The sequence below is a fragment of the Nocardioides jiangsuensis genome, assembly GCF_019679455.1.
GTDB classification, from domain to species: domain Bacteria; phylum Actinomycetota; class Actinomycetes; order Propionibacteriales; family Nocardioidaceae; genus Nocardioides_C; species Nocardioides_C jiangsuensis.
In genome coordinates, this window is the sequence record NZ_JAIEZQ010000001.1 from 1 (window position 1) to 113,128 (window position 113,128).

113 protein-coding genes, 1 tRNA gene, 1 rRNA gene and 1 riboswitch (1 of these 116 cut by a window edge) are annotated in these 113,128 nt (G+C 72.2%); of the genes, 72 read left to right on the forward strand and 43 right to left on the reverse strand.

Translation table 11 applies throughout. The annotated features are described in order from the left end of the window. Positions 1-130: 130 nt before the first annotated feature. The 3 genes from rrf (at position 131) to K1X13_RS00015 (ending at position 1,925) form a co-directional block, all read left to right on the forward strand. A 5S ribosomal RNA gene (rrf, locus tag K1X13_RS00005) occupies positions 131-247 on the forward strand. 153 nt (positions 248-400) lie between these two features. Next, positions 401-1,462 carry a tetratricopeptide repeat protein gene (locus K1X13_RS00010; RefSeq protein WP_221023014.1) on the forward strand — a complete coding sequence of 354 codons (1,062 nt, stop codon included), beginning with the start codon at positions 401-403 and terminating at the stop codon, positions 1,460-1,462. A 106-nt stretch (positions 1,463-1,568) separates the two neighbouring features. After that, complete coding sequence (locus K1X13_RS00015; RefSeq protein WP_221023015.1) at positions 1,569-1,925, forward strand: single-stranded DNA-binding protein; 357 nt, start codon at positions 1,569-1,571, stop codon at positions 1,923-1,925. Between the two features lie 8 nt (positions 1,926-1,933). Here the strand turns inward: K1X13_RS00015 and K1X13_RS00020 are convergent, their stop codons facing one another. After that, positions 1,934-3,196 (reverse strand): DUF1015 family protein, encoded by a 1,263-nt coding sequence (locus K1X13_RS00020; protein ID WP_221023016.1) that lies wholly within the window; start codon positions 3,194-3,196, stop codon positions 1,934-1,936. A gap of 53 nt (positions 3,197-3,249) precedes the next feature. Here K1X13_RS00020 and K1X13_RS00025 point away from each other — a divergent pair, with 53 nt between their 5' ends. The 26 genes from K1X13_RS00025 (at position 3,250) to K1X13_RS00150 (ending at position 29,736) form a co-directional block, all read left to right on the forward strand. After that, positions 3,250-4,248, forward strand: coding sequence for an HAD-IIA family hydrolase (locus K1X13_RS00025; protein ID WP_308249298.1), 999 nt, complete (start codon positions 3,250-3,252; stop codon positions 4,246-4,248). Between the two features lie 82 nt (positions 4,249-4,330). After that, positions 4,331-4,588, forward strand: coding sequence for a hypothetical protein (locus K1X13_RS00030; RefSeq protein ID WP_221023017.1), 258 nt, complete (start codon positions 4,331-4,333; stop codon positions 4,586-4,588). Positions 4,589-4,603: 15 nt separating this feature from the next. Then, positions 4,604-5,440 carry a TlyA family RNA methyltransferase gene (locus K1X13_RS00035; RefSeq protein WP_221023018.1) on the forward strand — a complete coding sequence of 279 codons (837 nt, stop codon included), beginning with the start codon at positions 4,604-4,606 and terminating at the stop codon, positions 5,438-5,440. Next, on the forward strand, positions 5,437-6,465 hold the full coding sequence (locus tag K1X13_RS00040; RefSeq protein WP_221023019.1) for an NAD kinase: 1,029 nt from the start codon (positions 5,437-5,439) through the stop codon (positions 6,463-6,465). Before K1X13_RS00035 ends, K1X13_RS00040 begins: the two co-directional genes overlap by 4 nt. Beyond that, positions 6,458-8,194, forward strand: coding sequence for a DNA repair protein RecN (recN, locus tag K1X13_RS00045; RefSeq protein ID WP_221023020.1), 1,737 nt, complete (start codon positions 6,458-6,460; stop codon positions 8,192-8,194). The genes K1X13_RS00040 and recN overlap by 8 nt, the downstream gene beginning before the upstream one ends. A gap of 50 nt (positions 8,195-8,244) precedes the next feature. Then, positions 8,245-9,459, forward strand: coding sequence for a putative cytokinetic ring protein SteA (steA, locus tag K1X13_RS00050; protein WP_221023021.1), 1,215 nt, complete (start codon positions 8,245-8,247; stop codon positions 9,457-9,459). Then, positions 9,456-10,403: a copper transporter gene (locus tag K1X13_RS00055; protein ID WP_221023022.1), complete on the forward strand. Its 948-nt coding sequence runs from the start codon at positions 9,456-9,458 to the stop codon at positions 10,401-10,403. Before steA ends, K1X13_RS00055 begins: the two co-directional genes overlap by 4 nt. A gap of 120 nt (positions 10,404-10,523) precedes the next feature. After that, positions 10,524-12,248: a CTP synthase gene (gene pyrG, locus K1X13_RS00060; protein WP_372450649.1), complete on the forward strand. Its 1,725-nt coding sequence runs from the start codon at positions 10,524-10,526 to the stop codon at positions 12,246-12,248. Next, complete coding sequence (locus K1X13_RS00065) at positions 12,245-12,844, forward strand: NUDIX domain-containing protein (protein ID WP_221023024.1); 600 nt, start codon at positions 12,245-12,247, stop codon at positions 12,842-12,844. The genes pyrG and K1X13_RS00065 overlap by 4 nt, the downstream gene beginning before the upstream one ends. Positions 12,845-12,958: 114 nt before the next feature. Continuing rightward, positions 12,959-14,074, forward strand: coding sequence for an alanine dehydrogenase (gene ald, locus K1X13_RS00070; protein WP_221023025.1), 1,116 nt, complete (start codon positions 12,959-12,961; stop codon positions 14,072-14,074). Further along, positions 14,071-15,012, forward strand: coding sequence for a site-specific tyrosine recombinase XerD (xerD, locus tag K1X13_RS00075; protein ID WP_221024474.1), 942 nt, complete (start codon positions 14,071-14,073; stop codon positions 15,010-15,012). Before ald ends, xerD begins: the two co-directional genes overlap by 4 nt. A gap of 499 nt (positions 15,013-15,511) precedes the next feature. Further along, entirely contained in the window at positions 15,512-16,327 is an 816-nt protein-coding gene (locus tag K1X13_RS00080) for a ParA family protein (protein ID WP_225914557.1), read from the forward strand. Next, complete coding sequence (locus tag K1X13_RS00085; RefSeq protein ID WP_221023026.1) at positions 16,312-16,743, forward strand: hypothetical protein; 432 nt, start codon at positions 16,312-16,314, stop codon at positions 16,741-16,743. Before K1X13_RS00080 ends, K1X13_RS00085 begins: the two co-directional genes overlap by 16 nt. Next, on the forward strand, positions 16,740-17,699 hold the full coding sequence (locus K1X13_RS00090) for a segregation and condensation protein A (protein ID WP_221023027.1): 960 nt from the start codon (positions 16,740-16,742) through the stop codon (positions 17,697-17,699). The genes K1X13_RS00085 and K1X13_RS00090 overlap by 4 nt, the downstream gene beginning before the upstream one ends. Then, positions 17,696-18,457: an SMC-Scp complex subunit ScpB gene (gene scpB / locus K1X13_RS00095; protein WP_308249299.1), complete on the forward strand. Its 762-nt coding sequence runs from the start codon at positions 17,696-17,698 to the stop codon at positions 18,455-18,457. Before K1X13_RS00090 ends, scpB begins: the two co-directional genes overlap by 4 nt. Next, positions 18,454-19,197 carry a pseudouridine synthase gene (locus K1X13_RS00100; RefSeq protein ID WP_221023028.1) on the forward strand — a complete coding sequence of 248 codons (744 nt, stop codon included), beginning with the start codon at positions 18,454-18,456 and terminating at the stop codon, positions 19,195-19,197. The genes scpB and K1X13_RS00100 overlap by 4 nt, the downstream gene beginning before the upstream one ends. A gap of 105 nt (positions 19,198-19,302) precedes the next feature. Further along, a complete protein-coding gene (aroH, locus tag K1X13_RS00105; RefSeq protein WP_221023029.1) occupies positions 19,303-19,698 on the forward strand; it encodes a chorismate mutase in 396 nt (131 codons plus the stop codon). Continuing rightward, the gene (locus K1X13_RS00110) at positions 19,695-20,771 is read left to right on the forward strand and encodes a prephenate dehydrogenase (RefSeq protein WP_221023030.1); all 1,077 of its coding nucleotides are present in this window, start codon (positions 19,695-19,697) and stop codon (positions 20,769-20,771) included. The genes aroH and K1X13_RS00110 overlap by 4 nt, the downstream gene beginning before the upstream one ends. A gap of 67 nt (positions 20,772-20,838) precedes the next feature. Next, a complete protein-coding gene (cmk, locus tag K1X13_RS00115; RefSeq protein WP_221023031.1) occupies positions 20,839-21,495 on the forward strand; it encodes a (d)CMP kinase in 657 nt (218 codons plus the stop codon). After that, complete coding sequence (locus tag K1X13_RS00120) at positions 21,492-22,274, forward strand: lysophospholipid acyltransferase family protein (RefSeq protein WP_308249300.1); 783 nt, start codon at positions 21,492-21,494, stop codon at positions 22,272-22,274. Before cmk ends, K1X13_RS00120 begins: the two co-directional genes overlap by 4 nt. Continuing rightward, on the forward strand, positions 22,267-23,610 hold the full coding sequence (der, locus tag K1X13_RS00125; protein ID WP_221023032.1) for a ribosome biogenesis GTPase Der: 1,344 nt from the start codon (positions 22,267-22,269) through the stop codon (positions 23,608-23,610). The genes K1X13_RS00120 and der overlap by 8 nt, the downstream gene beginning before the upstream one ends. Before the next feature lie 74 nt (positions 23,611-23,684). Beyond that, positions 23,685-23,758: transfer RNA gene (locus K1X13_RS00130), tRNA-Pro, on the forward strand. Between the two features lie 468 nt (positions 23,759-24,226). After that, a complete protein-coding gene (locus K1X13_RS00135) occupies positions 24,227-25,693 on the forward strand; it encodes a hypothetical protein (RefSeq protein WP_221023033.1) in 1,467 nt (488 codons plus the stop codon). Continuing rightward, the gene (locus tag K1X13_RS00140; protein WP_221023034.1) at positions 25,690-28,173 is read left to right on the forward strand and encodes a hypothetical protein; all 2,484 of its coding nucleotides are present in this window, start codon (positions 25,690-25,692) and stop codon (positions 28,171-28,173) included. The genes K1X13_RS00135 and K1X13_RS00140 overlap by 4 nt, the downstream gene beginning before the upstream one ends. A gap of 108 nt (positions 28,174-28,281) precedes the next feature. Continuing rightward, positions 28,282-28,896, forward strand: coding sequence for an alpha/beta hydrolase family protein (locus tag K1X13_RS00145; RefSeq protein ID WP_221023035.1), 615 nt, complete (start codon positions 28,282-28,284; stop codon positions 28,894-28,896). 294 nt (positions 28,897-29,190) lie between these two features. After that, a complete protein-coding gene (locus K1X13_RS00150) occupies positions 29,191-29,736 on the forward strand; it encodes a class E sortase (protein ID WP_221023036.1) in 546 nt (181 codons plus the stop codon). Here K1X13_RS00150 and K1X13_RS00155 read toward each other — a convergent pair. Both K1X13_RS00155 and K1X13_RS00160 read right to left on the reverse strand, forming a co-directional pair. Then, a complete protein-coding gene (locus K1X13_RS00155; protein ID WP_221023037.1) occupies positions 29,733-30,188 on the reverse strand; it encodes a pyridoxamine 5'-phosphate oxidase family protein in 456 nt (151 codons plus the stop codon). The two genes, K1X13_RS00150 and K1X13_RS00155, sit on opposite strands and share 4 nt — an antisense overlap. 65 nt (positions 30,189-30,253) lie before the next feature. Further along, positions 30,254-30,733 (reverse strand): VOC family protein, encoded by a 480-nt coding sequence (locus K1X13_RS00160; protein WP_221023038.1) that lies wholly within the window; start codon positions 30,731-30,733, stop codon positions 30,254-30,256. A gap of 272 nt (positions 30,734-31,005) precedes the next feature. On the opposite strand from K1X13_RS00160, the gene K1X13_RS00165 reads away from it, so the two are divergent. Both K1X13_RS00165 and K1X13_RS00170 read left to right on the forward strand, forming a co-directional pair. Further along, the gene (locus K1X13_RS00165) at positions 31,006-31,761 is read left to right on the forward strand and encodes a YwaF family protein (protein WP_221023039.1); all 756 of its coding nucleotides are present in this window, start codon (positions 31,006-31,008) and stop codon (positions 31,759-31,761) included. A 287-nt stretch (positions 31,762-32,048) separates the two neighbouring features. Next, positions 32,049-32,996, forward strand: a complete 948-nt coding sequence (locus K1X13_RS00170) for a zinc-binding dehydrogenase (protein ID WP_221023040.1) — start codon at positions 32,049-32,051, stop codon at positions 32,994-32,996. 45 nt (positions 32,997-33,041) lie between these two features. On the opposite strand, the gene catC is transcribed toward K1X13_RS00170, so the two are convergent. The 9 genes from catC to K1X13_RS00215 all read right to left on the reverse strand — a co-directional run bounded on the left by catC (position 33,042) and on the right by K1X13_RS00215 (position 41,629). Continuing rightward, positions 33,042-33,323 carry a muconolactone Delta-isomerase gene (catC, locus tag K1X13_RS00175; protein WP_221023041.1) on the reverse strand — a complete coding sequence of 94 codons (282 nt, stop codon included), beginning with the start codon at positions 33,321-33,323 and terminating at the stop codon, positions 33,042-33,044. A gap of 25 nt (positions 33,324-33,348) precedes the next feature. Further along, a complete protein-coding gene (gene catA / locus K1X13_RS00180; protein ID WP_221023042.1) occupies positions 33,349-34,203 on the reverse strand; it encodes a catechol 1,2-dioxygenase in 855 nt (284 codons plus the stop codon). 39 nt (positions 34,204-34,242) lie between these two features. Beyond that, positions 34,243-35,343 carry a mandelate racemase/muconate lactonizing enzyme family protein gene (locus K1X13_RS00185; RefSeq protein ID WP_221023043.1) on the reverse strand — a complete coding sequence of 367 codons (1,101 nt, stop codon included), beginning with the start codon at positions 35,341-35,343 and terminating at the stop codon, positions 34,243-34,245. Next, complete coding sequence (locus K1X13_RS00190; protein WP_221023044.1) at positions 35,340-36,266, reverse strand: LysR substrate-binding domain-containing protein; 927 nt, start codon at positions 36,264-36,266, stop codon at positions 35,340-35,342. Before K1X13_RS00190 ends, K1X13_RS00185 begins: the two co-directional genes overlap by 4 nt. A gap of 211 nt (positions 36,267-36,477) precedes the next feature. Beyond that, complete coding sequence (locus K1X13_RS00195) at positions 36,478-37,293, reverse strand: ABC transporter substrate-binding protein (RefSeq protein ID WP_221023045.1); 816 nt, start codon at positions 37,291-37,293, stop codon at positions 36,478-36,480. Between the two features lies 1 nt (position 37,294). Next, positions 37,295-37,891, reverse strand: coding sequence for a GTP-binding protein (locus tag K1X13_RS00200; RefSeq protein WP_221023046.1), 597 nt, complete (start codon positions 37,889-37,891; stop codon positions 37,295-37,297). Then, positions 37,872-38,255 (reverse strand): DUF742 domain-containing protein, encoded by a 384-nt coding sequence (locus tag K1X13_RS00205; protein WP_221023047.1) that lies wholly within the window; start codon positions 38,253-38,255, stop codon positions 37,872-37,874. Before K1X13_RS00205 ends, K1X13_RS00200 begins: the two co-directional genes overlap by 20 nt. Before the next feature lie 12 nt (positions 38,256-38,267). Then, positions 38,268-38,684 carry a roadblock/LC7 domain-containing protein gene (locus K1X13_RS00210; protein ID WP_221023048.1) on the reverse strand — a complete coding sequence of 139 codons (417 nt, stop codon included), beginning with the start codon at positions 38,682-38,684 and terminating at the stop codon, positions 38,268-38,270. Continuing rightward, complete coding sequence (locus tag K1X13_RS00215; RefSeq protein ID WP_221023049.1) at positions 38,684-41,629, reverse strand: sensor histidine kinase; 2,946 nt, start codon at positions 41,627-41,629, stop codon at positions 38,684-38,686. Before K1X13_RS00215 ends, K1X13_RS00210 begins: the two co-directional genes overlap by 1 nt. 239 nt (positions 41,630-41,868) lie before the next feature. On the opposite strand from K1X13_RS00215, the gene K1X13_RS00220 reads away from it, so the two are divergent. Next, complete coding sequence (locus K1X13_RS00220) at positions 41,869-42,231, forward strand: MmcQ/YjbR family DNA-binding protein (RefSeq protein WP_221023050.1); 363 nt, start codon at positions 41,869-41,871, stop codon at positions 42,229-42,231. A 143-nt stretch (positions 42,232-42,374) separates the two neighbouring features. Here the strand turns inward: K1X13_RS00220 and K1X13_RS00225 are convergent, their stop codons facing one another. Then, positions 42,375-42,926, reverse strand: coding sequence for a hypothetical protein (locus K1X13_RS00225; RefSeq protein WP_221023051.1), 552 nt, complete (start codon positions 42,924-42,926; stop codon positions 42,375-42,377). A gap of 222 nt (positions 42,927-43,148) precedes the next feature. Between K1X13_RS00225 and K1X13_RS00230 the strand changes: the two genes are divergently transcribed. The 3 genes from K1X13_RS00230 to K1X13_RS00240 all read left to right on the forward strand — a co-directional run bounded on the left by K1X13_RS00230 (position 43,149) and on the right by K1X13_RS00240 (position 46,353). Beyond that, positions 43,149-44,414, forward strand: a complete 1,266-nt coding sequence (locus K1X13_RS00230) for a GNAT family N-acetyltransferase (protein ID WP_221023052.1) — start codon at positions 43,149-43,151, stop codon at positions 44,412-44,414. A gap of 88 nt (positions 44,415-44,502) precedes the next feature. Continuing rightward, complete coding sequence (locus tag K1X13_RS00235; protein WP_221023053.1) at positions 44,503-45,792, forward strand: FUSC family protein; 1,290 nt, start codon at positions 44,503-44,505, stop codon at positions 45,790-45,792. A gap of 153 nt (positions 45,793-45,945) precedes the next feature. After that, positions 45,946-46,353, forward strand: coding sequence for a hypothetical protein (locus K1X13_RS00240; RefSeq protein ID WP_221023054.1), 408 nt, complete (start codon positions 45,946-45,948; stop codon positions 46,351-46,353). Here the strand turns inward: K1X13_RS00240 and K1X13_RS00245 are convergent. The 6 genes from K1X13_RS00245 to K1X13_RS00270 all read right to left on the reverse strand — a co-directional run bounded on the left by K1X13_RS00245 (position 46,300) and on the right by K1X13_RS00270 (position 52,371). After that, positions 46,300-47,010: an anti-sigma factor family protein gene (locus K1X13_RS00245; protein ID WP_221023055.1), complete on the reverse strand. Its 711-nt coding sequence runs from the start codon at positions 47,008-47,010 to the stop codon at positions 46,300-46,302. The two genes, K1X13_RS00240 and K1X13_RS00245, sit on opposite strands and share 54 nt — an antisense overlap. Further along, positions 47,007-47,519, reverse strand: coding sequence for a sigma-70 family RNA polymerase sigma factor (locus K1X13_RS00250; protein WP_221023056.1), 513 nt, complete (start codon positions 47,517-47,519; stop codon positions 47,007-47,009). Before K1X13_RS00250 ends, K1X13_RS00245 begins: the two co-directional genes overlap by 4 nt. A gap of 95 nt (positions 47,520-47,614) precedes the next feature. Beyond that, on the reverse strand, positions 47,615-49,402 hold the full coding sequence (locus K1X13_RS00255; protein WP_221023057.1) for a glycoside hydrolase family 15 protein: 1,788 nt from the start codon (positions 49,400-49,402) through the stop codon (positions 47,615-47,617). A 1-nt stretch (position 49,403) separates the two neighbouring features. Continuing rightward, positions 49,404-49,859 (reverse strand): hypothetical protein, encoded by a 456-nt coding sequence (locus K1X13_RS00260; RefSeq protein ID WP_308249301.1) that lies wholly within the window; start codon positions 49,857-49,859, stop codon positions 49,404-49,406. 33 nt (positions 49,860-49,892) lie between these two features. After that, complete coding sequence (locus tag K1X13_RS00265; protein WP_221023059.1) at positions 49,893-51,596, reverse strand: alkaline phosphatase family protein; 1,704 nt, start codon at positions 51,594-51,596, stop codon at positions 49,893-49,895. Further along, positions 51,589-52,371: a CDP-alcohol phosphatidyltransferase family protein gene (locus K1X13_RS00270; RefSeq protein ID WP_221023060.1), complete on the reverse strand. Its 783-nt coding sequence runs from the start codon at positions 52,369-52,371 to the stop codon at positions 51,589-51,591. The genes K1X13_RS00265 and K1X13_RS00270 overlap by 8 nt, the downstream gene beginning before the upstream one ends. Before the next feature lie 86 nt (positions 52,372-52,457). On the opposite strand from K1X13_RS00270, the gene K1X13_RS00275 reads away from it, so the two are divergent. The 8 genes from K1X13_RS00275 to K1X13_RS00310 all read left to right on the forward strand — a co-directional run bounded on the left by K1X13_RS00275 (position 52,458) and on the right by K1X13_RS00310 (position 59,065). Beyond that, positions 52,458-53,438: a zinc-dependent alcohol dehydrogenase gene (locus tag K1X13_RS00275; RefSeq protein WP_308249302.1), complete on the forward strand. Its 981-nt coding sequence runs from the start codon at positions 52,458-52,460 to the stop codon at positions 53,436-53,438. Positions 53,439-53,442: 4 nt separating this feature from the next. Further along, positions 53,443-53,841 (forward strand): 6-pyruvoyl trahydropterin synthase family protein, encoded by a 399-nt coding sequence (locus K1X13_RS00280; RefSeq protein ID WP_221023062.1) that lies wholly within the window; start codon positions 53,443-53,445, stop codon positions 53,839-53,841. Further along, positions 53,838-54,905, forward strand: coding sequence for a glycosyltransferase family 4 protein (locus K1X13_RS00285; protein WP_308249303.1), 1,068 nt, complete (start codon positions 53,838-53,840; stop codon positions 54,903-54,905). Before K1X13_RS00280 ends, K1X13_RS00285 begins: the two co-directional genes overlap by 4 nt. Further along, on the forward strand, positions 54,902-55,726 hold the full coding sequence (locus tag K1X13_RS00290; RefSeq protein WP_221023063.1) for a methyltransferase domain-containing protein: 825 nt from the start codon (positions 54,902-54,904) through the stop codon (positions 55,724-55,726). The genes K1X13_RS00285 and K1X13_RS00290 overlap by 4 nt, the downstream gene beginning before the upstream one ends. 121 nt (positions 55,727-55,847) lie before the next feature. Next, entirely contained in the window at positions 55,848-56,840 is a 993-nt protein-coding gene (locus tag K1X13_RS00295; RefSeq protein WP_221023064.1) for a lysylphosphatidylglycerol synthase transmembrane domain-containing protein, read from the forward strand. Next, complete coding sequence (locus K1X13_RS00300) at positions 56,833-57,525, forward strand: RibD family protein (RefSeq protein WP_221023065.1); 693 nt, start codon at positions 56,833-56,835, stop codon at positions 57,523-57,525. The genes K1X13_RS00295 and K1X13_RS00300 overlap by 8 nt, the downstream gene beginning before the upstream one ends. A 13-nt stretch (positions 57,526-57,538) precedes the next feature. Beyond that, positions 57,539-58,183: a GTP cyclohydrolase II gene (locus tag K1X13_RS00305; RefSeq protein WP_221023066.1), complete on the forward strand. Its 645-nt coding sequence runs from the start codon at positions 57,539-57,541 to the stop codon at positions 58,181-58,183. A gap of 30 nt (positions 58,184-58,213) precedes the next feature. Beyond that, positions 58,214-59,065, forward strand: coding sequence for a bile acid:sodium symporter family protein (locus K1X13_RS00310; protein ID WP_221023067.1), 852 nt, complete (start codon positions 58,214-58,216; stop codon positions 59,063-59,065). Between the two features lie 27 nt (positions 59,066-59,092). Here the strand turns inward: K1X13_RS00310 and K1X13_RS00315 are convergent, their stop codons facing one another. The 6 genes from K1X13_RS00315 to K1X13_RS00340 form a co-directional block, all read right to left on the reverse strand. Further along, entirely contained in the window at positions 59,093-60,148 is a 1,056-nt protein-coding gene (locus K1X13_RS00315) for an ABC transporter ATP-binding protein (RefSeq protein WP_308249304.1), read from the reverse strand. Then, positions 60,145-60,930 (reverse strand): ABC transporter permease, encoded by a 786-nt coding sequence (locus K1X13_RS00320; RefSeq protein WP_221023068.1) that lies wholly within the window; start codon positions 60,928-60,930, stop codon positions 60,145-60,147. Before K1X13_RS00320 ends, K1X13_RS00315 begins: the two co-directional genes overlap by 4 nt. Next, the gene (locus K1X13_RS19510; protein WP_221023069.1) at positions 60,927-61,778 is read right to left on the reverse strand and encodes an ABC transporter permease; all 852 of its coding nucleotides are present in this window, start codon (positions 61,776-61,778) and stop codon (positions 60,927-60,929) included. The genes K1X13_RS00320 and K1X13_RS19510 overlap by 4 nt, the downstream gene beginning before the upstream one ends. A 30-nt stretch (positions 61,779-61,808) precedes the next feature. Continuing rightward, positions 61,809-62,948, reverse strand: coding sequence for an ABC transporter substrate-binding protein (locus K1X13_RS00330; RefSeq protein WP_221023070.1), 1,140 nt, complete (start codon positions 62,946-62,948; stop codon positions 61,809-61,811). A gap of 277 nt (positions 62,949-63,225) precedes the next feature. Next, positions 63,226-63,921 (reverse strand): PAQR family membrane homeostasis protein TrhA, encoded by a 696-nt coding sequence (trhA, locus tag K1X13_RS00335; RefSeq protein ID WP_308249305.1) that lies wholly within the window; start codon positions 63,919-63,921, stop codon positions 63,226-63,228. 78 nt (positions 63,922-63,999) lie between these two features. Next, positions 64,000-64,698 (reverse strand): winged helix-turn-helix transcriptional regulator, encoded by a 699-nt coding sequence (locus K1X13_RS00340; protein ID WP_221023072.1) that lies wholly within the window; start codon positions 64,696-64,698, stop codon positions 64,000-64,002. Between the two features lie 175 nt (positions 64,699-64,873). Here K1X13_RS00340 and K1X13_RS00345 point away from each other — a divergent pair, with 175 nt between their 5' ends. From K1X13_RS00345 to K1X13_RS00355, 3 genes are read left to right on the forward strand one after another with little or no spacing between them, the layout of a single operon-like run. Further along, positions 64,874-65,716, forward strand: a complete 843-nt coding sequence (locus tag K1X13_RS00345) for a class I SAM-dependent methyltransferase (RefSeq protein ID WP_221023073.1) — start codon at positions 64,874-64,876, stop codon at positions 65,714-65,716. A 35-nt stretch (positions 65,717-65,751) separates the two neighbouring features. Then, positions 65,752-66,228: an NUDIX hydrolase gene (locus K1X13_RS00350; RefSeq protein ID WP_308249306.1), complete on the forward strand. Its 477-nt coding sequence runs from the start codon at positions 65,752-65,754 to the stop codon at positions 66,226-66,228. Positions 66,229-66,256: 28 nt separating this feature from the next. Then, on the forward strand, positions 66,257-66,421 hold the full coding sequence (locus tag K1X13_RS00355) for a hypothetical protein (RefSeq protein ID WP_221023075.1): 165 nt from the start codon (positions 66,257-66,259) through the stop codon (positions 66,419-66,421). Between the two features lie 123 nt (positions 66,422-66,544). Here K1X13_RS00355 and K1X13_RS00360 read toward each other — a convergent pair whose 3' ends face one another. From K1X13_RS00360 to K1X13_RS00370, 3 genes are read right to left on the reverse strand one after another with little or no spacing between them, the layout of a single operon-like run. After that, a complete protein-coding gene (locus K1X13_RS00360) occupies positions 66,545-67,015 on the reverse strand; it encodes a hypothetical protein (RefSeq protein WP_221023076.1) in 471 nt (156 codons plus the stop codon). Then, the gene (locus K1X13_RS00365; protein ID WP_221023077.1) at positions 67,012-68,202 is read right to left on the reverse strand and encodes a fatty acid desaturase family protein; all 1,191 of its coding nucleotides are present in this window, start codon (positions 68,200-68,202) and stop codon (positions 67,012-67,014) included. The genes K1X13_RS00360 and K1X13_RS00365 overlap by 4 nt, the downstream gene beginning before the upstream one ends. 11 nt (positions 68,203-68,213) lie before the next feature. Further along, entirely contained in the window at positions 68,214-69,308 is a 1,095-nt protein-coding gene (locus tag K1X13_RS00370) for a ferredoxin reductase (RefSeq protein ID WP_221023078.1), read from the reverse strand. Positions 69,309-69,543: 235 nt separating this feature from the next. Here K1X13_RS00370 and K1X13_RS00375 point away from each other — a divergent pair, with 235 nt between their 5' ends. The 14 genes from K1X13_RS00375 (at position 69,544) to K1X13_RS00440 (ending at position 82,434) form a co-directional block, all read left to right on the forward strand. Further along, positions 69,544-70,287 carry a hypothetical protein gene (locus K1X13_RS00375; protein WP_221023079.1) on the forward strand — a complete coding sequence of 248 codons (744 nt, stop codon included), beginning with the start codon at positions 69,544-69,546 and terminating at the stop codon, positions 70,285-70,287. A gap of 188 nt (positions 70,288-70,475) precedes the next feature. Then, entirely contained in the window at positions 70,476-70,634 is a 159-nt protein-coding gene (locus K1X13_RS00380; RefSeq protein WP_221023080.1) for a hypothetical protein, read from the forward strand. A gap of 153 nt (positions 70,635-70,787) precedes the next feature. Beyond that, positions 70,788-71,381: a cardiolipin synthase ClsA gene (gene clsA, locus K1X13_RS00385; protein WP_225914578.1), complete on the forward strand. Its 594-nt coding sequence runs from the start codon at positions 70,788-70,790 to the stop codon at positions 71,379-71,381. Then, on the forward strand, positions 71,371-72,249 hold the full coding sequence (locus tag K1X13_RS00390; RefSeq protein WP_221023082.1) for a DUF881 domain-containing protein: 879 nt from the start codon (positions 71,371-71,373) through the stop codon (positions 72,247-72,249). The genes clsA and K1X13_RS00390 overlap by 11 nt, the downstream gene beginning before the upstream one ends. Continuing rightward, positions 72,246-72,578, forward strand: coding sequence for a small basic family protein (locus K1X13_RS00395; protein WP_221023083.1), 333 nt, complete (start codon positions 72,246-72,248; stop codon positions 72,576-72,578). The genes K1X13_RS00390 and K1X13_RS00395 overlap by 4 nt, the downstream gene beginning before the upstream one ends. 10 nt (positions 72,579-72,588) lie before the next feature. After that, entirely contained in the window at positions 72,589-73,332 is a 744-nt protein-coding gene (locus K1X13_RS00400) for a DUF881 domain-containing protein (RefSeq protein ID WP_221023084.1), read from the forward strand. A 43-nt stretch (positions 73,333-73,375) separates the two neighbouring features. Continuing rightward, entirely contained in the window at positions 73,376-73,762 is a 387-nt protein-coding gene (gene gcvH, locus K1X13_RS00405) for a glycine cleavage system protein GcvH (protein WP_221023085.1), read from the forward strand. 119 nt (positions 73,763-73,881) lie between these two features. Further along, a complete protein-coding gene (locus tag K1X13_RS00410) occupies positions 73,882-74,427 on the forward strand; it encodes a zinc-ribbon and FHA domain-containing protein (protein ID WP_221023086.1) in 546 nt (181 codons plus the stop codon). Continuing rightward, a complete protein-coding gene (gene ftsR / locus K1X13_RS00415) occupies positions 74,424-75,158 on the forward strand; it encodes a transcriptional regulator FtsR (RefSeq protein ID WP_308249307.1) in 735 nt (244 codons plus the stop codon). The genes K1X13_RS00410 and ftsR overlap by 4 nt, the downstream gene beginning before the upstream one ends. 38 nt (positions 75,159-75,196) lie before the next feature. Further along, entirely contained in the window at positions 75,197-75,664 is a 468-nt protein-coding gene (locus K1X13_RS00420) for a bifunctional nuclease family protein (RefSeq protein WP_221023087.1), read from the forward strand. Positions 75,665-75,865: 201 nt separating this feature from the next. Next, positions 75,866-76,468, forward strand: a complete 603-nt coding sequence (locus K1X13_RS00425; protein WP_221023088.1) for a MerR family transcriptional regulator — start codon at positions 75,866-75,868, stop codon at positions 76,466-76,468. 102 nt (positions 76,469-76,570) lie between these two features. Continuing rightward, positions 76,571-76,682: riboswitch (glycine riboswitch) on the forward strand. Between the two features lie 89 nt (positions 76,683-76,771). After that, a complete protein-coding gene (gene gcvP / locus K1X13_RS00430) occupies positions 76,772-79,642 on the forward strand; it encodes an aminomethyl-transferring glycine dehydrogenase (protein ID WP_221023089.1) in 2,871 nt (956 codons plus the stop codon). After that, complete coding sequence (locus tag K1X13_RS00435) at positions 79,639-81,018, forward strand: serine hydrolase domain-containing protein (RefSeq protein WP_221023090.1); 1,380 nt, start codon at positions 79,639-79,641, stop codon at positions 81,016-81,018. The genes gcvP and K1X13_RS00435 overlap by 4 nt, the downstream gene beginning before the upstream one ends. A gap of 78 nt (positions 81,019-81,096) precedes the next feature. Continuing rightward, complete coding sequence (locus K1X13_RS00440; RefSeq protein WP_221023091.1) at positions 81,097-82,434, forward strand: FAD-binding oxidoreductase; 1,338 nt, start codon at positions 81,097-81,099, stop codon at positions 82,432-82,434. A 25-nt stretch (positions 82,435-82,459) separates the two neighbouring features. Here the strand turns inward: K1X13_RS00440 and K1X13_RS00445 are convergent, their stop codons facing one another. After that, positions 82,460-83,848, reverse strand: coding sequence for a TldD/PmbA family protein (locus K1X13_RS00445; RefSeq protein WP_221023092.1), 1,389 nt, complete (start codon positions 83,846-83,848; stop codon positions 82,460-82,462). 9 nt (positions 83,849-83,857) lie between these two features. Beyond that, on the reverse strand, positions 83,858-85,387 hold the full coding sequence (locus K1X13_RS00450) for a TldD/PmbA family protein (protein WP_221023093.1): 1,530 nt from the start codon (positions 85,385-85,387) through the stop codon (positions 83,858-83,860). Positions 85,388-85,484: 97 nt separating this feature from the next. Here K1X13_RS00450 and K1X13_RS00455 point away from each other — a divergent pair, with 97 nt between their 5' ends. Further along, on the forward strand, positions 85,485-86,015 hold the full coding sequence (locus tag K1X13_RS00455; protein WP_308249308.1) for a DinB family protein: 531 nt from the start codon (positions 85,485-85,487) through the stop codon (positions 86,013-86,015). 74 nt (positions 86,016-86,089) lie between these two features. Further along, entirely contained in the window at positions 86,090-86,434 is a 345-nt protein-coding gene (locus K1X13_RS00460) for an MmcQ/YjbR family DNA-binding protein (protein ID WP_221023095.1), read from the forward strand. Between the two features lie 37 nt (positions 86,435-86,471). Here K1X13_RS00460 and K1X13_RS00465 read toward each other — a convergent pair whose 3' ends face one another. From K1X13_RS00465 to fdhD, 5 genes are read right to left on the reverse strand one after another with little or no spacing between them, the layout of a single operon-like run. Beyond that, positions 86,472-87,233, reverse strand: coding sequence for a dienelactone hydrolase family protein (locus K1X13_RS00465; RefSeq protein ID WP_221023096.1), 762 nt, complete (start codon positions 87,231-87,233; stop codon positions 86,472-86,474). A gap of 51 nt (positions 87,234-87,284) precedes the next feature. Further along, positions 87,285-87,770 carry a phosphatase domain-containing protein gene (locus K1X13_RS00470; protein WP_221023097.1) on the reverse strand — a complete coding sequence of 162 codons (486 nt, stop codon included), beginning with the start codon at positions 87,768-87,770 and terminating at the stop codon, positions 87,285-87,287. After that, a complete protein-coding gene (locus tag K1X13_RS00475; RefSeq protein WP_221023098.1) occupies positions 87,767-90,781 on the reverse strand; it encodes an AAA family ATPase in 3,015 nt (1,004 codons plus the stop codon). Before K1X13_RS00475 ends, K1X13_RS00470 begins: the two co-directional genes overlap by 4 nt. After that, positions 90,781-91,944, reverse strand: coding sequence for an exonuclease SbcCD subunit D (locus K1X13_RS19515; RefSeq protein WP_221023099.1), 1,164 nt, complete (start codon positions 91,942-91,944; stop codon positions 90,781-90,783). The genes K1X13_RS00475 and K1X13_RS19515 overlap by 1 nt, the downstream gene beginning before the upstream one ends. Positions 91,945-91,983: 39 nt before the next feature. Then, positions 91,984-92,847 carry a formate dehydrogenase accessory sulfurtransferase FdhD gene (gene fdhD, locus K1X13_RS00485; RefSeq protein ID WP_221023100.1) on the reverse strand — a complete coding sequence of 288 codons (864 nt, stop codon included), beginning with the start codon at positions 92,845-92,847 and terminating at the stop codon, positions 91,984-91,986. 75 nt (positions 92,848-92,922) lie between these two features. Here fdhD and K1X13_RS00490 point away from each other — a divergent pair, with 75 nt between their 5' ends. Beyond that, positions 92,923-93,702: a phosphatase PAP2 family protein gene (locus tag K1X13_RS00490; protein ID WP_221023101.1), complete on the forward strand. Its 780-nt coding sequence runs from the start codon at positions 92,923-92,925 to the stop codon at positions 93,700-93,702. A 49-nt stretch (positions 93,703-93,751) separates the two neighbouring features. Here K1X13_RS00490 and pepN read toward each other — a convergent pair whose 3' ends face one another. Then, the gene (pepN, locus tag K1X13_RS00495; RefSeq protein ID WP_221023102.1) at positions 93,752-96,214 is read right to left on the reverse strand and encodes an aminopeptidase N; all 2,463 of its coding nucleotides are present in this window, start codon (positions 96,212-96,214) and stop codon (positions 93,752-93,754) included. Between the two features lie 236 nt (positions 96,215-96,450). On the opposite strand from pepN, the gene K1X13_RS00500 reads away from it, so the two are divergent. Continuing rightward, positions 96,451-96,636, forward strand: coding sequence for a hypothetical protein (locus K1X13_RS00500; protein ID WP_221023103.1), 186 nt, complete (start codon positions 96,451-96,453; stop codon positions 96,634-96,636). A gap of 6 nt (positions 96,637-96,642) precedes the next feature. Here K1X13_RS00500 and K1X13_RS00505 read toward each other — a convergent pair whose 3' ends face one another. After that, entirely contained in the window at positions 96,643-97,656 is a 1,014-nt protein-coding gene (locus K1X13_RS00505; protein ID WP_221023104.1) for an NADP-dependent oxidoreductase, read from the reverse strand. 49 nt (positions 97,657-97,705) lie between these two features. Here K1X13_RS00505 and K1X13_RS00510 point away from each other — a divergent pair, with 49 nt between their 5' ends. Further along, positions 97,706-98,281: a GNAT family N-acetyltransferase gene (locus K1X13_RS00510; protein ID WP_221023105.1), complete on the forward strand. Its 576-nt coding sequence runs from the start codon at positions 97,706-97,708 to the stop codon at positions 98,279-98,281. Between the two features lie 21 nt (positions 98,282-98,302). Beyond that, positions 98,303-99,046 carry a hypothetical protein gene (locus K1X13_RS00515; protein WP_221023106.1) on the forward strand — a complete coding sequence of 248 codons (744 nt, stop codon included), beginning with the start codon at positions 98,303-98,305 and terminating at the stop codon, positions 99,044-99,046. Positions 99,047-99,052: 6 nt separating this feature from the next. Here K1X13_RS00515 and K1X13_RS00520 read toward each other — a convergent pair whose 3' ends face one another. Next, positions 99,053-99,652 carry a flavin reductase family protein gene (locus K1X13_RS00520; RefSeq protein ID WP_221023107.1) on the reverse strand — a complete coding sequence of 200 codons (600 nt, stop codon included), beginning with the start codon at positions 99,650-99,652 and terminating at the stop codon, positions 99,053-99,055. 51 nt (positions 99,653-99,703) lie between these two features. Between K1X13_RS00520 and K1X13_RS00525 the strand changes: the two genes are divergently transcribed. Further along, positions 99,704-100,171, forward strand: a complete 468-nt coding sequence (locus K1X13_RS00525; RefSeq protein WP_221023108.1) for an OsmC family protein — start codon at positions 99,704-99,706, stop codon at positions 100,169-100,171. On the opposite strand, the gene K1X13_RS00530 is transcribed toward K1X13_RS00525, so the two are convergent. Then, the gene (locus K1X13_RS00530; protein WP_221023109.1) at positions 100,157-100,819 is read right to left on the reverse strand and encodes an HAD family hydrolase; all 663 of its coding nucleotides are present in this window, start codon (positions 100,817-100,819) and stop codon (positions 100,157-100,159) included. The two genes, K1X13_RS00525 and K1X13_RS00530, sit on opposite strands and share 15 nt — an antisense overlap. Before the next feature lie 68 nt (positions 100,820-100,887). Between K1X13_RS00530 and K1X13_RS00535 the strand changes: the two genes are divergently transcribed. From K1X13_RS00535 to K1X13_RS00555, 5 genes are all read left to right on the forward strand, one after another. After that, positions 100,888-102,591 (forward strand): glycoside hydrolase family 13 protein, encoded by a 1,704-nt coding sequence (locus tag K1X13_RS00535; RefSeq protein ID WP_221023110.1) that lies wholly within the window; start codon positions 100,888-100,890, stop codon positions 102,589-102,591. Positions 102,592-102,713: 122 nt separating this feature from the next. Continuing rightward, the gene (gene adhE / locus K1X13_RS00540) at positions 102,714-105,356 is read left to right on the forward strand and encodes a bifunctional acetaldehyde-CoA/alcohol dehydrogenase (RefSeq protein WP_221023111.1); all 2,643 of its coding nucleotides are present in this window, start codon (positions 102,714-102,716) and stop codon (positions 105,354-105,356) included. A 182-nt stretch (positions 105,357-105,538) separates the two neighbouring features. Then, positions 105,539-106,516 carry an ATP-binding cassette domain-containing protein gene (locus K1X13_RS00545; protein ID WP_221023112.1) on the forward strand — a complete coding sequence of 326 codons (978 nt, stop codon included), beginning with the start codon at positions 105,539-105,541 and terminating at the stop codon, positions 106,514-106,516. After that, positions 106,513-107,364 (forward strand): ABC transporter permease, encoded by an 852-nt coding sequence (locus K1X13_RS00550; RefSeq protein WP_308249309.1) that lies wholly within the window; start codon positions 106,513-106,515, stop codon positions 107,362-107,364. The genes K1X13_RS00545 and K1X13_RS00550 overlap by 4 nt, the downstream gene beginning before the upstream one ends. Positions 107,365-107,422: 58 nt before the next feature. After that, the gene (locus tag K1X13_RS00555; protein ID WP_221023113.1) at positions 107,423-108,304 is read left to right on the forward strand and encodes a phosphotransferase family protein; all 882 of its coding nucleotides are present in this window, start codon (positions 107,423-107,425) and stop codon (positions 108,302-108,304) included. 110 nt (positions 108,305-108,414) lie between these two features. Here the strand turns inward: K1X13_RS00555 and K1X13_RS00560 are convergent, their stop codons facing one another. The 4 genes from K1X13_RS00560 to K1X13_RS00575 all read right to left on the reverse strand — a co-directional run. Continuing rightward, positions 108,415-110,805 carry an ATP-binding cassette domain-containing protein gene (locus K1X13_RS00560; RefSeq protein ID WP_221023114.1) on the reverse strand — a complete coding sequence of 797 codons (2,391 nt, stop codon included), beginning with the start codon at positions 110,803-110,805 and terminating at the stop codon, positions 108,415-108,417. 155 nt (positions 110,806-110,960) lie between these two features. After that, on the reverse strand, positions 110,961-111,413 hold the full coding sequence (locus tag K1X13_RS00565; protein ID WP_221023115.1) for a pyridoxamine 5'-phosphate oxidase family protein: 453 nt from the start codon (positions 111,411-111,413) through the stop codon (positions 110,961-110,963). Between the two features lie 42 nt (positions 111,414-111,455). Then, positions 111,456-112,082: an HAD-IA family hydrolase gene (locus tag K1X13_RS00570; RefSeq protein WP_221023116.1), complete on the reverse strand. Its 627-nt coding sequence runs from the start codon at positions 112,080-112,082 to the stop codon at positions 111,456-111,458. A gap of 61 nt (positions 112,083-112,143) precedes the next feature. Next, positions 112,144-113,128, reverse strand: partial view of a zinc-dependent alcohol dehydrogenase family protein gene (locus K1X13_RS00575; RefSeq protein ID WP_221023117.1) — the 3' portion only. Its footprint extends 32 nt past the window's final position; the window shows 985 of its 1,017 coding nt (coding positions 33-1,017); the start codon falls outside the window, past its right edge — the gene reads right to left on this strand; its stop codon occupies positions 112,144-112,146.

The window sequence follows — 113,128 nt, forward strand, 5'->3', positions numbered from 1 at the left end:
AGCCGACCGGTACTAATAGGCCGAGGGCTTGTCCCTCAAAGATGTTGCGCGTCCACTGTGTGGTTCCCGAGTTACGGACGGGAACCCAAGACACACCACTGTTTTGGAACTGTTGATAACTCCATAGAGTTTCGGCGGCCATAGCGAAAGGGAAACACCCGGTCCCATTCCGAACCCGGAAGTTAAGCCTTTCAGCGCCGATGGTACTGCACACGGGAGTGTGTGGGAGAGTAGGACGTCGCCGAACATAACTGTGAGCTAGAGGCCACCCTACGGGGTGGCCTCTAGTCATTTCCGGACCCTGTTTGGCGCTTCCGGCGCCGGGTCCGCGATGATGTCCGAGCAAGAGGTACGAGAGACGCCTGCCCCTCGACGGGCGGGTTCGCGAAGGGAAGTTGTTGTGGCGAACGAAGGCCGGTCACAGGGTCCGCGACGCGGGGGTCAGGGACGTGGTCCCTCCTCCGGGGGGTCGCGTGGCGCAGGGAACCGCTCCGGCGGGACCGGCGGCGGACGTTCCGGCAGCGGCACGGGCAGCAGCTCCGGCAGCGGCACGGGCGGGTCGGGGAGCGGACGCCAGGGAGGCGGCTCCGCCGGCTCGCGGGGCGACCGTCCGGACTTCCGCGGCGGTGACCGCCGAGGCGGAGGCGACAAGCGCTCGAGCGACCGCGGTGGTACCAAGCCGTGGAGCCGGCCGCGCCGTGAGGACGACCGCCGTGACCAGGAGTCGCGCAGCGTCGACCAGGCCAGGTACGACGGGCCGCCGCTCGACGAGGCGATCACCGGGCGTGAGCTCGACCGCAACGTGCGCCAGCAGCTCCGCGGCCTTCCCGAGAAGCTCGCGGCGCGCGTCGCCCGCCACCTCGTCGCCGCCGGCCAGCTGATCGACACCGACCCGCAGACCGCCTACCAGCACACGCTGGCCGCGCGGGCGCGTGCCGCGCGTATCGCGGTGGTCCGGGAGGCGTGCGGCGAGGCCGCCTACGCCGCCGGCGAGTTCGCCGAGGCGCTGTCGGAGTTCCGTGCCGCCAAGCGCATGAACGGCGTGAACGACTACCTCCCGCTGATGGCCGACTGCGAGCGCGCGCTGGGCCGGCCCGACAAGGCGCTGGCGCTGGCGAAGAGCCCTGCGGTGGCCAACCTTGCCCAGGAGCAGCAGGCGGAGATGACCATCGTCGAGGCCGGCGCGCGTCGGGACCTCGGTGAGCTCGACGCCGCGCTGCGGACGCTGGAGAACGCCCCGTTGCGCTCGCGCACCCGGGCGCCCTGGGTGGTGCGCCTGCGCTACGCCTACGCCGACACCCTGCTGGCCGCCGGCCGCGAGGAGGAGGCCGTGGTCTGGTTCCACCGCACCGCCGGTATCGACGGCGAGGGGATCACCGACGCGGCCGAGCGGCTCGGCGAGATCGAGGGGCTCGTGGTCACCGACACCACCGACGGCGAGCACGAGCTCTCCGAGGACTGACCAGGTCCTCTCCCCAGGCGCCCGCGCAGCGGCACCGTCCACTCGGTGACGGTCCGTCGTCCCGCGTCGCCTCCACGTCGAGGATCCTCGACGTGGAGGTGGACGGATGAACGTGGTGGAGACGCCGGCGGGGGAGTCCCGCAACGAGGTCGGCCTGACCGGACGGGTGTCATCGGCGCCGATCGAGCGTGAGCTGCCGAGCGGCGACAGGATCGTGACGTTCCGGCTCGTGGTGGCGCGCACCCGGAGCCCCATGACCGCCCAGTCCAAGCAGACCTCGGACTGGGTGGACTGCGTCGCCTGGGGCGCCCGGGTCCGGCGCACCACCCTCTCGTGGCACGTCGGTGACGTGGTGCAGGTCGACGGTGCCCTGCGCCGGCGCTTCTACCGGCAGGACGCCGGCAGCTCCACCCGGCTCGAGGTCGAGGTGCTCGCCGCGCGGACGCTGCAGAGAGCGCGGTGAGCGACGACTCAGCTGTCGCGCAGGTCCCGCATGACGAGGCCCACCCGCGGCTTGGGCGCGAACGACGTCGACTTCCGGGGCATCCGGATACCCCGGGAGGAGCTCTCCATCACCTGGCGGAGATCCGGCGGCTGCACCGCGACCACGACCCCGGGCTGTCGGGCGACCGTGTGCAGGGCCTGGTCGATCGAGTGGTGGTAGCCCACCTGCCCCTCGGCGACGTGCCAGGACGGCAAGAGGTCCTCGTGCAGCACCGCGGCGTCGACCTCGTGGCTGCGGCTGGTCGAGAGCACCGCCCAGGTCCGCCCGTCGGAGAGCGCGAAGGCCGCGCGGTCCGGATCGGTCACGCCGGCCTGGCTGAAGGCGCTCTCCCGGTCGGCGACGCCGACCAGCCGGTCGCCCCGTTCCTCGGCGAGGTCCGCGACGTCGGACAGGGTGAGCGCGCTGATCGTGCGGTGGATCGGCCCGACCGTCATCGGGTAGTCGTGCTGGTCCACGAGCATCGCCAGCCCGAAGTCCCAGGGCGACGAGTCCGGCGGGGACGCAGGGTCGCGCAGCTCGGCCTGGAGACGCTGGTAGGCCGCGTAACGGTGGTGGCCGTCCGCGATCAGCACCTGGGCGGGAGCAAGCTCGACCGCCAGGTCATGCAGGACGTCGTTCGCGGTGACGTTCCAGAGCACGTGCCTGCTGCCGTCGAGGGCCACGAAGTCACAGTCGGGCGTGGCCGCCGTCACCGCGTCGAGGCTCTCGCGCAGACGCTGCGACCCCTCGTGGACCAGGAGGATCGGCTCGAGGTTGGTCTCCGTGGTGCGCATGAGCACGGTGCGGTCCTCCACGGGCGCCTCCATCACACCCTCGTGGGGAAGCACCACGCGCTCCTCGTCCTCACGCAGCGCGACCAGGCCGATCAGCCCGCGGACCGTGGTCCCGTCAACGGTGTACTGGTACAGGTACAGCCCCGGCTGGTCGTCCGCGACCAGGTAGCCCTTCGCCCGCCAGCTCTCCAGCCGGCGGCGCACCGCCAGGTAGGGGCGCTCGAACCGCCGTGAAAGAATCAGCCGCACGATGTTGCGGCGGTTGCCGTTCTCGAGGTCGCGGACGGTCTCGGCGTCCAGCACGTCGTACGGCGGCGAGATGACCGTGCCGAGGTCTCCTACCCGTGCCGGGTCGTAGTGCAGGCCGCGGAACGGCGCGAGGACGAACGGCCGGCGCGACGCAGGGCCCGGCCCGTCCGTCGTACGGGCGGTGTCCTCGGGCGCGGAGTCGGGCATCGCTGCATCGTAGGAGAACCACGTCGAAGATCGCCAAGCGGGAGGCCGGGCCGGTGCTGAAGCAGAGCAGCGAGGCGCTGTGGGACGCGTACGACCTCGCCATGCTCGACCTCGACGGCGTCGTCTACATCGGTCCGGCGGCGGTCCCCGGTGCGGCAGCGGCGCTGCAGAAGGCGCTGGCCGCCGGGATGCAGCTCGCCTACGTCACCAACAACGCCTCCCGGCCACCGGGCGTGGTCGCCGACCACCTCCGCGACCTCGGCGTCCCTGTCGAGGACGGCCACGTGGTCACCTCGGCCCAGGCCGCGGCCCGCCTCCTCGCGGACGAGCTCGAGCCTGGCGCGAAGGTGTTCGTGATCGGCGGCCGGGGGCTGTTCGAGGCGCTCCTCGACGAGGGGCTCGTGCCGGTGCAGTCGACGGACGACGCGCCGGTCGCGGTGGCGTCCGGCTACGACGCCGACCTGCGCTGGCGCACGGTCACCGAGGGCGCGATCCTGGTCAAGCAGGGGCTGTTCTGGGTGGCCTCCAACATGGACATCAGCGTGCCGACGGCTCGCGGGCACGGCCCGGGCAACGGGGTGCTCGTCGAGGCCGTGGCCGGGTTCGCCGGCCGTCGGCCGGTGGTCGCGGGGAAGCCTCTCCGGCCGCTGTTCGAGGAGACCCGCCGCCGCGTCGGCGGTGATCGCCCGCTGGTGGTGGGGGACAGGCTCGACACCGACATCGAGGGCGCGAACAACACCGGGCTCGACAGCCTGCTCGTGATGACCGGTGTGACCGGTCTGCCCGAGCTGGCCTCGGCGACGCCCGGGCTGCGTCCGTCGTACGTCTCGGCGGACCTCGACGGGCTCGGCAGCGCGCACGGCGTGCCTGCGCCCGCCGGGGAGGGGTTCGAGCTCGGCGGCTGGCAGGCCCGGGTGCACGACGGAGAGGTCGCTGTCGAGGGCAGCGGGAGCACGGACGACTGGTGGCGCGTGGTCGCGCAGACCGCATGGCAGCATCTGGACACCACGGGCGGCCCGGCGGAGACCTCCGCGCTGCGGCCGCCGGGGTAGCGTTGGCGGGCGGCGACCGGCGCTCAGCGGCGCGCGAGCGCCGCAGGACAGGGCAGGACCACGGAGGGAAAGGGTGAGACCGGTGGGTGACGACTTCGAGACGACGGCCGACGCGACCTCGGCGTCCGGGAGCAACGCCGGAAGCGGGGCCGGCATGCCGACCCCCGCGCGGATGGCGAACCGTGGCGGCCAGGAGGCCGGTCACGCCGAGGTCGACGACGTGCTGGGCACCTTGAGCGGCCTCGACGAGGCCCCGGTCTCCGAGCATGTCGCCGTCTTCGAGAGCGCTCACGAACGCCTCCGCGCCGCGCTCGCCGACGCGGGCAACGACCGGTCCTGAGCTCCCCCGCCCCCGATGCCGCGTCGACTCCGCCTGGACGCCGAGCTGGTCCGCCGTGGACTGGCCCGGTCGCGTGAGCACGCCAGCGAGCTGATCGCCGCCGGGCGTGTGAAGGTGTCCGGGGCCCTGGCCACCAAGCCGGCCACCGGAGTGACCACCGACGTGGCCCTCGTGGTCCTCGACGACCCGGGCCGGCCCGACTACGTCTCCCGCGGCGGCCACAAGCTGGCCGGCGCGCTCGAGGTGTTCGAGCCCCTGGGGCTGGTGGTGTCGGGGCGGCGCGCTCTCGACGCGGGAGCCTCCACCGGTGGGTTCACCGACGTCCTGCTCCGGCGGGGTGCCCGCGAGGTGCAGGCGGTCGACGTCGGCTACGGGCAGCTCGCCTGGTCCCTGCAGCAGGACCCCCGGGTGCACGTGCACGACCGGGTGAACATCCGCGACCTCACCCTCGAGCAGATCGGCGGCCCGGTCGACCTGGTCGTCGGTGACCTGTCCTTCATCTCGCTCGGCCTGGTGCTGGACGCCCTCATCGGTGTCACCAGCCCGGACGGCGACCTGGCCCTGATGGTCAAGCCGCAGTTCGAGGTGGGCAAGGACCGGGTCGGCAAGGGCGGGGTGGTCCGCGACCTCGGCCTGCGTGCCGCAGCGGTCACCGCTGTCGCGGCCACGGCGGCGGCCAAGGGCTGGGGCGCCCGCGCGGTGACCGCCAGCCCGCTGCCGGGGCCGTCGGGCAACGTCGAGTTCTTCCTCTGGCTGCGCCGGGGCGAGGCGACCATCGGCGAGGCCGAGATCGACGAGGAAGTCCGCCGTACGGCGTCCCTGGGGGTGCCGGGTGAGAAGGTGGACACGTGACGACCCCTGACACCACCGGACGCCGCGTCCTCGTCCTGGCCCACACCGGCCGGGAGGAGGCGCGTGACGTCGCGCGGCAGTTCTGCGAGTCCCTGCACCGGCACGGGCTCGCGGTCCGGCTGCTCAAGGACGAGGCCGCCGACCTCGACCTGGACCTCGCGGGTGTGGAGACCGTCGAGCCCCTGCCCGACGCCGCGGAGGGCTGCGAGCTCGCGGTCGTGATCGGCGGCGACGGCACGATCCTGCGCGCTGCCGAGCTGACCCGGGAGACCGGCACGCCCGTGCTGGGCGTCAACCTCGGCCACGTCGGCTTCCTCGCCGAGGCGGAGCACGACGACGTCGAGTTCACCATCGACGCGATCGTCCGCCGCCGTTACACCTCGGAGGAGCGGCTCACCCTCGACGTGGCGGTGTACCGCGACAAGGAGCTCGTGGCCACGACGTGGGCGCTCAACGAGGCCAGCGTGGAGAAGGCGGCGCGGCAGCGGATGCTCGAGGTGGTCGTCGAGGTCGACGGTCGGCCGCTGTCCCGGTGGGGCTGCGACGGCGTGGTCTGCGCGACGCCCACCGGGTCCACCGCCTACAACTTCAGCGCCGGCGGCCCGATCGTGTGGCCCGCTGTCGAGGCGCTGCTCATGGTCCCGATCAGCGCCCACGCCCTGTTCGCGCGGCCGATGGTGGTGGCACCCACCTCCGTGCTCGCCGTCGAGGTGCTCGCCCGCACCGAGGGCGCCGGCGTCCTCTGGGCCGACGGCCGGCGCAGCTTCGACCTGCCGCCGGGTGCCCGGATCGAGGTACGCCGCGGCAGGTCGCCGGTCCGGCTCGTCCGGCTGCACCAGGCGCCGTTCACCGACCGTCTCGTCGCGAAGTTCGACCTGCCCGTCTCCGGCTGGCGCGGCGCGGCGGAGCGTCGCCGCTCGCGGGGGAACGGGAACGGCAACGGCGAGCCCACGGGCGGCAACGACGTCGGCAACAACGGCGCCGGGTCCGGGACCGGCGATGCGGGCGGGGGAGAGCATGCTTGAGGAGCTGAGGATCACCTCGCTCGGCGTCATCGACGAGTCCGTCCTCGAGCTCGGGCCGGGCTTCACCGCGATCACCGGTGAGACCGGTGCGGGCAAGACCATGGTGGTCACCGCCCTCGGGCTGCTCCTCGGTGGCCGCGCCGACTCCGGCGCGGTCCGCACCGGCGCCAAGGGGGCCCGGGTCGAGGGCGTGGTCCGCGTGGACGGGCTCGGCGCCGAGCTGCGCGACAAGGTGGACGGGCTCGGCGGCGAGATCGAGGACGGCCAGCTGCTGCTGGCCCGGCAGATCTCGGCCGAGGGCCGCTCCCGTGCCTTCGCCGGGGGCGTGGCGGTCCCGGCCAGCGCGCTCGCCGGCCTCGCCGACCCCCTGGTCGCCGTGCACGGCCAGTCCGACCAGCACCGGCTGCTGCAGGCGGCGGCGCAGCGCGACGCCCTCGACAGCTTCGCCGGCGCCAAGACGCTGGAGCTGCGGCGCCGGTACGCCGAGACCTTCCGCACGCTGCGCGCCACGGAGTCCGAGCTCGCCGAGGTCGTGCAGACCGCCCGGGAGCGTGCGCAGGAGGCCGACCTGCTGCGGTTCGGGCTCGGTGAGGTGGAGGCGGTCGCGCCCGAGCCGGGCGAGGACGTCGCGCTGGCCGCGGAGGAGTCCCGGCTGGGCTTCGCCGACACGCTGCGCACCGCCGCCGCCCAGGCCCGGGAGTGCCTGTCCTCGGAGGACGGCGGCCCCGACGCCCTCGGTACCGTCTCCGCGGCCCGCAAGCTGCTCGACGGTGTCCGCGACCACGACCCGGAGGCGGCCTCGCTCGCCGACCGGCTCGCGGAGGTCAGCTACCTGCTCTCCGACGTGGCCGCCGACGTGTCGTCGTACGCCTCGGGCCTCGACACCGACCCGGCGCGGCTCGCCGCTGTCTCCGAGCGGCGGGCGTCGCTGACCGCGCTCACCCGCAAGTACGGCGACACCATCGACGACGTGCTCGCCTGGTCGCAGACCGCCTCGCTGCGGCTGCTGGACCTCGACAACACCGACGAGCACATCGAAGAGCTGACCCGGCGCCGCGACGAGCTGCGCGCGGAGCTCGCCGCCCACGGCGCCGCCCTGTCCGCGGCGCGCGCCAAGGCGGCCACCAAGCTCGGCAAGGTGGTCTCCGACGAGCTGACCTCGCTGGCGATGCCGCATGCCGAGCTGACCGTCGCGCTCTCCCGGAGCGACGACCCCGACGGCCTGCCCGTGGACGGCCGCACGGTGCGGTTCACCTCGTCGGGCCTCGACGACGTCGAGTTCCTGATGGCCGCCAACACGGGCGCGGAGCCCCGCCCGCTGAACAAGGGCGCCTCCGGTGGTGAGCTGTCGCGGGTGATGCTCGCCGTCGAGGTCGCCCTGGCCGCGACCAACCCGGTGCCCACGTTCGTCTTCGACGAGGTCGACGCCGGGGTGGGCGGCAAGGCGGCCGTCGAGGTGGGCCGCAGGCTCGCGATGCTGGCGCGCCACGCCCAAGTGCTGGTTGTCACACACCTGCCCCAGGTGGCGGCGTTCGCGGACCACCACTGCGTGGTCCGCAAGAGCAGCGACGGCACCGTCACCACGTCCGGGCTCACCGTCCTGGACGACTCTGCGCGGGTGCGGGAGCTGTCCCGGATGCTCGCCGGGCTCGAGGACTCCGACACCGCGCTCGCCCACGCACAGGAGCTGCTGGACACCGCGCAGGAGGCACGCGCGACGCCCCGCTGACCGGTTGCCTCCGGAGAAGTCGCCGTCCGGCGTGGCAGGATTGCTGCGCCATGAAGTTCTCCTCGCGATCGAAGCCCCTCGACGGCCTGCCCGGAGTCTCCGGCACAGTCCGCGTCGACCGCCGTACCACCACCCTGATGCGCCGGCTGAAGCCCGGGGACATCGCGGTGATCGACCACCTCGACCTCGACCGGGCCAATGCCGAGGCCCTGGTGGACAAGGGCGTCGCCGCGGTCGTGAACGCCTCGCCGTTCATCTCCGGCCGGTACCCCAACCTGGGTCCCGAGCTGCTCGCGAAGTCCGGGGTGGTCCTCCTCGACAACGTCGGCTCCGACGTCTTCGCCAAGCTCCACGACGGCAACCCGGCCCGGATCCACGAGGGTCGGCTCTACGTCCGGGAGGAGCAGGTCCTCGCAGGCCGCGAGCTGACCGCCGAGGACATCGCGGAGATGATGGACGAGGCCCGCGGCGGCCTCTCCACGCAGCTGCAGAGCTTCACCCACAACACCACCGAGTTCCTGCGCCGTGAGCAGGACCTGCTGCTGCACGGGCAGGGCGCCCCGGAGGTCAAGACCAAGCTCGAGGGCCGTCCCGTGGTGGTGGTCGTCCGCGGCTACGACTTCCGCGAGGACCTGCGCCGGCTGCGCCGCTACATCCGCGAGCAGCGGCCGGTGCTGATCGGCGTCGACGCCGGGGCCGACGCTCTGCTCGAGGCCGGCCACCGCCCTGACCTCGTGGTCGTGGGGGAGACCGGGCTGGCCCAGGGGGTCCGCTCCGGCGACAGCGGCGCGGTGTCCGACAAGGCGCTGCGCGGCGCCCGGGAGGTCGTCCTGCACACCGACCGGGCCGGCAGGGCGGTCGGTTCCGACCGGCTCGGCCGGATCGGGGTCCGCGCGCAGACCTTCTCCGCCTCCGGCACGAGCGAGGACGTCGCGATGCTGCTCGCCGACCTCGCCGGCGCCTCCCTGATCGTCTCCGTGGGTACGCACGCCACCCTCGGCGAGTTCCTCGACCGGCACCGCTCCGGTCTGGCCAGCACCTTCCTCACGCGGCTGCGCGTCGGGCCCAAGCTGGTGGACGCCAAGGGCGTGCCGCAGCTGTACGCCGGCCGGGTGCGCCTGTGGCACCTCCTGCTCGTGCTGCTCGCCGGCATCGTCGCGCTGCTGGTCGCGCTCGCCGCCACCCCCGTGGGGCAGGAGTGGTGGGACTCCGTGCAGACCTGGCTCGCTGACCCAACCGACTGGTTCCAAGGACTTTTCTCGTGATCTCTTTCCGGTACCACATCGTCTCCATCGTCTCCGTGTTCCTCGCGCTGGCGGTCGGTGTCGCCCTCGGCGGCGGCCCGCTCAAGGGCGAGGTCGACAACACGCTCGTGGAGCAGGTCGAGGCCGACCGGCGGGCGAAGGCGGACCTCCAGGCCGAGATCGCGTCGCTGCGCAGCAGCAACCAGTTCACCGACGCCTTCGCCACCGGGGTCGCGCCGCGGCTCGTCGGAGGCACCCTCGACGGCCGTGCCGTGACGATGGTCGTGCTGCCGGGCGCGCCGGAGGCCACGGTCACCTCCACCACCGAGCTCATCGGGGCCGCCGGCGGCAGCGTCGGCGCCACCGTGCGGGTCGGCGAGGCGCTGGTCGACGTGGGCCAGAAGCAGCTCGTCGACGAGCTCGCCAGCCAGCTGCTCGAGGGCGCCCCCGACGTGGCGGTCCCCGAGGACGCCAGCGGGTACGAGCGCCTCGGCGCCCTGCTCGCCCGCGCGGTCGCGACCACCGAGGACGGCGGCGCCGAGGTCGACGATGCCTCGAACAGCATCATGGCCGGGTTGAGCACCGCGGGCCTGCTGTCCCCGGCAGGGGAGATCGCCCGCCGCGGCAGCCTGGTCGTGTTCGTCGGCGGGTACGGCGCGGGCACCACCGAGGAGCGTGAGGGCGCCAGCACGATCGTGTCCTCGATCGCGCGGGCCGTGGACGCCGAGACCGACGGCGTGGTCGTCGCTGCCCCGTCCGCCGCGGCCGAGGACGGCGGCGTGGTGGACGTCGTACGCCGGGACGTGACCGCGGCCCAGGAGGTCTCCACCGTGGACGCGCTCGGCCGTGTGGCCGGCCAGGTCGTCACGGTGATGGCGCTCGCGGAGCAGGCCGGCGGTGGCGCTGGTCACTACGGGGCCGTGGACGCCGCCGACGGAGCCTTCCCCGGCGCCAACGAGGAGTGAGCACACCGGCGCGGCTTTAGCCAACACCGCGGTCCTGTTGGTAGCCTAGAACCCCGTGGATGGTTGGGGATCTCCGACCGAGCCGCACCCATGACCGGCATCGACACCACGGGAGTTCCCTTGGCCGCAGCGCAGCCCACCAAGCACGTCTTCGTCACCGGCGGCGTCGCCTCCTCGCTCGGTAAGGGCCTGACGGCCTCGAGCCTCGGAAGCCTCCTCAAGTCGCGTGGGCTGCGGGTGACGATGCAGAAGCTCGACCCGTACCTCAACGTGGACCCGGGCACGATGAACCCGTTCCAGCACGGCGAGGTGTTCGTCACCAACGACGGCGCGGAGACCGACCTCGACATCGGCCACTACGAGCGGTTCCTCGACACCGACCTCGGCCAGATCGCGAACGTGACCACCGGCCAGGTGTACTCCGAGGTGATCGCCAAGGAGCGTCGCGGCGACTACCTCGGCGACACGGTCCAGGTGATCCCGCACATCACCAACGAGATCAAGGAGCGGATCCGGGCCATGGGCGGCCCGGACATCGACGTGGTGATCACCGAGATCGGTGGCACCGTCGGCGACATCGAGTCGTTGCCCTTCCTCGAGGCCGCCCGCCAGGTCCGCCACGACGTCGGCCGCGACAACTGCTTCTTCCTGCACGTCTCCCTGGTGCCGTACATCGGCCCCTCGGGCGAGCTGAAGACCAAGCCCACCCAGCACTCCGTGGCCGCGCTGCGCTCGATCGGCATCCAGCCCGACGCGATCGTGTGCCGCTCCGACCGGCACATCCCGTCGTCGGTGAAGCGGAAGATCTCGCTGATGTGCGACGTGGACGACGAGGCCGTGGTCACCGCGAGTGACGCCCCCTCCATCTACGACATCCCCAAGGTGCTGCACTCCGAGGGCCTCGACGCCTATGTCGTACGGCGCCTGAACCTGCCGTTCCGCGACGTCGACTGGACCCAGTGGGACGACCTGCTCCGCCGCGTGCACCACCCCGCCGAGGAGGTGACCGTCGCGCTGGTCGGCAAGTACATCGACCTGCCCGACGCCTACCTCTCCGTCGCGGAGGCGCTGCGCGCCGGGGGCTTCGCGCACGAGGCGAAGGTGAACCTGGTCTGGGTCCCCTCCGACGAGTGCCAGACCAAGGAGGGTGCCGCCAAGCACCTCGCCGACGTGGACGCCGTGTGCGTGCCCGGCGGGTTCGGTATCCGCGGCATCGAGGGCAAGGTCGGCGCGCTGGAGTACGCCCGCACCCACGGCATCCCGACCCTGGGCCTGTGCCTGGGCCTGCAGTGCATGGTCATCGAGTACGCCCGGCACGTGGCCGGCATCGAGAACGCCGACTCCACCGAGTTCGACACCGACTGCGCGCAGCCGGTCATCGCCACGATGGCCGAGCAGAAGCACGTCGTCGCCGGTGAGGGCGACTTGGGCGGCACCATGCGCCTGGGCCTCTACCCGGCCGAGCTCAAGGAGGGCACGGTGGTCCGCGAGACCTACGGCGAGCCCAAGGTCGAGGAGCGGCACCGGCACCGGTACGAGGTGAACAACGCCTATCGCGCCCAGCTCGAGGAGGCCGGCCTGGTGTTCTCGGGTACCTCGCCGGACAACAACCTGGTCGAGTTCGTCGAGCTTCCCCGCGAGGTGCACCCGTACTACGTCTCCACCCAGGCGCACCCCGAGCTGCGCTCGCGTCCCACGCGCCCGCACCCGCTGTTCGCGGGACTCGTCGGCGCGGCCATCGCGCGGCAGCGGGAGCTGCGGTTCCCGATCGACGAGTCGACGCTGCGCCGCCATGACGTGGACGGCGACGCCGCGAACGACGCCGCGGCATCCGTCGAGGCGTGAACGACGTGGCCCCGGCGGACCGTCCGGAGTCGTGGCAGGTCCACGGCACCGAGGACATCTGGCGCGGAGCCGCGCCGTTCGCGGTGCGGAGCGACCGGATCAGCGCCCCGGCGCGGCCGGACGAGCACTTCGGCCGGCTGGTGCTCGAGCACCCCGGGGCCGTCGCCGTGCTCGCGGTCGACGACCGCGACCGGGTGCTGGTCCTCGAGCAGTACCGGCACCCGGCCGGCACCCGCTTCGTCGAGCTCCCTGCGGGACTGCTGGATGTGGCGGGGGAGGACCCCCTGGTCACCGCGCAGCGCGAGCTGCGTGAGGAGGCCGGGCTGGTCGCGCAGCGGTGGACGCACCTGATGAGCACCTACCCGTCGCCGGGGCTGAGCAGCGAGCGGATCGAGATCTACCTGGCCGAGGACGTCAGCGAGACCGACGACCGCGGCGGCTTCGTGCTCGAGCACGAGGAGGCGGACATGACCACCGCCTGGGTCCCGGTCGGGGAGCTGCTCGAGGGCGTGCTCGCGGGCCGGCTGACCGAGGGCCCGCTGGCGCTGGCGGTGCTGCTCTACACCCACCAGGACCGCCACCGCGCGGCACGCTGAACCGACGCCCCGCGGAGGCTTCGGCCCCGACCCGGCGCGTCGCGCCCGCCCGGAATACACTCCTCGTGGTCACCCCACTGACGTGGTGACAATCACAGCGAAGGAGCTCCCGCGTTGAAGGTCGGTGTCCCCAAGGAAGTCAAGAACCACGAGTATCGCGTGGCGATCACGCCCGCGGGCGTGCACGAGCTCGTGGTCCACGGTCACGAGGTCTACGTCGAGGCCTCCGCCGGCGTCGGCTCGTCGATCCTCGACGAGGAGTACGTCGCCGCGGGCGCCCGGATCCTCGACACGCCCGACGAGGTCTGGGCGACCGGTGACCTGATCCTCAAGGTCAAGGAGCCCATCGAGGAGGAGTACCACCGGATGCGTGAGGGGCAGGTGCTCTTCACCTACCTCCACCTCGCCGCGTCCCGCCCGTGCACCGACGCGCTGCTCGACCGCGGCGTCACCGGCATCGCCTACGAGACCGTGCAGACCCCCAACGGCGGGCTGCCGCTGCTCGCCCCGATGAGCGAGGTGGCCGGCCGGCTCGCCCCGCAGGCGGGCGCCTACCACCTGATGCGTGCCGGCGGCGGCCGCGGGGTGCTGCTCGGCGGTGTCTCCGGCGTGTACGCCGGCAAGGTCGTCGTGATCGGCGCCGGTGTCTCCGGCATGAACGCCGCCGCGATCGCGCTCGGCATGCAGGCCGAGGTGCTGCTGCTCGACAAGAACATCGAGGCGCTGCGGCAGGCCGACCGGATCTACCAGGGCCACCTGCAGACCGTCGCCTCCAACGCCTACGAGATCGAGCGCGCGGTGATCGACGCCGACCTGGTCATCGGCGCGGTGCTCGTGCCCGGGGCCAAGGCTCCGACGCTGATCTCCAACGAGCTCGTCAGCCGGATGAAGAAGGGCTCGGTGCTCGTCGACATCTCGATCGACCAGGGTGGCTGCTTCGAGGACTCGCGGCCCACCACGCACGCCTCGCCGACCTACGAGGTGCACGACTCGATCTTCTACTGCGTGGCGAACATGCCCGGCGCCGTCCCGCACACCTCCACCTACGCGCTGACCAATGTCACGCTGCCCTACGCGGTGGCGCTGGCCGACAAGGGCTGGCGCCAGGCGCTGCGCGACGACCATTCGCTCGCGCTGGGGCTCAACACCCACGCCGGCAAGCTCACCTACGCACCGGTGGCCGAGGCGCACGGGATGGAGTCGGTCTCGCTGGACGGGGCGCTCGCCTGAACGGCAGCACCGGACCTTCGCCGCTCCAGCGTGCGGTCCGCACCTACCTCGACCACCTGGTGGTCGAACGGGGCCTGGCGGACAACACGCTGAAGTCCTACCGGCGCGACCTGCGCCGCTACGTCGGCTTCCTGGCCGGCGCCGGCGTGGAGTCGGTCGACGCGATCACCGAGGCGTCGGTCGGCGGCTTCCTCATGGCCCTGCGTGAGGGAGACGCCGACCACCCGCCGTTGAGCGCGGGCTCGGCGGCGCGCACGGTGGTCGCGGTGCGCGGTTTCCACAAGTTCGCGGTCCGGGAGGGCCTGGCCGTGAACGATCCGGCGGCCGCCGTACGCCCGCCGGCCCCCGCGAAGCGGCTGCCCAAGGCGCTGCCGCTGTCCGACATCGAGCGGATCCTGGACGCCGCCGGCGCCCCGGGTACGACGCTGGCGCTGCGTGACCGGGCGCTGCTCGAGGTGCTCTACGGCACCGGGGCGCGGATCTCCGAGGCGGTCGGGCTCGACCTCGACGACCTCGACCCGGAGCAGGGCACCGTGCTGCTCCGCGGCAAGGGCAGCAAGGAGCGGATGGTGCCGGTCGGGTCCTACGCCCGGGAGGCGGTGGACGCCTACCTGGTGCGCGGCCGCCCCGAGCTGGCTGCGACCGGATCCGGGCTGCCGGCGCTCTTCCTCAACGCCCGCGGCGGCCGGCTGTCCCGGCAGAGCGCCTGGACGGTGCTGGCCAAGGCCGCCGAACGGGCCGGGGTGACCGCGGAGGTCTCGCCGCACACGCTGCGGCACTCCTTCGCGACGCACCTGCTGGACGGGGGAGCCGACGTCCGTGTGGTGCAGGAACTGCTCGGGCACGCGTCGGTGACCACCACCCAGGTGTACACGCTGGTGACCGTGGACAGCCTGCGTGAGGTCTACGCCACGGCACACCCGCGCGCGCTCGCCTGACCCACCATCCGTCCCCAGGTTTGTCCCCAGCCGACGCCGGCCTGTGCACGGCGCGCCTAACCGATACACAGGCGCGGGCCGGATTTACTGGTCGGGTACGTGCTTCGGGCATCCCTGTTGTGGGTCGCGCGAGGCACCACATAGAGTCGCCGCGTTGCGCGCGACAAACCGATCTGTAGGCGAGTCGACAAAAACGCGCAGCGCGGCCCATGACACGGGAGGCACGAGCGTGAACGACTCGATCTCACACGGCACCGGCTCCATCGGGAGCGGTGCGGCGGAGATGCCTCCCCTCGTCGACCCGGCTCGGATGGGGGGTGCCGCCCGTCCGGCGGCGTCCTCGAAGCCCTCAGCACCCGCTGTACCCACAGGAGACCACGACCGCGTGAGCGAACCGATCCCCTTCACCCGCACGGAGGCCTCCTCGGCCCGGGACACCGTCGACGCGCCCCTGCCCGGGGCGCCCGCCGAGGTCAAGCTCGGACCGACCGGTCGCCCGATGCCGGTGCTGCCCGAGCCCAAGCCGGTGAGCAGCCACGGCCCCGCCCGCGTGATCGCGATGTGCAACCAGAAGGGCGGCGTCGGCAAGACCACGACGACGATCAACCTCGGCGCGGCGCTCGCGGAGTACGGCCGCAAGGTCCTCCTCGTCGACTTCGACCCGCAGGGCTCGCTGTCGGTCGGTCTCGGACTGAACCCGCACGACATGGAGCTGAGCATCTACAACCTGCTCATGGAGCGCGACGTCACCCTCGACGAGGTCGTCGTGCCCTCCGGCGTCCCGGGCATGGACCTGCTGCCGTCCAACATCGACCTGTCGGCGGCCGAGGTCCAGCTCGTCCACGAGGTCGCCCGCGAGCAGACCCTGGCGCGGATCCTGGCCCCGGCGGGCAAGGACTACGACGTCATCCTGATCGACTGCCAGCCGTCGCTCGGCCTGCTGACCGTGAACGCGCTCACCGCGTCGGACGGCGTGATCGTGCCGCTCGAGTGCGAGTACTTCGCGCTGCGCGGCGTGGCGCTGCTCAAGACCACGATCGACAAGGTCACCGAGCGGCTCAACCCGCGCCTGACCATCGACGGGGTGCTCGGCACGATGTACGACGGCCGCACGCTGCACGGCCGTGAGGTCATGGAGCGGCTGGTCCAGGCCTGGGGCGACACGGTGTTCCACACCGTCATCCGCCGGACCGTGAAGTTCTCCGACTCCACCGTCGCCGGCGAGCCGATCACGACCTACGCCGGGAGCTCGGCCGGCGCGGAGGCCTACCGCCAGCTGGCGAGGGAGGTGCTGGCCCGTTGTCTCGACGGGTGAGCCTGCCCACGGCGGACGACCTCTTCCGACCGACCTCCCCGACCGTCGGGGAGGACGCCGTACCGGCGCCCACGCCCCGTTCCCGGGCCGCGGAGCCCGCCGCCGACCAGTCCGGCGGTGCCGACGACGCCGGGGCCGCTGAGCAGCCCGCCGCGCCCGCCGAGCCGCAGGGCCAGGAGCGGGGCACGCCGCGCCGCAAGCCGAGTGGCCGGGTCCGCCACGACGAGAAGATGACGGTCTACGTCACCGCCGACGAGCTGCTCGACCTCGAGCACGCCCGGCTCAGGCTGCGTCGCGCCACCGGGCTCGCGGTCGACCGCGGACGGCTGGTGCGCGCGGCGGTCGCGATCGCGCTCGCCGACCTCGACGCCCACGGCGAGGAGAGCATGATCGTGCAGCGCCTCAAGCAGCCATGACCGCCGACCTGGCCGACGCGGCCACGGACGAGCAGGCCGGCGGTGGCTTCGCGGTCCGGCTCGACAACTTCGAGGGTCCGTTCGACCTGCTGCTGAGCCTGATCGCGAAGCACAAGCTCGACATCACCGAGGTCGCGCTGTCGCAGGTCACGGTCGAGTTCATCGCGCACATCAAGGCCGCGGGCCCGCAGTGGGACCTCGAGCAGACCTCGTCGTTCCTGCTGGTCGCCTCCACGCTGCTCGACCTCAAGGCCGCCCGGCTGCTGCCGCAGGGCGACATCGAGGACGAGGAGGACCTCGCGCTGCTCGAGGCCCGCGACCTGCTGTTCGCGCGGCTGCTCCAGTACCGCGCCTTCAAGCAGGTCGCCTCGGTGCTCGAGCAGCGGATGGCGGGGGAGACCCGGCGCCACCCCCGGGCGGTCGGTCTCGAGGAGCGGTTCGCCGGCCTGCTGCCGGAGGTGCTGATCGGCCTCGGCCTCGAGGAGTTCGCCGCGCTGGCCGCGAAGGCGCTCACCCCGAAGCCGGTCCTCGAGCTCTCCCTGGCCCACATCCACGCCCCGACGGTGAGCGTCAAGGAGCAGGGCGCGATCGTCGTGGACCGGCTGCGCCGGCAGAAGACGATGACGTTCCGCGCGCTCACGCGCGACGCGCCCGACACGCTGACGACCGTGGCCCGGTTCCTGTCGCTGCTCGAGCTGTTCCGGGAGGGCGCGGTCAGCTTCGACCAGATGTCGCCGCTCGGCGAGCTGACGGTCCGGTGGACCGGCGCGGAGGACGGCGACGTGGAGATCACCGACGAGTTCGACGGCACGCCGTCCGAGGTCGTCGCCGACGTGTCCGCGGGCACCACCGACGACGACGGGGAGACCGTGGTCGCCCTGGCCGACGCCGACCAGGACGCAGACCCCGCCGACGAGAAGTACCCGGACGAGAACGAGGAGAAGGAGAACCCGTGAGCGAGCAGGCCGACATCGCTGCTGAAGCAGAGGTCGCCCAGACGCTGGACGTGCCCCTGGCCGAGCTGAGGCCCGCGCTCGAGGCGGTGCTGATGGTCGCCGACCAGCCGCTCGACCACGTGAGCCTCGCCTCCGCCGTCGGCTATCCCGCCGGGCAGGTGGTCGAGGCGCTCGACGGCCTCGCCGCGGAGTACGCCGAGCAGGGCCGCGGGTTCGACCTGCGCAACGTCGCCGGCGGCTGGCGCTTCTACACGCGCGAGGAGTACGCCGCGGTGGTGGAGCGCTTCGTGCTCGACGGGCAGCGGGCCCGCCTGACCCAGGCCGCGCTGGAGACGCTGGCCGTCGTGGCCTACAAGCAGCCGGTCAGCCGCGCCCGGGTCTCCGCGATCCGCGGCGTGAACGTCGACGGCGTGATGCGCACCCTGGTCACCCGCGGGCTGGTCGAGGAGTGCGGCCACGACGAGGAGACCAGCGCGCTGCTGTACCGCACCACGAGCTACTTCCTCGAGCGGATCGGGGTCACCTCGATCGCCGAGCTGCCCGAGCTGGCGCCGTACCTCCCCGACCTCGGGGACATGGACGACTACGACGAGACCCCCGCCGAGCCGGTGCCCGCGGCCGACGTACCGGCCGAGGCCGCTGCCGAGGCGGAGGTCGGGCCGGAGTCCGAGCCCGAGGCGCAGCCCGCCGCCGAGGGGACCGCAGCCGAGGAGACCCCGGAGCCCGCTGCCGCACCGGTCGAGGAGTTCCGCGGATGAGCGAGACGGGCGACGACGGGCTGGTCCGCCTCCAGAAGCTGCTCGCGCAGTCCGGGGTGGCCAGCCGCCGCAAGTGCGAGGAGCTCATGCTGGGCGGCCTGGTCGAGGTGGACGGCGAGATCGTCACGCGGCTCGGGACCAAGGTGGACCCGCGCACCGCGGTGATCCGGGTGGACGGCAAGCGCCTGCCGCCGGTCAGCGCGCACGTGTACCTGGTGCTGAACAAGCCCCGCGGCGTGGTCTCCACGATGTCCGACCCGGAGGGGCGCCGTACCCTCGAGGACTTCGTGGCCGACCGCCCGGAGCGGCTCTTCCACGTCGGCCGGCTCGACACCGACACCGAGGGCCTGATCCTGCTCACCAACGACGGCGACTTCGCGCACCGGATGGCGCACCCGTCGTACGAGATGGACAAGACCTACGTCGCCGAGGTGCCCGGCCCCGTGTCCAGGGCGACCGTGCGGAAGGTGCTCGACGGGGTCACCCTCGAGGACGGTCCGGTGACGGTCGGCTCGTTCAAGGTGCTCTCCGCGCACGGCGACAAGGCGATCGTCGAGCTGGTCATCCACGAGGGCCGGAACCGGATCGTGCGGCGGCTGCTGGACGCCGTGGGGCACCCGGTGCGACGGCTGACCCGTACCGCGATCGGCCCGGTGCAGCTGACCGGGCTGCGCAGCGGCGAGATGCGCGAGCTGACCCGCGACGAGCTCGGCACCCTGCTCGACGCCGCCAAGCTCTGACACGCTCACCCGTGCGTCCACCGCAGCGCGGGGCACCGCTGCCGCGCCAGGGCAGCGACTAGGGTTTGTGCCTCAGACGGGCAGCGATCGAGGAGGCGTTCAGGCGTGGCGGTGCGGGCAGTACGAGGGGCGACCCAGCTCGACGCGGACGACCGCGAGCACATGCTCGAGCGGGTCGCCGAGATGGTCACCGACGTGATGACCGCCAACGACCTCGACGTGGACGACTTCATCAGCGTGATCTTCACCGCCACCTCCGACCTGGTCTCGGAGTTTCCCGCGTACGCCGCCCGACGGCTCGGCTTCGGCGACGTGCCGCTGATCTGCGCCCGCGAGCTCGAGATCGCGGGGTCGATGCCGCGCGTGGTCCGGATGATGGCGCACGTGGAGACCGACCTGTCCCGCGCCGACATCACCCACGTCTACCTGCACGGCGCGGCGGGCCTGCGCCGGGACCTGACCAAGGTCCGGTCGGTCCCCGACGAGGCGACCGGCTCATGACCGCGCGGGCGCTCACCGGCCCGGTGCTGGTGGTCGGCGCCGGACTGCTCGGTACGTCGATCGGGCTCGCGCTGCGCCGGCACGGGGTGCCCGTGCTGCTCACCGACGTGAACGCGCCGAACCTGACCCTCGCCACCGGGCTCGGCGCGGGGGAGGAGTGGGACGGCGTCCGCGACGTCGAGCTGGTGGTGGTCGCGGTGCCGCCGGACCACCTCGCCGACGAGATCAGCCGTTTCCTGGGGTGCAGCGCCGCCGTCGTCACCGACGTGGGCAGCGTGAAGTCCGCGCCGCTGCGCCAGGTCGCCGCCCGCGTCGACGCCGCGACCCTGCGTCGGTACGTGGGCAGCCACCCGATGGCCGGCAGCGAGCGCTCGGGGCCTTTCGCGGCGTCCGGTGTGCTGTTCGACGGCCGGCCCTGGGCGGTCGTCCCGCACCCCGGGGCGGACCCCGGCGCCGTGTCCCTGGTCACCGAGCTGGCGCGCCTGTGCGGCGCCACCCCGGTCACGCTCAGCCCCGCCGAGCACGACCTCGCCGTCGCCCGCACCTCGCACCTGCCCCACCTGGTCGCCGCGCTGATGGCCGGCCGGCTCACCGAGGCGCCGGAGGACCACCTCGCGCTGTCCGGGCAGGGGGTGCGCGACGTGACCCGGGTGGCCGCCGGTGACCCCGGTCTCTGGCAGCAGATCATCTCCGCGAACGCCGACGCGGTGGCCGAGCTCCTCGGCGACGTCCGTGCGGACCTCGACCGGCTGCTCACCGCCGTCAGGGAGGGCGAGCGGGGCTCCCTGGGCGAGCTGCTCGAGCGTGGGCGCGCCGGGACAGCGGCGATCCCCGGCAAGCACGGCGGCCCCGCGCAGGTGCTGGGCGAGCTGTACGTCGCCGTACCGGACCACCCGGGCGAACTGGCCCGGCTGTTCTCCGACGCGAGCGAGATCGGCGTGAACATCGAGGACGTGCACATCGACCACGACCCCGGCCGGCCGGTCGGTGTGGTCGAGCTCGCCGTCGCCGAGGATCGCGTCGACCTGCTCCAGGAGTCGCTCGAGGCCCGGGGCTGGACCACGCACCGGTAGGCTTCGCCCGACAGTTTTCGCGAGAAGGACGGGATCTCGGGCGTTGAGTGCACGTGTGGTCGTAGCGATGGACGGGCCGTCGGGCTCGGGCAAGTCCAGCACCTCCCGGGGGGTCGCGAGCAAGCTGGGGCTGCGATACCTCGACACGGGGGCGCAGTTCCGCGCGATGACCTGGTGGATGCTGCAGCACGGCGTGGACGTCGACGACGCCGCCGCGGTTGCGGCCCACGCCGACGACCCGGTGCTGGTCTCGGGCACCGACCCCGCGGCCCCCACCATCACCGTGGACGGCACCGACGTGGCCGGCCCGATCCGGTCCACCGAGGTCACCTCCGCGGTCAGCGCGGTCAGCACCGTCCCGGCGGTGCGTGGGCGGCTGCTGCGCGAGCAGCGCGCGATCATCGGCGACGGCGGGATCGTCGTCGAGGGTCGCGACATCGGCACCGTGGTCGCCCCCGACGCCGCCGTGAAGGTGTACCTCACCGCCGACCCCGAGGCGCGGGCCGTGCGCCGCACCGCGGAGATGTCCGCGGGCACCGACATCACCGCCACCCAGCAGGACCTGCTGCGCCGGGACCGGATCGACTCCGGGCGCGCCACGGCGCCGCTGGCGATGGCCGACGGCGCCCACCACATCGACACCACGCCGTTCACCCTCGACGAGGTGGTCGACCAGGTCGTCGCGCTCGTCGAGGAGGCGAGCGCCGCCTCCGAGGGGTCGTGAGCACGGTCTCGCCGCGGGTCCTGCACCAGGACCTGCCCCGCACGCACGACGCGGTGCACCCCTCGCACCGCCTCCTGCGGCTGCTGCGCCCGGCGGCACGCGCCTACTTCTCCCGCCGGTACGACGTCCGGGTGCACGGCGACGAGCAGATCCGCCGTCGCGGGCAGCACATCGTCGCGGCCAACCACATCGGCCTGCTCGACGGCCCGTTGCTCGCCGCGTTCGCGCCGCGGCCGGTGCACGCGCTCACCAAGAAGGAGATGTTCGAGGGGCACACCGGTCGTGCGCTGCGGGCCCTCGGCCAGATCCCGCTGGCGCGCTACGAGGTGGACCCCTCGGCGATCAAGGACTGCCTCAAGGTGCTCCGGGACGGGGGAGTGGTGGCGATCTTCCCCGAGGGGGCACGCGGCGCGGGCGAGCTCAGGCGGGCGCACGCCGGGGTCGCGTACCTCGCGCTCGTCACCGGGGCGCCCGTCGTACCGCTGGCGATCTTCGGGACCCGGGAGCCCGGTGGGCACATCGACTCGGTGCCCCCGGCGGGCTCTCGATTCGACTTGGTGTATGGGTCTCCGGTGTACTTGGAGCAGCAACCCTGGCCGCGCACGCAGGCTCAGGTGAGGCAGGCGACGGAGACGCTCCGGAATAGCCTCGTCCAGCATCTCGTTGAGGCGAAGGGCATCACCGGGCGGAGCCTGCCCGGCCCCATTCCTGGGTTCACGGAAGAACAGCTCTTCGAGGGGCTGGACCGGAACCCGTCACGAAAGAAGAGCAATGACTGAGTTCGACGAGGCCGCGCCCGCCGCGGTCCCGGTGCTGGCCGTGGTCGGTCGCCCCAACGTGGGCAAGTCGACCTTGGTGAACCGCATCCTGGGCCGGCGCGAGGCCGTGGTCGAGGACGTCCCCGGCGTCACCCGCGACCGCGTCTCCTACGACGCCACCTGGAACGGCCGTGCCTTCACGGTCGTCGACACCGGCGGGTGGGATCCCGACGCCCGCGGCCTGGCCGAGCGGATCGCCGCGCAGGCCGAGGTGGCGGTGACGGTCGCGGACGCGGTCCTGTTCGTGGTGGACGCGACGGTGGGCATCACCGACGCCGACGAGGCCGTCGTCCGGATCCTCCGCAAGTCCGGCAAGCCGGTCATCCTCGCCGCGAACAAGGTCGACGACATGCGCGCCGAGGCCGAGGCGTACGGCCTGTGGAACCTCGGCCTGGGCGAGCCCTACCCGGTCTCCGCCCTGCACGGCCGCGGCTCGGGCGACATGCTCGACGCCATCCTCGCGGCGCTGCCCGAGACCCCGCCGGAGACCTTCGGCAAGGTCGGCGGCCCGCGGCGCGTGGCGATCGTCGGCAAGCCCAACGTCGGCAAGTCGTCGCTGCTGAACAAGCTGGCCCGCGAGGACCGGGTGGTCGTCGACGACGCCGCCGGTACGACGGTCGACCCGGTCGACGAGCTGATCGAGCTCGGCGGACGCCCCTGGCGCTTCATCGACACCGCGGGCATCCGGAAGCGGGTCAAGGAGGCGTCGGGCCACGAGTACTACGCCAGCCTGCGCACCACGACCGCCGTGGAGCGGGCCGAGGTGGCGGTGCTGGTCGTCGACTCCTCCAAGCCGGTCTCCGAGCAGGACCTGCGGATCATCAGCAACGTCGCCGAGGCCGGCCGTGCCCTGGTGATCGCGTTCAACAAGTGGGACCTCGTCGACGAGGAGCGCCGCTACTACCTCGACCGCGAGATCGAGCGGGACCTGGTCCGCGTCCAGTGGGCGCCGCGGGTGAACATCACCGCGCGCACCGGCTGGCACGTCGACAAGCTGGTCCCGGCCCTCGACGCCGCGCTCGAGGGGTGGGAGACCCGCGTCGGGACCGGCGCGCTCAACTCCTTCCTCGGCCGGCTCGTCGCGGAGCACCCGCACCCGGTCCGCGGTGGAAAGCAGCCCAAGGTGTTGTTCGGCACGCAGGCCTCGACCGCCCCGCCGACGTTCATCCTGTTCACCTCCGGCCTGCTCGAGGCGTCGTACCTGCGCTTCATCGAGCGTCGCCTGCGCGAGGAGTTCGGCTTCGTCGGGACCCCGATCCACGTGCAGCAGCGGCCGCGGCAACGCAACAGGAAGTAGCCGAGTTCTGAACCACCGCCACCCTGCGGTAAGGTTCCTTCCGCCCGCTCACCGGAGACGATGTTGCGGGCATTCGGGCTGTGGCGCAGCTTGGTAGCGCACTTGACTGGGGGTCAAGGGGTCGCAGGTTCAAATCCTGTCAGCCCGACCGAAGAAGTACCAGGTCAGGGGCCGTTTCCGCTCTACGCGGGGACGGCCCCGTTCTGCTTCTCGGGCCCTGTGCGTGCAGCGTGTGTGCAGGGCCCTTTCGCGACGGCACGAGTGCGGCCGCGTTGTTGTCGGCCTCATGCTCGGTCGAACGCAGCAGAGGGGAGTAGACGTCGGCCGTTAAAGAGACGCTGAAGTGTCCTAGGCGCTTGGAGACGACCGCCAGCGGTGCCCGCGGCGAGTTGCAGCGACGCCTGCTGGTGTCGCAGGCCGTGGAAGGTCATCTCTGGCAGGCCTGCTGGCTGTGGAGCTGGTCGGGTTTAGTCATTCGTTATGTCGGGTAGTCGTCGGTTATGTCGGGCCGCGAGGTCCCGACACAAGACCCGGGGCGGCCCGTAGCAAGGACGCGTCGGGCCGTGGGAGGAAGCATTCTGTCGGACGTGCCGGGCGGCTAGAGAGGGAAGACGCGATGAGCAGCGACGAGTTCGCACCGTTGACAACCGAGGAGTTGGCGGCCGAGGCGGTGACCGCGCTGCCGGACAAGGAGGTCGTCTCGATCCTCGACCTCGCGGCGGACATCGACCTCGCCATCGATGGGGCTGCGCCCATCGACCTCGCCATCGCTCTGAACGCCAACGTCGTGTTGCCGATCGACGCAGCGGTGAGTGCCAACCTGCTGTCCAACGGCTCCACCTCCCAGGCGCTGTCCGACCAAGGTGTCATGGTCACCCAGACCGTGGCGGCGGACGCGATCGCGACCGGCATCCAGGACAGCGCGATCGACCAGTCCGACACCGTCACCGACGGGACCGGCGCGACCACGACCGAGGGCACAGGCGGTGAGCAGTCGACGCCGATGGCGGCCGCCGACGCCGCAGCCGCCGACGCCGCGGCCGCCACCACCGAGGCCGCCTCGTTCGAGCCCGTGGACGGGACGGTCGTGGTGGATTCGGCCGGCAACATCATCGGCACGCTCGACACGTCCACCGGGACCGTGGTCGATTCGGCCGGCAACATCATCGGCACGCTCAACGAGACCACCGGGTTGGTCGTGGACTCGGCGGGCAACATCGTCGGCACAGTCACCAGCCTGGTCGACGGTGCCTCGGTAGTGGACTCGGCTGGCGACGTCATCGGCGTCCTCGACGGGGCGACCGGGACCGTCGTCGACGCCTCCGGGAACGTGGTCGGAGTGCTGGATCCGTTGACTGGCCAGGTTCTCAACTCGGTGGGCGACGTGCTGGGCACTGTGACCGACCTGGTTGACGGCACTGCAGTGGTAGACGCCGCCGGGAACGTCATCGGCGTCCTCGACGGGGCAACCGGCAACGTCGTCGACTCCGTCGGCAACGTGATCGGCACCCTCGACCCGCTCACTGGACAGGTTCTCGACGCAGCGGGCAACGTCATCGGCACCGTGGGCGAGATCCTCGACGATGTCACCGACACCATCGGCCAGCTAAACACCGGCGACCTGCTGAAGGGTGACCTTCTGGCTGTCGACGTCAACGTCGACCTGGACGCCGACCTCGCTGCGCCGATCAACGGTGCGGTCGCGGCCAACGCCAACGTGGCGGCGCCCATCGACGCGGCGGTGGCCGCCAACATCCTCTCCGACGACTCGGCGGCGACGGCAATCTCGCAACAGGACGCCATCATCACCCAGTCCATCACCGGGCAAGCGGTGGCAACGTCCGACCAGACGTCCACCATCGACCAGGCGTCCGTCGAGCCGCCCGACACCGACACCGCGTCCACGGACGATCCGGTGTCGGCCCCGGCGACCCAGACCCCGTCAACCACCACGTCTGTGTCCGCCGACGAGGTGCCCTCATCGGCTGACGTGACGACCGAACCGAGCTCGGCTGACGTGACGACCGAACCGAGCTCGGCTGACGTGACGACAGAACCGAGCACTGAGACCACGCCGCAGTGACCACACTCGTCGACGCGCCCGCGCGCGTCGATGACGTCCAGCTGCTGGGGGCGATGGTGGGGTCCGGCTACCGGACCCCACCAGCCCTGGTCCGCCGCGGCGACGGCCAGACCTTTCAGCTCACGCCGCTGCTCTACTTGGTGCTGGACGCGGTCGACGGGCGGCGCAGCTGCGCCGAGATCGCGACCATCGTCGGCAAGACCATGCACAGGGGCGTCTCAGAAGGCATGGTCGCGACGCTCGTCGACCAGCACCTGCGCCCCATGGGGCTGCTCAAGCAGGCGGACGGGCGCGAGCCTTCCTTCGCGAAGTCCAACCCCCTGTTGGCACTGAAATTCAAACTCGCCGTCACCAACCCCCGGACCACGCGCCTGCTGACCGACCCGTTCCGGGTCCTCTTCCGGCCAGTGCTGGCCTCGGTCGTGGTGCTCGGCTTCCTGGCAGTCACCTGGTGGGTCTTCTTCGAGCAGGGCCTCGCCCCTGCGACCTACGACGCCTTCCAGCGGCCGCACCTTCTGCTGCTCGTGTTCGTGATGACGGTGCTCTCCGGGGGCTTCCACGAGTTCGGACATGCGGCGGCGGCGCGGTACAGCGGAGCCGACCCAGGAGTTATCGGGGCCGGCATCTACATCGTGTGGCCGGCGTTCTACACCGACGTGACCGACAGCTACCGGTTGGGAAGGTGGGGACGTATCTGCACCGACCTGGGCGGCTTGTATTTCAACGCTGTCGTGGTGGTGCTCACCTTCGGCTGGTGGTACGCCACACGGTGGGACGCACTGCTGCTCCTGGTGGCAACCCAGATCATGCAGATGGTGCAACAGCTCATGCCGCTGCTCCGATTCGACGGGTACCACCTGCTCGCCGACCTGACCGGCGTCCCTGACCTCTACCACCGGATCCGGCCGACACTTCTCGGGTTGCTGCCGCACCGGTGGTCCGATCCGGAGAACCGGGTCCTGAAGCCATGGGCCCGCGCCGTGATCACCGTGTGGGTGCTGATCACGATCCCGATGTTGGGTCTCATGCTCCTGGCCATGGTGACGGCCGTGCCGCGACTGCTCGGTACGGGCTGGTCCGTGGTGCAGGAGGACGCCGCCGGCGTGCTGGACGCGTGGCGGACCGGGGGGCTGGTCGACGTCACCGCCCACGCACTCCAGGTGCTGGCTGTGGTGCTGCCCATGCTGGCGTGTTTCCTCATCCTCGGGCGAATCGGGCTGCGCTGGTCTCAAGGTCTCGCGCGCTGGAGCCGCGGGTCCGCCCTCAAGCGGGTCGCCGCCGCAGCCCTCAGCACTGCCGTCATCACGAGTCTCTCCTGGGCATGGTGGCCGCAGCCGGGCACCTATCGGCCGGTCGTGCCGGGGGAGAGGGGACTGCTTACCGACTTGCTGCCGGCCGCGCAGAGCGCTCCGGTTCTCGGGGCAACGCCAGCGTCGGCCCGGGTGGCCGCGATGGTCCCCGACCGCGGGGTCCTTCCTGTCGGCGCGTCGGCCGAGCGCAGGCTGGCCGGCGGGGAGCCGCTGGAGGCCACCTTCCTGGAGGGAAAGGCACTCCCGACCAAGTCCGACCCTCAGTTGGCGATCGTGCTCGTCCCGAGCGAGGACGACGGCGACGGCCAACCACAGACGCCGACGCCGACGCCGGCGCAACCGGACGAAGCGGCCGAGCCATGGGTATTCCCGTTCGACGAGCCCCTGCCCCCCGCGGAGGGGGACAACCAGGCGGCGGCGTACAACACCACCGACGACTCGGTGACCTACGATCTCGCCTTCGCACTCGTATGGGCCACGGGCGACGAGGTGCTCAACGTGAACGAGGCCCACGCCTATGCCTCGTGCTCGAACTGCGTAACGGTCGCCGTCGCCTTCCAGGTCGTGCTCATCATGGATGACGCCCAGGTGGTGGTCCCGCAGAACCTCTCCGTGGCTGCGAACTACGAGTGCTACCGCTGCATCACGGCCGCGATCGCCAGCCAGCTCGTGCTGTCGGTGGAGGAGACGCCGGGAGAGGAGCAGTTGCGCGCGCTCGGCGAGGTCTGGGGCAGGTTGACCGAGTTCGGGCAGAGCATCACGACGTACTCGCTCTCGGAGATCTCGACCCGGCTGGAAGCGTTCAAGGCGGAGATCGTCGCGATTCTCGGCGACGCGCCACCGATGTTGCCCGACGCGACACCCACTCCGACACCGTCGCCCACCGGGACGCCCACCGACGTCAGCAGCGAGCCGCCGATGAGCACGCCCACCACATCACCGACCAGCACACCCACCACATCACCGACCAGCACACCCACCACATCACCGACCAGCACACCCACCACGTCGCCGACCAGCACGCCCACCACATCGCCTACCGGCTCGCCGGACGCGAACGACACGACGACCACGCCGACACCGGAGCCGACCACGGAGCCCACGACAGCCGCATCGTCTCCAGAACCATCCGCCGCCACCACGACGTCCTCACCGTCACCATCGCCGTAGATCGAGGGTCGGTCTGCGGTCGGGAGCGTGCCGCCCTCAGGCTCCGTCAGGACTCGCGGTGTCTCTGCCGTGAGGCGCCGGAGGCCCTCGTCGCATACCCGGACCCAGATGGCGAACGGGTACATCGTCCTGCACGTGGACTACCGCAACCACGCCGAGTCCGACGACGACCCGCTCGTCCAGATCCGGATGCGGCTGGGATACAGCGCCGACGTGATGAACGCGGTCAAGGCGTTGCGCAGCTCGCCGGACGTCCCGCTCGACGAGGACCGGGTGGGCCTGCTCGGCCGCTCGATGGGCGTCGGGGTGATCTTGGAGGCGCTCGTCGCTCATCCGGGGCTGGTGCGGGCGGCCTCGCTGTGGGCCTCGGTCTCGTCGCTCGAACGGGAGAACTACGACGAGTTCATCCGTCCGGATCCGGAGGACTCCGAGCTGCGTGACCAGTTGGCGCGTCGGTACGGCACACCCGAGCAGGACCCGCGCTTCTGGCGTGAGAACTCTTCCCGTCCTTACGTCGACCGGATCACTGAGCCGGTGCTCATGGTGCACGGGCGCTTCGACGACACGTGCCCACCGCGCTGGGCTACTGCGACCCGGCGCGCCCTCGGGCGGGCGGGCGCGAGATCCCAGCTGGAGTGGTACGCCGACGGGCATGCCTTCGGGCGGGCGTTCAACGCTGCGATGAACCGGACGGTGCGGTTCTTCGACCGCCGACTGAGCTGAGCCACGGCGTCACCGCCGCCCCGGCCGACGACGCCCGACAGCAGGGATCACTCGGATTGGTTGCCTCGCCGTACCGTCGAGGGCGTGACTCGAAGTCATGCACGTGTCGGGGCACTCCTCGCCGGGGTCCTGGCGTCAGGGCTGCTCGTAGGCTGCTCGGGTACGGACCACGCGCCCTCGAACGGCGCGGTCCCGCCGGCGTCAGCCCGCGACGCTCCGCCAACGGCGCCTGCCCAGCTCAGCAGCAGTGCACCCGTCGATCCCCTCACCGGGTCGGTCCCCGCGCGGCGAAGCGTGTCGGCCGAGCGGGCACGCCCGGCACGGGAACCGCGGCGTTCGCACCTGAGCATCCCGGCGATCAGGCTCCGCTCAGTGCCTGTGCTCCGCTACGCCGGCACGCCGGACGACGCCGAGGGCACCCGAATCCAGAACCGCGGTCCGACCGCGTCACCGCGCGGCCCGGGCGGCGGCGTCGGGCCGGGTGAGGTCGGCAACTTCATCGTCACCGGCCACCGCACCTCGCACTCCGCCCCGTTCCGCGACCTTCCCGCCTTGCGCGCCGGGGACCGCGTGCGCGTCCACGCGGGACAGACGGTGTACGTGTACCGGGTGACGGCCACCCGCTCGACATCGTTCCGGTCGCAGCGGTCGCTTGCCGAACAATCGGCCGCGCTCCCCGGCCGTCCCAACGCGGACCCGGTCCGGTCGATGATCACGCTCTCGACGTGTGCGACCCCAGAGGATCATGCGGCCGGAAACTACTGGTCGGACCGTTTCGACAATCCAGAGCACCGGATCGACAAGGTGGGGGTGCTTGTCGCGGAGTTGGTCGTGGACTAGTCGCGCTCGACCCTGCGCAGCCCCTGTGTGGGCGTCCACCACTCGACGACGAGTTTCGTGGCCTCCTCGTTGAGGTGGGTGTGCACGACCTCTGCGATGTCGGCGTAGAAGCGGTCTGCGTCGGATCCGTCTGTGGTCGGCCCGGCATAGATCGCCCGCCCGGAGATCTTGGCCTCGCCCGGCCACGTCGCCTCTGAACCCTCGACCGGGTCGACCGTGGCGCTGTGCAGGGCGAACCGCGGATCCCGACGCAGATCCGCGCCCTTGCGCGCGTTCGGCATCGAGCCGAAGGACAGCCGGCCGTCCTCGAAGGCCGCCTCGATCCCGGAGATCCGTGGCGACCCGTCGGCTCGCAAGGTGGCAATCGTCTTGTGTCTGTGCGCATCGAACAGCGCAAGCACGCGCCGTGCAAACCCCGGCTCGACCTGCTCGACGTCCTGCCACGTCGCCATACGCCCACTATCGCACCGGCGTCCGAGGGAGGCGCTCCTCGGGCTGAGTCACGACCTGGGTGGTGTCAGGCGGCGTCGGCGGCGCGCTCCAGCTCGGCGATCTCGATCTTGCCCATCTTGAGCATCGCCTCCATCGCCCGGCGGGCACGCTCGGGATCGGGATCATTGAGCAGCTCATCCAGCCTTCGCGGCGCGATCTGCCAGGACAACCCGAAGCGGTCCTTGAGCCAGCCACACGGGCCCGGCTCACCACCGCTCGCTGTGAGCGCGTCCCACAGCCGATCGACCTCGGCCTGGTCATCGCATTCGATGACGAACGACACCGCCTCGTTGAACGTGAAGTCCGGGCCACCGTTGAGCCCCTGGAACTGTTGGCCAGCGAGCGTGAAGTCAACCGTCAGCACCATGCCCGCCGGCCCGGACGGCGTCTCGGCCGGCGAGCGCCAGACCTTGCCGATCCGGCTGTCCGGCAGCAACGTCACGTAGAAGCTGGCCGCCTCCTCTGCGTCGCCGTCGAACCACAAGCAGGGAAACATCCTGCCCATCGCGTCCTCCTTCTCATAGAGCCGTCTCGGGAGCGTGTAGCGCACTCGGGTGGCCTCAACGGCTTCGTAGGTTGAGACCGGACCGCAGCCCATTACTCATCGGTCCTGGACACGGAACCTCTCCAACCCTGTAGCCGTGTGCCCTGGTCTCGGGCGAGCGCGGCGAAGACCTGCGGACGAGATGGTGAACCGCTCTCGGTGGGTCGCTCGCGTCTCCGCCCGCGCATACTGGGAGTGACGGAGATGGCCCCGAAGGGGAGGCGTGAGACCAGGTGCAGGCCACCTCGCTCGCGAGTCGATTCTCGGCGTTCGACACGTCGCATCAGGTCGTCCTGGCCGTGCTGCTGGCCGGAGCGCTGCTGCTGGTGTGGGTGGGGCGGGCGAACCGGGGGAACGAGTCGGGTGTTCTCGTCGGCAAGTTGCTGGCGGTGGCAATCATGACCTTCACCGTCCCGCTGCAGATCCTGTATCTCACCCCCGAGTACTGGTCGCTGGAGCGGACACTGCCCCTGCAGCTGTGCGACCTCGCCTGGATGGTTGCGGTGGTGGGCCTCTGGACCCATCGCTGGTGGGCCGTTGCCCTGACCTATTACTGGGGCTTGACCCTGACGACCCAGGCGATCATCACACCGGACCTTGTCGCGCAGTTCCCTGATCCGGTCTTCATCCTGTTCTGGGCCATGCACTCGACGGTGGTCTGGGCGGCCGTCTACCTGACCTGGGGGCTCGGCCTGACTCCGGACTGGCGCAGCTATCGGGCGGCGCTGGTCGGGACCGGAGCGTGGGCCGCCACTGTGCTTCTGATCAACCTCTCGGCGGGAACCAACTTCGGCTATCTCAATGCCAAGCCGGCATCCGCGTCGGTCCTCGACCTTTTGGGGGACTGGCCCTGGTACGTGCTCGCCGAGATCGCCATCGTCGCCGTCGTCTGGGCCGTGGTGACGTGGCCGTGGGTTGCGTTGCACGCCCGGCGCTCTCCCCAGGGTGCGACGCCGACTGATGGCCGTCCAGCGCACCGGCAGCGGTGAGACCTCGGGGCGACGCTTGCCGGGGAGTCAGGGCGATGGCACGGCCCGGTCGTTGCGGGCGGTGGTGACCCTCGTCTCGGCGAACGGGACGAGGCGGGCGGGCCGGGGCGAGATGGGGCGCGACATGCCATGCTTCGATCATGTCGTCGGCACCCGGGTCACCGCATGCTTCGGCGCAGTCAGGTGATCTTCCCTCCACGATGCGGGCGGCCGTCATCACTCGGCACGGTGGGCCTGAGGTGATCGACGTGCGCGACGTCCCGGTGCCTCGCCCAAGGCCTCGCGAGGTGCTGGTGCGCGTCGGCGCCGCGGGCTGCAACAACACCGATCTGTGGACCCGAGAGGGCTCCTACGGGTTGGCCGGCGACTCGAACCAAAGAGCGGGTTGGCTGGGACCGCTCGATTTCCCGCGTATCCAGGGCGGCGACGTGGCGGGCGTCGTGGTTGCCTGCGGCGACGAGGAGACGACCGACGTCGTGGGGTCGCGGGTGCTGGTCGATCCCGCCAACTACGAGGACTCCGGGCCGGACGCCCGTCCGGTCGACGTGCTCGGTAGCGAGCGCGACGGGGGTTTCGCCGAGTACGTCGTCGTGCCGGCCGACCGCATCCACCGTGTCGACGAGTCCCCGCTGAGCGACGTGGAGCTGGCGGCGCTGCCGATTGCGTACGGCACCGCGTTGGGCATGCTCGAGCGGGGCTCGGTCACCGGCAACCACACGGTGCTGGTCACCGGCGCCTCCGGCGGCGTCGGACTCGCCGTGGTGCAGCTCGCCCACGCCCGGGGAGCCCGCGTCGTGGCTGTGTGCAGTGGCGACAAGGCAGATGCGGTGCGCAGTGCGGGAGCCGCCGTGATCGTGGACCGCCATCGCGGACGGGTGCTCGCCGATGCAGCGGAGGCCGCACCCGCGGGGTACGACGCGGTCATCGACGTCGTCGCGGGACCGCTGGTCGGTCCCGGCCTCGGACTGTTGCGCCCGGGCGGGCGTTGGGTCGTGGCCGGCGCCCTGGACGGCTGGGCCGTGGAGCTCGACGTACGGCGGCTGTATCTCGCCAACCTGGCACTGGTCGGATCGACGATGCACACGCCACCCATCTTCGACCTCCTGGTGGACTTCGCTCGGCGAGGCGTCGTTCGGCCGGTCATCGCCGCCACGTTCGACCTGGGCGACGTCGCCGAGGCTCAACGGCAGCTCGCGAGACGTCAGCACGTGGGCAAGCTCGTCGTCGTCCCCTGACCCGCGCAGACCGCCCGTCATTCCCGGCCGACCGGTCCGGTGGTGTCAGGCGTTGACGTCGGACGGGTGTGTCGCCAGCGGCGTGACGTGGATGTCCATGTAGGGGAAGAGCGGGAGCCCGGACAGCAGCTCGTGCAGCTCGTCGTTGCCGGCGACGTCGAAGACCGAGAAGTTGGAGTACTCACCCACGATCCGCCAGATGTGCGGCCACGCGCCCGAACGCTGGAGCTCCTGGCTGTAGGCCCTCTCGCGGGCCACGAGCTCGGCGCGCACGTCGGGGTCGAGGTCCAGCGGGATGCGCACGTCCATCCGCACGTGGAAGAGCATGGGTGAGTCTCCTGTCGGTGGCGTCTCAGGCGCGGTCGAGCACGAAGTCGTACTCGATGGTGGAGCCGGTGCCGTCTGCGCTGGGCTTCGGGTCGAGCATCAGCTCCGGCTTCACGGCCGAGGCGATGTCGTCCTCGTTGTGCTCGTCCCCGGGGAAGTACAGCTGGGCGGTGAGCAGCTCGTGCCCGGGGGCCGACACCTTCACGTGCAGGTGGGCCGGGCGCCAGGCGTGCCAGCCGGCCGCGGCGATCAGCTTGCCGCAGGAGCCGTCGGTGGGGATCTGGTACGGCGCCGGCTGCATCGTGGTGATCTGGAAGGTGCCGTCAGCGTCCGCAGTGAAGGAGCCGCGCAGGTTCCACTCCGGGATGCCGGGAGAGAACTGCGAGTAGAAGCCGTCGTCGTCGGCGTGCCAGAGCTCGACCTTGGCGCCGGCCAGCGGGGAGCCGTCGGTCGAGGTGACCCTCCCGGTCCAGACGAGCGGGCTGCCCTTCTCGTCCTCACGCATGGGGATCGTGCCCCTGGCACCCTGCTCGGGGGCGTTCGGCACGTAGTACGGGCCCTCGATCGAGCCCTTGCTGCCCGCGCGGTGCTCGGTGGCGACGTCCTCGACGGCGTGCTCGATCCACACGTCGAGGAAGAGCGGCCACTCTCCATCCTGGCCCACCTGGATCAGCCACGCCTTCAGCGCGTTGTACTCGTCGTAGGTGACCTTGTGCCGGCGGATCGTGTCGTGGATCGCGCCGAGCACTTCGCGGGCGAGGGTGTCGACCCGCTCCTTCGGGGTGTCGGCGACGGCGGCGTACGGCGACTTGTCGCGCTGGAACCGCTCGGTGGCGGACGCCCCCGAGGCGGCCGCGCTGGCGGTGGTGGTGTCGGACATGATGGTCCTCTCCTTACGTTGCGGGGGTCTTCAGGTGGATCAGTCGGTGCGGTAGCGCCGGAGCTTGTCGGGGTCGATCTCGACGCCGATGCCGGCCCCGGGCCGGATCGTGAGCTCGCCGTCGCGGATCTCGATCGGTTCGGTGAGCAGGTCGTCGCTCATGTCGAGGAAGTTCGAGAGCTCACCGGCCCGCCGGGAGGTGAGCTCGAACGCCGCGCCGAACGCGACGGTGCACATGGAGCCGAGCTGACCGTCGATCTGGTTGCCCATCACGACCTCCAGGCCGAGGCCCTCGGCGAGGTGGTGGACCCGGCGGCTCTGGGTGAAGCCGGTGCGCGCGGTCTTGATGCTGACGGCCGTCGCCGAGCCGCCCAGGACCTCGCGGGTGACCGCCGCCGGCGTCGGCACCGACTCGTCGGCGATGAACGGGACGTCGATCTGCTGGACCAACCAGCGGCGGCCGAGCACGTCGTCGGCGGGGCAGAGCTCCTCGGCGAAGGTGAGCCCGAGGTCAGTCATCTCCTTCATGGCCCGGGCCGACTCGGAGGCCGACCAGCCCCGGTTGCCGTCGACGTACATCTCGACGCCGTCGCCGAGTCCTTCCCGCAGGGCGCGGACGACCGCGGTGTCGAGGGAGTACGGCCTGCGGCCGACCTTCACCTTGAACGTGGTGATGCCGTAGGTGTCGCGCATCCGCTCGGCCTCGGCCACCATCGCGGCGGGCTCGTCGAAGCCCAGCATGTGGGAGACCCGCATCCGATCGGTGTAGCCGCCGAGCAGCTCGGTGACCTGGAAGCCGAGCGTCTTTCCCATCGCGTCCCAGATCGCCATGTCGAGGCTGGACTTGGCGACCGGGTTGCCCACGGTGCGGTTGAGCCGGGCCTGGATCTGCTCGCGCTCCGTCAGGGCGAGTCCGATCACGGCGGGCGTGAAGATCTTCTCGATGACGGCGATGACGCCGACCTGGGTCTCGCCGTAGGTGAACGGCCGCGGCGGCGCCTCGGCGACGCCCACGACACCGTCGTCGGTGTGGACGCGGACGAGCACGTGCTCCGCGACGTGCACCTCGCCGCTGGCGAACTTCAGTGGCTTGGCGTAAGGGATGGCGAACGGAATCGCCTCCACGTGCGTGATCTTCATCGGCTGACCTCGCGGGACGGGGCGGACGCGGCAGGGGAGTCGGCGAACAAGCCGGCCGCGTCGAGCGACGCCAGCACCGTCCGGACGAGGGGGGAGGGGGACTCGGCGCGCCAGGCGACGGCGAGCTCGATGGTCGCGGCGTCCACGACGTCGCGGAAGACCACTCCGGCCAGGGGGACGGCGCGGACGGACGCGGGCACGAGTGCGACACCGAGGCCGGCGGCGATCAGTGCGAGGAGTACGGCGGTCCCGGGCGCTTCGTGCTCCTTGTGCGGGGCGAACCCCGCCTCCCTGCAGCTGCGCACGACGGCCTCGTTGACCGCGGAGTGGGAGTCGGCGTACAGCACGAAGTGCTCGGTGCGCAGGTCGGCCATGGCCACCACCGGTTCGGTGGCCAGATGGTGGTCGGCCGGGACGGCCAGGACCAGCGGCTCGATCTCGATCGTGCGCGTCGTGAGCTGGTCACCGGACGTCGGCGGCCTCAGCACACCCAGGTCGAGGCTGCCCTCGCGCAGGCCGGCCGACTGGGCAGGCGTGAGCAGGTCGGCGTGAATCTCCAGGGCGACACCGGGCAGGTCCCGCTTGACCGTCCGTGCGATGCGGGGGAGGTGCGTGAAGGCCGCCGTCCCCGTGAAGGCGATCCGGACCAGCCCGAGCCGTCCACCGGCGATCCGCTGGACGCCCCGGACGCTGTCCTCGACAGCACCCAGCACGCGCTGGGCCTCGTCGTACAGGAACTCGCCGGCCGGGGTCAGGCTGACCTGGCGCGTGGTGCGGGTGAAGAGGGGGGCGCCGAGCTCGTTCTCGAGCTGGCGGACCGACTGGGAGAGCGCCGGCTGGGCAATGTGCAGGCGCTCGGCCGCGCGGCCGAAGTGGCGGGTCTCCGCTACCGCGGCGAAGTAGCGCAGGTGCCGCAGCTCCATGGCCGGTCTCCGTGCGTGGAGGTGGGGTGATGTGGCGGAGGTCACCGCCGACTGATCCACGGTACGTACGGATATTGATTGGACACAAGGACGAGCTGGACGCTGATTGATCGACGCAAGCGATCAATACCCCTGGGTCAGGCGTAGGCATCCACTCGGGCTCGGCGTCGCGCTGGTGCCCGAGCCGGACCGGCAACCCTGCGGCCGCGGGTCACTCCTGGACGCCGCCGAACCAGGTGGCGTAGATCTTGTCGTAGCCGCCGTCATCCTCCAGCGTGGCGAGCACCTTGTTGATCGAGCGCAGCAGGTCGACGTTGCCGTTCTTCTTGACGGCCATGCCGTACTGCTCGCCGGTGTCGAACTCGGCGGAGACCTCGAGGTCGGGGTTGTTGGCCACCACGTCGCCGACCACGGTGTTGTCGTAGACGGCGGCGTCCACCGCGCGCGTGGTGAGGGCTTCCTCCATGGCGACGGCGTCCTCGAGCGGCACCACGTCCGCGCTGGCCGGCGCGTTGTCGGTGACGTAGAGCTCACCGGTCGTGCCGCCCTGCACGCCGATCCGCTGTCGGTCGAGGTCGTCGAGCGCGTCGATGCCGGAGCCCTTGGCGACGACCAGCGCCTGCGAGGCGTCGAAGTACGGGCTGGAGAAGTCGAGCACGCGCGCCCGCTCGCCGGTGATCGTCATCGCCGAGATCGCGAGGTCGCACTGGTCGGAGTTGAGCGCGTCGCCGGACTGGATGGCGTCGAAGTCGGTGTCCTTGATCTCGAGGCGCAGGTCGAGCTCCGCGGCCACCTCGCGGATCAGGTCGATGTCGAAGCCGACCGGCTCGCCGCCCTTCATGGACTCGAAGGGCTCGTAGGGCATGTCGCTGCAGACGGTCAGCGCACCCTCCTCGACGACCTGGGGGGCGCGGAGGGAGCTCACTCGCTCCTCGCCGTGGGCCGCGCAGCCGGCGGCGGCCAGGGTCAGCATCAGTACGGCGCCCGCGGCGCGCGCGGCCCGACGGGCGGGTGTGTGGCTCGTCATGTCAGTTCGCATTCACGGTGAGGGACTGGGTGAGGCGGAGCAGGGCGTACTCGGTGACCCGCACCAGCGCCTGCTTGGCTGACTCGCGGTCGCGGGCGTCGACCCGGATGATCGGGACCTCGGGAGGCAGCGCGAGCGCGGCGGCGACCTCGTCGAGGTCGTACTCCCTGGTGCCGTCGAACTGGTTGACCGCGACGATGAACGGCAGGCCCTTGGACTCGAAGTAGTCCAGCGGCGAGAACGACTCGTCGAGCCGGGCGGTGTCGACCATCACGATCGCGCCGATGGCGCCGCGGCACAGGTCGTCCCACATGAACCAGAAGCGGCGCTGGCCGGGTGTGCCGAAGAGGTAGAGCACCAGGTCCTCGGCGAGCGTCAGGCGGCCGAAGTCCATGGCGACGGTCGTCGTGGCCTTCGTGGGGACGGCGGCCAGGTCGTCGACTCCCTCGGACTCGTTGGTCACGAGCGCCTCGGTGCGCAGCGGCACGATCTCCGAGACCGAGCCCACGAGGGTCGTCTTGCCCACGCCGAAGCCGCCGGCGATGACGATCTTCGTCGACGCGGCCTTGCGCGGCGCGCTAGTAGGAGCGAAGTCCACGGAGGGTCCTTTCGATCAGCTCAATCCGCTCGTCCTGCGACGAGCTCTCGGTGATGGTGGCCTGCACCCGGACGAGGCCCTGCTGCACCAGGTCGCCGAGCAGGACGCGGACGACCCCGATCGGCATGGACGCGAGCGCGGAGACCTCGGCGACCGAGCGCTGGTCGCACAGGTCGAGCACCCGCTGCGCGCCGGCACCCAGGTCGGCGTCGGCGCTCGCGTCGTGCGGCTGGATGCGCAGGGTGGCCTCCATCGGGAGGTCGACGGCAGCCTTCGTCCGTCCGGCCGTGATGGTGTACGGCCGGACGAAGCGGGCGGGTGCGACCGGCTCGTCGTCCGGTCCGCGGGTGTCGTCGGGTGCCACGGCTGGTCCCGGTCAGGCGCCCGTCGCGATGCGGGCCCGGGCCTGCACCGCCCGGCCCACGCGGTCGACGAGCAGCGCCATCTCGTACCCGACCTGGCCGATGTCGGCGGCCTCCTGGGTGAGGACGGCCAGGTTGGAGCCGTCCCCGACGCTCATCAGCATCAGGTAGCCGTGCTCCATCTCCACGACCGTCTGCAGCACGGCGCCGCCCTCGAAGAGGCGGGCCGCGCCTACGGCGAGGCTGGCCAGGCCGGACGACACCGCGGCGACCTGCTCGGCACGCTCGCCCGGGATGCTGGCACTTGCTGCCATGAGCAGGCCGTCGGCCGACACGAGGATGGCGTGGGCCGCGTCGGGGACCTCCTCCACGAAGCGGGTGACCAACCAGTCGAGGTGACGAGCGTCGTTCGGGGCGGTGATCTCGGTCATCAGGAACCTGCTTCCGTCTGCGAAGGGTCGGGTGCGGCGATGGCGGCGGTGGCGGCGGCGCGCCCTCGCGAGACGCCGGACACGTGCGCCGCGAGTCGGGCGCGGATGGCCTCCGGGTCGCGGACCGTGGCGGTGGGGGTCGTGGTCACGCCGCCCGGCACGAGCCTGCTGCCGGGACGTCGTACGGGGAGCCCGGACTGGCTGACCTCTGGCTCCGCCGGGGTCTCGGCGACCTGGTCGGCCATCTCCCAGCCTGCCTCGATCTCGGTCGTGCGCCACGGCTGCGCGTCGCTGTCCGTGCTCAGCCAGGCCGACCGCAGCGACCGGAAGATCGGGGTGTCGAAGCCGTCGTCGCCCGGGTCCGTCCAGTCACCGTCGAGGGCGCCGTTCGCCGCCATCGGGACCGGCGCGGGCGGGAGTACGGCGACGGGCGCGGACGCACCGGCGGGCTCCGGCTCGGCGGCGGGTTCCGGCGCACGGGGGGCCGGCTTGGCGGCGGCGCCAGTCCGGCGCGTCGGCAGGTCGGTCAGCCGGGACGTCGGCTGGACGGTCGGCGCGGCCGGCTGCTCGGCCGGTCTGGGTGCTGCCGCGGCGGCCGGCTCGTGGACCGGCTCGTGGACCGGCGCCGGAGCCGGGTCGAACGGCGGTTCAGCCTTGGTCTCCGCGACGGCCTTGGTCTCCGCGACGGCGGCAGGTGCGGCAACCGCTGCGGCGGGCACGGAAGCAACGTCCGCGGCCGGCGCGACCAGCGGCGCAGCGACCACCAGCCCAGCGACCGGCCGCACGACCGGCTGGGGGGCGGCCGGCGGGGGCGTGGGCTCCGGCGGCACCGCGGGCGCCGGGTCGTGCCCGTTGCTTAGCGGCCGGAGCGCCGCCAGCGCGGCGGAGGCCGTCGAGGCGGTGACCGGCGTCGGCGCCCCGGAGACCGGGTCGCCCGTGGCGCCGGGGGTGCGCGTGGGCAGCCCCAGCGCGGCGTCGATCCGGGCCTTGATGTCCATCGCGGCCGGCTGCTCGTCCCTGGCGTTCACGGGCTCGGGCTTGCGGTCGGACTTCTGCGGCTTGCGCTCGGCCCTCTCGGGCGTGCGGGACTCCGCCGCCTTCGACGCGGCTGGCTTCGGCGCGGCCGGCTTCGGCGACGCCTCGCGCGGCTGGGGCGCCGGGGGCGGGGCCAGGTCGGGGAGGATCGCGACGGGCAGCATCACCGTGGCCGTCGTACCGCCGTCGTCGTTGGCGCGCAGCGACGTGGTGAGGCCGTGCCGCTGCGAGAGGCGGCTGACCACGAACAGGCCCATCCGGCGAGCGGTGTCGGGGGTGACCTCGCCGCCGGAGCCGAGGCTCTCGTTGGTCTGCGCCAGCTGGTCGGCGGGGATGCCGAGCCCGGCGTCCGCGATCTCGATGACCACGCCCCGGGCGGTGGTCGTCGAGCCGACGGTCACGATCGCGGTGGGCGGCGAGTAGGTCAGGGCGTTGTCGACCAGCTCCGTGAGCAGGTGGACGACGTCGGCCGCAGCGCTGTCGTCGATGCGCATCGGGTTGGCCGACCGGATCTGCACCCGCTGGTAGTCCTGGACACCGGACGTCGCCGCCTGGAGGGCGTCGCTGACGGTGAGCCCGTCGACCCCGGCGGTCGCCGTGGGCGCGTCGGCGAGGATCAGCAGGCTGTCCGCCGTACGACGCATCCGCGCGGCGAGGTGGTCGAGCCGGAACAGGCTCTCGAGCCGCTTCGGGTCCTCCTCGTCCCGCTCCAGCCGCTCGATCAGGCCGAGCTGCTGGTTGATCAGCGAGGTGTTGCGGCGCGACAGGGTGACGAACATCTGGCTGACCTGCGACCGGAGGCTGGCCTCGCCGGAGGCCAGCACGACGGCCTGGCGGTGCATGTCGTCCACGGCCCTGGCCAGCTGGCCGATCTCCTCCTTCGTCGTGACGTCGATCGGCGTGATCTCGCCGGGCTCCTCGCCCGCACGGATGCGCGCGACCGCCGCGGGCAGTTGCTCGTGCGCCACCTCCAGCGCGCCCTCGCGGACCCGGCGGATCGGGTTGAGCAGCAGGCGGGAGATGAGCAGCGCGAGCAGGATCGCCGCGACCAGGGCGACCAGGGTGATCGCCGCGTTGACAAGGGCGTCGGCGCGCGCCCCGGCGGCCGCGGCCTCGAGCTCGTCGTCGATGCCGTCCTGCAGCGTGCTGATGATGCTGTCGTAGTCGGCATAGGCGGTGCCGCCGCCGAGGTCCGTGCCGCCGGTGCGGATCGTGCGGAACCGCTGGGCGTTCGCGGTGCGCAGGGACGCCACCGCCTGCTCGCTGGTACCCAGCGCGCTGGCGAGGCGGTCGATCGCGGCGCCCTCGGCGCCGAGCTCGGAGAACAGCTCGAGCGAGCCGGTCTCACCGGTGCGCTCGGTCGCGACCAGCGCCTGCTGCATGGCCAGCGAGAAACGGCCGGCCAGCGTCTGCGAGAGCAGCTCGAGCCGCGGCTCGGGGTTGATCTGCTCGTTGACGATCGTGGTGACCAGCTGGGTCACGCCCGACTGCAGCTGGCGCAGCTGCGCCACCCAGGTACCGGGGCTGAGGGTGATCGCGTCCTCGTCGCGCAGCGCCTGGCTGAGGTCCAGCACCGCGTCGACCTGGTAGCGCTGGTCGTCGGTGAGGTCGGCGGACTCCTTCGACTCGAGCAGCTCGCGCCCCGCCGTACGGATCTCGGCGAGCGCCTCCTCGAGCGCGGCCTGGCTGTCCCGGTCCGTGCCGACGGCGGCGACCATCGCCTGCTCGGCGGCGGTGAGGTAGTCGACCGCCGGCCGCAGCGCCGTGACCTGCTGGGCGCTGGAGGAGGAGTTCGACGCCTCGACGAGGTCGCTCTGGACCCGCAACCCACCCAGGGTTCCGGCGAGCAGCAGCGGGACGGCCAGGGCGAGCGCCACCTTGCGGCGCAGCGGCCATGCGGAGACGGCCAACGCGGACTCTCCGTCGCGATTGGCAGGGCGCTTGGTGCTCATCACTCACCGAGGCTCTCGAGATGGACGCCACCGAAGGCAGCGTGGGCGGTCAAGTGTGGTCAAAATAGGGTGATCTGGACCACGGCCGCAGGCGAATCCGCGTAACTGACCCGATCGGGTGGTGGGGCGCCACCGATGGGGCAGGCGGCTGCTCGGGCAGCGGAAAGCGGTCGGACCCTGGTGGCACGATCACTTCCATGAGCAGACAAGGGGCTCTCTCCGCCGCCCGGCTCGTCGAGATGTCGACCGAGCTGCCTGAGGTAGTCCTCAAGGAGGGCGTCGACTGGACCAACATCACGTTCAGGGGCAAAGGCTTCGCCTGGGTCAACCACCCGGAGAACCGGGCGATGATCAAGGCTCACCACGACGAGCGTGACGCCCTGCTGGCGACCGCGCCCACGGTGTACGAGGCTGGCTGGGCCACCAACTCGTCGGCGTGGGTGCGAGTCCGGCTCGAGGACGCCGACCCCGACGAGGTCCTCGAGCTCCTCGAGGAAGCCTGGCGGATGACCGCGACGAAACGCGCGATCAAGGCATTCGACGAAGCCCGGGGACGCTAGGCGGCACCGCGAGCCGACTCGCTGCGGTCGGGGCTCTCGGTGGTGACGCTGCACCTGGGAGTCCCGGGAGGTGCACGAACCGGCCCGGATCGCCTGGGAGGCGCGATCCGGGCCGGCGTGTCTCTGCTTCTACGTGTGGCCGGTCAGCCCTTGGCGACCCACGGGGTGAAGTCGCGGGGCTCCCCGAGCCAGTCGACGAGACCGGTGCTGGTGCCGTCGGTCCGGGTACCCGAGACACGCACCGCGACGCGCACCTTGCCGGGGTTGCCGAGTGCCTCACGCGACATCCGCATGCGCACCCGCTCCTTGGCGTAGTCGACGGTCATCTCGTAGGAGCCGTCGGCCGGGGCGCCCCAGCTCTTGCGGCCGAACCCCTCGGTCTGGAGGAGCTGGTAGTCGGTGCCCGCGAAGTAGCCACCGACGAACACGAACTCCGGACCCTTGTCGCGGCGGTCGGTGTCGACGTACACCGCGCCGGACGAGCCGGTCCTCGGGTCGCGCCGCAGGTTGGTGTGGCTCGTGACGACCACGACGTTGGCGACGCGGTTCTTCAGCTGGACGGCTCGGAGGTCCGACCCGTGGAAGGTGTCCTGCGGGTCCTTCACCCCGATGCTGGCGGCGTTCGCAGGGCCGGCGAGGCCGAGCGTGAGGGCAGCGGCCGACAGGACGGCGGTGCTGGCGATGGTCTTGTGCATTGCCTTCTCGTTTCTCAGGAGTGGTGTCGCCCTGTCGGGCCGCGCCCCCGGTGGGGCACGCTCCCAAGACGCGAACACCCTGGACAAGGTTGCATCTGCGCGGCATGCGGCGTGACGACGGCCGTCGAGCCGGGTCGACTGCAGCGGCCGGGGCTCGGGCTCGCGCTCGGGGCTGAACGTAAACCGGTTGAGGCATCAGCTCGCAAGCGGTTGGGTGTGGGCATGACCGAGAACCGGATCCGGGTCGACCGCGCGACCGACCCGGAGCGCTACCTGGCCACCGACCACACCGTCTGGTTCGCCGAGGTCCCAGCAGTGTCCACGGAGGAGCAGCTGATCGGCCTTCCCGAGGACCAGCGCTTCGCAGCGGATGTCGACGGCTCCGAGCCGGGGACGTACCCCGGGATCTACGGTGTCTTCCCGCTGACACTCGCGGTCCCGGGGCCCGGGGCGGGTGCCCGGCAGGTGGCCTGCGCCGGCCTCAGCTGGGTGGGCGTGCATCCCGACCACCGGCGCAAGGGCGTGCTCAGCGCGATGCTGCGTCACCATTTCGAGCAGGTGCACGAGGAGGAGGGCACGCACGTCTCGGCGCTCCATGCCAGCGAGCCGGCCATCTACGGCCGTCACGGTTACGGCCTGGCGTCGCTCGAGATGGAGGTGAGCCTGGGCAGGGGCACGACGCTCACCGCGCCCGATCTGGACGGCGCGGCCGCCGCGGTCACCACTCAGCTGGCCACGGTGTCCGATCCCGATGTGCCGAAGCGGATGCGGGAGTGCCACCTCGCCAGTGCCGGCCTCGGCTCGGTGGTCGGCGAGGCCGGCTACTACGCCCGCGTCTGTCACCAGCTGCCCGAGCACCTGCGGGACAAGGAGCCCTGGCGCGTGCTCTTCGCCCGCCGCGACGGCGTGGACGTCGGGTTCGCGATGTTCCGCCGCACGCACAAGTGGGAGCGCGCCCGGCCCTCGGGAGAGATGTCGGTGTGGGCGCTGGTCGGCGACCCGGCTGCGCAGCTCGCGCTGCTGCGTCGGCTGGTCGACTTCGACCTGATCGGGGCGGTCAAGGTCGGCACCGTCGGTGTCGACGACCCGCTCCTGCTGTGGGTCGGCGGACCGAGGTCGACGTCCGACGTGGCGACCTACGACAGCCTGTGGGTGCGCCTGGTCGACCTCGCCGAGGCGCTCCAGGAGCGGGCGTGGAGCGCGCCGTGCGACGTCGTGGTCGACGTCGAGGACACCGCGGCTCCGTGGAACGACGGCAGCTGGCGGATCCGGGCGGACGACGCCGGCGAGGCCACCGTGGAGAGGACGACGGCGGAGTCCGACGTACGCCTGCGCGTCGAGGCGCTGGGAGGTGCCTACCTCGGGGGCGGCAACCTCGTCGCGCTGCAGCGGGCGGGGCTGGTGGCAGAGCGCCGTCGAGGCGCGGTCGCCGAGCTGTGGCGGGCCATGCGCACCGAGGTCTCGCCGACCGCCGCGGTCGGATTCTGACGAACCGGCGACTCCCGGACGGCGCGGCCGCCGGCGAAACGCGGCCCCCAACGCTGGGCGGCCGCTGCCGCATCGAGCAAGATGAAGTGTGGGCGACTGGTGGCGACGGGGCCTCACCCGTGAGATGACGCGGCTGCGGCACGAAGGCCGCGCGACCGTGCTGTGGTCGCTGCGGGTGACGTTCGCCGCCGTCGCCAGCTACGTCGTGGCGACGCTGATCTTCCCGGGCTCGCAGCCGCTGCTCGCGCCGCTGACCGCGATGCTGGTCGTCCAGGTCACCCCGGTCTCCCTCCTCGCCAGCGGTCTCGACCGGGTGCTGGCCGTGGTGGCCGGAGTCTCCGTCGCGGTGGTCTTCGCCGCCGTCGTACCGCTCGAGTGGTGGAGCCTCGGCATGCTCATCCTGGTCGCCATCACGATCGGCCAGGTGCTGCGGCTGCGCTCGAACCTCGTCGAGGTCGCGATCAGCGGGATGCTCGTGCTCGGCGTCGGCGTGGGCGCCGAGTCCGCCGCCTGGCAACGCCTCGCGGTGACGCTGGTGGGCGCCGCCGTCGGCATCGCGGCGAACCTGCTGTTCCCGCCCAAGGTCGCCAGCGCCGACGCCGGCCGGGCCATCGACGGGCTCGCGGACTCGGTCAGCGACCTGTTGAACCGGGCTGCCGACGAGCTGGCCGAGCTGGTGACCGAGGGCGGTGACCTGGCCGCGGCCGCGCGGGCGTGGCTGGGGGAGGCGCGTCGCATCACCCACGACATCCCGCAGGTGGGTGCCGCGCTCCTGCACGCCGAGCAGGGGCGCCGGTTCAACGTCCGGGCCGTCGGCACGCCCAACGTGGGCCCCGGGCTGCGCCAGGGGCTCGAGGCGCTGGAGCACTCCGCGGTCGCGATCCGCGGGATGCTCCGCTCGCTGGTGGACGCCCAGGACCCGTCCTGGGCCGACGACGAGAGCACCGAGTACGTGCTGCTCGGCCTCGCGCAGACGTTCCGGGAGATGGCCACCGGCGTCGACGCCTTCGGCCAGCTGGTGCACGACGAGGCGGACCCGGCGCAGCGCATGAGCGCCACCGACGTACAGGCGCTGCGGGAGGCGCTCGACGGGCTGCACGAGGCACGCGCTCGGCTCGAGGACCTGCTGATGGCGGGCACCACCCCCGAGCTGCTCGAGCTGCACGCCGCCGTGCTGTCGACGGTCAAACGGCTCCTGCGCGAGATGGACCTGGACGAGCGGATCCGCCGGCAGGTCCGGCTGCTGCGCCCGCCCCGTCCGCGACCAGGGGCCGCCGCGCCGACCGACCGGCCGCCCGCGCACGAGCCCAGCCCGGACGCCGAGACGCAGCTGCTACCGAGGCTCCCCGACGACCGGCGGGACAAGCGACACCCCTGACGACAGCCGTCGGCGGGCCACACCGGTCCGGGCGGCCGCTCGATACAGGTGGGGCAGGTTCACCGCCAGACCTGAACCGGGGACCCGTCGGCTTCGTACTCCTCGGTGAGCCCTGGGTCCACCGAGGCTGCCTACGGATGAACGGAGTGCGCCATGAGGATGCGGATACTGGCCGCCGCGGGTGTGCTGGTCTCGGCCGCGGTTCACCTCCTGCTGTGGTTCGACGGGTTCCGCGATATCGACGTGATCGGCCCGGCGTTCATGCTGAACGCCGTCGCCGGGGTCGCGATCGCGGTGCTGCTCGTGCTGTGGCGACACTGGGTCCCGCTGCTGCTGGCCATCGGGTTCGGGGCCTCCACCCTCGGGGCGTTCGTCATCTCCGCCACCGTGGGACTGTTCGGCGTCCACGAGGTCTGGACGGGCACCGCCGTTCTCACGGCCGCGGTGTCCGAGGTCGTGGCGATCGTCGCGGGCGCGGTGGCCCTGCTGCGGGAGTACCCGGTCGGGTCACCTGGCCAGCCTCAGCACCGGTTCGCCCTCCGCCGTCCGCATCTCCACTGAGGCGATGTCCGGACGGCCGGAGGCTGTCGCGGCGGCCAGCTGCATGGTCCTGCCCGGGAGCGCGCGCCACGTGGCGACCTGCTCCGTCGCTCCGTCGCGGGTGCGCACGACCAAGGCGTACGTCGCCGCGTGCGGCAGCCCGTACTCGCTCTCTCCCGGGGTGTAGGTGCAGGTCAGCGAGAGTCGGGTGCCCCACGGCACGCGCTCGAGAGCCACGCTCGCGCGGACCGTCGTCCGGCCGACGGGGAGCATCTCTTGTCCGGCGGGAAGGGTGAGGGTCGCGCCAGGTGGTGGCGGCAGCGCGGCGGGCGTGCCGTCACCGTCCAGGACACCCGTGACGGCCAGCGATCCCACCCCGAGGGCCACCACGGCAGCAGCAGCCAGTCCAGCGGTGAGGAACCGGCGACGCTTCCGTGTGCGTCGTACCTCGTGGACGAGGGCCGGAAGCAGTGTCTCCGGGACCGGCTCCACGTGGGGCGCGGACTCCAGTACGTCGGGGTCGACCCGTGCGAGCAGGCCCGGCAGCCCCGCCAGCTCCCGGGTGGCCCGCGCGCAGGCGGCACAACCGTCCAGGTGCCGCTCGAACTCCTGACGCTCGGCCGGCGAGAGGGCGCCGAGGACGTAGGCGCCGTCGTGATGGGCGAAGTCGCAGCTCATGCGCCTACCCCCATCTCCTCCAGCGCCAGGCGCAGGGCCCTCAGCGCGTAGTGGGTGCGCGACTTCACCGTGCCCTCGGGGATGCCGAGATGCCTCGCCGCCTCCGCTACCGGGGCGCCGCGGTAGTAGCACTCGAGCAGGACCGCGCGATGTTCCGGCGACAGCTTCGTGATCGCCTCCGCGACCACCCACGACAGCAGAAGCTGGTCGGTGCGGTCACCGGGATCGCCGACCTCGGGCACCTCGGCGACCGTGAACTCGCTCTGGGACCGCCGGGTGCGCCACTCGTCGATCACGATGTTGCGTGCGACGGTGAACAGCCACGCCCGCACCGAACCCCGCGCCTCGTCGAGCACCGAGAAGTGCCGCCACGCCCGGAGCAGGGTCTCCTGCGCGACGTCCTCGGCGCGGGCCCGGTCGTGACCGGTCAGCCGCAGGCAGTAGCCCCACAGCGCCGCGGCGTGCTCGTCGTGCAGCTGCTGCATCAAGGCGACCTGGTCCCCGGGCATCGAACCTCCACCCATGACACGCGGAGAGAACCGGTGAGGTTCAGCATGACGCCGTTGGTACGGCGCCGTGGCCGCTTGTCCCGAACCGGCACGAGTCACCTCCCCCTCGGCGCAGGACCGCGGAGTGCGAGGGCGGCCTGCACGAGGGCGGCGTGGGTGAGTGCCTGCGGGTAGTTGCCGAGGTGATCACCGGTCGTGGGGTCCATCTCCTCGGCGTACAGGCCGACGGGGCTCGCGCGTTCCAGCATCTCCTCGAAGAGCGCGAGAGCGTCCTCGCGGCGGCCGCAGCACGCCAGCGCCTGAACCAGCCAGAACGAGCAGGGCAGGAACGCGCCCTCGTGGCCAGGCAGGCCGTCGCGACCGGGCGGGTACCGGAAGACCAGCGGGCCACCGGCGGACAGCTGGTCGCGAACTGCGTCCACCGTGCCCCGCACCCGGGGCGACTCCGGCTCCTCGAGACCGATCAGGGGCAGGACCAGCAAGGCGGCATCGAGGTCGTGCGAGCCGTAGCTGCGGGTGTAGCTGCCGATGCTGCGATCGAACCCGTGCTCGTTGACCGCGACGCCGATCGCCTCGCGGGCGTCGAGCCATCGCCGGCGTTGCCGGGCCGAGATCCGGTGCGTCTCGGCGATCCGCAGGCCACGGTCGAGCGCGAGCCAGCCCATCAGCTTGGAGTGCACGTGATGGGCGGCGTCGTCGCGGATCTCCCAGATGCCCGCATCGGGCTCGGTCCACCGGCGCGCCACCAGGTCGGCGAACCCCCGCATCGCGCGCCAGGTCTCCCCGTAGAGAGGGTGGCCCGCCTGGACGAGGACCCAGGCGGCGTCCAGCACCCAGCCGTAACCGTCGAGCTGGTGTTGTCCGGCCGCTGCGTTGCCCACACGCACGGGCACGCTCCCTGCGTAGCCCGGCCAGCCGCGCAGGGTCCGCTCCGCCGTCGCGGGACGGCCGTCCAGCGTGAACAGCACCGGCAGGCGGGGCCGCGCCAGACGGCTGGCGTGCAGCAGCCACCACAGGAACCCACGGGCCTCATCGACCTTGCCGACGTTGAGGAATGCCGCGATGCCGATGCTCGCGTCACGCGGCCATGCGAAGCGATAGTCCCAGTTCCGCACGCCGCCGTACTCCTCGGGCAGCGACGTGGTGGGCGCGGCCACGGGCGCACCCGACGGCGAGTACGTGAGCAGCTGCAAGGTCAGCAGGCTGCGTACGACGGACTCACGGAACGGGATGTCGTGGTCGATGCCGGCGCTCCACGCCTGCCAACCGGCCTCGTCCCTCGCGAGCAGTTCCCAGGCCCTGGCCGGGTCCACATGGATCAGCGGTTCTCGATGGGCGACGGTGACGACGAACGTCACCGGCCGGCCCGGGGTGATGGCCAGCGGCGTAGTGCTGCCGACCGTGGCGCACTGTCCTGCGTCGCAGCCGAGGGACAACGCCAGCGACCCCCACTCGCACACCAGGGTCGGACCGCGGCGCCGGACCCGCGGCCTGTCGTGGTCCTCGCCGAGGCGGGGGTCGAACTCGACGAGCGCTTCTGCAGAACCACCCTCGGCAGACAGCCGGCGGACCAGGACCGTCGCCGGCAACAGGCGGCCGGCGACCTCGGCCACCATGCCCTCGGTCAGCGTCAGCCGGCCGTGCGGCGTGGCCCAGGTGGTCTCCAGCGTGGTGCAGTGCTCGCGGTAGCGTCGCTCCACGACCCTGGCGGCCTCGGCCGGTCCCAGCCGGAACTTTCCCCCGTCCACGCCTCCGAGAAGGCTGCCGAACACGGGCGCACCGTCGAAACGCGGTACGCAGAACCAGTCGATCGAACCGTCGCTGGAGACCAGCGCAGCGGTGCGGGTGTCGCCGAGCAGCCCGTAGTCCGCGATCGGTCTCATGTCAGCGAGCCTCCAGAAGCAGACCGAGCACGATGCCGTAGACGAGGTGGGCGGCGATCGCCACCGCGGGCGTCTGGATGCCGTAGTTCAGGGCGAGCACGCCTGGCGGCTCGAGCACGGCCGTACTCTCCGGGCCGGCGCGGTGAGATGCCATCCGCGGGTGGACGCCCGGGAGGAGCGGCAGCAGAACCGTGAGCGCCACCGTGACGTGCAGGAGCCCGAGCAGCCCCCCGAGCCACCAGGTGGCCTGGTGCAGCAGGGCGAACACCGCCGCATATCCGAGGGCGAACGCCTGACCGACGACCAGGTGGATGAGGAACCCGGCGAACCGGGCGCGGTCCGGGTCCTGGGTGACCAGCGTGCCGAGCACGAGGGGAAGGTCCAACCGGGTGAGACCAGCAAGCTGCGCGCTGGTCATCACGGCGGTGAGCGCGCTGGTGGCCACCAACCCGAACACGGCCCATCCTGCCCAGTCCATCGTCGTGCCGGCTCACGGGCCGGAAGCCGACGAGGGCGGCCGGGGGCCGTACGCGGTGAGGAAGCGGTCGCGGAAGGTGTCCATCGGCCAGACCGGCGCGTCCGGGCCGGGCCTCATCCCGGCCTGCCAGCCCCACCCGTCGATCCGGTCCAGCACGGCCGGGTCTCGGGCGATCACCGCGATGGGCACGTCGTGGCCCGCGGCGTCACCGGAGACGATCGCGGCGGGCTGGTGGTCGCCGAGCACGACGAGCACCAGATCGGGGTCGCCATAGGTCTCCACGAATGAGATGAGGGCGTCCAACGTGTACTCGATGGACCGCCCGTAGGCGGTGCGCACCCGCTCGGGGTCTCGCCACACGACGTCGGTCGACGGCCCCTGTGCGGGCATGGGGTCGAAGACCGTGCCGTCCCCGACCAGGCTCCAGTCGACCAGGCGGGGCAGCGGTGTCCACGGCGCGTGGCTCGACGCGAGGTCGATCTCCGCCATGACCGGAGGGTGGGGGTGCGCCAGCTCCAGGCGGTGGAAGGCGGCCAGGGTGTACTGGTCGGGCATGGTGGCGTAGCCGAACTCCGGGCCGACGTACCCGACGTTGCGGGCGTCGTAGAGCGTGTCGAAGTCGTAGAACTCTCCCTGGGGCCAGTCCTCGCGGTTGGACGGCACGTCGCCGACCGTCCGCCAGCCCGCGCGCTTGAAGGCGTCGCCGAGGGTGAAGCGGTCGCCGGCGACGAGGACGTCGTAGCGCTGCTGGGTGTCCACCCACAGGCCGGACTGCAGGGTGGCGTGGGCCAGCCAGCTCGCCGCCCCGTACGTCGGTGAGGTGAGGAAGGCACTTCGCGAGGAGAAGCCGGCCACGCGGAGCCGGCTGGTCCCCGCGTCCAGGGTGGAGCCGACCCGTGCCGAGAAGACCGGGTCCTGCACCGCGACACGGCCGTAGCTCTCCACGAAGACGACGAGGACGTCCTTGCCGCGCAGACCGGTGAGCAGCTCCTCGGCACGGACGCCGCGGAACGGGTCGTCGACGGATGCCTTCGCGAACGCCTGCCGGTCGCGTAGCTCGTCGGGGATCCGGCGTACGTGGTCGTAGACGAGTCCGGCCGCGCTGGTGGAGGCGAGCGGCGCGTCCGAGACGATCCGGACGCCGGACACGGCGCCCACCGCCCAGACCATCCCGAGCGCGGTGACGGCCCCGACCGACGTCGCGGTGTGCCGGTCCACGATCCGCGTCAGGCGGAGGACCGACAGCGGCAGGAGGACGACCAGGGCCACACCCAGTGCGCCGGCAGCCACCAGGGAGACCACCGCAGCGGGCCGACCGACCGAGTCGACGAGGAGGTCGACGGCGGATCCGACGTAACCCCAGTCGACCACGGGGTCGAACGGCCGCCCCAGCGCCGCCAGGAAGCCCATGTCCAGGATCTTGACGATGCTCAGCAGGCCGAGGGCAAGGCCGACCGCCACCGCCGTGATGCGTTGCGTGCCGGCCGGCAGGACCAGCACGAGCAGGACGACGAGGAGCCCCTCGAGGGGGATCCGGACGAACGCGCCCGGGCCGAGCCGTCCGATCTCGGTCGGTGCGAGCAGGGCGAACCACACGAGCAGGCAGGCCAGCACCGTGGCGACGGCGGAGGCGGCGGCGCGGAGCCTGGCTCCCCACCTCGAGCGACGAGCGTCTCCGCGGTGGGTCCACGCACCCGGGGGAGCCGGCTCACGCATCGCGCACCGCCACCGGCTCCGCCTCGCGGCCCGGCACGCCGCTCCGCCCCACCCGCGGGGCGGGGACCGCGAGCCGGCCGGGCTCGGCACGCCGGTGTCCCCAGAGCCACCACACGTCGCGCCCGAACGACTCCGTGAGCAGAGCCAGCGCGGCGGCCAGGGCGAGGTTCGTCGAGAGGAGGGGGAGGGCGTCCGCCGCCGCGGCGGCCAGCACCACCCCCTGCGTCGCCGCAACGACCTTGCGCCAGTAGCGCGGCGGCAGTGACCCGCGCAGCCACGGCAGCAGCGCACCGGCGGCGCCGAACACGTACCGCGCCGCGCCGATCGCGAGCACCCACGCGCCGGCCGACCGGGCGACGTACACGCTGAGGACCAGGATCAGGAGCGCGTCGACCTCCATGTCGAAGTGCGCGCCGAGCGTCGACGCCGTCCGCGTGCGCCGTGCGACCCGGCCGTCGACCGCGTCGAGGACGAGAGCCACGACGGTCAGCGCCAGCAGCGTCACCACCGAGGTGTGCCCGGTGAACGAGTCGGCCGTCAGCGCAACCACCCCGCCGACGAGGGTGGCCCGCGTGAGCGTCACCCGGTCAGCGGGCCCGAGCCCGCCCGTCCCGTACCGCGCGAGCCCGCGAGCCAGGGAGGCGTTCGTGACCACCCCACAGGTGATACCGACCACCCAGCCGGAGCCGCTGAGGCCGCTGGTCGCCGCGAGCGCGGCGAGCAGCACCGTCTGGCCGATCAGCCCCACTACCGGGCCGGTTTGAACCGTACGCACCGTGCCTCCGTGTCCAAGGGGGTACGGCGGTAGTACGAGAACTCCGATGCTCGGGTTCACTGCGGTGACCGGGGGAGGTGGGGCCGGTGAGGGGTGACGCGTTCGCGTTCTGGCTGCGCGAACCGGGGGTGGGCGAGATCCGACCGGCCCAGCTGCCCGAGCCGGGCCCCGGCGACGTCCTCGTACGGACGCTGCGTTCCGGGGTGAGCCGGGGCACCGAGACGCTGGTGTTCCGGGGAGGGGTCCCGGTCAGCCAGTACGCCGTGATGCGAGCGCCGTTCCAGGAGGGCGACTTCCCCGGGCCGGTCAAGTACGGCTATCTCAGCGTCGGCGTGGTCGAGCACGGCCCGCCGGAGCTTCTCGGTCGCAGCGTGTTCTGCCTGTACCCGCACCAGACCGCCTACGTGGTCCCGGCCGATGCCGTGGTCCTCGTGCCTGAGGACGTGCCGCCGGAGCGAGCGGTGCTCGCCGGCACCGTGGAGACCGCCGTCAACGCCCTGTGGGATGCGGCACCGCTGCTCGGCGACCGGGTCACGGTCGTCGGTGCCGGCATGGTCGGCTGCTGCGTGGCGCGTCTGCTGACCCGGGTGCCCGGCGTACGGACGACCCTCGTCGACGTCGACGCCACCCGAGCCGGCGTGGCTGCCGCCCTCGGCGTCGACTTCGCCCTCCCCGCCGACGCCACCGGCGGCCGTGACCTCGTCGTGCACACCAGCGCGACGTCCGCCGGGCTCCAGCAGTCGCTCGACCTGCTCGTCGCGGAGGGCACGGTCATCGAGCTCAGCTGGTACGGCGACGCCGTGACACGTCTGGAGCTCGGGGGCGCCTTCCACTCGGGGCGCCTGCGCATCCGCGCCAGCCAGGTCGGCGCGGTGGCCGCGGCCCGGCGCGGTCGCCGCACCGCTGCCCAGCGGCGGGCGCTCGCCCTGGAGCTCCTGCGCGACCCCGCCTTCGACGCGTTGCTCACCGGCACGTCCCGCTTCGACGAGCTGCCCGACGTCATGCCCCGGCTGGCGGACGGGAGCCTGCCGGCGCTCTGCCACACCGTCACCTACGACGAAGGATGAATGCATGTTCAGCGTGACCGTCCGCGACCACATGATGATCGCCCACAGCCTCCGCGGCGAGGTCTTCGGACCCGCACAGCGTCTGCACGGCGCGACCTATGTGGTCGACGCGACGTTCCGGCGGGCGGTCCTCGACGCGGACAACATCGTGGTCGACATCGGACGGTCGGCAGGCGCGCTGCACGACATCGTCGGCGAGCTGGGCTACCGCAACCTCGACGACGAGCCCGCCTTCGCCGGGATGAACACCTCCACCGAGGCGCTGGCCCAGGTGATCGCCGACCGGCTCGCCGAGCGGGCACGTGCCGGCGCTCTCGGCGAGGGCGCGCGCGGGCTGGCCGGGATCGCGGTCACGCTGCGCGAGTCACACGTCGCGTCGGCCAGCTACGAGCGGCCGCTGTGACCGCCGTGCACGTGATCGTGCCCGACGGTATCGACGATCCGGCGCGACCGAGCGGCGGCAACACCTACGACCGCAGGATCTGCGGCGGTCTCGGCGCGCTCGGCTGGGCTGTTCACGAGCACGGCGTGGCAGGGGAGTGGCCCAGGCCGGACACGGCGGCGCGCGCCGGCCTGGCACGTGAGATCGCGGGGATCCCGGACCGCTCCGTCGTGCTGCTCGACGGGCTGGTCGCCTCGACCGTCCCGGAGGTGCTGGTGCCCGAGGCGGCCCGGCTGCCCCTGGTCGTCCTCGTGCACATGCCGCTGGGTGGCGGGCGGCCGGGTGGCGTGGCGACCGATGTCCGGGCCGACGAGCGCGCGGTCCTGTCCGCCGCCGCCGCGGTCGTCACGACCAGCGCGTGGACCCGGCGCCGGCTGCTCGACCGGTACGCGCTGCAGCCGGGCCGGGTCCACGTCGCGGAGCCCGGCGTCGACGTGGCCGAGCTCGCGCCGGGGACGCCGGCCGGCGGCGAGCTGCTCTGCGTCGCGGCGGTGACGCCGGAGAAGGGGCACGACGTGTTGCTCGCGGCGCTGGCCACCATCGCCGACCTGACGTGGCGGTGCGCGTGCCTGGGCACCCTGGCCCGCGACCCCGGCTTCGTCGGCCGTCTGGCCAGCCGGGCCCGCGACGACGGAATCCACGACCGGGTGTGGTTCGCCGGGCCGCGCACGGGCACCGACCTCGCCACCGCGTACGCAGCGGCGGACGCGCTGGTGCTGGCCTCGCGGGCCGAGACGTACGGGATGGTGGTCACCGAGGCGCTGGCGCGTGGTCTCCCCGTCGTCGCCACGGCGGTCGGCGGGGTTCCGGAGGCGCTCGGTCACGGCGCCGACGGGGTCCGTCCCGGCCTGCTGGTGCCCGCCGGTGACCCCGCGGCTCTCGCGGCGGCCCTGCGCCGGTGGCTCAGCGACGCAGGACTGCGACAGCGCTGCCGGCACGCGGCCCGGCAGCGCCGGGAGACGTTGCCGGGCTGGGCGGACACCTCGCGGCAGATCTCCCGGGTCCTCGGCGGGGTGGCTGCGTGACCGCCGGGCCCGCCCGGGTCACCCCCGCATGGCTGGCACTGCGGGAGCGGGCCGACGCCGAGGCCCGCGCCGCCGACCTCGTCGAGCGGACCGGGCGGACGCTGGCGGCCGACCGCGACGTGGTCGTCTGCGACCTCGGCTGCGGCACAGGGTCGATGGCGCGCTGGCTCGCCCCGCGCCTGTCAGGGACACAGCAGTGGCTCCTGTTCGACCGGGAAGCCGCCCTGCTCGCGCACGCCGCCGCGGACATGCCCGCCGCAGGCGCCGACGGCGGCCCGGTGTCCGCCCGGACCCGGCGGCGCGATGTCACCAGGCTGGACACGGCCGACCTGTCCGGCGCGTCCCTGGTCACCGCCTCGGCGTTGCTCGACATGTTGACCGCGGACGAGCTGGACCGGGTCGTCGCGGCCTGTGTCGAGGTGGGCTGCGCCGCCCTGCTGACCATCTCCGTGGTGGGTCGTGTGGACCTCGTGCCGGCCGATCCGCTGGACGAGTGCCTGGTCGACGCGTTCAACGCCCACCAGCGTCGCACGGTCGACGGGCGGCGCCTGCTCGGTCCGGACGCGGTCGGCGCGGCGGTCGAGGCCTTCACGCGGCTCGGTGCCGAGGTCCTGGTCCGGCCCAGCCCGTGGCGGCTCGGCGCCGACCAGGCCGCGCTGGCGGGGGAGTGGCTGTCCGGCTGGGTGGACGCGGTGTGCGAGCAGCGCCCCGAGCTGACCGCCGCGGCCGGACCCTACGTGCGATGGCGCCTGGCGGAAGCCGCTGCCGGCCGGCTGGAGGTCACCGTCCACCACGACGACCTGCTGGCCCTCCCGGGATGATCTCCCGCGCGCCGATGAACCGGGCAGGTGCTGGGCCCGTACGTCACCTCAGGCAGGAGAACGCCTACCGGGGGCGCGTGCACCCGCATCGACACCTGCATCGAGGCGATCGGAGGCCGGGATGAGTCGGACGCGGTGGACGTGGGCGCGCCTGCTGGGCGGCGCGGCGATCCTCGCCGTCCTGGTCTGGCGGCTGGGCACCGGCCCCTTCCTGGACGGCGTCCGCAGGGTCGACGGGTGGTCACTGGCGGCGGCGACGGGCATCGCGGTGCTGACCACGGCGTGCTGCGCCTGGCGGTGGAGCCTGATCGCCCGGGGCCTCGGAGCTGCCCTGCCGCTGCGGGCGGCGGTCCCCGCCTACTACAGGTCGCAGTTCCTCAACTCGGCGTTGCCCGGCGGCGTGCTCGGGGACGTGCACCGCGCCGTCCGCCACGGGCGCGCCGTCGGTGATCTGAGCCGTGGGCTACGGGCCGTCGCCTGGGAACGCTCCGCCGGGCAGGTCGTGCAGGTCCTGCTGGCGGTGGTCGTGCTGCTCCTGCTGCCGTCGCCGGTGCGCTCCTCCATGCCGCTCGTCGCCGTCGCGGTCGGGACGGGTGTGCTGGCCCTCGCTCTCCTGGGTCGGGCTCACCCTCGCGGCGTCGGGACTTCTCTCCGGGCGCGGACGGTCCGGGCGGCGGCGACGGATCTTCGCGAGGGGCTGTTGGCGAGACGGGCGTGGCCCGGCATCGTCCTGGCTTCGGTCCTGGTCGTGGTCGGCCACGCCATGACCTTCCTGATCGCGGCGCGGGCCGCGGGATCGGTCGCGTCGACGGTCCGGATGCTGCCGCTGGCGGTCCTCGTGCTGCTGGCCGCGGGAGTGCCCACCAACATCGCCGGGTGGGGCCCGCGTGAGGGCGTGGCCGCGTGGGCGTTCGGCGTGGCCGGACTGGGCGCGGCCCAGGGCGTGGCGACCTCCGTGGTGTACGGCGTCATGGTGCTCGTCGCCACTCTGCCCGGCGCCGTCGTACTGCTGGTGGCGTCGCTGCATCGGGACCCGCCTGCCCGGGGCGCGGAGGACCCACGCCGGTGGCGCCCGACGGCCACCGCCTGTCCGGAAGGGGCCGCCGGTGGCTGACCGTCCCTACACCCTGCTGAGCTGCGGCATGTCGATCGACGGGTATCTCGACAGCGCCACCGGGAAGCGGCTGGTGCTCTCCAACGACGCCGACCTCGACCGCGTCGACGCGGTGCGCGCCGACAGCGACGCGATCCTCGTCGGTGCGGCCACCGTCCGGAACGACAACCCGCGGCTGCTGGTCAGGGCCCAGGCGCGGCGGGACGAGCGAGTCGCCCGGGGGCTCCGGCCCACGCCGATCAAGGTCACCGTGACCCGGCGTGCGCAGCTCGACGCCTGCGCCAACTTCTTCGCCACCGGCAACACCGAGAAGCTGGTCTACTGCGCGAGCGCAACGGTGTCCGAGGCCCGGGACCGGCTCGGGAAGGTCGCGACAGTGGTCGACGGTGGCCAGCCGGTGGACATGCGACGGCTGAGCGAGGACCTCCACACCCGAGGCGTCCACCGGCTGATGGTCGAGGGGGGCGGAACGGTGCACACGCAGTTCCTGACCGACGACCTCGCCGACGAGCTGCACCTGGTCGTCGCGCCGCTGTTCGTCGGCGACTCACGAGCCCGGCGGTTCGTCGGCGACGGCCGGTTCCCCTGGAACCCGGACCGGCGCGCGACGCTCGCGGAGGTGCGCCGGATCGGTGACGTCGTGCTGCTGCGGTACGCGCTGTCGGCGCGGTTCCGCACGGACTGATCGAGGAGGCCCGATGCCGCGAAGTCTGCCCGTGGCGACGATCCGCACGGAGCTGACGGTGCCGCTCCGGTTCACCGACGGGTACGCCACGACCGCGCGCGTGTTCACCTTCGACGGGCTGGCCGACGGCCTGGAGCATCTCGCCCTCGGTCTCGGTGACCGTGTCGGTGGGTGCAGCCCTGACGCGCACCGAGGTCCACCTCCGCTCGTCCGGCCGCACAGCGAGTGCCTCACCGGCGACGTCTTCGGCAGCCAGCGATGCGACTGCGGCCCGCAGATGCGTGAAGCCGTCGAGCGCATCGCGGACGCCGGTGGGTTCCTGCTGTACCTGCGGCAGGAGGGGCGGGGCATCGGCCTGTACGCGAAGCTCGACGCCTATGCGCTGCAGGACGCGGGCCTCAACACCTACGAGGCCAACCTCGCGCTCGGCTTCGCCGAGGACGAGCGCGACTACACGGTCGCGGCGCAGATGCTGCTGGCGCTGGGGTTCGCGCGGGTGGCCCTGCTGAGCAACAACCCGGACAAGGCCGCGCAGCTCGACCGCCTCGGGGTGACCGTGACCGAGCGGGTCCCGACAGCGGTGCACCTGTCCGCGGTGAACGGACGCTACCTCGCGACGAAGGCCCTGCGCGGCGCCCACACCCTCGACGTGCCCTAGGGCCGGGAGCGGGCGCCGAGCGGCATCACCGTGACGCGTGACCTGCTCGCGCTGATCATGCTGGGGATGGGCATGACGCTGCAGTCCGGCGACTTCGCCATCGTTGCCCGGCGGCCGGGAGCCATGCTGCTCGGGGTGACCGCCCAGTACGTCGTCATGCCGCTCCTCGCATGGGGGATCGCCACGGGCCTGCAGCTGTCACCGGAGCTGGCCGCAGGCATGGTGCTGGTGGGCTGTGCGCCCGGCGGGACGGCCTCGAACGTGATGGTGTTCCTGTCCCGCGGCGACACCGCCCTGTCCGTGGCGATGACCTCGGTCTCGACGCTGCTCGCCCCACTCCTGACGCCGGTCCTGGTCCTCGCCCTGGCAGGCCAGTTCCTCCCCATCGACGCAGCGGCGCTGTTCGTGTCGATCCTGCAGATCGTGGTGGCGCCGGTTGCCGTGGGCTTCCTGCTGCGGCGGTTCGTGCCCCGGCCGATCGAGCGCGTCCTCGACGCCCTCCCCCTGGTCTCGGTGATCGGCATCACCGCGGTGGTGATGGCGGTGGTGGCGGCCAGCGCTTCGACGCTCCTGACCGTGGGCGTGGTCCTGGTGGTCGCGGTGGTCCTGCACAACCTCCTGGGCTACGCCCTGGGGTACGCCATCGCCCGAGGCTTCCGGCTGAACGAGCCCGGGAAGCGCGCGGTCAGCATCGAGGTCGGCATGCAGAACTCCGGACTGGCCGCGGCCCTGGCCACCGCGCACTTCAACCCGGCGGCTGCTCTGCCGGCGGCGATCTTCTCGGTCTGGCACAACGTGTCGGGCTCGGTGCTGGCCAGCTACTGGTCGCGTCGCTCGACCGAGCCGGTCCCCTCCGAGTCCGCCCCCGTGTCGTCCCGCTGATCCTGCCGCCTGGTCGACCGGCCCGGGCTACCCCGCTGGGACGACGAGCACCGGCGAGGGGGCGACCGAGACCCGGACCCGGGTCCCCGGCGCGAGCTCGGCCGCGAGTGCGCTCGAGGTCTGCGCCGTGACCTCCGGCCCGCCGTCGAGGTCGCAGGTGACGTGGGAGACCGAGCCGAGGAAGGACCTCGACGCCACCGCGGCGTTCCCGTCCGACTCGGGGCGCACCTCCAGCGCCTCCGGACGCACCAGCGCCAGGCCCGGGCCGCTGGCGACCGATCCGTCGAGGAGCGGCACCGTGCAGTCGAGGACTCGGGCGGTCGAGCCGTCGACCGCCGCGTCGAGGCGGTTGGTGAGGCCGACGAACTCGGCCACGAAGCGCGTCCGGGGCCGCGCATAGAGCTCCTCGGGCGGCGCGATCTGCTCCAGCCGGCCGTTCGACATCACACCGACCCGGTCGGCGATCGCGAGCGCCTCCTCCTGGTCGTGGGTCACGAACACCGTCGTGCGGCCGACCTCCATCTGGACGCGGCGGATCTCCTCGCGCAGCTGGGTCCGGACCTTCGCGTCGAGGGCCGAGAGCGGCTCGTCGAGCAGCAGCACCGACGGTTCGACCGCGAGGGCGCGGGCCAGCGCCACCCGCTGCTGCTGGCCACCCGAGAGCTGGTGGGCGTAGCGGTCGCGCTGGTCCCCGAGTCCCACCAGCTGGAGTACCTCGAGGCCGCGTGCGCGGCGCTCGCGCTGCCCGACACCGCGCATCCTGAGGCCGAAGCCGACGTTCTCGAGCACGGTCATGTGCGGGAAGAGGCTGTACGCCTGGAAGACCATGCCCATGTCGCGCTTGTTGGCGGGCACGTCGCTGATGTCCTGCCCCGACACCAGCACACGGCCCTCGTCGGCACGCTCGAGACCGGCGAGGATCCGCAGTGCCGTCGTCTTCCCGCAGCCGGAGGGGCCCAGGAGCGCGACCATCTCCCCGGGCTCGATGGTCAGGTGCAGCCCGTCGAGCGCGTGCACGCTGCCGTAGTGGCGGGAGAGGCCGTCGAGGACGACCTCCGCGCCGGGGCCCTGGGGCGAGGTCACGTCAGGTTCTCCTTCCGGGCGCGGCGGCCACGCCCGACGTACGACAGGGCCATCAGCAGCACGGACGCGAAGAGCAGCGCCGCCGCGGAGGCCGCCACGGAGGTGCGTGCCTCGCTCTTGCCGAGCAGGGCGATGACCACCTGGAGGTTCTCGTAGTTGGTGAGGGAAGCGATCGTGAACTCGCCGAGCACGAGGGCGACCGAGACGAACGCGGCGGAGAGCACGCCGGACCAGATGTTGGGGACCACGATCCGGCCGATGACGGTGAACCACCCGGCACCGAGGGAACGGGCGGCCTCGGACAGCGTCACCGCGTCGATGCCGGACAACGCCGCGTCGATCGCCCGGTAGGAGTAGGGCAGCACCAGGACGACGTAGACGAAGGTGAGGGTGAGCACCGAGTCGCTGACCAGGTAGTTCACCCACGAGTAGACGTTGCGCATGCCCACCACGATCACGAGGGCCGGGATGGTGAGCGGGAGCAGGCACAGGAACTCCACCAGCCTGGTCGCGCGGGGGACCCGCAGCCGGACCCAGATCATCGTGGGGACGAGCAGCACCAGCATGCCCCCCACGGTGAGCAGCGCGAGGAGCAGCGACGTGATGATCGCCGCGGACAGGTCAGGGTCGCGGACGAGGTCGAGCCACGCCTCACCGCTCCGGCCGCCCCCGAGATCGCGCGTGCTGAAGTCGAGCATCGCGAGCAAGGGGACGAGGAAGAACGCCCCGAAGAGCAGCAGCAGCGCGACGCGCGTGACGCGCCAGGTGTACGACGGCTTCACCGCAACCACCTCGACGTACGCCGGACCAGCAGCGCGTACGCGGTCATGACCACGGCCACGACCACGATCATCTGGAAGGCCAGGGCGAAGGCGAGGTTCTGCCGGCCCAGCAGCACCTCGCTGGTCAGCGCGGCGCGGATGAGCAGCGGCACGATCGGGTTGCCCTGGCTCACCAGCGCCGCCGCCGTCGCGTAGGCGGCGAACGCGTTCGCGAACAGCAGGAGGCTCGCGCCCAGGAACGCCGGCCGCAGCAGGGGGACCGCCACGCGGGTCCAGTACTGCCAGGTGGTGGCGCCGAGGTTCACCGCGGCCTCCCGCCACTGTGGGCGCAGCCCTTCCAGAGCGGGGAGGAACACGATCACCATCAACGGGATCTGGAAGTAGGTGTAGACGAGGATCAGCCCGGGCAGGCCGAAGAGCCAGCCGGACCCGAAGATGTCCACGCCGACGGCGGAGCGGAGCAGCTCCGTCACGACGCCGGAGAAGCCGAGCATGGCGATGAAGGCGAAGGCCAGCGTCACGCCGCCGAACTGGGCCAGCACCCCCGACACGGACACGACCACCCGGCGGAGCAGGGAGGTCGGGGGAGCGGTGACCACGAGGTAGGCGAGCAGGGCGCCGAGGACCGCCCCGATGACCGCGGTGGTCGCCGACAGCACGACGCTGTTCCACAGCGTGCGCAGCGCCGCCTCACTGAACAGGGCCTCGATGTTCGCGGTGGAGAAGCTGCCGTCCTCCTGGAACGCCCCCACGACCACGGTGACCGTGGGGACGAGCAGGAAGATCGTCAGGTAGACCAGGAACGGAAGCAGCGCCAGGGACGGGCTAAGCGCGGTACGTCGGCTCACTCCGAGGTCTCCGGGTCAGCGGTCATCTGCTCAGCCCACCACCTTGGCCCAGTTCTCGGCGAGGTACGCCGCCGCCTTCTCGGTCTGCTCGTTGGTCGGGATCACCGGCTCTCCCGCCACGTCGGGCAGGGCGTCGTACAGCGCCTGGTCGATCGTGCCGGCCTCGGCCATCGCGTCGGCCCGCACCGGGCGCGCGCCGCCCTTCAGCCAGAGGTTCTGCCCCTCGTCGGAGTAGAGGAACTCCTGCCACAGCCGCGCGGCGGCCGGGTGCGGCGCATCGGCGTTGATCGCCTGGAAGTAGTACCCGGCGATGGCGGCGTTCTCGGGAACGACGACCTTCCAGGTGGGCACGTCCTTGGTCAGCGAGGCGTTGAGGTAGTCCCAGTCGATGACGACCGGCGTCTGGCCGGACTGCACCGTCGCCGGGGTCGGGTCGACCGGGAGGAAGTTGCCGGCGTCGCTCAGTTTCTGGAAGTACTCGACGCCCGGTGCGATGTCGTCCGGGGAGCCGCCGTTGGCGACCGCGGCCATCACCACGCCGCTGAAGGCCGCGCCGGCCTGGGTCGGGTCACCGTTGAGGGCCACCTTGCCGCGGAAGTCGCTGCCGAGCAGGTCGTCCAGCGTGCTGACCTCGGGGACCTCGGCCGAGTCGTAGCCGATTGACATGAAGCCGCCGTAGTCGTTGACCCAGGTGCCGTCGGCGTCCTTGAACTCGTCGGGGATCGTGTCCCAGGTCTCGACCTGGTACGGCGCGAACAGGTCGGTGTTGGCGAGCGCCACGGACTGGCCGAGGTCGAACACGTCGGGCGCCCGGTCGGTGCCCTCGAGCTGGTTGGCCGCGTTGATCTCGTCCTGGCTGGCGGCGTCGGGCTGGGCCGAGTTCACCGTGATGTCGTACTTCTCGGCGAAGGTGTCGATGATCTCGCCGTAGTTGGCCCAGTCCGGCGGGAGCGCGATGACGTTGAGCTCACCCTCCTCCTGTGCCGCCTTGACGAGGTCCTCCATGCTGCCGAAGTCCTCGGCGGAGGTGGCCTGCGCCGCCGAGACCCCGTTGCCTCCGCCGGCGTCGCCGCCGTCGCCGCGCTCCTCGGTGGGTGCCGCGCACGCGGACAGGACCAGGGCCGACAGGCCCAGTCCGGCGCCGATCAGCAGGTGCGTTCTACGGGTCATGGCTGCCTCCCTCGTCGCGGCGGGCGTTCAGTCCGCGGCATTGCCCGGGACCGCCCGGAGTGATCCTCCTCACGGCCCTCAGGCTGAAGGTACCGAACCGTGGCGCCCCGCAGCCCCGGAAACGTCGGCAGGTCGGAAAAACTTGCCTGTCGTTCACGACCACGACGACGTGCACTCGGGGCGCACCGGGCACGACCGCACGCTCGAGGCCTGGTCCGGACGGCGCCGACTGCACGTCCGACCGGTCGGCCCGGTGCGACGCCGTGCGGGCTCCGCGTCAGCGCAGGGAGTACGTCGCGATCGACACGCCCGCGTAGTGCGCGGCGAACGCGATCACGGTGAGGCCGTGGAAGACCTCGTGGAAGCCGAACAGATGCGGGATCGGGTTCGGCCGGCGCAGCCCGTAGACGATGCCGCCGAGGGTGTAGAGCAGGCCGCCGAGGGCGATCAGGACGACGACCGCGGCGCCGGCGTACCTCAGGAACTCGTCGAGGAAGAAGACCGCGGCCCAGCCGAGCGCGATGTAGATCGGTGTGTACAGCCAGCGCGGCGCGCCCGGGTAGAGCAGCCGGAAGGCGATGCCGAGCGTGGCACCGCCCCAGGCGAGCGTGAGCAGGAGCACACGGTCCTGGCCGTGGAGCAGCAGCGCGAACGGGGTGTAGCTGCCGGCGATCAGCAGGAAGATGCTGGCGTGGTCCAGGCGGGTCAGCACGATCTCGGTGCGGCGGGACCAGCCCCCGCGGTGCAGGGTCGCGGAGACGGTGAACAGGGTCAGCGCGCACGCCGCGAAGACCAGCGCACCGATCCGCGGTACGCCCGGTGGGGAGAACGCGACGAGGAGAACACCGGCGACGAGGCTGATCGGCGCGGTCGCCGCATGCAGCCAGCCGCGCATGCGGGGCTTCAGTTCGTGGATGACGTCGACGACGTGCTCGCCAACGGCCTCCGCCGTGGCCCGAGGGGAGTGGTTCACGGAGGCACATCTACCCATGGACCGCCCGTGTGAAGCACACGGCCGAAACCGGTCCAGACCCGACAGTCCGCCCTCCGGTCAGGTCGCCGTACCCACCGGCACAGCAGGGCGCGGCACGGTGGCGAAGCCGGAGAGGGTGAACCACCCCGGTACGGCGCGCCGGAGCGTCTCCGGCCCCTGCACCTCCACCGACCCGGCACGCAGCGCGTCGGGCCAGGTCAGGTCACCACGCCACACGCGGACCATGCTGCGCAGGCCGGCGGTCACCGTCACCGCGACGGGATAGCCCGGGTCCAGGTCGCACACGTCGGCCTCGTCCGGGTCGATCACCAGCCACCAGCTCCGGAGCTCCGAGGGAGCGTCGGGGAACCGGAACGAGACGACCGTACGGCCGGGCGGTACGGCGTCCCGGTCGATGTGGCGGTGCATGTCCCACAGCAGCAGCTTCGGGTCGAGGTCCTCGTCGCCGAGCTCGCCGATCCAGCGGATGCCCCACGCGCCGAGCGCCTCGACCACCGGGCGCAGCTCCCGACCGGCCGGGGTGAGCACGTAGCGCACCTCGTTGCCGGCCACCCGGCGCTCGACGACGCCGGCCCGGACCAGCTGCTGCAGCCGCCGGGACAGCAGCGCGGGCGACATCCGGGGCAGGCCCCGGCGTAGGTCGTTGAAGTGCTCGGTCCCGCTCACCAGCTCGCGGACCACGAGCAGGGTCCACCGCTCGTCGAGCAGCTCCATCGCCTTCGCGACCGGACAGAACTGGTGGTAGGACGCGCCCATGCTCTGCAGGGTAGAGCCGCCCCGCCTGCGCAGCCAGAGGCGAAGGCACCGCTCGAGCCCCGCCTGGGTGCGCGTCCTCGGACGTGCCGGTACAGATCCCGTACTAGGAACCGGTGACCTCTCGTTCCTACCGTCGAAGACCAAGGCCCCTTCACGAGGATCGAGGAGAACAGAGATGACCGAACAGCTGGAGGCACCGGTCGCCGACCGGGCCCTGAAGGCCAAGCACCGTGCCATGTGGGCGCTGGGCGACTACCCGGCGGTGGCGACGGAGATCATCCCGGACCTGGGCGAGGCCCTGGTCCGGGCCAGCGGAGTGGGACCCGGCCACCGGGTGCTCGACGTGGCCGCCGGGAGCGGCAACGCGGCGATCCCCGCGGCGGCGACCGGCGCGAGCGTCGTCGCCGGCGACCTGACACCCGAGCTCTTCGAGGCGGGGCGCGTGCTGGCCGCGCGGCGCGGCGTCGAGGTCGACTGGCAGGAGGCGGATGCCGAGCACCTGCCGTACACGAACGGCGAGTTCGACGTGGTGCTGTCCTGCGTCGGGGTGATGTTCGCGCCCCACCACGAGGACGCGGCCCGGGAGCTGACCCGGGTCTGCCGTCCGGGCGGCACGATCGGCCTGCTCAGCTGGACCCCCGAAGGCTTCATCGGCGAGATGTTCGCGACGATGAAGCCGTACGCGCCCCCGCCGCCCCCCGGGGCTCAGCCGCCGCCGCTGTGGGGGAGCGAGGCGCACGTGCGGGATCTGCTCGGCGACCGGGTCACCGAGGTCGTGGCACGTCGCCGGACGGTCCGGGTGGACCACTTCGCCCGGCCCGAAGACTTCCGGGACTACTTCAAGGCCAACTACGGGCCGACGATCGCGGTCTACCGCGCGATCGCCGAGGGCCCCGACCGGGTCGCCGCGCTCGACCGTGACCTGGCCGAGCTCGCCCGGCGTCACGACGTCGGCGGCCCGGACCACACGGTGATGGAGTGGGAGTACCTGCTGCTCACCGGGCACAGACGCGGCTGAGCGCGCGGGTCCGGGGCGAAATGTACGGTGGGCCGGTGCCGATCCCCGACTTCGTCCTCCGTCTCCGCGAGAAGGTGGGCCACGACCTGCTGTGGCTGCCCGGCGTGACCGCGGTGGTGCTCCACCGAGACGAGGTGCTCCTGGTCCGCCGCTCCGACAACGGCCGCTGGGCACCGGTGACCGGGATCGTCGACCCCGGTGAGCACCCGGCGCACACCGCGGTCCGCGAGGTCACCGAGGAGACCGGGGTCTCCTGCCGGGTGGAGGCCCTCGTCTGGGTGAACGTCACCGACCCGACCGTGCACGCCAACGGCGACCACGCCCAGTACCTCGACCACACGTTCCGGTGCCGGTACGTCGACGGCGCGGCGCACGTCGCCGACGACGAGTCGGTCGAGGTCGGCTGGTTCCCCGTGACCGATCTGCCGCCGATGGACCCGGCCCTGGTCGAGCGGATCAGGGCGGCCGTCGAGCACAGCGGCCCGGTCCGGCTCGCCGTAGCCGGGGCCTGAGCGAGCCGCCGCCCTGCTCTTCGCCGCCATGCCTGACCTGCTCCGGAGCGTCGTCAGGCTCGTGCGCCGTGGTGTCGTGTTCGAGCTCCGGCTCTGCCGCAGCCTGTTCCGCTGGGTGGCCCGACGTACCCACGGCCTGGCGCCCGGGGTGGAGCCGTTCGGCTACGCCCGGGCGGTGACCCCCCAAGGGTGACCGGGTGGTCACCGGACTGACCTTCCGGACCGACGACCCGCGTGCCCTGGTCACCCGGGCGCGCGCCCACCTGCCCTCGCGCCCCGGGCGACCCGCCGGTCGCGGCTGAGCCGGAGGAACCGGTCAGCCGGGCAGCCGCAGGTCCTCGGAGACCGCGTTGGCGTGGAAGGCCACCCGCTGGTCGCCCTGCCGGCTTGCGGGGCGTTCGAGCTCGAAGCCACCGGTGACGACGAGCGCCCACGTGTCGACCCTCGCCGGCTGCCCGAGCACCGGCTCGCCCAGCGCCGGGTAGAGCCGCAGCGCCGCCTCCGCGCACCCGCGGTGCAGCGGCGGGTAGTGGAACGCGTTGGCCTCGGCCTCCTCGGCCGAGCCGACGAACGTCACCCCCCACTCCAGCGAGATGCCGCACAGTCCGCAGATCCGGCTGAGGGCGCAGCGGATCGCCCGCTTCTTGACGACCCGGCCGATCTCCACGGTGCCGTCCTCGGCGTCGCTGACGAACGGCACCGGGACCCCGCGGCGCGGGTCCGTCGGGCGGTCCGCCAGATCGGCCGGCAGCGGCACGGTCGACCTGGCGTCGCGGTCCACGGTCACGCCGACCGCCGCGACCAGCTGCCGGTCTCCAGGCGCCGTACCGGCCGTTCGGCGTCAGTGAGCCGCCGTCGGGGGAGCCGGCGCGGGGGAGGGGTCGGGTCCGGCTCGCTGGTCATCCCGTTGGGCAGGGAGAGCTTCCAGATCGTTCGCAACGCCTGGCCGTACTGCCGGTGCAGCGGACCGGTGGTGTACGGGATGCCGTACCGCTCGCACAGCGCGCGGACCCTCACCGAGATCTCCGCGTACCGGTTGCTGGGCAGGTCGGGGAAGAGATGGTGCTCGATCTGGTAGCCGAGGTTGCCGCTCATCACGTGCAGCAGCGGGCCGCCCTCGAAGTTCGCCGACCCGAGCATCTGCCGCAGGTACCACTCGGCGCGGGTCTCGTCCTCGATCTCCTCCTCGGTGAAGTGCATCGCACCGTCGGGGAAGTGCCCGCAGAAGATGATCATGTAGGACCACACGTTGCGGATCAGGTTCGCGGTGGCGTTCGCCTTCAGCGTGGAGAGGAACGCGGGACCGCTCAGCAGCGGGTAGACCACGTAGTCCTTGCCGATCTGCCGCCGGATCTTGCGGCCGATCTGGCGCAGCTGCCGCTTCATCTCCTTGGGGTCCTTGCGGCGCTTGCGGATCGCCTCGAGGTCGAGGTCGTGCAGCGCGACGCCCCACTGGAACAGCAGCGCGAGCAGCGTGTTGTAGACCGGCTGCCCGAGGTTGGCCGGGTGCCACTTCTGCTCACGCGCCATTCGCAGGATGCCGTACCCGATGTCGTTGTCGTAGCCGAGCACGTTGGTGAACTGGTGGTGCACGTAGTTGTGCGAGTGCTTCCACTGCTCGGCGGGCTGGGCGGTGTCCCACTCCCAGTTGCTGGAGTGGATCTCGGGGTCGTTCATCCAGTCCCACTGACCGTGCATGACGTTGTGCCCGATCTCCATGTTCTCGAGGATCTTGGCCACCCCGAGCATCAGCGTGCCGGCGACCCACGCGGGCGGGAACCTGCTGGCGAACAGGGTGATCCGGCCCGCCGCGGCGAGCCGGCGCTGGATGGTGATGATGCGGTTGATGTACGCCGCGTCGGCGGCGCCGCGCGAGGCCTCGATCTCGGCGCGGATCGCGTCGAGCTCGCGCCCGAGCTCCTCGACCTCCGCCTCGCTGAGGTGGGTGTACTCCTTGACGTCTGAGATGGCCATGCGGCTTCTCCCTAGATGTTGAGCGTGACGTCACCGCAGGCCGCGGTGACACAGGTCTGGATGTTCTCGTTCGGTTCGTGGTGCTCCTCGCCGGAGCGCAGGTCGCGGACCCGGCCGGAGGCGAGGGTGAGCGTGCAGGTGTGGCAGATGCCCATCCGGCAGCCGTAGGGCATGCCGACACCGGCCTGCTCGCCGGCCTCGAGCAGGGTGGTGGCGCCGTCGGCCTCGACCTGCTTGCCGGTGTAGGCGAAGGTGACCGTGCCACCCTCGCCGCCGTCGCCACCGAGGTCGAGCGAGAAGCGCTCGACGTGCAGCTGCTCGCGTCGGCCGGCGCGGTCCCAGAAGTCCTCGACCGCGTCCAGCATCGGCGCCGGGCCGCAGGCCCAGGTCTCCCGGTCCCGCCAGTCCGGGCAGACCTCGTCGAGGTTCTCGAGGTCGAACATGCCCTGGACGTGGGTGTGCTGCTCGTGCAGGCGGAACCCGTCGTGGCGCACCGCGAGCGCCTGCAGCTCGTCGCGGAAGATCATCCGGTCCGGGGTGGGCGAGGAGTACACCAGCAGCACGTCGGGCACGGTGCCGCGCCGGTCGAGCGTGCGGAGCATGGAGATCACCGGGGTGATCCCGCTCCCGCCGACCAGGAACAGCATCCGCGCCGGGGGCGGGCTCGGCAGCACGAAGTCGCCGGCGGGCGCGGCCAGCCGGACGATGGTGCCCGGCGCGAGGCCGCGGACCAGGTGGTCGGAGAGGAACCCCTCCGGCATCGCGCGCACCGTGATCGTGATCGTCCTCCGGTCGTGCAGCGGAGGGGAGCTGAGGGAGTACGAGCGCCAGTGGAAGCGGCCGTCGACCTGTACGCCGATGCCGACGTACTGACCGGCGTGGTGCTGGAAGGACCATCCCCAGCCCGGACGGATCACCAGGGTCGCCGCGTCGTCGGTCTCCGGCACCACCTGCTCGACCCGGCCGCGCAGCTCGCGGGCCGACCACAGCGGGTTGACCATCGAGAGGTAGTCGTCGGGGTGCAGCGGGGTGGTCAGCTGGCGGGCCACCCCGCGCAGCCGCTCCCACCCCCGACCCGTGCCGACCGACGGTGTCGTGTCCGTCATCGCGCCCCCTTCATCGGCGTTATGTCACATTGAATGTAACTGAGAGTTACACCTTTTTGGAACCCGTTGTGTCCGGTGCCCGAAGTGGGCTGGGTCGCACCCGGCACGGTGACACTGGGCGATATGCCTGTTAGCGTCGGGCGCTGCCGAAGCCGGCAGCACGCCCTCGGGGGAGAGCCGGCCACACCGCCTCTCGGGAGAACGACGCATGCGCCACCGCGCCCGCCGACCGCTCATGGACCACCTTCACCGGCTGGTGCCGGCCTCCGTGCTCGACCGCTCTCCGCGGTGGATGGTGCCGGCCCTGACCGTCACCGTGCTGCTCCTCGGAGGCGGGGCCATCGCCTCGGCGGCCCTGGTGGAGGAGGACTCCGGCCCGGTGGTGGACGCGGCCGCGGACCCCGTGCGCAGTGAACCGAGCGTCTCCCGGAGCGCCGGGCGGTCCTCGCTTCCGGCCGAGCCCACCCGTACGACGGACGCCGCGCCGTCCGCGCCGAAGCTGGCCCCCGCCACCCCGCACGCGGAGCCGACCGAGTCGTCCTCCGAGACCACCGCGCCGGAGACGCCTGCCGCGCCGGCACCCGAGGTGTCCCCGGACGCGGTCGACCCGGCGGCGCCGCTCGAGGGCGTCGCGGAGAGCGCCGTACCCACGTCCTCGCCCGCTGAGTCGTCGAGCCCGACGGGCGAGACGTCCGGCGACCCGGCACCCACCCGCACCCCGGAGGACGTCACCGCGCCCGTGACCAGCATCGTCAGCGGGCCGGTGGACCGGGGCGCTTCGGTGTTCGAGTTCGCGGCCGACGAGCCCGCCACGTTCGCCTGCAGCGTGGACGACGGGGACTTCGAGCCCTGCGAGTCCGGCGAGGAGATCGACGACCTCGACGCGGGCTGGCACGCGCTCGCGGTGCGGGCGACGGACCTGTCGGGCAACACCGACGAGTCCGCGGCGCAGTGGAGCTGGCACACCACCGGGACCTGACACGCGGCGCCCCGAAGAACCAGTCCAGCCGCCACGCCGCCGAGGTGACGGGACAGTCGGGCGGTTCCTGCCTAGTCCTTCTGGGGGGTTTTACTTTCTTCGGTACGAATCTCGGCCGATCTGCACGGCTCCTGCCGAATTTGATGGTGCCCTAGTGGGGCACTGGTTCACATGGCAGGGAGAGCACCGTGATCACCAAGAAGGCCACCGGGTCCGTTCGTGGCAACCGCGCCAAGGCGGCCGTCCGCCGTCCGGCCTCGGCAGGCAAGTGCCGCTGCGGGCAGGACCTCGACATCTGCTCGCGCTCGCACTGCCCGCGCTGCGGGAGCACGCTGCGCCAGGGCTGAGCCGCCCGTCCCCGAGTGAGGTCCGCGTCGCGTCGCCCTCCGGCGGCGGCACACGGCGACGTCACCCCGTCCGTCCGACTGCGGACGGATAAGGTGAACGCGTCAGTACAGGCGCTCGGACAAGGGGAGTACGTGAACCAGCAGGGCGACGCGTTGGTGGAAACCAGCCGGGTCCTGACGATCCCCAACGTGATCAGCATCGTCCGGCTCTTCGGCGTGCCGCTGTTCCTGTGGCTCGTCCTCGGGCCGGAGGCCGACGGCTGGGCGCTCGGCGTCCTCCTGCTCTCCGGCATCAGCGACTACCTCGACGGGTACCTCGCGCGACGCCTGCACCAGACCTCGAAGATCGGCGAGATCCTCGACCCCGTCGCGGACCGCCTCTACATCCTGGCCGTCGTCTTCGGCCTCGCCTGGCGCGACATCATCCCGTGGTGGTTGGCCGTCCTGCTGCCCGCACGCGACCTGTTCCTCTGGGGCCTCGTCCCCTTCCTGCGCACCCGCGGCTACAGCGCCCTCCCGGTGCACTTCCTCGGCAAGGCCGCCACCGCGAACCTGCTCTACGCCTTCCCCCTTCTGCTGCTCGGCGACGGCGAGGGGGCCCTCGCCACGCTCGCCGACGTGTTCGGATGGGCGTTCGCGATCTGGGGCACCGGGCTGTACTGGTGGGCGGGCCTGCTCTACGCCTGGCAGGTCCGCAAGCTCCTCGCCGACCACGACCGGAGGGCACCGACACTCGATGCAGGCTGACCAGGGCAGCGGTACGACGTCCCGCGCGACCGCGCCCGCCGACCCCTCCGACACCAGCGCGCCGCCGCAGGTGCGGATGGGCCTGCTCGACTACGTCACCGCCACCTCGATGGACGAGGACTACGCGCACGTCGCCGAGCGGGCCCAGAAGGACCCGGCCCGCAAGCCGGTCCGGCCCGGCGTCGCGGCCCTGGTGGCGATGGGGCTGTTCGGCCTCCTGGCGGTGACCGCCGCGGTGCAGACCGCGCGGAACGCCTCCGACGTGGCCCAGGGCCGCGAGTCGCTGGTGGCCCAGGTGCAGCGCCGCAACGCCCAGGTCGACAGCCGGCGCGACCGGATCGAGGAGCTCCGGACCGACGTGGACTCACTCCAGTCCCGGTTCCTGGAGGCCACGGTCCGGGGTCGGGCGCTGTCCTCGAGGCTGACCCGGCTCAGCGTGCGCGCCGGAACCGTCCCCGTCACCGGCCCCGGCGTGAAGGTGGTGGTCGACGACGCGCCCGGCGCCACGGGCCCGCAGGAGCAGGTGCTCGACGAGGACCTGCAGAAGCTCGTCAACGCGCTGTGGGGGTCCGGCGCGGAGGCGATCTCCATCAACGGCCAGCGGCTCAGTAACCTGAGTGCCATCCGGGTGGCCGGGTCCGCGATCACCGTGAACTTCAAGTCCCTGGCGCCGCCGTACACCGTCCTCGCGGTCGGCAACCCCGACACGATCCCCGGCCGCTTCGTCGACACCACCCACGGGCAGGACTGGCTCACCCTGCAGTCCACCTACGGGTTGCAGTTCCGCATGACATCCGAGGAGTCACTGAGATTGCCAGCCGTTAACCAACCGAACCTGCGCTTCGCGACCCCGGGGACCGCCCGGTGATCGCCGGACTCGGCCTGCTCGTCGGCATCGTCCTCGGCCTGCTGCTGCGGCCCGAGGTGCCGCTCTGGCTCGAGCCGTACCTGCCCATCGCGGTGGTCGCCGCGCTCGACGCCGTCTTCGGCGCGCTCCGCGCCTTCCTCGACGGGATCTTCGACGACAAGGTCTTCGTGGTGTCGTTCGTCAGCAACGTGCTGATCGCGGCGCTGATCGTCTACCTCGGCGACAAGCTCGGCGTCGGCGGGCAGCTGTCCACCGGTGTCATCGTGGTGCTGGGCATCCGGATCTTCTCCAACGTGGCGGCCATCCGGCGCCACATCTTCCATGCCTGAGGGGGTGGGCATGTCCGACCAGAACAGCTCGCCGGGCCGCGACCGGCTGCTGCACGCGCTCCGGCGCCCGGGCCGCGGCCAGGTCGCCGCCGGCGTCCTGCTCGCGGTCGTCGGCTTCGCCGGCGTGGTGCAGGTGCAGTCCACCGAGCAGAACGACGACTACGAGGGCCTGCGCGAGGAGGACCTCGTGCAGCTGCTCAACTCGCTGTCGGCGGCCTCCCAGCGCGCCGAGAACGAGATCACGCAGCTCGAGCAGACCCGCAGCTCGCTGCGCAACGACACGGACAGCCGCCAGGCCGCCCTCGAGCAGGCGCAGCAGCAGGCCGACGTGCTCGGCATCCTCGCCGGCACGCTGCCGGCCGTCGGCCCGGGCATCGAGGTGACCGTGAAGGACCCGGGCGGCAAGGTCGGCATCGACCAGATGCTCAACGGGATCGAGGAGCTGCGCGACTCCGGCGCCGAGGCGATCGAGATCAACGACGCGGCGCGGGTGGTCGCGCAGACGGCGCTCGAGGACGGCGACACCGGGATCGTCGTCGACGGCAAGCCGCTCGCGCCGCCGTACACCCTGGAGGTGATCGGTGAGCCGAAGACCCTCACGGAGGCGCTGAACTTCACCGGCGGCTTCGTCGCCGACGTCGAGGGCCCGCTGGTCGGCGGCGAGGTGACCATCGAGCAGAAGGAGGAGCTCGAGGTGGCCACGCTCAGCGACGCCGCCCAGCCGGAGTACGCCGACCCGCTCGATACCGAGTAGCCTGCACCCGGACCGTCCGCCCATCCCGCCCCAGAGGAGCGCCGTGTATCCCGAGGACCTCAAGTACACCAGTGAGCACGAGTGGGTGCGCAGCCCCGGCGAGACCGACGGCTCGGTCCGGATCGGGATCACCGACTACGCCCAGGACGCCCTCGGGGACATCGTCTACGTCTCCCTGCCCGAGGTCGGCGCCGAGGTCGAGTCGGGCTCGGCGGTCGGCGAGCTCGAGTCCACGAAGTCGGTCAGCGACATCTACGCCCCGGTCACCGGGAAGGTCGTCGCGCGCAACGACGCCCTCGACGCCACCCCCGAGCTGGTCAACTCCGACCCGTACGGCGAGGGCTGGCTGTTCGAGGTCGCCGCGGCCGACGCCTCGGTCCTCGACGGTCTGATGGACGCGGCGACGTACCAGGGCTCGCTCGACTCCTGACCGCGGGGTTTCCACGGGCGTTCGGACTTGAACGAGGTCGTACGGCTGATAGGTTCGGGGAACCATCAACCTCGACTGTTCCTTGAGGGTTTGAGGATTACTGCCAACGGGAGGCGCACATGCCGTTCTGCACCGAGTGCGGGCACCTGAATCCAGACGACGCACGGTTCTGCTCGCAGTGCGGCCGTCGCATCGTGACCGAGGCCGCCCCCGCCGCCGCGGGTGACGCGGAGACGCCGTCGGAGACCACGGCGACCATCACCTTCGGCGCCCCCGGCAAGCCGGAGCTCGCCGAGGAGCGGGCCGCGCTCAACGAGGCCGACGCGGCCGCGGTCGACGCGCTCCCCGCCGGCAGCGCCCTGCTCGTGGTGCAGCGCGGCCCGAGCGCCGGGAGCCGGTTCCTGCTCGACACCGACCTGGTCTCCGCCGGGCGGCACCCGGAGAGCGAGATCTTCCTCGACGACGTCACCGTCTCCCGCCGGCACGCGGAGTTCCGCCGCGGCCCCGACGGCTACCGGGTGGCCGACGTCGGCAGCCTCAACGGGACCTACGTGAACCGTGACCGGATCGACGAGGTCACCCTCCAGGGCGGGGACGAGGTCCAGATCGGCAAGTACCGGCTGGTGTACTTCGCCAGCCATGCAGGAGCAGGCAGCAAAGCGTGAGGGCAGCAGCGTCGTCGCGCTCCCGGATGAGCATCGGGGAGGTCCTCTCGCTGCTGCGCGCGGACTTCCCCGAGGTCAGCATCTCCAAGATCCGGTTCCTCGAGACCGAGGGCCTGATCGAGCCCGAGCGCACCCCGTCGGGCTACCGGAAGTTCTCCCACCGTGACGTGGAGCGGCTGCGGTACGTGCTGACCAGCCAGCGCGAGCACTACCTGCCGCTGAAGGTCATCAAGGAGCACCTCGACGCGATCGACCGCGGGCTCGAGCCTCCCGCGGCCTCCGGGACCGGACCGCAGGTCCCCCGGGTGGTGCTCGCCGGCGACGGCTACCCGTCCGCGGACTCCTTCTCCGCCGAGCCCTCCGAGCTGCGCCTCTCGCGCGCCGAGCTGGTCTCGGGCGCCGAGATCGACGACGCCTTCCTCGAGCAGCTCGAGATGTTCGGCCTGGTGAAGCCGCGGCCCGGCACCAGCCACTATGACGGTGAGGCGCTCGTGATCGCCAAGACGGCGGGGGAGCTCGCCGCGTTCGGCCTCGAGCCCCGCCACCTGCGTGCCTTCAAGACCGCCGCGGACCGCGAGGTCGGTCTCGTCGAGCAGGTGGTCTCGCCGATGCAGCGCGGCCGCGACGCCGGGGCCAAGGCCCGCGCGGAGGAGGCCATCAAGCAGATGGCGGCCCTGTCGGTCCGGCTGCACGCGACGCTTGTCAAGAGCGGTCTGCGCTCCTCACGCTGACCCGCGACGGGCCTTTCCTCCGGGGGTACTGTGGAGTCGTGCGCGAAGTTGATGTGATCGGCGTCCGCGTCGAGATGCCCTCCAACCAGCCCATCGTCCTCCTGCGCGAGGTCGCCGGTGACCGGTACCTGCCCATCTGGATCGGGGCGGTCGAGGCCACCGCGATCGCGTTCGCCCAGCAGGGCGTGGTCCCGCCGCGGCCGCTCACGCACGACCTGATGAAGGACCTGCTCACCGCCACCGGGAACGACCTCACCGAGGTGCGGATCACCGAGATGAAGGACGGGATCTTCTACGCCGTCCTGGTCTTCGCCTCGGGCGTGGAGGTCAGCGCCCGGCCGTCGGACTCCATCGCGCTGGCCCTCCGGACGGGCTCCAAGATCGTCTGTGCCGACGACATCCTGGAGGAGGCCGGCCTCGCCGTACCCGACGAGCAGGAGGACGAGGTGGAGAAGTTCCGCGAATTCCTCGACCACGTGTCACCCGAGGACTTCGAGAGCCACTGAGCTTCCACAAGCCTGAACCTCGACCTCTAGTTGAGACTTGCGACACGCCTGTCCCGGACAGCGCGCCTCGTTGACCACCCTCCACCCGAGCCTTACCTTGGGACTGTCTTCGTTGTAACTCCACCGTTGTGCTCCATCTCGATCGCAGCGGCTTCCCCTCGCGGAGTTGCAGGCTTAACGGAGCGGACAACGGAGGTTCACGTGACGACGAACGGCGACAAGGCTGCCCATCAGCCCGACGAGTCCGCCGCCCGCGAGGCTGCGGCCACCGCCGACGAGCAGGGGCTCCTGTTCGACGACGACGTCTCCCCGCTCCCGAGCGACGCCGGCTACCGCGGCCCCACCGCGTGCAACGCGGCCGGCATCACCTACCGCCAGCTCGACTACTGGGCCCGCACCGGCCTGGTCGAGCCCACCGTGCGAGGCGCCACCGGCTCCGGCACCCAGCGCCTCTACTCCTTCCGCGACATCCTGCTGCTCAAGGTGATCAAGCGCCTCCTCGACGCCGGGATCTCGCTGCAGCAGATCCGCACCGCGGTCCACCACCTGCGCGAGCGCGGCACCGACGACCTGACCCGCGTGACCCTGATGAGCGACGGTGCCAGCGTCTACGAGTGCACCAGCAACGACGAGGTCATCGACCTGCTCCAGGGCGGCCAGGGCGTCTTCGGCATCGCGATCGGTGGCGTGTGGCGCGAGATCGAGGGCTCGCTCGCGGAGCTCCCCAGCGAGCGCGCCGCCCACGACGACGAGCCCGGCAGCGACGAGCTCGCCGCCCGCCGTCGGGCCCGCCAGGTCGGCTGACCGGCTCTCACCCCGAACCTCCACGGACCCGGCGCTCCGGGCGGACCCACCGCCCACGGAGCGCCGGGTCTGGCTTTGTCCTGATAGCGTTGGCGTCGCTGACGAACACGCACGGGAGAGTCTCCGGCGGCCGGTCCCCGACCGGTCCGTGACGGAGCGCCGAAGGGGCAAATCCTCCCCGGAACCTCTCAGGCGCCAGGACCGTGCGGGCGAGGCAACTCTGAAGCCCGACCCCGGGTGACAGAGGGGGAGGCGACCGACGTCGCTACGACTGCAGCCCGCGCGCTGCCCCCGGGAGCCTCTGTGTCCGACCACCCCACGCTGTCCCAGCTCGACGCCGCCCAGCCCTTCGTCGTCCGCCACGTCGGCCCCGACGACGAGCAGCAGGCGCGGATGCTCGAAGCGCTCGGCTTCGCCTCCCTCGCCGAGCTGATGGAGGCGGCGGTCCCCGGCGGGATCCACGACACCGCCACGCTCGCCCTCCCCGCCGCTGCCACGGAGGAGCAGGCGGCACGGTCTCTGCGCGACGTCGCCGCCCGCAACAACCCGCTGGAGCCGATGATCGGGCTCGGCTACCACGGCACGCTCACCCCGGCCGTCGTACGCCGCAACGTCCTCGAGGACCCGTCCTGGTACACCGCGTACACGCCGTACCAGCCGGAGATCTCCCAGGGCCGGCTCGAGGCGCTGCTGAACTTCCAGACCATGGTCGGCGACCTCACCGGCCTGCCCACCGCGAACGCCTCGCTGCTCGACGAGGGCACCGCCGCGGCCGAGGCGATGACCCTGGTCCGCCGCGCCAACCGCGCCGCCTCCGGGCGCTTCGTGGTCGACGCCGACGCGCTCCCGCAGACCATCGCGGTGGTCGAGACCCGGGCCCGGGCGATGGGCATCGCGGTGGAGGTGGCCGACCTGACCGGCGGGCTGCCCGAGGGCGACCTGTGCGGCGTGCTCGTGCAGTACCCCGGCGCCGGCGGGCGCGTGCTCGACCCCCGGCCGCTGGTCGAGGCGGCCCACGAGCGGAACGCGCTCGTCGTGGTAGCAGCGGACCTGCTGGCGCTCACCCTGCTCGAGTCGCCGGGGGAGATGGGCGCCGACGTGGTGGTCGGCTCCACGCAGCGCTTCGGCGTCCCGCTGTTCTACGGCGGACCGCACGCCGGATACATGGCGGTGCGCGCCGGGATCGAGCGGCACCTGCCCGGGCGCCTGGTCGGCGTCTCCGTCGACGCGGAGGGACGCCCGGCGTACCGGCTCGCGCTGCAGACCCGCGAGCAGCACATCCGCCGGGACAAGGCTACCTCCAACATCTGCACCGCCCAGGTGCTGCTGGCGGTGGCCGCGTCGATGTACGCCGTGTACCACGGCCCCGAAGGCCTGCGCGCGATCGCGCAGCGGACCCACCGGTACGCCGCCGTCCTCGACGCCGCGCTGCGGGAGGCCGGCGTGGAGGTGCTGCACGAGCGGTTCTTCGACACCCTCACCCTGCGCGTGCCCGGCCGGGCCGCCGCCGTGGTCGCCGCGGCCCGTGAGCGGGGCGTGCACCTCCGGCTGGTGGACGACGACCACGTCGGCGTCTCCACCTCGGAGACCACCGGGCGGACCCACCTCGAGGCGGTGCTCGCCGCCGTGGACGCCGAGGGGATCGACCTCGACGCGGTCGACGGCCGCACCGGCGACGCGCTGCCCGACGGCCTGCACCGCAGCACCGGGTACCTCGCCCACCCGGTGTTCAACACCCACCGCTCCGAGACCTCGATGCTGCGCTACCTGCGCCGGCTCTCGGCCCGCGACTACGCGCTGGACCGCGGGATGATCCCGCTCGGCTCCTGCACCATGAAGCTCAACGCGACCACCGAGATGGAGCCGATCAGCCTCCCCGGGTTCGCGGACCTGCACCCGTTCGCGCCGGTCGAGGACGCGGCCGGCTACCGGGCGCTGGTCACCGAGCTCGAGGGCTGGCTGGCCGAGGTCACCGGTTACGACGAGGTGTCGATCCAGCCCAACGCCGGGTCGCAGGGTGAGCTGGCCGGCCTGCTCGCGATCCGCGCCTTCCACGTCGCCAACGGGGACGACGCCCGCGACGTGTGCCTGATCCCGTCCTCGGCGCACGGCACCAACGCCGCGTCGGCGGTGATGGCCGGGATGCGCGTGGTCGTGGTGAAGGCGGCCGAGGACGGCAGCGTGGACCTCGACGACCTCGCCGCGCAGTGCGAGAAGCACCGCGAGGACCTGGCCGCGATCATGGTGACCTACCCCTCGACCCACGGCGCCTACGAGGACGGCATCACCGAGCTGTGCCGGGTCGTGCACGAGCACGGCGGCCAGGTGTACGTCGACGGGGCGAACCTCAACGCGCTCCTCGGGCACGCCAAGCCGGGGGAGTTCGGCGGGGACGTCTCGCACCTGAACCTGCACAAGACGTTCTGCATCCCGCACGGCGGCGGCGGTCCGGGCGTGGGGCCGGTCGCGGTCCGGTCGCACCTGGCGCCGTACCTCCCGACCCACCCGATGCACCCCGACCCCGCCAAGCGCGCGGGGATCGGGCCGATCAGCGCGGCGCCGTACGGCTCGGCGGGCATCCTGCCGATCTCCTGGGCCTACGTGCGGATGATGGGCGGCGAGGGGCTGGCCCGGGCCACCGCGGTCGCGGTGCTCTCGGCCAACTACGTCGCGAAGCGGCTCGGCGAGCACTTCCCGGTGCTCTACAAGGGGCACGGCGGGCTCGTGGCCCACGAGTGCATCCTCGACCTGCGCGGGCTGACCAAGGCCAGCGGGGTGAGCGTGGACGACGTCGCCAAGCGGCTCGTCGACTACGGCTTCCACGCCCCGACGATGAGCTTCCCGGTCGCCGGCACGCTGATGGTGGAGCCGACGGAGTCCGAGGACCTCGTCGAGCTGGACCGGTTCTGCGACGCGATGATCGCGATCAAGGGCGAGATCGACCGGGTTCAGGCGGGGGAGTGGACCGCGGAGGAGTCGCCGCTGCGGGGGGCGCCGCACACCGCGGCCGCGGTCACCGGGCCCTGGGAGCGGGCGTACTCGCGCGAGGTCGCCGCCTTCCCGACCGGCCCGGACCCGGACAAGTACTGGCCGCCGGTGGCGCGGATCGACCAGGCGTACGGCGACCGCAACCTGGTGTGCTCCTGCCCGTCCCCGGAGGCGTTCGCCCAGTGACCGACCAGACCACCGACCCGGCTCCCGACCGGGTCTCCGAGCAGGCGGCCCGGCACCTACGGGCGCTGCTGGCCAGCGAGCAGGTCGACGCCCGGGTGCCGTCCCTGGTGGCCGGGCTGGTGCGGGACGGCGCCCTGGTGTGGAGCGACGCCCACGGCCGGCGGACCGGGGACGGACCGCCGGGGGTGGACACGCAGTACCGGATCGGGTCGATCACCAAGACGATGACCGCGGTCCTGGTGCTGCAGCTGCGCGACGAGGGGCTGCTCGACCTCGGCGACCGGCTCGACGAGCACCTGCCCGGGGTCGGCTACGGAGACCGGACCCTGCGGCACCTGCTCTCGCACGCCTCGGGCATGCAGTCCGAGCCGGCGGGCCCGTGGTGGGAGCGCTCGCCCGGCGGCAGCTTCGAGGAGCTCGCGGCGGCGGTCGACGACAGCGCCGCGGTGTTCGCGCCGGGCGCGACGCACCACTACACCAACCTGGCCTACGGCCTGCTCGGCGAGGTGGTGGCCCGGCTCCGCGGCGGCACCTGGTGGGACAGCGTCCGCTCCCGGATCCTCGAGCCGCTCGGGATGGCCCGCACCAGCTACCTGCCGGAGGCGCCGCACGCCACCGGCTACAGCGTCCACCACTTCGCGAACACGCTCACCGAGGAGCCGGCCCACGACACCGGGGCGATGGCCCCGGCGGGCCAGGTGTGGAGCACGGTCACCGACCTCGCGACCTTCGCCTGCTTCCTCCTCGACGGTCACCCCGCCGTGCTCGACGTCTCCACCCTGCGGGAAATGGCCACGCCCCAGTCCGGCACGCTCACCGGTGGGCTCAGCGGCGGGTACGGCCTCGGCCTGCGGCTGCTGGCGGGGGGTGCGGGCACGGTGTCCGGCCACACCGGGTCGATGCCCGGCTTCCTGGCGGCGCTGTTCGTGGACCCGGTCCGCCGCACCGGCGCGGTGTGCCTGGCCAACGGCACCACGGGACTGCGCTGCGAGGGCCTCCCGGTTGACCTGCTCGACACCCTGGAGCGGCAGGAGCCGACCGTCGTCCCCGCCTGGGTCCCCTCCGACCGCCTCCCGCCCGGCGTGGAGGAGGTGCTCGGCGTGTGGCACTGGGGCAACACCGCCTACGGCTTCTGCTGGGACGGCACGGAGGTGACCGCGGGCGCGCTGGGCGGCACGCCGACCCTGCGGTTCCGGCCGCGCGAGGACGGCACCTTCCTGGGCACGGCCGGCTACCACCACGGCGAGACGTTGCGGGTCGTCCGTGGCGGGGACGGCGCGCTCACCCACCTGTTCTGCGCGACGTTCGTCTACACCCGGACGCCGTACGACCCCCGGGCCCCCATCCCCGGAGGGGTGCCCGCGCGACCTGAATGACCCGTTGAGGGCATGGCCCCCGGCCGACGGGCCCGCGTAGCGTCGCTGCGGAGAGACCGAGCCGGCAGGAGGACTGCCATGCACTGGACGAAGCCGGGGGACCTCGACTACGACGAGCGCCGCGCCCTGTTCAACGCGATGGTGGACAAACGGCCTCGGCTGATCGCCGCCTGCGAGAACCCCGGGGACGTGGCACAGGCGCTGGAACGGGCGCTGGCCGACCACCTCGACGTCGCGGTCCGCGCCGGCGGTCACTCGGTGGCCGGCATGTCGACCAACGACGACGGGCTGGTGGTCGACGTACGGCCGATGAGGAGCATCGAGGTGGACCCCCGGACCCGGCGGGCGCACGTCGGCGCCGGCGTCACCTGGCGCGAGCTGGACGCGGCCACGCAGGAGCACGGGCTGGCCACCACCGGTGGCCGCGTGTCCTCGACCGGGGTCGCCGGGTTCACCCTCGGCGGCGGGTCCGGCTGGCTCGAGCGCAGCTACGGGCTGGCCTGCGACAACCTGGCGGGGGTGGACATGGTGACGGCCGACGGCCGGGAGGTCCACGTCGACGAGGAGCACCACCCCGAGCTGCTGTGGGCGATGCGCGGGGGCGGCGGGAACTTCGGCGTCGTCACCGCCCTCGACCTCGAGCTGCATCGCGTGGGGCCGACGGTGCAGGCCGGGCTCCTCGCCTGGCCGACCACGGCCGCGCCCGAGGTGGCCCGTGCCTACCGGGACTGGGCCCAGGACGCGCCGGAGGAGCTGGGCTCGTGGCTGATCATGCTCACTGCCCCCGACGAGGACTGGGTGCCGCGGGAGCTGGTGGGGGAGAGCATCTCCGCGGTCGCGATGGTCTGGGCCGGCCACCCCGACGACGGCGCGGACTACGTGGCCGCGCTGCGGGCGCTGCAGCCGCCGCTGGACCTGGTGGAGCCGATGCCGTACACCGAGTTCCAGTGCATCCTCGACGACCCGCCCGGAAACCGGCACTACTGGAGCGCGGACTACCACGACCGGGTCACCGACGACATGCTCGACGTGGTGGTCGCCTCGGCCACCAGGACCGCCTCGGAGCTCACCCAGCAGATCCTGCTGCCGTGGGGCGGGCAGGTGGCCCGGGTGCCCGCGTCGCGGAGCCCGCTGGCGCAGCGCTCGGCGCGCTGGGTGACGCACCCGTTCGCCGTCTGGGAGGACCCGGCCGACGACGAGGCGAACATCGCCTGGGTTCGCCGGTTCCGGCAGGACGTGGCGCCCTACACCACCGGCGGGGTGTACTTGAACTTCATCGGCGCCGAGGGGCAGGACCGGGTCAGGGACGCGTTCGGGCCGGAGAACCACGCCCGGCTGGTCGAGGTGAAGACCGCCTGGGATCCCGACAACGTGTTCCGGGGCAACCAGAACATCACCCCGCTGGTCACCGCCTGAGAGCCGCGGCCCTCCTGGGCGCCGGTCAGTTCGCCTGGCTCATGCTCGACATGTTGAAGTCGGGCACGCGTAGCCCCGGCGTCGCGGTGCGCGAGAAGTAGTCGCCCCACTCCCGCGAGAAGCTGGGCAGGGTCCGCGAGGCGGCGGAGAACCGGTCGAGCAGCGCCACCGGGCTCTCGTTGAACCGGAAGTTGTTCACCGCGCCGGTGACCTCGCCGTTCTCGACCAGGTAGACGCCGTCGCGGGTCAGCCCGGTCAGCAGCAGGGTCTGCGGGTCCACCACCCGGATGTACCACAGGCAGGTGAGCAGCAGACCCCGCTCGGTGCCGCGGACCAGGTCGCCCAGCGAGCCCTGCGCGTCGTCGACGGAGAGCACGAGGTTGTCGATCGCCGGGGTCACCGGCAGCCCGGTCAGCGCGGCCGAGTGCCGGGTCTGCAGCAGCGCCTCGAGCCGTCCGTCGCGGACCCAGTGCGTGCGCTGCAGCCCGAGGCCGTTGTCGAAGACGCTGCTGGCGTCGTCGCTGCGGCTGGCCGTGACGAAGGGCGCCGCCTCCAGGCCGCCGTACGCCGGGTCGGAGAACAGCTGCACGGGACGGCCGGAGAGCCGCTCGCCGACACGGGTGCCGCCGCCGGGCTTGGAGAAGACCGACTGGCCGTCGTGCGCCTGCCGGGCGGAGGCGCTCCAGTAGGCGTAGATCATCAGGTCCGCCACCGCGGCGGGCGGCAGGATCGTGTCGTAGCGTCCGGCGGGCAGCTGCACGGCACGCCGCGCCCAGGACAGCCGCTGCGCGAGCTCCCGGTCCATCGCCAGCGGGTCGACGTCGGAGAAGTCGCGGGTGGCGCCGCCGACCCAGGCGCTGCTGGTCAGGTCGGTCGGCTTCCCGGTGCAGCCGTAGTGCCCGGTGGGCTGCACGTGCCGCTGCCGGAGCCCGGTGGTGGAGCCGAGGTAGGTCGTGGTGACGTCGTGGTCGACGAACCCGTAGAGGACCCGGTTCTGGTCCTCGGCGCGGCCGAACGCCTCGCCGAGCGCCGGGGCGACGTCGGAGAACACCTCGATCGAGGTGTCCACCGGGGGGTCGAACCAGTCGGCGGCGGCGCCTCCGGTGACCAGCTCCGCGGCGTCCTCGGCCGGGGTGCCCGCGGCCGCCGCGGCGTCGGCCGCCTCGACGATCGAGACGACTTGGTCGAGGGAGGACGCGCTGCGGGTGACCGACCCCGACGCGGTCCCCTCGCCGTCGCCGGCGAAGGAGACCACGGTGACCGAGATGCCGTGCATCACGCCGTTGGTGGTCAGGGTGTTGTTGGCCCAGCGGAGGTTGGCGCTGGTCGAGTCGCGGACGATGACCACGCACGCGTCGGCGCGCGACGTCTTCAGGGCGTGCTCGACGAGATCTTGCGGAGTCGGCGCAGGCATGGGTGTTCCTTACTCCTCGGAGCCGGCTTCGGCGGTGGTGTTGAGCACCCGGACTTTGCGGAACAGCGCGGTGGGCGCGCCGTGCGAGACCGAGGCGACCTGCCCGGGCTGCGCCTTGCCGCAGTTGAAGGCGCCGTCGAGGACCCAGGTCTGCGGTCCGCCGACGGCCTCCATCGAGTTCCAGAAGTCGGTGGTGGTGGCCTGGTAGGCGACGTCGCGCACCTGGCCGGCGAGGCGGCCGTTCTCGATCCGGTAGAACCGCTGCCCGGTGAACTGGAAGTTGTAGCGCTGCATGTCGATGCTCCACGACTTGTCGCCCACGACGTAGATGCCGCGGTCGACCTTCGCGATGAGCTCCTCGGTGCTGGGCCCGCCCTCGGCCGGCTGCAGGGACACGTTCGCCATCCGCTGGATCGGGATGTGGCCGGGGGAGTCGGCGTACGCGCACCCGTTCGACCGGCCCAGGCCCATCAGGTGCGCCATCGGCCGGTCGAGCTGGTAGCCGACCAGGACGCCGTCCTTGACGATGTCCCACTGCTGGGTCCGCACGCCCTCGTCGTCGTAGCCGATGGTGGCCAGGCCGTGCTCGACGGTGCGGTCACCGGTGACGTGCATGACGGGGGAGCCGTACTGCAGCGTGCCGAGCTGGTCGTAGGTGGCGAAGGAGGTGCCCGCGTAGTTCGCCTCGTAGCCCAGGGCCCGGTCGAGCTCGGTCGCGTGGCCGATGGACTCGTGGATGGTGAGCCACAGGTTCGACGGGTGGATGACCAGGTCGTACTCCCCGGCCTCCACCGACGGCGCCGCCAGCTTCTCCGCGAGCAGCCCCGGCAGCTCGGCGAGCTCGGCGTCCCAGTCGTGCACGTCGGCGGTCAGGTACTCCCAGCCGCGGCCCACCGGCGGGGCGATGGTGCGCATCGAGTCGAACCGGCCGCTGGCCTCGTCGGAGCCGTAGACCTCGACCTGGGGCTGCACCCGGACCCGCTGCTGGGTCGTCGTGGTCCCGGCGAGGTCGGTGTAGAACTTCTGCTCCACGACCTGCTGGAGCACCGCGGTGGCGTGGTCGACGCCCGGTGCCTCCACGAGCCGAGCGGTCCATCCCGACAGCAGCGCGACCTTCTCGGCCAGCGGCACCGCGAGCGGGTCGACCCGGTAGCTGGACACCCAGGTGACGTCGTCGTACACGGGCTCGTCGGCCAGCGCTACCGGCTGACGGGTCATCGCGGCGGCCACCTGGGCGACCCGGATCGCGGTCTCCGTCACCTGCACCGCGGCCTCGGGGGTGAGCACCACGCTCGAGGCGAACCCCCAGGCCCCGTTGAGGATCACGCGGACCGCGAAGCCGAGGTCCTCGTGGTCCGCGGCCCCTTGGAGGTGTCCGTCGCGCACCTTGAGCTGCTGGCTGCGGACCCGCTCGAAGCGGAAGTCCGCGTGCGTGACGTGGAAGTCCCGGGCGCGGGCCAGCGCGGCGTGGGCCAGGCGGCGGTAGGGAAGCGTGGTGAAGGCGGGGTCGATCGTCTGCGTCGATGCGCCAGAGGTCATGGCAGGGAGGCTATGTCGTGGGTGCAGGTCACGTCACGGTGGATACCCCGCGTGTCGAGGTCCTAACGGTGCCGAGCGGCTCCCTAGCATCGGGCTCGTGACCGACACCGAGCTCCCGGCCGTGCCCGACCGCGTCGACCCGCCGTTCGTCGCGGGGGAGCGCGCGATGCTGGAGTCCTGGCTGGACTTCCACCGGGCCACCCTGCTGCACAAGTGCTCGGGGCTCGACGCCGCGCAGCTGCGGAGCCGGTCCGTGCCTCCGTCGTCGCTGAGCCTGCTCGGCCTGGTCCGGCACATGACCGACGTGGAACGGTACTGGTTCCGCTACGTGATGCTCGGTGAGGACGTCGCGCCGGTCTACTGGGACGAGACCGGCGAGGACGGCGACTTCGACGCCGTGGACACCGCGGACGCGTCGGCGGACCTCGCCGCCTACGGCGCGATGGTCGAGACCTGCCGGGCCGCCGCGGTGCAGGTGGACGACCTCGACTCGCCGGCGGTGCAGCAGCGGTACGGGCGGGCCGTGTCCTTCCGCTGGATCCTGGTGCACATGGTCGAGGAGTACGCCCGGCACAACGGTCATGCGGACCTGCTCCGCGAGCGCATCGATGGCAGCACCGGCGACTGAGCCCCACCGGTCGGGCGTGTCCCGGTCCGGGAGCGCGCCGGGCCTGCCGCGCCCGGGCCCGTCTGCGCCGGGGCGTGCCATGGACGACCGGGGGCCGGCACGGCATCGTGGACGACGTGGCCACCGAGGACGACGTACGACGCATCTGTCTGGCGCTTCCGGGCGTCACCGAACGCCTGAGCTGGGGGCGGCCGGCGTGGTTCGCACGCACGCTCATGGCCCGGCTGTGGGAGGACGGCGTCGTGACGGTGAAGACCGAGGAGCGTGACGCCCTGGCCGGTTCCGAGCCCGAGACGTTCTACTGGACCCCGCACCACGACCGCTCGCCGAACCTGGTCCTGGTCCGCCTCGACCGGGTCGCCGACGACGAGCTCCACGAGCTGCTGGAGGAGTCCTACCGCCTGGCTTCCGGGCGATGACCGCGCGGACGGTCGTCCTGCAGCGGCCCGCGGCCGGCTACGCGCTGCCGCTGGACCGGGCCGCGTCGTCCGCGCGCAGGTAGGTGTCGAAGAACGCCGTGATCCGGCGGCGCGCGTCCTGGGTGGCCTCCTCGTCGTGCTTGGTCCCGGAGATGTTCGCCAGGAACCGGAGCAGCAGCGTGGCGTTCGCGGGGTCGTGGTCGTTCATGAAGCCGTGGCCGACGCCGGGGTAGATCTTGACGTCGTGCGGGACCTCGAGCTCGGTCAGCACCCGCCCGAGGCGTCTGCCTGCCCGGCGGCCCAGGGGGGACGTGTCGGCGCCACCGAAGCTGCCGACGATGGGACAGGCACCCGGAAGCCAGTCCTCCGCGTCGGACGGACAGCCGCCGTAGTTGACGCTGGCCGCCGAGTACTCCGGGTCGGGCGCCAGCGCCAGGGCGTAGCCGCCGCCCATGCAGAAGCCGATGACCCCCATGCGTCCCGAGCAGCCGTCCTGGTCGCCGAGCCAGCTGCGGGCCGCGTCGATGTCGTCGAACGTCCGGCCGCGCCGCTCCCCGATGTCACGCATGATCGTGCGCAGGCAGCTCAGCCGGCTGCCCCAGTAGTAGAGGTCCGGTGCCACCGCGGCGAAGCCCGCCTCCGCCAACCAGTCCGCCTGGGCACGGAGGTCGTGGCTCATTCCCGTGAAGTCGTGGACCACCACGACACCGGGCCACGGCGGCGCGGTGCCCGGCTTCGCGAAGTAGGCCGGCATGGAGCCCCGCCCGGTCGCGATCTCGACATCCGCCCCCGTCACCATCCCGTCAGTATCCGTGCGGACGCGTCCGCAGCGGTAGTGCGGCGAGGAGGCTCAGGTCTGGCCCTCGACCTCCTGCGCCTCGAACAGGGTGGGCTGCTCACCCATCCAGTCGGCGGGCAGGACGTCGTACCCGGCTTCCATCGCGGCCCGGCAGACCGCCGGGTCGTCGTCGACCAGGACGACCACCGGGGCGCGGGCCGAGAGCTGGTGCAGCATCTCGATCTTGAACAGTCGCGCCGGCCGGTGGTCGCCGGCGGGGCGCAGCAGGATCCGGCCCTGCGGCAGACCGTGCTGGGCGAACCAGGCGACGGTGTCCGCCCGGCAGCGCTCCGGACGGCCCGAGAGGTACACCACCTCGTGCACCTCCGCCAGCCTTCGTGCGGCGTCGAGGCCCTTCGCGAGCGGCGGATCCTCGGGAGCGGCCGCGAAGAAGGCCGCCCAGTCCTTGGGCCGCTGCTCGAGATGGACCAGGCGGTGCCGGACGTCGGCGAGCACCCCGTCGATGTCGAGGACCGCCAGCGCGCGGGGCTCGCTCACACGGCCTCCCGGGCGGCGACCACCCGGGACCCGGAACGGTCCTTGCGGATCTGCAGCTGCGCCGGGATCCGGGTGCGCATCTCGGGCACGTGGCTGACCACGCCGACCACGCGTCCGCCGTCGCGCAGGGTGTCGAGGGTGTCCATCACGTCGTCGAGCGTCTCGGGGTCGAGCGTGCCGAAGCCCTCGTCGATGAAGAGCGTGTCGATGGACGAGCCACCGGCCTCCTGGGTGACCACGTCGGCGAGTCCGAGAGCCAGGGCCAGCGAGGTCACGAACGTCTCGCCGCCCGAGAGCGTGGCCGGGTCCCGGGACTCGCCGGTCCACTCGTCGCGGACCAGCAGGCTGAGCCCGCCGCGGACCTCGCCCACGCCGCGCGCCGAGGAGTGCTCCAGCGTGTAGCGCTCGTCGCTCATGCCGTGCAGCCGCTCGTTGGCCGCCGCGACGACCTGCTGCAGGCGCGAGGAGAGCACGTACGCCGACAGCCGCATCTGCAGGGCGTTGTCGCCGCCCTTGCCCTCGGCGAACGTCGACAGGCCGGAGGCGACGGCGTAGGCGGCACGGGTCGGCGCCCAGGCCGCGAGCTCACGGGCCAGCTCCCGCTCCAGCGCGACCAGCCGTTCGGCGCGCTTCTGCGTCTCCCGGGCTCGCGCGGCGACGTCGGTGAGCGTTGCCTCGGCCGCCTGCGCCGCCTCGGCGAGCGCGGCCAGGTCGGGGGTGTCCGCCGCGACGGCGGCGCTGACCTCGGCATCGGCCAGCGTCGCCCGGGACTGGGCGCGCAGGGCGTCGCGCTCCCGGAGGAGCTGCTCGAGCCGGGCGTGGTCGGCGGGGGCCAGCACGGCGCGGGTCGCGGTCGCGGTGTCGGCGAAGCCGTGCTCGAGGGCGCACTCGTGCGCCCGCTGCCCGGCATCCTGCGCCTGCGTCGTCGCCCGGTCGCGCGCGGCCAGCGCCTCCCGGGCCATCCCGAAGGCGGTTCCGGCGGCCGTCCGCGCCTCGATCAGTCGGGACACGCTGCCCGCGACCTCGTCCTCGGCGAACAGGGCGGAGAGCTCGGCGGATACCGACTCCACGACGGCCTGGGCGTGGTCGCGCTCAGCGCGCAGCCGGGCCTCGTCGGCGGCCAGCTGCTGCAGCCGTGCGATGGCGTCGGCGAGCTCCGCCTCGAGGTCGGCGACCGACGTCGCCAGCCGGTCGCGCTCGGACGCGGCGGTGGCACTGGCCGCCCGGCGCACCCGGAGCGCCGCCAGCTCGTCGCGGAGCCCGGCCACCGACTGCCCGCCGCTCGCGTGGTCCGCCACCGCGAGGTTCTGCCGGAGCGTCGCGACGACCTCGCGGCGGGTCTGCTGGTCGAACTCGGCGTTCTCGTACTCGGTGCGGGCGTGCTCCTCGTCGGACCTGGTCGGGGCGCCGTCGACCGAGAGCGCCACCTGCGGGTGGTCGGCGGAGCCGCACACCGGGCAGGACTCCCCGACGGCGAGGGAGGCGGCGAGCTCGGCGGCCATGCCGTTGATCCGCGCCTCGCGGAGGTCCTGGTACCGCTGCCGGAGCCGCTGCGCGACGTCGGTGCTCGCCCGCAGCCGCTCGCCGGCGTCCTCGAGGTCGGCACGCAGCGACGTCACCCGGCGCGCTGCGTCGAGCCGCTCGGTCGCGGCCTGCTCGGCGGCCACGAGCGTCTCGGCCTCGGCGGCGAGCGTGACCTGCTCGGTCAGCCGGGTGCGCAGCTCGGCGACCTGGCCGGGAATGGTCGTGCAGCGCTGGTCGAGACCGCTGCGCTCCTCGGCCAGTCCGGACAGCGTCCTCGTCACGCGGGCGGCGTCGCGCTCGGCGCGCCGCAGCTCGGCCTCCCGGGGGAGCAGGGTGCGCGCAATGGTCGCCGCCTCGGTGGCGTCACGCTCGGCGACCTCGAGCTCGCCCTGGGTCAGGGCGGCCGCGTCCGTGTCGAGGAGGCGGGCGGCGTCCGCCAGCGCCTGGCCCAGGGCGCGCTGGGCCCGCTCCACGGCGGTGGCGGTCTCCTGGGCGTGCCGGGCCAGGGGTACGACGACGGATGCCCGGCGGGCGGCGTCGAGGGCCGCACGGGCCCGGTCCTCCTGCTCCTGGCTCTCCTCCAACGACCGGGCGATCCCGACGGCCTCCTCGTGACGGGAGCGCAGGCGCATCGTGCCGCGCCCCTCCTCGAGCCTGCGGCGCGCCTCGTCGGTGAGCCTGCCGACGGCGGTCGCCTCGGTGCTCAGGGCCTCCCGCGCGGACGCGGCCTCGGCGACCAGGTCCCTCGCCCAGCCGGCCACGTCGCCGGCCTCGGCGGGGAGCGCGAGGTCGTGCAGCTCCCAGTCCTCGGGCAGGTCCGTGCCGGCGGACTCGCTGAGCCTGCTCACCACGGAGGCGACGGCGTCCTGGTGCTCCTTGGACGAGGCGCGCAGGGTCTGTCTGCGGGCGACCAGCCAGCGCTCGATGTCCTCGAACCGGCTGGTGCGGAAGAGCCGCTGGAGCACCTTGTGGCGCTCGTCGGACTTGGCGCGCAGGAACGCCTGGAACCGACCCTGCGGAAGCATCGCCACCTGCGTGAACTGGCTGGGGTTCATGCCCAGCAGGTCGGTGACCAGATGGCCGGTCTCGTCGAGTCGGCTGGAGAGGTGCACCCAGCTGCCGTCCACCGACTCCTCGAGCAGCACCCGCGCCTGCTCGGTGGTGAACCCGGTGCCGCGGCGCTTCGGCCGGCTCCAGGCGGGGGAGCGGCGGAGCCGGAACCGGCGCCCGTTGACGCTCAGCTCCAGGGTGACCGCGGGGGCGACCCCCGGCCCGGCGTGGTCGCTGCGCAGCCGCTTGGCGGAGTTGCGGTCGCCGGGGACCTCGCCGTACAGGCCGAAGCAGATCGCGTCGAGGACGCTGGTCTTGCCCGCACCCGTCGGGCCGCAGAGCAGGAACAGGCCCGCATCGGCGAGCGCGTCGAAGTCGACGGACTCGGTGCCGGCGAACGGCCCGAAGGCAGTGATCTCGAGGTGGTGGATCCGCATCAGGCCCCCACCACCTGGTCGGCCTCGCCGGCCACGCGGCAGGAGTCGCAGGCGTCGAGCAGCAGCGCCGCCTCGGTCTCGGTGGCGGGCGTGCCGCGCACGTCGGCGACGAAGTCGAGCGCCACCTCGTGGTCGGTGCGCCCGGTGACCGGCCGGCTCACCGGGGCGGTGGCAGGGGAGCCGCCGACCGGCTCGAAGGACAGCACCAGCGTGTGCGGGAAGCGCGTGCGCAGCCGTTCCATCGCCTGGGTGGGGCGCACCGGGTCGGTGACCACGGCCTGTACCCAGCAGTCCTCGGTGTCGGCCAGCGCCGGGGCGGAGAGCAGGTGGTCGAGGTCGCCGCGGATGCGCGCGAGCCGACGCGGCACCGGCGCCTCGACGAAGTCGGCGCGCTCGAAGCCCTCCCGGCCGAGCTCGACCAGCCACGAGCCCTTGAGCTGCCGGGTCTCCGAGAACGAGTAGGCGACCGGCGACCCGCTGTAACGCACGCTGTCCGTCAACGTGTGCCGGCCGTGCAGGTGGCCCAGCGCGGCGTAGTCGACCCCGTCGAAGACGCTGGTGGGGACCATCGCGACGCCGCCGACCGAGATGTCCCGCTCGCTGTCGCTGGCCTCCCCGCCGGCCACGAACGCGTGCGCCATCGCCACCGAGCGGGTGCCGGCCGGGCGGCCGGCGAGATCGGCGCCCACCCGGCGCATCGCCTCGGTGAGCACGGCGGTGTGGGAGCGGGACTCGAGGCCCCACGGCTCGCGCAGCACGTCGGGCTCGAGGTAGGGCAGGCCGTAGACGGCGACCGGGCCGTGCTCGTCCTCCAGCATCACCGGGGTGCCGCAGGAGGCGGCGTCGGTGCGGAAGTGGACGCCCGCGGAGTCGATCAGCCGGGAGTTGAAGCCGAGCCGGCGCGCGGAGTCGTGGTTGCCGCTGGTGACCACGACCCGGGCGCGCGAGGCGGCGAGACGCGCGAACGTCTCGTCGGCGAGCGCGACCGCGTCGACCGGCGGGAGCGCCCGGTCGTAGACGTCCCCGGACACCACGACGAGGTCGACCGCGGCGGACTCGACGGTGTCGAGCAGGTGGTCGACGTACGACGCCTGGGCACCGAGCAGTCCCTCCCGGTGGAAGGAACGGCCCAGGTGCCAGTCGGAGGTGTGGAGGATGCGCACGGGTCAGACGCTAGGCGGGCACACCGACAGTTCTCCGGATCACACGCCGACCCGGTCGTGCTCGGTGTAGATCACGAACCGCTCGCCGCGCACGAAGCCGACCATGCACAGGCCCGCGTCGGCGGCCAGCTTCACCGCCAGGCTGGACGGGGCGCCGACCGCGGCGATCATCCCCACCCCGGCGGCGACCGCCTTCTGGGCGAGCTCGAAGCCGATCCGGCCGCTGACGCACAGCACCGGCAGGTCGGTGGCCTCCCCGGCGAGCACCCGGTGGCCGACCACCTTGTCCACGGCGTTGTGGCGGCCGACGTCCTCGCGGACGACCAGCGGCTTGCCCTCCAGGTCGAACAGGCCGGCGGCGTGCAGCCCGCCGGTGCTGTCGAAGACCCGCTGGGCCTCCCGCAGCCGGTCGGGGATGGCAGCGACCACGTCGGCCGGGACCGTGACCCCGGCCCACCGGTCCGGCGCGTGGCCCGCCTCGCACACGGCCAGCACCTCGTCGATGCTCTCCTTGCCGCACACCCCGCAGGCGGAAGCCCCGGCGGTCGGTCCCTCGTACCGCACCCCGGGCTGCCGCGCGGGCGGACCGGCGAGCTCGGCGGTGACCACGTTGAACTCCTGCTCCGGAGACAGCGTACGGTCGGTGCAATACGCGACCGTATGGAAATCTGATGCAGATCGGACCAGGCCCTCGCCGTACAGGAACCCCGCGGTGAGCTCGAAGTCGTGGCCCGGGGTGCGCATGGTCACGCTCAGCCGTTCGGCGGGCCGGCCCGGCCAGGCCAGCCGCATCTCCAGCGGTTCCTCGGTGGTCAGCCGGTCCTCCCGGACCCGCGAGGACGTGCCCGTGACCTCGCGCACACGCACGCGCTGGGAGGGACCGGGGCGTCGGGGGAGGACCATGGATCCAGCCTATATTTGTGCTGGGCGGGGGGACGCGCGACGGTGCCCTGGGGGCTACCGGACAGGAGGGCACGGGTGCGCAGGCACGACAGCGACACCGGGGACGACGACGGCTGGACGTCGGAGGTCTCCTCCGGCCTGGCCCTCGCCGGATTCCTCGGGCTCGTCTTCGTCGCCTTCACCCTGCTCGCGATGGGTCCGCTGATCCGCTTCGACGCCTACTTCAACCTGGCCCCGCCGCCCAAGGGCTGGGTGCCGTTCCTGCACGTCCTCGACCGGATCGGGCAGCGGGCGGTGTGCGTGCCGATCCTCGCCGTGGTGACCTACCAGATCTGCCGGCGGGTGGGGTCGTGGCGGCCTGCGCTGGTGGCCGCGGGGTCGGTGTTCGTGCTCAACCTCACCGTGCTCGTGCTCAAGGTGACCCTCGGCCGGGGTGAGCCCGCCGCGGCCGACCCGTCCTTCTTCACGGGCGGGATGGCCTACCCGTCCGGGCACAGCTCCAACATCGTCCTCGTCTACGGGCTGATCGCCTACCTCGTGGGCGCCTACGCCAACCCGCGGCGGAGGACCCTGGTCGTTCTGTGGAGCGGCGTGGCCCTGCTCTCGCTCACGATGCTGGTCACCTCGCTGACCCTGAACTGGCACTGGTTCGCCGACCTGGTCGCGGGCCTGCTGGTCGGTGGCGTGGTGCTCGAGCTGACCGCGACCGCCGACCGCGCGGTGCGCCGGACCCGACTCGACGAGGAGCTGCGGCACAACCCGGTGCGCCTCGCGCGCGCGGTGCTGCGCCGCGTCCGGGGCACCGCCGGGCCGACCGGCCCGCCGGGTCCCGCGGGGCCGGCAGGTCCGGCCTGACCGCCTCCGTGGGCGCGGAGCGTGCGGCCCCGGTCGGCAGACCGTGCGGTCAGCGCCAGAACGCCTCCCGCGAGCGCACGGCACGCCGCAGCTCGTCGGCGCAGTCCACCACCGCCCGGCGCAGGCTGAGGTCCAGACCGTCGTCGGCGAGCACCCGCTCCGCCCCGGTGAGGGTGGCCGGGTCGACGGCCAGGCGCGGGAAGAACTCCCGCGCCGCGTCCGCCAGCACCCACCCGGAGTGCACGGTGGCGATGCCGGGCAACTCGGCGAAGTAGCGGTCGACGTACGGCGCCGTCAGCTCCTCCTGACCGCGCCGCCACAGGCCCGTCCCGGCCGCCTCGATCGCGTAGTTGGAGGCCTTCGTGTCCCCCGTGAAGTGGCTCCAGGCGAACTCCTTCGCCTCCGCGTCGGGCAGCGAGGCCACGGCCTGCACCCGGTCGACGGCCGCCTTCGCCGAGGGCTCGGCGTCGAAGGCCGCGTCGAGCTCCGTCCGGCCGACCGCGCCGAGAGTGGCCAGCCGGACCAGGATCCGCCACCGCAGGTCGAGGTCGACCTCCACCCGGGGCGCCGGGACGTCCCCGGCGAGCCAGCGGCGGAGCAGCTCGGGCTCGGCGGCCGAGGCGACCGCGCCGCGCACCGCCGCGAGCTGCACCCCGGAGCTCTCCTGGGCGCTCTCGACCCGGCGCAGCGCCGCGGCGTGGAACCGCGCCCTGGCCGCCTCCGGGTCGGGCAGCAGCTTGTCGGCGAGGGTGCCGACCGCGAAGCTCGACAGCGCGGCGACGCCGATGTCCTGGGTCTCGTGCGGGATCCCGGCTTCCACCAGGCGCAGCGCGGCCTCGGGGTCGACCGTGGCGTTGGAGACCCCGTCCCGGACCGCGTTCCACACCGACGCGCGCATCACCGGGTCGTCGAGCCCCGGCAGCAGGTCGGGCATCGCGGTCAGGGTGAGCTCGTCGAGGGTGAACCGCGCCCAGGTCTGGTCGCGCGGGTCGAGCACCACCGGCCGGCCGGCCGACGCGGGGGAGAGGGCCACCGGCTCCGCGCCGACGGTCACCGGCTCGACGACCCAGCCTGCCCCGTCGTCGTAGCGGGCCACGGACATCGCGTGCGAGCGGTCCGCGGGGTGCTCGGCGGGGGTGGAGCGGACCAGCACCGGGGTGTCCCCGGAGCGGTCGAGCGCGATCAGGTCCAGGCTCGCGGTCCGTAGCCATCCCTGCGTCCACGCGGACAGGTCACCGGCGCCGGCGTCCTCCCAGGCGGTGAACAGGTCGTGCATGGTCGCGTTGCCGAACCGGTGCCGGGCGAAGTGCTCGCGCACCCCGGCGAAGAACACCTCGTCGCCGAGGTTCGAGGCGAGCTGCTTGAGGCAGGCCGAGCCCTTGGCGTAGCTGATCCCGTCGAAGTCCTGGAGCGCCGCGAGCGCGTCCGTCGCGCCGTTGCCGGCCACCGGGTGCGTGCTCGGCCGCTGGTCGGCGTCGAGCCCCCAGCGCTTGCGGCCGAAGGCCGTGTCCACCCACGGGTCGGTGAACTCGGTGGCGTCGTGGGTCACCCGGTTGCCCATGTACTCGGCGAACGACTCGTTGAGCCACAGGTCGTCCCACCAGATCGGCGTGACCAGGTTGCCGAACCACTGGTGCGCCATCTCGTGGGCGATCGTGGTGGCGCGGTTGGTCCGCTCCGCCCGGGTCACCTTGGAGGTGAACACCAGCGGGTCGCGGAAGGTCACGCAGCCGGGGTTCTCCATCGCGCCGGCGTTGAACTCCGGCACGAACGCCTGGTGGTAGTCGCCGAACGGGTAGCGGACCCCGAACAGGCGGTGGAACTCGTCGAAGCACTGCGTGGTGATCGTGAGGATCTCCTCCGCGTCCTTCTCCAGGTGCTCGGCGAGCGACGCGCGGCACTCCAGGCCCAGCGCGATGCCGTCGTGCTCGTGGCGGACCACGTGGTACGGCCCGGCGACCAGGGTGACGAAGTACGTCGACAGCGGCTGCGTCGTGGCGAGCTCCCACACGCCCGGCTCCGCCTGCTCGGCGTGGCCGTTGCCGACCACCACCCAGTCCTCGGGCGCCCGGACGTGGAAGGTGTACGGCGCCTTCAGGTCCGGCTGGTCGAAGCAGGCGAAGATGCTCGGCGCCGCGTCGAGGAACGACATCGCGTAGGTGTAGTGCCGCCCGTCGGCGGGGTCGACGGCGCGGTGCAGGCCCTCCCCGTCGTTGCGGTAGCCCATCACGGCCTCGACGACGATCTCGTTGTCGCCGCTCACCCCGGTCAGGGGGAGGCGCCCGTCGTGGAGCGTGCCGACGTCCAGGGGGCTACCGTTGAGCCGGGCGGAGAGAAGCTGCCGCGGCTTGACGTCGAGGAAGGTGTCCGCGGGACCGGCCGCGGTGAACCGAATCGTGGTGGTCGAGGCGAACGTCTGGTCGTCGCCGTCGAGGTCGAGGGCGACGTCGTACGACGTGACGGTCAGCAGGTCGGCGCGGCGGCGCGACTCTTCGAGGGAGAGGCTGGGCATGGCGACACCCTAGGTGACCCGGACGGCGTCGGCGCGGCATAGCGGTCTAGTCAATCCGGGGGGTTTCCCGTCAAGCGGCCCAAAGCATGCCTAGCCGGTGCTTCCCTCGATGTACCGGGTCTTCCGCGGCACTCGCCGCCGCGGGGCATGAGGCGGACGGTCCGGGGCAGCTCGTCGGGGTGGCTCGCGCCGGCGAGGACTGCTACGGGGCCGAGCCGTGACCTGGGGGTTGGCGCATGAACGTGGTGTTCAAGGAGATCGCCGGCGAGCACGTCGGCATCGGGCCGCGGGGACGCCGCTGGCGCGTGGTGCGCAGCGTGTCCGGGTGGCGGCTCGAGTTCCGCGACGCCGGTGACGCGGAGTACACCTACGCGGGTACCCACGGCACGCTCGAGCAGGCACTGGCCGAAGCCGAGCGGTAGCGCCGGTCAGCCTCGGTCGAGGCGCACGAGCATCTTGCCGATGTTCTCGCCCTTGTGCAGGCCGAGGAAGGCGTCGACCGCGCGGTCGAGCCCCTCGACGTACGTCTCCCGGAACTTCAGCGAGCCGTCGGCCACCCAGCCGGCCGCACGGGGAAGGTACTCCCTGGCGAGGTCGTTGTGGTCGGTGACGATGAAGCCGCGCAGGGTGAGCCGCCGCGTCACAGCGAGCCAGATGTTCCGCGGGCCCGGGGCGGCCGTGTCCGCGTTGTACTGCGAGATCGCGCCGCACATCGCGATCCGGCCGAAGTCGTTCATGTGCGCGACCGCGCCCTCGAGGTGCTCGCCGCCGACGTTGTCGAAGTAGACGTCCACGCCGTCCGGTGCGTGCTCGGCGAGCTGCTTCACGACCGGGCCGTCGTGGTAGTCGAAGGCGGAGTCGAAGCCGAGCTCCTCGGTCAGGTAGGCGACCTTCTCGGGTGATCCGGCGGAGCCGACGACCCGGGAGGCGCCGAGGTTGCGCGCGAGCTGGCCGACCACGCTGCCCACCGCGCCCGCGGCGCCGGACACGAAGACGGAGTCACCCTTCTTCAGGCCGGCGATCCGGGTGAGGCCGGTGTACGCGGTGAGGCCGGGCATGCCGAGGACGCCGAGGTACGCCGACGCGGGCACGGCGCTCGCGTCGACCTTGCGCACCTGCGCGGCGGGGAGCAGGGCGTGCTCGCGCCAGCCCAGGCCGTGCATGACGGTGTCGCCGACCCGGACGGTGTCGTCGCCGGAGGCCACGACCTCGCCGACCGCGCCGCCGTCGAGCGGCTCGCCGATCTGGAACGGCGGGACGTAGGACTTGACGTCGTTCATCCGGCCGCGCATGTACGGGTCCACCGACATCACCGTGTTGCGGACCAGGACCTCGCCCGGTCCCGGGTCGGGGAGCTCGACCGAGACCAGGTCGAAGTCGTCGTGGGTCGGCCATCCCTGCGGTCGGGACGCGAGCTGGATCTGGCGGGTCTTGGTGGTCATCACCCGATCCTGCCAGCCACGGGCAACCGCCCCGTGCGAGGGTGGGGCAATGCTGCACGACCTCACGCTCACCGCTCCCGTCGTCTCCCTGGTCCCGCTCGGCGACGAGCACGCGACGGGTTGGGCCGCCCTCGCGGACGTCGAGGCCTACGCCTGGCACACCTCGCCACCGCCGCTGGACGAGGAGGGCGCCCGGGCGAACATCGCGCTGTTCCAGGCGCACCCGACGGTGATGGCGTTCGCGGTGCTCGACTCGGAGACGGGGGAGATGCGCGGGGTGACCTCGTTCTACGACCACCTCCCGGACGTCCCGCGGGTGGAGATCGGGAACACCTACTACGGCCGGCGGTTCTGGGGCGGCGAGACCAACCCGCACGTGAAGATGCTGATGCTCACCCATGCGTTCGGCACCTGGGGCTGCGAGCGGGTGGCGCTTCGCTGCGACGCCGCGAACACCCGCAGCGCCGGCGCCATCGAACGCCTCGGGGCCCGCCCGGAGGGGGTGCTGCGCGCGCACCGGCGCCGACACGACGGCACGGTCGCCGACACGGCGTACTTCTCGATCCTGCGGGCGGAGTGGCCCGGCGTACGACGGGGGCTGCTGGCGCGGCTGGAACGGGACTGACCGCCCGTGCGTCGGACCTTCATGCGGAAAACCACACGAACCCCCGCCCTGATCCTGGCCGCGGTCGTCCTCACCGGCTGCGGGACGCAGACCGGGTCCGGCTCCGGGTCCGAGGCCACGTCCGACCTGCCGGAGGACGCCGTGCTGTTCGGTGAGTGCCGCGCCGACGACCCCGCCCTCGAGGGTGGGGACGTCGTCGCGGAGGCCGACGTCGACGGCGACGGGGCGATGAACGAGGTCGCCCACGTGGCAACGGGGACCGGCGGGCCGTGCGCCGGTGCGCTGTTCACCACCTTCGCCGGAACCCCGTCCGCCACCCCGCTGCTGGAGAGCGGCCTCGAGCGGCTCGACGTGGTGCAGCTCCAGGACACCGAGCGGCAGCTGCTGCTCGTGCGCGGGACGCCGCACCCCCGCGGGGGCTTCGACCTGACCCTCTACGGCGGCGAGAACGAGAAGCTCGGGCCGGTGCTGGCGAACGGCCGGCCGCTGCCCGGCTTCGTCGCCACCGACGGGACGATGCCGCCGGCGGGCGCGTCCTGCACGGCGGACGGCGGGATCGAGACGGTCACCTCCGTGGCGCACGAGCCGCCCGGGATCATCCTGGCCTGGGACCTCACCACGACGACGTACGAGCTCGACGGCAACACCGCGACGCAGGTGAAGGTGACCGAGCGCGAGGCGGTGGCCGACCCCACCCTGAGGCGGGAGCAGCCGGACCTCTACGACCCCGAGGCCTACTTCGCGGACTGCGTCACCGGGTCCTGAGCGGGCTCAGCGCACGTCCTCGGGCCGGGCCGGGCGCCGCACCGAGACGACCTCGGCGTGCAGGCCCCACTCGTCCCTGCCGAGGCGGGAGAGCGGGTCGAGGCGGGTGAACTCCGGGTGCCCGTCGACGAGGGCCTCCTGCGCGACCGAGATCATCCGCACGTCGCCCAGCACGACCGTGGAGTCGCCGAGCTCGTTCGTGCTGTGCAGCGTGCACTCGATCGACGCCGGGGAGCCCACCACGCGGGGCGGACGCACCCGCACGCTCGGCTCCATCGCGATGCCGAGCGCGTCGACCTCGCTCTGGTCGGGGGCGAACCGGGCGGAGGAGTTGTTCACCTGGTCCAGCAGCGGGGCGGTGGCCAGGTTGACCACGAACTCGCCGGTCGCGAGCACGTTGCGGAGGGTGTCCTTGCGGCCCACGGACGTGAACTGCACGATCGGCGGCCGGGCACAGGCGACCGTGTAGAAGGAGTGCGGCGCGAGGTTGACCACGCCGGTCCCGGAGAGCGTCGACACCCACGCGATCGGCCGCGGGACCACCACCGCGGTCAGCAGCTTGTAGACGTTGAGGTCCGGGTCGTCGGCGGCGAAGTCGGTGCGCATGCGGCGATCCTAGGAGGGACCGCGCGCGCATCCCTGTGGAAGAGTGCCGCCATGAGCGACCACAGCCTCCGCACCGTGTCCCTGTCCCGGCTCGAGAAGGGCCGCTACCTGGCCACCAACCGGCACGGGGTCACCCTCGAACTGGGTGGTGACGGCACCACGTCGTTCAGCCCGGTCGAGCTGCTGCTCGCCGCGATCGCGGGCTGCAGCGGGATCGACGTGGACTACATCACGAGCAAGCGCGCCGAGCCGGAGGCGCTGGACCTCCGGATCACCGCGGACAAGGTGCGCGACGACTCCGGCAACCACCTGACGGACATCACGCTCACCTTCGACATCCGCTTCCCCGAGGGGGAGGCGGGCGACGCGGCGCGCGCGGTGGTGCCGCGCGCCGTGGCGCAGTCGCATGACCGGCTGTGCACGGTCAGCCGGACCGTCGAGCTCGGCACGCCGATCGCCACGCACATCGTGGGCGGCGACGGCGCGGACGGCGCGGCGGCGGACTCAGCCGCCGGCTGAGGCGGAGAGCACGTCGACCAGGTCGGCCATCGTGTCGAAGACCACGGCCCCCGCGTCCGCGAGCACCTCGCCGCTGGTGAGACCCCCGGCGAAGCCGAAGGCGGTCATCCCCGCCGCGACGGCCGCCCGGACGCCGTACACGCTGTCCTCGACCACCGCACACCGCTCCGGCGCGGTCCGCATCCGCTCCGCGGCGTGCAGGAACAGGTCCGGCGCAGGCTTGCCGTGGCTGACCTCGTCGCCACTGAAGATCCGCCCCGCGAATCGCCCGTAGAGCCCCGTCAGCCCCAGCGTCCGGCGCATCTTGGCGTGGCTGCCGCTCGAGGCCACGCAGGTCGGGACCCCGGCGGCGTGCAGCGCGTCGACCAGCTCGACGACCCCCGGTACGGCGACGAGGTCGGTCTCGAACGCCGCGTGCACCTCCCGGGTGGTGACCTCGTCGAAGTAGCGGGTGGTCTCGGCGCCGAGACGCTCCTCGAGCTCGGCGAGCTGCGCGGCGCTGGACCGGCCGACGAAGCGGCGTACGACGTCGGCCTCGGTGTGCGGCCAGCCGAGCTCGGTCAACACCCGCGCCTCGACGCGCACCGCGATCCGTTCGGAGTCGACCAGCACCCCGTCACAGTCGAAGATCACCAGGTCGTGGCTCATCGCTCCCTCTCGCTCACCGGGTGGGCAGCGTAGCGGGGGAGGGGAGCGGCTCTGGTTGGGTGGAGCCCATGCAGTCACAGCAGTGGTGGAAGAGCGCCGTCGTGTACCAGATCTACCCGCGCAGCTTCGCCGACTCCGACGGGGACGGCGTCGGCGACCTCCGGGGCGTCATCAACCGTCTGGACCACCTCGAGCGGCTCGGCGTCGACGTCGTGTGGCTCTCGCCGGTCTACCCGTCGCCGATGGACGACAACGGCTACGACATCAGCGACTACCAGGACATCGACCCGACCTTCGGCGACCTGGACACCTTCGACGAGCTGGTCGCCGGGCTGCACGGGCGCGGGATCAAGGTGGTGATGGACCTCGTCGTGAACCACACCTCCGACGAGCACGCGTGGTTCGCCGAGTCCCGCGCCGGACTCGACTCGCCCAGGCGCGACTGGTACTGGTGGCGACCGGCCCGCCCCGGGACGACCCCGGGCACTCCCGGCGCCGAGCCGAACAACTGGGGCTCGTTCTTCTCCGGGTCCGCCTGGCAGTACGACGAGCGCAGCGGCGAGTACTACCTCCACCTGTTCTCCCGCAAGCAGCCCGACCTGAACTGGGAGAACCCGGAGGTCCGCGAGGCCGTCTACACGATGATGCGGTGGTGGCTCGACCGGGGCATCGACGGGTTCCGGATGGATGTCATCAACTTCATCTCGAAGGTGACCGAGCTTCCCGACGGCGAGGTGCGTCCCGGTGAGCTCTTCGGCGACGGCACCCCCTACGTCTTCTCCGGGCCGCGGATCCACGAGTACCTGCACGAGATGCACCAGCGGGTCTTCGCCGGCATCGACCGGCCGCTGCTGCTGGTGGGGGAGATGCCCGGTGTGACCGTCGAGGACGCCGCGCTGTTCACCGACCCCGACCGCGCGGAGGTGGACATGGTGTTCCAGTTCGAGCACGTCGGGATCGACCAGGGCGACGGCAAGTGGGACGTGCTGCCCTTCGACCTGCGCACGCTCAAGGCCTCGCTCGGCCGGTGGCAGCGCGGGCTGGCGGCCAGAGGCTGGAACAGCCTGTACTGGAACAACCACGACCAGCCGCGGGTGGTGTCGCGCTTCGGCGACGACAAGGAGCACCGCGAGCGGTCGGCGAAGATGCTCGGGACGGTGCTGCACCTGCACCGCGGGACGCCGTACATCTACCAGGGCGAGGAGCTCGGGATGAGCAACTCGGTCTTCCACGACATCTCCGCGTTCCGCGACATCGAGGCGGTCAACCACTACGGGCACGCGACCGCCGCCGGGGCCGACCCCGAGCAGGTGCTGACGGCACTGCGGACGATGGGCCGCGACAACGCGCGCACCCCGATGCAGTGGGACGGCACCCCCCGGGCCGGCTTCACGACCGGCACGCCGTGGATCGGGGTGAACCCGAACCACGTCGAGGTCAACGCCGCCGCGCAGTACGACGACAAGGACTCCGTGTTCACGCACTACCGGCGGCTGGTCGACCTGCGGCACAGTGAGCCGGCGGTGGCGTACGGCGACTTCACGATGCTGCTCGAGGAGGACCCGCACGTCTACGCGTTCACCCGGCGCCTGGAGGGGACCGAGCTATTGGTGCTCGGCAACTTCACGGGGGAGACCAGGCCGGTCGACCTGCCGCTGGACACCGACTGGGCCGGTGCCGAGCTGCTGGTGACGAACGTGGACGACCCGCACGTCACCGGTGCGCTGGCCCCGTGGGAGACGCGGGTCCTCGCGCGCAGGCTGTCGGCCTAGGGGACTCCGGCCCTGGTCCTCCATGTCGCGCCGCGGGACCAACGGCACTGTCCGCTCCATCGCCGGGACGCCGAGGCTGGAGGGGACGGGAGCGAGCCGTCCCCGAACCGCGTGGAGGCGCCATGACGCAGACCAGCCACCCCTCCGTCCCCCGCCAGAAGACCGGCGAGGACGCCGTACGACGGCCGTCCGACGCGGCCAGGCTCGCCGAGGTCGACGCCCTGGTGGAGCGGGCGCACGAGGCGGCCGTGCGGTTCCGGGAGCTCGACCAGGAGCGTGTGGACGCGATCGTCGACGCCATGGTCCGCGCCGGCGTGCGGGCGGCGGTCGACCTGGCCCGGGTGGCGATCGAGGAGACCGGGTTCGGCGTGTTCGAGGACAAGGTCGTCAAGAACTACGTCGCCACCGAGTTCCTCGCCGACTACCTGCGCGGCAAGCGGTCCGTGGGCGTGGTCGAGGAGGACGTCGAGCGCAACATCGTGCGGGTGGCGGAGCCGGTCGGCGTGGTCCTGGCCATCACGCCGGTCACGAACCCGACCTCCACCGTGCTCTACAAGGCGATCGTCGCGGCCAAGACCCGCAACGCCGTGCTGTTCCGGCCCTCGCCGCTCGCGGTCGGCTGCTGCGAGCGGAGCGTCGAGGTGCTCCGCGAGGCGGGGGAGTCCGCCGGGCTGCCGCCGGGCGCGCTCCAAGTGGTCCCGGACGCCTCCCACGACGTGACCCACCACCTGCTCCGGCACGCGCTGGTCGACTTCGTGTGGGTCACCGGCGGCCCGAAGATCGTCGCGATCGCGAACGCCTCCGGGAAGCCCGGGCTCTCCGTGGGCCCCGGCAACGCGCCGATCTACATCCACCGCTCGGCGGACCTCCGCGCCGCGGTGGTCGACATCTTGATCTCCAAGACGTTCGACGCCTCGGTGATCTGCCCGGCCGAGCAGACCGCGGTCGTCGACGACGAGGTGTACGACGCGACGGTGGCGGAGTTCGAGCGGATGGGCGCCCGGGTGCTCACAGCGGAGGAGACCGAGCGGCTCGCGGACTTCGTGTTCGGCGACCGCGAGGTGGTGAACGTCGCCGCGCTCGGCCAGCAGGCTCCCGAGCTCGCGCGCCGTGCCGGCATCACCGTGGAGCCGACCGTCAAGCTGCTGATCGCGCCGCTCCCCGACGACCTCGCCGAGCTCGACCGGCACCCGCTGGTGCGCGAGAAGCTGATGCCCGTGCTGGGCCTGGTCCGGGCGCGGTCGGTGCAGCACGCGATCGACACCGCCGTCCTCGTCACCGAGCACGGGGGACTGGGGCACACCTCGGCCATCTACGCCGAGGACGACGCGGTGATCGAGGCGTACTCCCTGGCGGTGCGCACCGGGCGGATCCTGGTCAACGCGCCCACCGCCGTGGGGGCGCTGGGCGGGATCTACAACAACCTCACCCCGACGTTCTCCCTCGGCTGCGGCAGCTGGGGCGGGTCGAGCACCACCGAGAACGTCAACTACCTCCAGCTTCTCAACCTGAAGACGGTCTCGCGGCGCCGTACCCCGCCGCAGTGGTTCCGAGTGCCCGCGAACACGTACTTCAACGCCGGTGCGCTAGAGAACCTGCGCGACCTCGAGTGCACCGACGTGGTCGTGGTGACCGACGCGCTCGGCGAGCACAGGGGAGTGGTGGACCTGCTCCGGCCCAAGCTTCGTACCCGCCACCTGCGGGTGTTCAGCGAGGTCGAGCCGGAGCCGGACGAGGCGACGGTCCGCCGCGGCGTGGAGCTGCTCGACCGGGTGCGGCCCGACCTGCTCGTCGCCGTGGGCGGAGGCTCGGTGATCGACGCGGCCAAGGCGATGCGGCTGTTCTACGAGCACCCCGAGCACGACCTCGACGAGCTGACGCTGCCGTTCCTGGACCCCCGCAAGCGGGTCGCGAGCTACCCGCACGACGCGCACCGGCTGCGGCTCGTCGCGATCCCGACCACGTCGGGCACCGGCTCGGAGGTCTCACCGGCCGCGGTGATCACGGTGGGGGGCCGCAAGGAGACCCTGGTCGACTACTGCCTGGTCCCCGACATGGCGATCGTCGACCCCGTGCTCACCGTCTCGATGCCGGTCTCCGTGACCACCGACAGCGGCATCGACGCGCTGACGCATGCGCTGGAGGCGGTGGCGTCGGTCTTCGCGTCGCCGTACACCGACGCCTTCTGCGTGCAGGCCGCCCGGCTGGTCTTCGACGCCCTGCCGCGGGTGTACGACGAACCGGCGGACCTGTCCGCCCGCACCGACATGGCCAACGCGGCGACCCTGGCGGGGCTCGCGTTCTCCAACGCCTTCGTCGGCACCTGCCATGCCCTGGCCCACGCCGTCGGGGCCCGCTTCGGCCTCGCGCACGGCCGGGCCAACGGCATCTTCCTGCCGCACGTGCTGCGCTACAACGCCGGCCTGCCGAGCAAGTTCATGCCCGCACCCGGCTACTCGTCGTACGTGGCGCCCGAGAAGTACGCCCAGCTCGGCCGGGTCGTGTTCGGCGGCCGGGAGCCGGAGGAGAGCCGGCGCCGGCTGTTCCAGGGCGTGGAGGACCTGCTGGACCGGGTCGGCATGCCGCGCACGCTCCGGGAGGCGGGAGTCGACCCCGAGGAGTTCGAGGCGGCGCTCCCCGAGCTGGCGATGACCGCCTTCAGCGACCTCAGCAACCGCACCAACCCCCGGATGCCGCTGGTCACCGAGCTCACCGAGCTGCTCCGGCTCGGGTACGACGGCGCGCCGGAGGATGCGGGGGAGTGAGGTCACCCCGTCTCGTGACGTGACCGCGAGTTCTCCGGCAGCGATGAGTTCTCGCCGCGCCACCGGTCTACCCGGGTGCACGGGGCCAAGGGGGGCCCCTGACGCGAGGAGCGGCCGATGACGGTGGGGAACAGCGAAAACGGATTGCGAAACTGTCGGTGCCGGAAACTAGGGTGAACCTCATGTCATCACGCCCGGCCGTCGAGGCCATCGATCTCGTGAAGAAGTTCGGGGACAACACCGCTGTCGACGGGGTGAGCTTCGTCGTCCCGGAGGGCAGCGTGCTCGGCCTGCTCGGGCCCAACGGCGCGGGGAAGACCACCACGGTGCGCATGCTCACCACCCTGTCGGTGCCCACCAGCGGCACCGGCCGGGTCGCCGGCCACGACGTCCGGGAGGACCCCGACGCCGTCCGCCGCAGCATGGGGCTGACCGGCCAGGCGGCCACGGTCGACGAGCTGCTCACCGCACGGGAGAACCTCCGCCTGATCGGGCGGCTCTACGGTCTGTCCCGCGGCTACATCCGCACCGCCGGCGACGAGCTGCTCGAGCGGTTCGCGCTCACCGACGCAGCCAACCGCACGGTGAAGACCTACTCCGGCGGCATGCGGCGCCGGCTCGACCTCGCGGTCAGCCTGATCGCGGCGCCGCCGGTGCTGTTCCTCGACGAGCCGACCACCGGGCTCGACCCGCGCAGCCGTTCCGAGCTGTGGGAGGTGCTCCGCGGACTGGTCCGCGAGGGCACCACGCTGCTGCTGACCACGCAGTACCTCGAGGAGGCCGACCAGCTCGCCGACGAGATCGTCGTCATCGACAAGGGGAGGGTGATCGCCTCCGGCACGCCCACCCAGCTCAAGGACCAGGCGGGACAGGCGAGCGTCGTGGTCACCCTGACGCATGCCGCAGATCTCGCCCGGGCAGAGGAGCTGGTCCGGATGTGCTCCGCGGAGGTCCACGTCGAGCACACGGCACGCCGGCTGACCGCGCAGGCCGACGGCCTCGGCGACATGACCCGGATCGGCGGCATCATCGCCGAGAGCGGTATCGAGGTCGACGACCTCGGGCTCAAGCGACCCAGCCTCGACGACGTGTTCCTGCACCTGACCGGGCACCGCGCCGACGGCAACGACCAGAACGAGACCGCAGAGGTGCTCCAGTGACGACCACGCAGCCCACCACGCCGACCACCCGCCGGCCGAACCGGCCGCCGATCGCCCCGCCGTCCCTGGCGCAGGCCTCGGCGACCGTGGTCTGGCGCAACCTGATCCACATCAAGCGGATGCCGGAGATGCTGCTCGACGTCACCGTGCAGTCGGTGATGTTCGTGCTGCTGTTCGCCTTCGTGTTCGGCGGGTCGATCGCGGTCGCCGGCTCGAACTACCGGGAGTTCCTGCTGCCCGGGATCATGGTGCAGACCATGGTGTTCTCGTCCGCGATCGTCGCGATGGGGCTCACCAACGATCTGCAGAAGGGCATCGTCGACCGCCTCAAGTCGCTGCCGATCTCGCGGGCCTCGGTCCTGGTCGGCCGCAGCATCTCCAGCCTGATCCACTCCAGCATCGGGGTCACCGTGATGGCGGTGACCGGTCTCCTGATCGGCTGGCGCATCCGCACCGGCGTGCTGGAGGCCGCGCTGGGGTTCTTCCTACTGCTGCTGTTCGGCTTCGCGATGATCTGGCTCGGGATCTGGGTCGGCTCGCTGATGCGCACCGTCGAGGCGGTCCAGGGTTTCATGTTCACGGTGATGTTCCCGCTGACGTTCGTGGCCAACACGTTCGCGCCGACGGAGAACATGCCGTCGTGGCTGCGGTTCATCGCCGAGTGGAACCCGGTGTCGGCGCTGACCCAGGCCTGCCGTCAGCTGTGGGGGAACGGGCCGGCGGCCCCGCCGGACGCGGCCTGGCCGCTGCAGAACCCGGTGGTCGTCACGATCGCCTGGTCGCTGCTGTTCACCGCCGTGTTCGCCCCGCTGGCCCTGGCGGCGTTCCGACGCCGGTCCCGCGACTGACCCCCGGCGCGAGCGTGGCGTCCGCGCGAGGAGCCACGGTGTCGGCTGGAATGGAGCGGTGATCACCTCGGGGAGCGTCGACGTCCGTGCCGCCCTGGCCTGGGCCGCGTCCCGCACCGGCACCCGCGTGGCCGCCGTACGCGAGCTCGAGGGCGGGTCGACGGGGGAGATGCTCGCCCTGCGCGACGACCGCGGCGGACGCGCCGTCCTGCGTCTGATCACCAGGGAGCCGTGGCGCACCCACGGCGCGGCGCTCTCGACCCGGGAGAGCGAGGTACAGCGGATGCTGGTCGACACCGACGTGCCGGCCCCACGGTCGATCGCCCTCGATGCCGACGGCCGAGCGTGCGAGCACCCGGCGCATCTGATGACGCTCGTGCCGGGGGAGACCGACGTCGGCCGGGTCGACCCCGCGTCGCTGTCCGCTCTGGCGGACCTGCTCGCGACGATCCATGGCGTCGTTCCCACGGTCGAGGTCCGCCCGTACCAGTCGTGGGCCTGGGAGGCGAAGTTCGTCGTGCCCGGCTGGGCCAGGCACCGCGACGTCTGGGAGCGAGCCTTCGACATCCTCCGCGGAGCGCCACCGCAGTTCGAGCCGACGTTCCTCCACCGCGACTTCGCCCTGCGGAACGTGCTGTGGCACGACGGCGCGGTCAGCGGGGTCGTGGACTGGGTCGAGACCTCGATCGGGCCCGCCTGGCTGGATGTCGCCCACTGCAGCACCAACATCGCCCTGGACCACGGCAACGCCGCCGCAGACGCGTTCGCGGACGCCTACGTGTCCCGGACCGGATGCGCACCGGCTGGTTACTGGGACGTGATGGACGTCGTCGGCTTCCTGCCGCCGCCGGGCACGGAGGCCGTCGCCACGGAGCCGGAGGTGCACGCACGACGCCGGCGACTCGAGGAGCGGCTTCTCGCGGTGATCGACCGGGCCTGACCGGGCCCGGGGAAGTGGTCTCCGGTGCCGACGTCTTCGTTAGTTGACATAATGTCGCTTATCGGCGCATGAGCAGGAGACGCGTTTCAACGAGAGGAGTGAGCTCGCAGTCAGGTGCGGACGTAGGCCGCGAGGTGCTCGCCGGTGAGTGTGGATCGTCCGTCGACGAGATCGAAGGGCGTGCCCTCGAAGACGACCCGGCCGCCGTCGTGGCCGGCACCCGGGCCCAGGTCGATGATCCAGTCCGCGTGCGCCATGACCGCCTGGTGGTGCTCGATGACGATCACCGACTTGCCGGAGTCGACGAGCCGGTCGAGCAGACCGAGCAGCTGCTCGACGTCGGCGAGGTGCAGGCCGGTGGTTGGCTCGTCGAGCACGTAGACACCGCCCTTCTCACCCAGGTGGGTGGCCAGCTTGAGGCGCTGCCGCTCGCCTCCGGACAACGTGGTGAGCGGCTGGCCGAGGCTGAGGTAGCCGAGCCCGACGTCGGCGAGCCGGTCGAGGATCTTGTGGGCGGCCGGCGTGCGCGCGTCGCCGTGCCGGAAGAACTCCTCGGCCTCGGTCACCGGCATCGCGAGCACCTCGGCGATGTTCTGCCCGCCCAGCGTGTACTCCAGCACCGATGCCTGGAACCGCTTCCCCTCGCACTCCTCGCAGGTGGACTCCACGGTCGCCATCACGCCGAGCTCGGTGAAGATCACGCCGGCGCCCTTGCAGGCCGGGCAGGCGCCCTCGGAGTTCGAGCTGAACAGCGCCGGCTTCACGCCGTTCTCCTTGGCGAACGCCTTGCGGATCGGCTCCAGGAGACCGGTGTACGTCGCCGGGTTGCTGCGCCGTGAGCCGCGGATCGCGCCCTGGTCGACGACCACCACGCCCTCCCGGTCGGCCACCGATCCCTGGACCAGCGAGCTCTTGCCGGAGCCGGCGACACCCGTGAGGACGCACAGCACGCCGAGCGGCACGTCCACGTCGACGCCCTGCAGGTTGTGGGTGTCGGCACCTCTGATCTCCATCGCGCCGGTGGACTCGCGCACCCGGTCCTTGAGGGCCGCCCGGTCCTCGAGGTGGCGGCCGGTGGTGGTGTCGCTCCCCCGCAGCCCCTCCACGGTGCCCTCGAAGCAGATCGTGCCGCCGCCGGTGCCGGCCCCGGGCCCGAGGTCGACCACGTGGTCGGCGATCGCGATCGTCTCCGGCTTGTGCTCGACGACGAGCACGGTGTTGCCCTTGTCGCGCAGCTGCAGCAGCAGGTGGTTCATCCGCTCGATGTCGTGCGGGTGCAACCCGATGGTGGGCTCGTCGAAGACGTAGGTGACATCAGTCAGCGAGGAGCCGAGGTGGCGGATCATCTTGGTCCGCTGCGCCTCGCCACCGGACAACGTGCCCGCGGGCCGGTCGAGCGAGAGGTAGCCCAGGCCGATCTCGGCGAAGGAGTCGAGCAGGTGCTGGAGTCCGGCGACCAGCGGGGCGACGCCCGGCTCGTCGACGCCGCGCATCCACTCCGCGAGATCGCTGATCTGCATCTGGCACAGCTCGGCGATGTTCTTGCCCCTGATCTTCGACGACAGGGCCTCCTGGGTGAGTCTGGTGCCGTCGCAGTCGGGGCAGGTCGTGAAGGTGATCGCGCGTTCCACGAACCGGCGGACGTGGGGCTGCAGCGCCTCGACGTCCTTCGAGAGCATCGACTTCTGGATCTTGGGGATCAGGCCCTCATAGGTGAGGTTGATCCCCTCCACCTTGATCTTGGTCGGCTCGGCGTACAGGAGCTTCTGGAGCTCCTTCTTGGTGAAGGTGGCGATCGGCTTGTCCATGGGCAGGCCGGCGCCGCTGAAGATCCGGCCGTACCAGCCGTCCATGCTGTACCCGGGGACCATCAGCGCACCGTCGGCCAGGGTCTTGGAGTCGTCGTAGAGCGCGGTCAGGTCGAAGTCGCTGACGCTGCCCATGCCCTCGCAGCGCGGGCACATGCCGCCCTGGTACACCGCGTCGCGGACGACCTGCTTCTCCTCCTTGCCGCCCTTCTCGGTCTTCATGACCCCGCTCGCCGTCCGCGTGGGGACGTTGAACGCGAACGCGGTGGGCGGACCGATGTGCGGCTTCCCGAGCCGGCTGAAGAGGATGCGCAGCATCGCGTTGGCGTCGGTGGCGGTGCCGACCGTGGAGCGCGGGTTCGAGCCCATCCGTTCCTGGTCGACGAGGATCGCGGTCGTCAGCCCCTCGAGCACGTCGACGTCCGGCCGCGCGAGCGTCGGCATGAAGCCCTGCACGAAGGCGCTGTAGGTCTCGTTGATCATCCGCTGCGACTCCGCGGCGATCGTGTCGAACACCAGCGAGCTCTTGCCCGACCCGGACACACCGGTGAACACCGTCAGCCGGCGCTTCGGGATCTCGACGTGGATGTCCTTGAGGTTGTTCTCGCGCGCGCCCTGCACGCGGATCAGGTCGTGGCTGTCGGCTACGTGGAGCTCCGGCGACTGCGTGTCCGTCCTCGTGGCCGTGCTCATCGTGTCTCCCTCTGTTGCGCGGGGCCGCCTCGGCGGTGTCCGTCGGCGTCGCCTGGGTCGATCTAACCAGCCTTCGACCACGACGTCTGGTTCTCTCATCGCTTCACCCCGCGGACCCTCTGGGCCCCACGCGCGTGGCTCGCCCGGGCGAGGCGTCAGACCAGCCAGCGGCCGTCGCGCATCAGCTCGCGGTCGGGCAGCTCGTCCACCTCGCGCCAGGCCTGGATGCGGCGCGGGGAGATGCGGAACCAGCGGTACGGCGTGCCCGGTGCCCGCGGGTCGAAGCCGGCGCGTGCGGCGAACCGGTCGCCTCGCTCCTGCGGCAGCGCGTCGATCTCGAGGACCTCGACCTCGCCCTCGATCATGGACACGTCGCGGGTGTGGCCCAGCCCCAGCCGCACGGCCCTGGTGGCGGCCAGGTTCCTGCCGGTCGGGCTGTCCCTCGGCGTGGCCATGAGCAGCGCCTCGCCGTCCCAGTCGAAGGACAGCGGCACCAGGTACGGCGAACCGTCCGGCGAGGCACTGGCCACCCACACGTCGGTGTCGTGGGCGAGCCGATGCTCGGTGTCGCGACGCCGCTGAGCGCGGGAGCGGGGGTCGGCACTCATGGCGGTCAGGCTAGCCGCGGAAGGGGTTACACAGGTGTGCTTTCAGCCCTGCTCGATGATGCGGGTCACCTCGCGGATCGTCGCCGCGGTCTCCCGGTGTACGACGCCGTGCCAGCCGTGCTCGCGGGCCGCCCGGACGTGGCCGTCGACGTCGTCGACGAACACGACCTCGTCGGGACGTACCCCGAGCCGTCGCGTGGTCAGCGCGTAGACCATCGGGTCCGGCTTGGCCAGCCCCACCTCGTGGGAGTACACGATGGTGTCCACCAGCTGCTCGAACCCGTAGCGACGCTGCTCCTCCCGTCGGGCCCCGTCCCCGGAGTTGCTCAGGATCGCCGTGGACAGGGCCGGGCGCAGGCCGGCCGCGAAGTCGTACATCTCGACGTCCAGCTCGCCGCAGTAGGCGTCCCACAGGTCGGCCATCATCGCCTCGGTGGCCGCCTCGTCCAGGCCGAAGGTGGCGGCGTAGGCGGCTCGCAGCTGCGTCTCGGTGACCTCGCCAGTGACCACCGAGCCGGCCGGCGCGTGCGCAGCGAGTCGCTCCGCGAACGCACCGGCCGGAAGCCCGGCTCGCGCTTCCCAGCGGGTCGCCCAGGTCTCGGGCCAGGCGTCGTCGGCGACGCGCTCGAGCACGCCGCCGATGTCGAAGACCACGGCCCTGATCGCCATCCGACCCCTCTCCCCGACCCGGGCCGGGAACCCCCGCTCGGCCTGACATAACTGCGACGCCCTACGGCTGCAGGAGCACCTTGATCGCCCGACGCTCGTCCATCGCACGGTACCCCTCGGCCACCTCGTCGAGCGGCAGCGTCAGGTCGAAGACCAGGCCGGGGTTGATCGCGCCCTTCATGGTCAGGTCGAGCAGCTCGGGCAGGTACGTGCGCACCGGCGCCATCCCCCCGGCCAGCCCGACGTTGCGCGAGAACATCCGCCCCACCGGCAGCTCCACGCCGTGCGGCACGCCGACGAACCCGACCGTGGAGCCGGGCCGGGCGATGTTGAAGGCGGTGCGCATCGACTGGTCGGTGCCCACGCACTCCAGGACGGCGTCCGCGCCGACACCATCGGTGAGATCGAGGATCTGCTGCTCGCCGTCCTCGCCGCGCTCGGCCACCAGGTGCGTGGCCCCGAACTCGGTGGCGATCTTCTGCCGGGGCTCGTGGCGCGACATCGCGACCACGCGCTCGGCGCCGAGCTGCGCCGCGGCCAGAACGCCGCACAGGCCGACCGCACCGTCGCCGACGACGACCGCGGTGGAGCCGGGTCGCACGTTCGCCGCGACGGCGGCGTGCCAGCCGGTGGCCATCACGTCGGAGAGCGTCAGCAGCGACGGGATCACCGACTCGTCGGGCATCCCGTCGGTCTTCACGAGGCTGCCCTCGGCCTGGGTGACCTTGGCGTACTCGCCCTGGCCGCCCTTGGTGATCCCCACGTTCTCGCAGCCCGAGCTCATCCCGGCCCGGCAGTGCGGGCAGGTGTTGTCGCTGTGGCAGAACGGCACGATCACGAAGTCGCCGGGACGGAAGGAGGTGACCGCGGAGCCGACCTCCTCGACCACGCCGACCATCTCGTGCCCGATCGGGTCGCCGGCGGTGATCTGGTTCTCGCCGCGGTAGGGCCACAGGTCGGAGCCGCAGATGCAGCTCGCCACGACCTTGACGATGGCATCGGTGGGGGCGTCGATGGTGGGTGCGGGACGGTCTTCGAGGCGGATG

What these genes read in the sequence shown, in the direction of transcription:
- K1X13_RS00015 (WP_221023015.1), top strand. Translation starts at nt 1,569, where the DNA reads ATGAACGTGGTGGAGACGCCGGCGGGGGAGTCCCGCAACGAGGTCGGC.
- K1X13_RS00020 (WP_221023016.1), bottom strand. Translation starts at nt 3,196, where the DNA reads ATGCCCGACTCCGCGCCCGAGGACACCGCCCGTACGACGGACGGGCCG.
- K1X13_RS00035 (WP_221023018.1), top strand. Translation starts at nt 4,604, where the DNA reads ATGCCGCGTCGACTCCGCCTGGACGCCGAGCTGGTCCGCCGTGGACTG.
- recN (WP_221023020.1), top strand. Translation starts at nt 6,458, where the DNA reads ATGCTTGAGGAGCTGAGGATCACCTCGCTCGGCGTCATCGACGAGTCC.
- steA (WP_221023021.1), top strand. Translation starts at nt 8,245, where the DNA reads ATGAAGTTCTCCTCGCGATCGAAGCCCCTCGACGGCCTGCCCGGAGTC.
- K1X13_RS00080 (WP_225914557.1), top strand. Translation starts at nt 15,512, where the DNA reads ATGCCGGTGCTGCCCGAGCCCAAGCCGGTGAGCAGCCACGGCCCCGCC.
- K1X13_RS00090 (WP_221023027.1), top strand. Translation starts at nt 16,740, where the DNA reads ATGACCGCCGACCTGGCCGACGCGGCCACGGACGAGCAGGCCGGCGGT.
- K1X13_RS00100 (WP_221023028.1), top strand. Translation starts at nt 18,454, where the DNA reads ATGAGCGAGACGGGCGACGACGGGCTGGTCCGCCTCCAGAAGCTGCTC.
- K1X13_RS00110 (WP_221023030.1), top strand. Translation starts at nt 19,695, where the DNA reads ATGACCGCGCGGGCGCTCACCGGCCCGGTGCTGGTGGTCGGCGCCGGA.
- cmk (WP_221023031.1), top strand. Translation starts at nt 20,839, where the DNA reads ATGGACGGGCCGTCGGGCTCGGGCAAGTCCAGCACCTCCCGGGGGGTC.
- der (WP_221023032.1), top strand. Translation starts at nt 22,267, where the DNA reads ATGACTGAGTTCGACGAGGCCGCGCCCGCCGCGGTCCCGGTGCTGGCC.
- K1X13_RS00135 (WP_221023033.1), top strand. Translation starts at nt 24,227, where the DNA reads ATGAGCAGCGACGAGTTCGCACCGTTGACAACCGAGGAGTTGGCGGCC.
- K1X13_RS00145 (WP_221023035.1), top strand. Translation starts at nt 28,282, where the DNA reads ATGGCGAACGGGTACATCGTCCTGCACGTGGACTACCGCAACCACGCC.
- K1X13_RS00155 (WP_221023037.1), bottom strand. Translation starts at nt 30,188, where the DNA reads ATGGCGACGTGGCAGGACGTCGAGCAGGTCGAGCCGGGGTTTGCACGG.
- K1X13_RS00160 (WP_221023038.1), bottom strand. Translation starts at nt 30,733, where the DNA reads ATGGGCAGGATGTTTCCCTGCTTGTGGTTCGACGGCGACGCAGAGGAG.
- catC (WP_221023041.1), bottom strand. Translation starts at nt 33,323, where the DNA reads ATGCTCTTCCACGTGCGGATGGACGTGCGCATCCCGCTGGACCTCGAC.
- catA (WP_221023042.1), bottom strand. Translation starts at nt 34,203, where the DNA reads ATGTCCGACACCACCACCGCCAGCGCGGCCGCCTCGGGGGCGTCCGCC.
- K1X13_RS00185 (WP_221023043.1), bottom strand. Translation starts at nt 35,343, where the DNA reads ATGAAGATCACGCACGTGGAGGCGATTCCGTTCGCCATCCCTTACGCC.
- K1X13_RS00190 (WP_221023044.1), bottom strand. Translation starts at nt 36,266, where the DNA reads ATGGAGCTGCGGCACCTGCGCTACTTCGCCGCGGTAGCGGAGACCCGC.
- K1X13_RS00195 (WP_221023045.1), bottom strand. Translation starts at nt 37,293, where the DNA reads ATGACGAGCCACACACCCGCCCGTCGGGCCGCGCGCGCCGCGGGCGCC.
- K1X13_RS00210 (WP_221023048.1), bottom strand. Translation starts at nt 38,684, where the DNA reads ATGACCGAGATCACCGCCCCGAACGACGCTCGTCACCTCGACTGGTTG.
- K1X13_RS00220 (WP_221023050.1), top strand. Translation starts at nt 41,869, where the DNA reads ATGAGCAGACAAGGGGCTCTCTCCGCCGCCCGGCTCGTCGAGATGTCG.
- K1X13_RS00225 (WP_221023051.1), bottom strand. Translation starts at nt 42,926, where the DNA reads ATGCACAAGACCATCGCCAGCACCGCCGTCCTGTCGGCCGCTGCCCTC.
- K1X13_RS00230 (WP_221023052.1), top strand. Translation starts at nt 43,149, where the DNA reads ATGACCGAGAACCGGATCCGGGTCGACCGCGCGACCGACCCGGAGCGC.
- K1X13_RS00240 (WP_221023054.1), top strand. Translation starts at nt 45,946, where the DNA reads ATGAGGATGCGGATACTGGCCGCCGCGGGTGTGCTGGTCTCGGCCGCG.
- K1X13_RS00245 (WP_221023055.1), bottom strand. Translation starts at nt 47,010, where the DNA reads ATGAGCTGCGACTTCGCCCATCACGACGGCGCCTACGTCCTCGGCGCC.
- K1X13_RS00250 (WP_221023056.1), bottom strand. Translation starts at nt 47,519, where the DNA reads ATGCCCGGGGACCAGGTCGCCTTGATGCAGCAGCTGCACGACGAGCAC.
- K1X13_RS00255 (WP_221023057.1), bottom strand. Translation starts at nt 49,402, where the DNA reads ATGAGACCGATCGCGGACTACGGGCTGCTCGGCGACACCCGCACCGCT.
- K1X13_RS00265 (WP_221023059.1), bottom strand. Translation starts at nt 51,596, where the DNA reads ATGCGTGAGCCGGCTCCCCCGGGTGCGTGGACCCACCGCGGAGACGCT.
- K1X13_RS00280 (WP_221023062.1), top strand. Translation starts at nt 53,443, where the DNA reads ATGTTCAGCGTGACCGTCCGCGACCACATGATGATCGCCCACAGCCTC.
- K1X13_RS00295 (WP_221023064.1), top strand. Translation starts at nt 55,848, where the DNA reads ATGAGTCGGACGCGGTGGACGTGGGCGCGCCTGCTGGGCGGCGCGGCG.
- K1X13_RS00305 (WP_221023066.1), top strand. Translation starts at nt 57,539, where the DNA reads ATGCCGCGAAGTCTGCCCGTGGCGACGATCCGCACGGAGCTGACGGTG.
- K1X13_RS00330 (WP_221023070.1), bottom strand. Translation starts at nt 62,948, where the DNA reads ATGACCCGTAGAACGCACCTGCTGATCGGCGCCGGACTGGGCCTGTCG.
- K1X13_RS00340 (WP_221023072.1), bottom strand. Translation starts at nt 64,698, where the DNA reads ATGGGCGCGTCCTACCACCAGTTCTGTCCGGTCGCGAAGGCGATGGAG.
- K1X13_RS00345 (WP_221023073.1), top strand. Translation starts at nt 64,874, where the DNA reads ATGACCGAACAGCTGGAGGCACCGGTCGCCGACCGGGCCCTGAAGGCC.
- K1X13_RS00355 (WP_221023075.1), top strand. Translation starts at nt 66,257, where the DNA reads ATGCCTGACCTGCTCCGGAGCGTCGTCAGGCTCGTGCGCCGTGGTGTC.
- K1X13_RS00365 (WP_221023077.1), bottom strand. Translation starts at nt 68,202, where the DNA reads ATGGCCATCTCAGACGTCAAGGAGTACACCCACCTCAGCGAGGCGGAG.
- K1X13_RS00370 (WP_221023078.1), bottom strand. Translation starts at nt 69,308, where the DNA reads ATGACGGACACGACACCGTCGGTCGGCACGGGTCGGGGGTGGGAGCGG.
- K1X13_RS00375 (WP_221023079.1), top strand. Translation starts at nt 69,544, where the DNA reads ATGGACCACCTTCACCGGCTGGTGCCGGCCTCCGTGCTCGACCGCTCT.
- K1X13_RS00390 (WP_221023082.1), top strand. Translation starts at nt 71,371, where the DNA reads ATGCAGGCTGACCAGGGCAGCGGTACGACGTCCCGCGCGACCGCGCCC.
- K1X13_RS00400 (WP_221023084.1), top strand. Translation starts at nt 72,589, where the DNA reads ATGTCCGACCAGAACAGCTCGCCGGGCCGCGACCGGCTGCTGCACGCG.
- K1X13_RS00410 (WP_221023086.1), top strand. Translation starts at nt 73,882, where the DNA reads ATGCCGTTCTGCACCGAGTGCGGGCACCTGAATCCAGACGACGCACGG.
- K1X13_RS00440 (WP_221023091.1), top strand. Translation starts at nt 81,097, where the DNA reads ATGCACTGGACGAAGCCGGGGGACCTCGACTACGACGAGCGCCGCGCC.
- K1X13_RS00445 (WP_221023092.1), bottom strand. Translation starts at nt 83,848, where the DNA reads ATGCCTGCGCCGACTCCGCAAGATCTCGTCGAGCACGCCCTGAAGACG.
- K1X13_RS00450 (WP_221023093.1), bottom strand. Translation starts at nt 85,387, where the DNA reads ATGACCTCTGGCGCATCGACGCAGACGATCGACCCCGCCTTCACCACG.
- K1X13_RS00465 (WP_221023096.1), bottom strand. Translation starts at nt 87,233, where the DNA reads ATGGTGACGGGGGCGGATGTCGAGATCGCGACCGGGCGGGGCTCCATG.
- K1X13_RS00475 (WP_221023098.1), bottom strand. Translation starts at nt 90,781, where the DNA reads ATGCGGATCCACCACCTCGAGATCACTGCCTTCGGGCCGTTCGCCGGC.
- fdhD (WP_221023100.1), bottom strand. Translation starts at nt 92,847, where the DNA reads ATGGTCCTCCCCCGACGCCCCGGTCCCTCCCAGCGCGTGCGTGTGCGC.
- pepN (WP_221023102.1), bottom strand. Translation starts at nt 96,214, where the DNA reads ATGCCCAGCCTCTCCCTCGAAGAGTCGCGCCGCCGCGCCGACCTGCTG.
- K1X13_RS00500 (WP_221023103.1), top strand. Translation starts at nt 96,451, where the DNA reads ATGAACGTGGTGTTCAAGGAGATCGCCGGCGAGCACGTCGGCATCGGG.
- K1X13_RS00505 (WP_221023104.1), bottom strand. Translation starts at nt 97,656, where the DNA reads ATGACCACCAAGACCCGCCAGATCCAGCTCGCGTCCCGACCGCAGGGA.
- K1X13_RS00510 (WP_221023105.1), top strand. Translation starts at nt 97,706, where the DNA reads ATGCTGCACGACCTCACGCTCACCGCTCCCGTCGTCTCCCTGGTCCCG.
- K1X13_RS00515 (WP_221023106.1), top strand. Translation starts at nt 98,303, where the DNA reads ATGCGGAAAACCACACGAACCCCCGCCCTGATCCTGGCCGCGGTCGTC.
- K1X13_RS00520 (WP_221023107.1), bottom strand. Translation starts at nt 99,652, where the DNA reads ATGCGCACCGACTTCGCCGCCGACGACCCGGACCTCAACGTCTACAAG.
- K1X13_RS00525 (WP_221023108.1), top strand. Translation starts at nt 99,704, where the DNA reads ATGAGCGACCACAGCCTCCGCACCGTGTCCCTGTCCCGGCTCGAGAAG.
- K1X13_RS00530 (WP_221023109.1), bottom strand. Translation starts at nt 100,819, where the DNA reads ATGAGCCACGACCTGGTGATCTTCGACTGTGACGGGGTGCTGGTCGAC.
- K1X13_RS00535 (WP_221023110.1), top strand. Translation starts at nt 100,888, where the DNA reads ATGCAGTCACAGCAGTGGTGGAAGAGCGCCGTCGTGTACCAGATCTAC.
- adhE (WP_221023111.1), top strand. Translation starts at nt 102,714, where the DNA reads ATGACGCAGACCAGCCACCCCTCCGTCCCCCGCCAGAAGACCGGCGAG.
- K1X13_RS00545 (WP_221023112.1), top strand. Translation starts at nt 105,539, where the DNA reads ATGTCATCACGCCCGGCCGTCGAGGCCATCGATCTCGTGAAGAAGTTC.
- K1X13_RS00560 (WP_221023114.1), bottom strand. Translation starts at nt 110,805, where the DNA reads ATGAGCACGGCCACGAGGACGGACACGCAGTCGCCGGAGCTCCACGTA.
- K1X13_RS00565 (WP_221023115.1), bottom strand. Translation starts at nt 111,413, where the DNA reads ATGAGTGCCGACCCCCGCTCCCGCGCTCAGCGGCGTCGCGACACCGAG.
- K1X13_RS00570 (WP_221023116.1), bottom strand. Translation starts at nt 112,082, where the DNA reads ATGGCGATCAGGGCCGTGGTCTTCGACATCGGCGGCGTGCTCGAGCGC.